The sequence below is a fragment of the Shimia sp. W99 genome (assembly GCF_053851455.3).
Genome location: NZ_JBSQBU020000003.1, coordinates 1 through 100,899, shown reverse-complemented (window position 1 = coordinate 100,899; position 100,899 = coordinate 1). Strand labels below are relative to the sequence as shown.

The window sequence follows — 100,899 nt, the reverse complement described above, 5'->3', positions numbered from 1 at the left end:
GCTGGGCACGCGGTCGTGGGATACATGACTGGAAAGGGTGTACCCACGCGAGCTCGCGTCGGCGCGAAAGGTGGAAAAGTTGACTTTGCTGCGTCGGCTTCACTGCCGTGCCTGGACACCCTGGAATCTGAACTGGCGACTTGCCTGGCTGGCCGAGCGAGCGAAGAGGTCTTTCTTGGATCAGCGTCAGCAGGATCGGGCGGCCCAGACGGAAGTGACCTCGCGATGGCAACCGAACTGGCACTAAAAATTGAAGTGAGTTACGGGCTTGGTGACTCAGGCCTGTCATGGCGACCAATTTGTTCAGAAAACCTGACCGAGCTCATGGCTGACAAGAAGCTTTCAGACCGTGTCGAGAAGCGGTTGCAAGCTGCTCTTGATACCGCAAATTCCATCGTTCTTGAACAGCGCACTATTGTTGAAACACTCGCCAAAAACTTGATCGAACAAAGGGAGCTTTCAGGCGCAGACATGAAGCACATTCTTCAGCCTGATGAAGCCAGCGCCCTGTCTGTTCCAGCGCGGAATGCGCCACTCCAGCAGGAGGCCGACCCTCAGATTCCAAAAGCGGGAATGGGCAGTTGATTTGGGTCGCAGTGAGCTGAGTAAGCTTGGCGTTTCCACGGCGAGGCCTTGGCTTTGACGTCTCGCCATTGGTCGTCAGAAAGACCTTGGTCCAGTGCCGCAGATTTGAGCGCGTCGATGAAGGGCTTTGTATCCAAGTCAGGATGCTCCTTTTCGATGGCTTCCAAAACAACTCGATTATGGCGTCCGACGATTGGGCGGTGGCCGAGTTTGAGTTCGAGAATGCGTGCGAGTTTTTCGTCGCGCATTTTCGAGAAGCGCGAACACATCACACGTCCAGTGCCCATGTCGAGTTCAGGGATCGCCAGGTGGTAATGCCTAATGCTGTCCCCTGCCCCGCTCTGCTTTTTTTGATGCATCACCAGGCAGGCCTGATTTCTGGAAAGGTTTGAGACCTCGTATTCTTCAAAAATTTCTCCGACCACCTGATGCACATCTGAAAACGGAATGTCGCTCTCCGGCGCGATCACGATATGCCTCGCGCCAAAAAGTTTTCCGGAGAAGCGCGCGATCAAGCTCATCAGCTCAACATCCGCGGCGTCTCCGAGTGCCCAAGACACCAACTCGTTGCCTCCCTGATCGCCGAAGTAATGCGCAATCTTCGAGCCGTGATGTGCCAATACTCGTGATGACTTGATGATCATCTTGCGGCCTCCAGAACGGCTCGTTTGATAGCGGAAAGATCGCGTTGCAAACGGTCGAGAGCGGTCTGCACAAAAAAGGCCTCTGGTTCCAATCCAGCACTTGCCCTGCCTTGTTTGTAGTATGCGATAAGGTTCCTCAGGTTCATTTGGACTGACATTAAGGTGTTCAGCGCGCTTGCAATGTCCCGCATTTGGGCAGTCACATCGGGCCGGTTTGGACTTCGCCGAGGAGTTCGAACCGAAGCAAAATCATCTAGTCCGAAGTAGTCGCATATGATCCGTCTTGCGTGGGAGGTTGGTGAAATTCCGCGCTCCTGGGCGTCAAATTCCAACTGTTGAAAGGCTTCTCGGCTCAACCGTATGCCAACTTGCTTTTTGCTGTTTTGCTGTTTTTTCTTCAAATCTAAGATCTCCAATTTTGCTAGCGACACATCTTGCTATGTGCCGTCACGCAGAAAATTGGAGATATCTCGCAAGCCACAATCGCGGGCCTACAGAATTGCAGGACGATCACTTGTCGATACCCAGATCGAATGCGCGAAGGCCAACTGCCCGATCCCAGGCCTCCTCGATATGATCCGCAATTTCTTCAACCAAGTCTTCGTCTTCGAGCCGTAATCTCAAAGGTGAAATCAGAATTTTGCGTTCACGCTGATACAAATATCGCTCACCCCAAATCGCCACGTCCAGATCGCCGGCAAACAGAGCTTCATCATCAGGCCAGGAAACCTCAATTCCAAACCAGTCCAAGTCCATAATCTGTTTCTGGCGCACCTGCCCGAGGTTCTCGATCTGCCGAACAATATCCCACCCCAAGCGCTCCTTCCCTTTCAGTTCTCCCATGCAGAAAATTCCTTTCTATCCTGACAAGATAGCCGGCCGTGAAGCTCAGTGAGTTAAGGGCTCGTAAACAAAAGCGCCATTTTGGGCACCGGAGATTGGAAAAGCTATTCTGGTGGCATTTCTAATCGCGTGGAAAACTGGGCAGGCAGGTTTGGCATGCTCTACGACGTGGGCGGAAACCGTTTGTTCGCTGCAACCGTGAGCATCGCACTTGTTTCCGAAAAAAGCAGACGTTCAATACATCAACGCGAGCGGTAAACGCTGCAACCCGTTGATCGCGGAAAGTGGTGCGTAGGATGTTCAGAAATGGCTGTAGTGTTCTATGTCGTTTGAGCGACTAAGAGGGTGGGTCGAATGACAATCTGGGTGCGAAGCCTTTCCCTCGAACTTGATCAAAAATTTCAATTTCAGGGTGTACTTTGGGCTGCCAAACCCTGCCAAATTCGACTGCACACGAAACAGGGACAGCGGGAAATACAGATAATGTGACACCCATCCCGTGAGCGTTCTTGATCTCATCAAGTGTCGCTCGGACGATGGATCTGTATCGGCTTAGATCGCTCTTGTGACGGATCACGCCATGAGCTTGTGGATCACTGGAAATGTCCCAGATCGATACATCGTCACCAATCACATCTGTAACGCGATCATCTGCTATGTGCGATGTCACCGAGAGCTTAAGCGCCACCTTCTTCGTCCCCTCCCGACCTTTGGTGCGTGAGAAACTCACCTCGGGCCCGTCTTCAGGCCATTTCCATTGTGCAGGTTCACGATGACGTTCGTATACATCAACATCCGAAATGTCGGAGACAAGACGACCAAGTTCCATCAGGAGCGGTATCGGGGCGAGGCCAAAAATCGAAAGATGACGGATATCACCGCTCTCAAACCTGCCCCTCACATTCTGCGAGACGCCGTGCCGTAGTGTTTCAGGTTGCACGCTCCAGTAAGACTCTTCGCTGTCTTGGAAGTGCATGCCGCGCACCTTTATCTCAATTGCTCTCCTTTCCGCAGGTGTTCGATCCGGCATGATCGCCGAAACACAGTCGTCAAATGGTACAGCCGTTTCGTTGGGACCAATCGGAGCGGAGAATTGCAAGATATGGGAACGGCTGTCTGGACCCGAGGACAAAGCCAGATCGACCCACTCCTCATGCTCCCTTTGCCATTTCAGCAACAGCGCTTCCGGGAAGTCCTGCCAAGTCTGATCCCCGTCAATAATTCGATGATGGGCATCGCACATGAGCATGATGTTTGATGCTTCATCAGAGAGCTGGTGGGACCTAGTTGGGTGTCCTCTCTTGCCGTTTGGTGACGACGCAACGATGTGTGCGAGATAAGCTGAATTGAACTCCGGCTTTCCCGCAATAAGGTCGTGGTCGAGAGCCTTTTGGCAGTTTTTGAATTGGCACCGTCCTGCTGCTCTGCCCCAAACCAGCAGCTTTGTAACTTCGCGCAGTGACTTCCCTCTGTTCGACATTAACTTTGCCTCCGTTTCTTATTGGGTACATCCATCCCAGGAAGCACCGATGTTTGGCGATCGTGGTCAGTAATCAACTGACCCTGTTCAGGCGGTAGACCACGTTGGAAAGTCGTGATTGTTGCCTGGAGCACTGCCGCACCTAACAGACGAACAATGAGCAACGCGGCAAACGATGGACCGCTTTCCTCGACCATCTTCGTCATTGCGGCTATGTCGATGTCGCTGGGTACTGGCGGGAAAGTCGGATGCGAATGCCATTCTCCCAAATAATCCACTCGTCCACTTCTTTCCACATTCGCAGCCAAAATACCATCAAGTTGAGCGCCATGTTTGGCAGGAAGACTGGCAAAGCGATTGCGCGTTCCAGCATCCAGGTCGACTGTGAAACCGACCAGTTCAAACTTCCCGGGCGCAAGCTGTTCTGCAACCAGCCAACCGCCGATCTCTCGGAGACCACCTATTTCCAGGCACCCTCGCATCGCATTCCATTGTGCAGGGGGAATTGTAAGACTAAGGGGCATGCTTGACCCCCAGCTGCTTCAAGACCTTCTCTGAAGAGAGACCATTGTCGGCAGCGTCTTCGTCGCCCCAACCAGCATTTGAGCTGTAGACAACGGGGTGTGTGTCGAACGGATGCTCAAAAATCCATCCTTTCCGAAGGCCGACGTAATATGCAGGCTCGGGATGGATCCTCATTTCTGGAAGCGAAAGCACATCCAGCGCATGGCGAACTAACCTACTTCCGATCGCTCCCACGTCGCCATCGGAAGCGAATAGTGGCTGTTGTTGGCCCTCCTCTTGAACGCCATAATTGCGCTGTTGTCCTTCCCGCGGCGCTTCGCCTTTGGCATCACACCAAGCCTGTAGCTGAGAAGCGGCAATCATAGGGGCCGGGTCTTCGTTAGGAACGCTGCGTGCAACCAGCCCACCAATTCCACCGGCGTAGACGCGCGCCCAAACCAGTGGCTTTCTCTTCTGCGTACAGATTGCTGCTGCCATACGAAACACGCCGCTATCAGCCGTTGTGTCGATAACAAGATCACAAGAACTGACGATCTCGCCAAGCTTCGCAATGTTCTGAACAGTTGATTGTGATGTCAGGCTCATTCCGAGCGCGGAGACTAGGACATTTGGGTTAATGCGAAGCAGCCTGTGCTGGAGCGACATTGCCTTGTGATGCCCAACATCCAGCTCGTCCAATTCATTTCGAACCAAGTTGTCTGTCCAAAGAACATCGTTATCGAGCAACATGAATTGCCCAACACCTTCGCGCGCTAGGCTTGCCGCAACCTTTGAACCGAGAGACCCTGCTCCAATAATACAAACACTGGATTTTCTGAATGTCTGTCCATGAACCCTCCGTTCCTTTGCCTTGGGCGGAGCGAACGTGAGAAAAAGGTCAATCTTCCTATCGTTATCCGCATACCAAACACGGAACAAAACCTCTTGTCTGCCGTTCGAAAGAACGACCAGCATACTCTCATGTTTGTTGATCCATGCTCGCAACCAACGAGGCAAAAGAAGAAAGAGTTGCTCCTCGACGTCATGCGCAGAGAGATCGGGAATCTTCTGAATGCCTGGCAAGCGGTAAAGGACCCCTCGAACCCACTTGCCTCCAATCCCTGGGCCATCGGCTGGAACACGCAATCCCTGGTCATGACCAATGGAGGCGATGCGTGCTACCTGCGTTTCCATTGTTCCCAACCTGTGCTCTACGGTCAGGCGAAGTTCGGTTGCGCGCCCAGCCAACCGACCCCTTAATAGGTATGCGGTCTTTGGTGGGAGCATGAACCGCAATGGATATGCTGCAAGCACCGTCGGCAGATCGGTTGGATGAGCACTCTCAACATCAGACACGGCGTCGTCGGCCGGCGTGGCCTCGATGAGCGCTCTGGCACTTCGAACCACATCTGTACTCTTACAATCCGGATGCCAATTGTCGGATCTGTATTGGAGGCAAAGCTCGCCACCCGCTCCATATTGGTGCTGGGAAAGCCTAATGGTGTCATCTGCCGGAACCACAAAAGGTGGCAAATCTGGAAAAAGTACCGGGAAGACCATGCGCAAAGGAACGCGCCTGTCCTTTGTCAACAGAGTAAATGACCAACAGACTAGGCCGTTGCTGTCTTGGCCAAAACTACCATCCTGGAGCCAATCTGAAAGCCCTTCTAGTGCTGAAAGCTCTTCACACTCTCGAACGAGCCGCTCTTCATTCTGGGCGAGGCTCATCAACCAAAGCCCTTAGGCTCCGTTGGTCTGCGTTCTTCTTCACCAAACACAAGGCCAGGAGCAGAGGCACCGCCCACGACAGCTGGTGCGGCTGTTGCCGCGCGCGATCCAGCTGACGACGCGATTCTTGAACGGGTTGCTTCCGTCAATGGGTTCCCAAGGCTACGCGCAAGCTCATTCAAGACGATGCCTGCATCAGAGAACTTTTGCACCGCACCGAACTCTTGCCGAGCTGCTTCTAACCATTTGAAGAAAGCCGTCCGTCGCTCTGGATACGTTTCCCAGCGATCAGCGAAGTTTTCAGAAGGGTCGGTCGGGTTCGGGATCCAAGATATGCTACCTCGCTGCTCTATAGCGAGATGCATGTCGCGAAGAATCTTCGCTATTGCATCGGATACTCTGTTTTCACCGGAGTACGCGTGGCTGGACAGCGTCGTTAAGATGATGCTTATCACCTTCAAATCCGGATCCCTGTCAGCGAACCATTCGTCTCTATGCCGCTTGAGGATCATAATCGAAGACTGGAGAGGCGTCCGGACCCGGAAAACAGGCACATCCTCCACATTGGCGGTCACTTTACCTTGCGCATCCAAGAACGCACGCCGCCTTTCATTCAGTTGTTCGATCTGTCTCGATTTGAACCAGGAAGCAAAGCCACGTGGGTTGCTTCGAGGCCAGTCGTTTGTGATGACATTGTATGTGGCTGTCTCGTCGGAATCGGTGATGGCAATTGCGCCTTCAGCCAGGGCTTCGTCTGCCATGTATGAAGACAAAAGCAAACGCATATTTGCTTCGTTCGGCACAGCGGGCAGCACGTCCATGTGAAACTGCGCTCCGTCGGCATAAACCAATGTGCAGCATCTGCGGGATTCTCCCACCTCGTTACTGATACCGCGAGCTTTTCGATACGCTTTGAGCTCATCCTTCAGAAGCCCACGCAGATCAGCTTGCGTGATCGACATTTTGTTCAAGGACCGGAATGCAACGACGATGTCCAGATCATAGTCCTCGTCTGAAGAGGCGGGCTTAATTGGGGTCCCCAAGGCAAAGGAACCTTGAACATAAACGTCTGGATCGAACTCACGCACCTTGGACTCGGCGCGGTGTAGGAATTCACCAAGGTCCTTGTAGCGACTTTCAGCCTGATCAAAGCGATCTTGTGGTACTGCCAGCTCCTCTGCCAGTTTCTCAATCGCTATGTTGTACCCGTATCCAATGTCCGAAAGCCTATTCATCGAAACCCCTTAATATTGAGCTATTCAACTTTAAGTAATGATTCGGCGGTACATTTACAATCTCTCAATGGGCTAAATTTCAACTTACACCATAGCCGCAGCGAACGTCAGTAATGCGGATTGCGATCGCAGCAATCGACTAGCACGCTCAAGGTCTGCTAAGGGCCGGAAAGGCGTTGGTTTTGCTGTTGGTCGATTGCCAAGGTTCCGCCCGTCTTTGCCATTGAGCGCCCCCTCCATTTTGATGACTTGAAGGCAATGGCGCAAAACACCACTATTGGAACACGTCTTTCAGATCAGAGTTACCTAATTGTTTTCACTTCCAGAATGGCTTCGTTCAAAACCAACACGGCTCGACGAGACGGATCGAAAGTCGGGAGATGGGGCCGATGACCAGGTAACTACAAAGGTCGGAACCAACATAGACCGACCAGTAATCAATCTTTATCGCCCACACATCGCGTCCGGGGATTGCCTGATTGTCACCGGATATCAGGATTTCCTTTCCTCTCTTTCGATCTTGATGAAGGAACTGCCACAACTTCGGGATCCTCAAGACGAAGACGAGATACGCATCCGGATATCCTTTGGAGTGGACACCGGGAACGCAAAGCGTTTGACAAATCCCCAACCTGTCACCGAAGAAATGAAGCTCTACTGGCTGGAGCGCTCAGGTCTTCACGTCGAAGAAGATCATGATCTTCTTGCTGTACTTGCCAAGCATGCCATTCAGTCTGGGAAAATTGACCTTCGCGTATTCGACCCGGAACTTGCCAAAAGCATGTGGGGGGTTTCCGGGGATCGGCGCTTGCACTCCAAAATCATCAGCTCGCCTGAGGGAGCCGTGGCTGGGTCCGCCAACTTTTCCAGATCAGGCCTTTACCGCAACATCGAATACGCCGACGGATTAGATACTGGCTCACACGAGCTCCAAGTGGAGCGCACCAAAGCTGCCGAGCAAGTTTGGGACGCTTCCGTCGATTGGAATGAAGAAGCCCTGGAGATTCTCGATAAGCTCATCAAGCCCGTCACGGCCGAAGATGCAATGGCGCGTATGATTTCAGAGCAAAAGGGCTTTGATCCCTGGTTAACTGGAGATCGCAAGGAAATCACAACGCACACGCTCTTCGGATATCAGCAAGAATTAACCTACGAGGCGTGTTCCATCGTTTACGATCACGGCATCGCCTTCGTCGAGGCTCCAACCGGGTCGGGAAAGACAGAAATCGGGTGCCACCTCGCTGAGGCACTATCGGAGACCTTCTCCAGGGTTATTCCCCGATCTCCTGTTCATGGAGTGGCGCGCAAGAACGCGGTTGTAATTGCCCCACCAAAAGTAATTTCCAGCTGGAAAAAGCACTCGACGAATTCTTTAACCGCCGAACCGAACAGTAAGCTTGCAAGACGTCATTTGCGAGGAGCAGGAGACAGCAAACGAACAGGATTGAGACTGGAGGAATACGGGGTCCTCCTCATTGACGAGAGTCACACCGTGACGCCAGGATTCGAACAAGCGTCAAAAATGGCATCAGCAATTGAGCTGGCTCCGCCAAGCTGGAACGTTTGCCTCTCAGCGACGCTCCTTGGCAATCGTGACGTGGATTGGCTGACGCACATGCAAGAGAAGCGGGCGTCAATCTTTATGACGCCATCCTTCATCCAATCGATGGGTGAGCTGTTTGAACGAGAAACCCAGGCACCGGCGAACATCTTCGACCCAGACGCATCACTCTCGGTATTGTCCGAGCCGAATTCAACACTTTCGCGTCAGGCACGCACAGAGCTCTCTCAACTGGTTTCCCCCTTTTTGACGCGCAGGCAACGTCGCTGCATTGGAGAGAATGAAAATCGCCAGAAACACAGCTACCCAATGCTCGCCAACCATGGTCGCTCTAAGTCTCTCAAAGTGACCAAGCCTCAAAGAGAACGATTGGAAGAAGTCGTTTCTCTCTGCAAACAACTTGCTCCTGGCGGCAGAATTACGGCTGTAGAGAAAAGTCGCTTTGGCCAGATCAGCACTCAGCAAAGCACACAAGACCAGCTTCAAATCCGAAACTTGCTGAACATCCTTCGCGTGAACTCGGCTCAAGCTCATTGGGAAATGGCGCATGGCGCGATAGGTAAACTGCTCCGAGACTTCGAGCGAGGAGGTAAGTCTCGCAAGAAAAGCGTATCCAGTGCAAAACAGTCAGACATGTTTGCAATTCTTGGAATTGAAGCCCCCGCACCGACCAGGAAGTGTGACGCACTAAACCAAAAACTTGGACTGAGCGTTTTCCGGGAACTCGATCAAAAACGGTACCAAGCCTGTCTAAAAATCCAGAAATCAAAAGATAGAGTTGTGTTCCTTGCTGAACGTACCGATACACTGGAAATCTTCGCAGAAGCACTTTCCAGAATGGGAAACCACACCAACTTTGTCGTCGGCAATCAAACAAAAGGCGACGAGCGAGCCGTGAAGGCAATCTTCGGAGATGGCCCAGACAGTTTTGAGCGCATCAAACAAGGCAAGTCAGTTGAATCCTTCTTTCGACCTGGAGGAAAGCACGCACCCAAGGGCCCCGCCTCAGTGTTTCTGACCTACAAAATGGCCGAGGGCATAAACCTTCAATCATCCGATACCCTTGTATTGCTTGGGGTCACTTCCAACTTGAAGGAGCTCATTCAGGGACTAGGCCGGATTGACAGGATCGACAGTCTATTTGGCGTCGTGAATTATCACCTTGTAGATATACCAGTCGGGCAATTTGCATCTGATGAAAAGATAGCCAAGCGGATTGAAAACTACCGGACCCTTGCCGGTGAAAACCTGATTGATGCAGTTCAAGAGGAAGGCTCAGAGGACCCCGAGGTGATCCTGGAGAGCGTTGTAGACTACCTTAGGTCACCGAGGCGTTTGCGAAAAAACAACTTCCATGATGTCCTCTCTCGGACAAAAGAAAACATCTCCCCGAAACGGTACAGCCTTATCCAAAAAGCCAAGCTTCAAGGCACTTGGGGGGCGGAACTGGCGCTTCTTTCCGCAAAAGATAGCTTTACGGGTCTACACCTTAAGGGAACTGACAAGCCGAATAGTTTCTTCCCTCCCCGCTTGCTTCTGCTGCAAAACTCAACCGCAGGAATAACGCTGGTCCGAGATCAGCTTGCATGCGCCCAGCTTTTGGAGAGCTCTTACGCTCGGACCAAAAACCTTGGGCTGGAACAAGAGCATGTGACGATGGACGAACTGTCGGCAGCTCTGGAAACCATTTCCACCCAAATCGGCAAGCTTTCGGAATGGGATTTGCGTCCTGCGCGGGTGGAGAGCCTTCTCAAAGCGTGCGCGCAGTTTATTGGCCGCAAAAGCAAGGTGCCTGTCGATGATCAGGAAATGTTTGGGCACTTATCTCTCCCAGCCATTGAAATGATCTGTGAAGCGTGGAGCCGCCTACTCGACCCGTTCTGGGAGCAGACGAAGCATGAAGTCCGTGACAGTTTTGCCTACGAGGATCTCCCCAAGGGCTATATCGCGCTCAAAGCTATACTCGAAAAACTTGAGAGCGACGCTCATCGATCCTTGGAAGTTCATGAGCTAATGACCAAGGTGATTGACGAAGCGAACGAGCTTTCCCGAAATCATCAGCCCGAAATTGCTCAGCGAATATCAGTGGTGTTTTTCTCAGAGGGTGTTGGAGAGGAGTAGCCCAATCGGTTGCTCAATACGAGCATGGCTGAATTTCGCCTTGGGCGGAAAGTGTGAATTCGCCGCAGGCGCGAACCTGACAAACCGCAACGCTGAAAGCCGACACCCATATTCGCTTGAAAGCGAGATATTCTCTGCACCGCCGCAGGTCGGCTCGGAGCCTATGGTGCTGAAAAACTCTTTGTTGCGGTGCGCATCCCGCATACAGTCATTGATTGCTCTGGTTGCTGACCTCTGCAACATCTGCGAGCATGCCGCCAGCCACATCGAAGCCCAACCGGAACACCAAGACCATGCGCAAGCTGAGATCACTATTGGCGATGGCCAGCATGCTTATAGCACCCACCGCACACGCAAATGAGTTTGTCGGCACCCTCAGGGGGTTTATCTGCCAAGTGCCTGATGAAGAGATCGCATTCTTCGCTGTTGCCCCTCGGGGTGATGGGTTGGTACTTTTGAACAGTGAGAGCGATGGCGTCATCGATCTTGTAGAGACCGCCACCGGATTCCGGGGCAACATTGACACAGATGGTGGCGTCGTTTTTATCTCCGAATTCGGTGATGGGTGGCGCCTATACTTTGCTGGCGAGTTCGAGTTCGGCGATGCTGAATGTATCGATGCGAGTAGCAGCACGAAAATCATTGCGGAGCTAATCTTCGCAAACGTGAAAAGCGCCGAGAAGGCGGAAATTGAGAGCCTCACTGAGAAGAATGTGGAGCTCACAAAGAGGCTCGCCCTCTCTCTGTCTGAGGTTGTTAGGTTAGAGGGTGATCTTGAGGCGCTGGCCCCTGAAAGCGATGAGCTTCGGGAGCTATGGCAGGAGAATGAGGAGCTCAGGTTGAATCTGGCGGCCACTTTGGCGGCAAAGATTGCGCTTGAGGCAGAGCTTAAATTCCAGCGCCAGACCGATACCCGCCTCGATGCCGCCCTAGGTGAAGCGACGGAAGAGGCGGCGTTTGATGTCAGTGGATTCATGCAGCAAATCCGGGCGTGTTGGGTCACCGATGTCGGCGGGCGGAGCTCCAAAACTACCGTGACCGTTGGCTTTGAACTTGATCGAGACGGCAAGGTGTCGAGTCCGATCACGCTGATCTCTGCATCTGGCGGAGATGAACGCGCCACCGAGACAACATACCAAGCTGCCCGGCGCGCGGTCCTTAGGTGCCAGAAGGGCGGTTACGACCTCCCGGCTGAGCACTATGATGCTTGGAGGAGCATCGAGCTCACCTTCGACCCAAGCAGGGGCTGAGTGCGCTTGCTGGTTGGCGCCGCACCACCCTCAAAGCCCCCGCATATCGCCGCAAGCAACCCGCGCAGCGTCTTTGAGCTCCGGGTAGTGGGGCGATCATACGCCCGACAACAGCCCTGAGCGCGCGCTGAGGGAGCTCTCCGGTGCGGTTGAGCTCGCCAACACAGGCTGAACACAAGCTTGAAATGCAAGCTGAAATTTAAGATGAACAAACTTTTAGTGTATTTCACACATTTGATTGTGTTTATTGGCACATTTGGGTGTATATGGTGGGAAAGAACATGAAATAGAAACTGAAAAAACATCTGCAATTTTGTCTGCACTAATAGGAGTCACTAGATGAGTGAAGTCGAGTCAGTATCACTCTGCGAGCCTCTGATGGTTGCTGAGGACTCGGCGCTATACAAGCCGCTGCTCGAACTGGCACACGAGGTCGGAACGCGCTCAGCTGCGCTCTCTGCGTCGGTGCCTGAGCAATTACGACCCGTTTTTGCCGACGTAATGCGCGCAGCCAACTGCTACTATAGCAACCTCATCGAGGGGCATGACACACACCCAATTAGCGCTGAGCGCGCGCTAGCTGGCAATTACGACGCTGAGCCTGAGAAGCGCGACCTACAGCTCGAAGCGGTCGCCCACATCAAAGTGCAGCAGTGGATTGATGAAGGTGGCCTCGAAGGTCTGCATCCCATGGCGCTAGAAGCCATTCTGGAAATACATCGCCGGTTCTGCAACGGCCTGCCGCCTGAGCTATTGATTGCACGCAATCCTGAGACAGGTGAGGAGCGAGAGATCGTGCCGGGGGAGATACGCACGGGGTACGTCATGGTTGGCGCGCACACCCCACCGTCACCAGAGGCCGTGCCTGCGTTCATGGATCACATGCACCGCCGCTACAACGTGGCAGGAAAGGTCACGGGCATCCTGTCGTCAGCCTACTCTCATCATCGCCTCGCGTGGCTGCACCCGTTCGACGATCTGAACGGAAGGGTAACTCGGATGGTGTCGCACGCCATGTTGCTCAACGCCGCTGGAAGCGCTGGATTGTGGTCTGTCTCGCGCGGTTTGGCAAGGGACTCAGAAACATACAAACGGAAGCTCGCAGCCGCTGACGAGGAGCGAAGGGGCGAACGCGATGGCCGTGGGCATCTATCTGAGGCGCGCCTTGCCGACTTTGCGACATTCTTCCTAGAGGTCTGCCTCGATCAGATCGAATTTATGAGCGACCTGTTCGAGCCCGTTAAGCTCCGCCAGCGCATCACTGAATGGGCGGAGCGCAAAGTTGCCGACAAGACACTCCGTAAAGGTTCTGACCGCGTTATGCGAATAGCCGCGTTGGAAGGCACTATCGAGCGCGGGTTTGTGCCAGAACTGCTGGGAGTGTCCGACCGTGCCGCACGTATGGTGACGAAGGAACTGGAAAAGGCTGGCGCTCTGACGTCCACAAGCCCGAAGGAGCCGCTGCGGCTATCCATGAACAGCGAACTTGCGCTTGAATGGATGCCTAAGCTGATTCCGCCTGCTGGTTAGTAGGCAGGACCTATCCACCGCCATTGCGGGTGAAGCCGTGCCACGCAAACCGTGTTGCCCTAGCTGCGCTTGTCGCTCGCCGACACCGATGCGGCACCCCCCTGAATCTCTTCGCGGGTACTTTCCGTCTTACGGTGAACTCGACTAGCGCAGCGATATTTTCGCCCGGTCGAGATGTTCGCCGAGGTCCACGCGGCACGGGGCATCCCGAGCGATGTAATTACTTGCTCGGGGTTGTCGCGCCATTGAGCAACAACATCCCTAATCGCGATTGATTGTGTTTCGGTTAACCAAAGGCAGCAAAAAGCCGGAAGCATCACTTGAACGAGGGCGGTCTAAGGTCAGCAATGTCCCGCACTTTTGACCTTCACCTCCCCTATAATTCGTACCTGCAGCGAAAGTCCGGTCTGACGGCCCGCACTGCAGCGGCCTGAAATGCCGGTGAAGGTCCGCAGTGGGCCGTCCTCGAGCACCCATAGAGCCTGATGACCTTTGATGCTGCGTTGCCTACGAGGTCGGCAAAGAGCCCGAAGCAGACATGGTCCCACATCAATGCTCGCAGATGCAGCAATGTAATTTACCAAATCCATCATCTACGGCGCAGCGAGAAAAGCAGACATTCGTCGCGACCGCAGCGAATTTCAGGGGGTCTATGACCGAGTTGCGGACAAAACATGCATTCGCTGCTGTGCGGCGACTGAATGGCTTTTGAGTGACCGCTGTGCGGACAGAGCAGCCCAAAGAAATCCGAAGGTGCCCTGAATCAACCCTCAACCACGTAAGGTTCTTTTCGCACGTTCGGTTCGATGGGTGTACCGTCGTTCTCGGCTGCATGCCGTTCGTAGAAAGGGAAGCCTGGCGGCACAATGGTTCCGGGCCGCGCTTCGGACAGAAATATGTGCTTGCTGTTTTCTGGCGTCACCGAAATGGATGTGGGTCTGTCAAGGGTGCCAACATAAATTCCCAGACGGTCCGGCCATCGCTCAAAAGTCAAAGCCAACTTTGTCCCACATTCGGAGCAGAAATGGAGATTTATGTCTTTACCGCTTCCATCTGAAGGAAGCGTGTAAATTGACGGGTTTCCATGAGTAAACCTGAAGGGTTCGCGTTCGAATATCGGCTCGATCATCTTATCAGAGCCTGTGGCGCGCTGGCAGAACCGACAGTAACAAATGGTAACCCACAAAGGTTCACCCCCTGTGTTGTACTCCACGTTCCCACAAAGACAGCGGCCTGTTTGCCCATTGGTCATGTCCGATTGAATCCTTCGACAGAGTTATCCATTAAATCCAACGCTACCTGATCGCGGCAGGGACATAAACGTTTGTCGACTGGCTCCTTTGGGCTGATTGTGTTGAAAAACTCTGTTTTCTCCAAAAAACGGTGAAAAACTTCGCCATAGAGCGCCAGTTGGAAATCTTGGCGAGGGGGTCGGCCAAATCAGGGCTTTGGCGATGTGTGCAGCTCTAAATGCCCTCTCCGTTCGAACAGTGCCAGCTTTTCCGATGCAAAGGGTTTTGGCGGAAAAGCGAGAGTGCGGATTTTTCGAGTTTTTCAACACAATGGGCTCGAAGCGGTCTTGCGGCGATGCAGAGGGTCAAGTTTGAACCACGTCCCGAAAGCCGCCGTTCCCGAAATGCAGATGTTTCAACGATTTCAGCGGCGTGGCCCGATGCCCGGACATTCGCCGGTTGGAAGCGGTTGTTAGACGAACGGTGATGGAACGACGGCACCGAGCCCATACCGGAAGTGCTCCGAGGCAGACACTTGTTCGTTCCCATATCACGCTGCGATCGGGCACGCTGGTGGACCCTTCAGCATCCGAGTTCTGCTAGCGTGACCCCGTCACTGACCCCGGATAGGCCCGATAGCGGGGGAGATCACCCCGGAAATCTGACGGCGTCTTGCCGGTCCATCGCCGAAATGCCCGGTCTAGGGCGGCCGAGCTGGAGAGCCCCACCTCAAGAGCGATTTGCGCGATGGGCAGGGTCGTGTTCGACAAGAGGTCTTCGGTGATGCTCTTGCGCACGTCGTCTTTCATCTGACTGTAGGAGGTGCCCTGTGCCCACAGGATGCGCTGGATGCGGCGTGGATGCATGCGGCAGATCGAGGCAAAATCGTTCAGTGTCAGATCCTGATAAGCGATGTTGTCCCTCAGCATTCCGCGAAGATAGGAAAGGGTCGCTTCGCTGGCGCCATCTGTGGCAAACTCCCCTCGTGACGCCTTCACCAAGTCCCAGTCCAGCGAGAATGGTGCCCAAAGCCAGTGCGGCGGAAATGAAATCCGCAAACCGTCGATCTGGGAAGTGATGAGCGCTTGTTTCGGAAGAAAACCCTGCGGAAGCCCCAGGGTGGTCGGTGCAGTGATCAGGATGTCTTTGGGGTCGAAGGTTTCTCCGATCCCATTCTTAATCAAAGTCACATAGAGGGCGACGCCGACTGCATCCAACTGTTTTGACGGCTTGGCAACCTTGACCGTGCGGTGAATGTCGAAGGTTACAATACCGGGTGTGATGGAAACGGAGTACCGCACGTTATCAACCTGCTTTGAGACTTCCTCCACCAGCCGGGACAGAAAGTCTCCCAAGTTGAGAGCATGGGTCGCCGAATCCCGGAATGCAGGCGTTCCCTTCGTCGCTGTTTCGATTGCCACCTTTGCGCCAAAATACGGATCGCTTAGAGTTTCCGCCATATCCTCCATGGCTGAATAACAGGCGGACGCGTCAACCAGCATCTCAGGGTCGGTCAGCGCGTCGACGGGAATACCGTTTCGGACCAGGAGCGCTTCAATATCGCCGCCCCGCGCGGTGAAGGCCCTTGCGAACGGGGACAAAAGCAACATCCCGCGCGTGAATCTTGGGCCAGATTTCTTGCTCATTCTTGCTGTTCCCTCAACGCCCTGATGTTAACCTTGCGGGACAAGTTTATGACACAGGTGGCATGAGCCGCAAACAGCTTGGGCCTCGTGCATGTTAATTAACAAGCCGTAAACGATGAGACCCGGGCGATGGCCACGCGGCCCTGGCGATCTCGGAAAGCGTTGGAGCCATGAAATGTCGAAGGAAAACACCGCAAAAGCCAGAAAATCGCTTTTGACAGAAACACTTATTGCCGTTCTGATGACTGTTTCGGCTGCCACCTTCGGCCCGGCATACGGCCAGACAACAGAAGGCCAGTCCGTTGGGGCCGCGATCGAGCAGGTCGCTACGGGGCTTGCCGGGCGCCTCGGCTTTGCGGCGCAGGAAATCGGCGGCGACGAGGTTATCGCGTTGAATGGCGATGAAACCTTCGCCATGGCCAGCACCTATAAGGTAGCGATCGCCACTGCGATTATGGACCACGTGGACAAGGGGGAACTGAGCCTCGACCAGATGGTCGATATCACACCCGACATGATGATGATCGGGGACGCTGCGCTGAGCGACACATTTGTGCATCCCGGCCTTCAGCTTTCGGTGGCGAACCTGATGGAGATCATGATCACCGAGAGCGACAACACGGCGACCGACACCTTGATCGGGCTGGCTGGCGGCGCCGCGGCCGTGACCGAAAACCTGCGCAGGCTCGGGATCACCGATTTCAGGGTCGATCGGACGACTGGCGAGATCATCGGCGAATTCTATGGCCTGCCGGGACCGGCCACGATGAAGGTCGCCATAGAGGCCTTCAAGACCAACCCGGAGCTTGCAACGATCGTCAGTGACCGCAATCTGGACTTCGAGGCGGATCCCCGCGACCATGCAACGCCGCTTGCGATGCTGCAACTCCTGCTTGCCATCGACAGTGGCACGGCGATGAGCGCCGAGAGCCGCGACTTCCTGATTGATGTCATGTCACGCACGCGCACCGGCGCTGGCCGGCTAAAGGGGCTGCTGCCGAGAGGAACGCCCGTGGCGCACAAGACCGGGACCATCGGGGGCGTGGCCAATGACGTCGGCTATATCACGCTCCCCGACGGTCGTCGGTTCGCAATCGCCGTGTTCACCAAGAGCAGCGAGACATCCGAGGCGGACAGGGATCGGGCAATTGCAGAGGTCGCCCGGTCGCTGTTCGACTACTTCTACCTCGGGCAGATGGCGAAGCAGTAAAAGGGGAAACTTCGCCGTGCACGCTCTGCCTGTGCGATCCTGCACTGCGAAGACAGAACCTTCCGGGAAGAGCCATCGTTATCCCGCCAGGGGAAATCTGGCGAAGACTTCAATGCAAAGGAAAAACCCAGTGAAGAACCTAATGAAACCGCTACCTGCCCTGCTTGTTTCGTCGCTACTGTGCGTCACACCGGCACTCGCACAGCAGGCCATGACACAGGAAGAGGGTCAGGCGACCTTTGATGCGGTCCTCGCCGAAGCCTCTGAACTGATCAAGGAACTGAAAATCCCGGGGCTTGGTGTCGGGGTCATTCATGGGCCCAACGCCTACGGCGCCGGACTCGGTGTCACGAACGTCACCACAGGAGAGCTTGTTACCACTGATACGCAATTCCAAATCGGCTCGGTGACAAAAACCTTCCTTTCGACAACGGCCATGAAGCTGTCCGAAGAGGGCAAACTGGATTTGAACGCGCGTGTCGTCGACCTCCTGCCATGGTGGAGGGTCGCGGATCCCGACGCGACGTCGAAAGCGCGGGTCGTTGACCTGTTCCACCATCACGCTGGCTGGTATGGCGACCATGGGTTCCTTCCTGTTCCTCCGGGTGGGTCGATCAGCGAGAAGGTCATGCTCCAGGCGGCTTACGTCGAGCAGATCTATCCGTTCGGTCAAACCTGGATGTACAACAACACCGCCATCACCTTCGCGACCCATGTGGTGTCGCATGTCGGCGGAAAGCCGATCGAGGACCTGATCGAAGAGAACCTGTTGACTCCGCTCGGCATGGAGTCGACATCCTTCAACTACGACCCCACCCCGCCGGCCAAAGATTATGCATGGGGCCATCCGCCGATCTACGGCGAAGGCAGCATCAGTGATCTCAAGCCGTACTACATTCCGTTGATCAGAGAGTCCGCAGCCTCCGGCGCGCTCCGGTCTACGGTTACCGACATGCTGAAATACGCCCGCTTTCAGCTGGACGGCAAGGACGCCGCCGGGAACCAGCTGTTGTCCATGGACGCGCTGGACTATGCCCACGCTCCGGCAGTCGACGCCTCGGTCGGCGAGTTTACCGGACTGACATGGTTCGTCCACGACTACGACGGCGTCACCAGCCCCTTCCACGGGGGGAATTGGCCCGGCACGCGGTCTTTTCTGAAGCTGATCCCGGAACACGACTTTGCCGTGGTGATCATGGTCCACAGCGATCGCGGAGTCGAAGCCTACAGCAAGATTGCGGACAAAATGGTCAAGGCTTTCACGGGAATCGAGGCCGACTCTCCGGTCGCAGCGGGCGTTGATCCGGCTGTGCTCGATCCCTTCGTCGGCGTCTACAAGGGGAATTCCCAAAACATCGAGATCCGCAAAGAGGGCGACAAATATGTGTTTGTCCAGTTCTCCGCATTGACCAGCGGTGCGGATCCCGCGCCTGCCAACGTGGCCAACACGGCCGAGGGCTATTTCATCATCACAGAAGGCCCGAACGAGGGCGCCCTCGGTGAATTGCTCGAAGATCCGTCTGGCGAACTCAACTTCGTGCGGTTCAACCACCGGATCTTCATTCGGGGCGACGGGGCGGTCGATGAATTCGACCTCTCCGGATCTGTGTTCGACAAACCAGCTGAGTAAGAGCCACGAATTCGGTGGAGGGTCTATCCCGCACAGCGCAGATCGAACTCTCCACCGAACTCGAGGCATCGACACCGGGAGAAATGAAATGCGAAAACTAAACCCAAAGACCTTGACCGCTGCGCTTGTCTGCACAGCGGCCATTCAGCTAGCACGCTAGTGCCGCTCTGCAGCGAACGGCGGCTGCGTCCCGCTCACCGTGAGTTCGACTAGCTCTTGTCTTCGCGCTCGCAGCGAATGTCTCCTCTGACGGGCTGCATCGCAGCATAGACACCCATTGGCCAAAGGCAGCTGTGGGCCGTTCACTCCAATTTGAAACGTCCAATGACCTTAGAAAGCACAGCGGCACTCACCCAAACACCACTGAAAATATGTTCGGAGGCATACCCTGGTTGGCGGTTCGACTGTGAACCACGCAGCTCAACCAAGCCTTCTCAATTTCTGCCGCTAGAACCCTTTCTAGGGTTCGCGTCCTTTGCAAATTGAGCCCTTTTACCTTTACCTGAAAAGCGGATTCATTTGGATCTTCGCCATCGATCAGATGTAGGTGAATTCGCCCGGCATCTAAATCTCTTTCTCTTTCCCAAGACAGCTCGACGGAAAACCATCCGCGACTACAAAAGCTATTCCGTGGGTTAGCAGAGGCTCTCCTAACCTGGTCCACCAGATCTTCAGCAAGCACCTGTTTTCTCGTTAATTTCTGCATTTCAATTTTTCTCCTGATTGCTGAAACCAGGTAACACTGTTCGCTTCCACTGGTCGTTTAAGGCGGGTTAATGAAACGGCCTTTTTTGCCGGCCTCAAAGTAGGGCTTGTTTCTTGCAGCATCCTGCCAATTTCCTCTTCGGAAATGATTAGGGAGTTGGAAATGGATACAGGAAAAGGTGTGCTTTTTCGCGACAACGACGAGAGTAAAAAGGGAGAAATCTATTTCGAAGGTGTTTTGCACTTTGGTGATGAACAACAAATTTGCTGCGCTCTTATGAATCTGCATTCTGAGCCCCACCCAGAGCTACGTCTAGACATCGAAAATCGAACGGTTTTGGGCGTACTGGAAATGAATGCGGGCCAACAGAGCCGGGCAGAACCTGATTTTATGGGTTTCGTCCACCTTGATGGTCAAAGATACGCCGCGGGGATCTGGATTCCGCGCAAGAAGTCAAAGAAACCGCACTTTTTGTTGATCATGAGAGCCGCTATTCCAGAAAATCGAATGACCTGGGAGCCTTTGAACAAGGTGTGATCAGCTCTGTACACTGCACACCGGCTGTCTTTTGCTAAGGGCCGGCCATAAATGCCGGTTTAAACATCGTCGGCTATGCTCTGCCTGCAATGAATAAGAAGCAGGCATTTTATGACGAAACAATATGACTCAAGCGACTTTGGCAGAGGAGCCGTTCAAGCCGCTCCAAACCCGAGCGACAATGCTCGTCTCGCCAGGGCACGGCGCAAGATACTGGCATTGGCGGCTGGCCATTACCCGATCAGCAATACCCAGGTAGCCCGTTCGGTGGCCTATTCAGCTGCGGAGGCTGTTTGGCAGACCCTAGCAAACCTCAGTTCTTCGAATGCAGATATCAGGCCTCTCTTTAACGAGCTCGAGGTCACCCCCCTGCCCCGCATTTTTTCTAGCGTCGTTGCTGACTTCGCTGAAAAAGCATCAATCTTACCACCGCTATGGGTGGCGTATGAAATCGGTCAAATCTACTCTTCACTACTGCCTCAGAAAGATCGAAAACTCGCTGGCCTTCATTTTACGCCGCCGCAGGTTGCACAGGAAATCGTTCGCTGTGCCACCGAGGTAAAACCCATTCATGAATCCGCGCGCATTCTTGAGCCATCTGCCGGCGGCGGCGTCCTGCTGATCGCCGCATTGAATAGGCTGTTGGCAACTGGGATTGAATGTGACAAAGCACTACTTACAAATTTGCCGTCACATGTAGTCGCACTTGAACGAGACCCTTTTGCGGCGTGGCTTGCGCAGATTGCTGTTGACATCAGGTTGCTCGCTTTAGCGACACACCACGACCTCGAATTACCGCGCATAGTCCAGGTAGTAGATACACTTCAGCAAACTTTTGAAGGCGATTTCGACTTTGTCATCATGAACCCGCCGTACGGGCGGACAAAATTAAATTCCGACCAGAGACAAAAGTTCAAACGGTCTCTTTTTGGCCACGCCAATGCCTACACGCTGTTTTTTGACCAAGCATTACAGTCGGCTAAACCAGATGGCGTGATAGCATCACTTACGCCGACAAGTTTTCTTTCGAGCCAGTATTTTCAGTGCCTCCGCGGTACTCTGCGATCAGAGGCCTCGCTTAAAAAGCTAGGCGTATTTGACACGCGCTCCGGAATATTTGAAGGCATTCAACAGGAGCTGGCGCTTTCAATCTTTCAGAAATCCGCATCGCCCCGCTCTACAACTGTGAATCACCTTGGACTTGATTTCGATACATCCGTCAAAACCAAGCTTCTCGGAGAGTACAATTTGCCCGAGGACCTCGCGGTCCCTTGGGTAATACCCAGAACCGAGGCACAGGTCTCTATTGCTCGGAGTGCATCGCACGCCACAAACCGTCTTAAAGATTGGGGATATGCGATCAAAACTGGTCCTGTCGTCTGGAATCGCTTCAAGCCTCAAATTTCACATGCGCAGGGACCAGATGCGGTGCCATTGATCTGGTCTGCTTGCATTCAGAATGGTGGAGGGTTCTCCTGGCCGCCTGACGCTCGGAAGGACAAGGCATGGATAAAGCTGCTCCCCGATCAGAGACATTGCTTGCAATCTAAACCTTGCGTTCTGCTCCAGCGCACGACGTCAAGGGAGCAATCCCGCCGCCTTGTTGCAACTCCCCTACCCTCTTACCTGATCGATAAGTTTGGCGCCGTAGCCGTCGAAAACCATGTCCAGATATTGGAACCAACTGCGGAGCGACCAGAAGTCACGTTGGAGGCCTTGGTGGAGTTTCTGAACAGTTCTACAGCTGATACCCTCTTTCGCTGCATTAGCGGATCTGTCTCTGTATCGGCATTCGAGCTAAATTCTCTGCCATTGCCTACGCCAGAGAGCCTTGCTGATTTGAACGCCTTGGTAGAGCGCGCCGCTTCTTCGGAAGAGCTTGATCATGAAATCCAGCGGCTCTATCACGCCGCGGCTAAAGCCGCAAAAACGCTACCAGTTTCCAAACCATCAAATCTTTAAACTCAGTTTAACTACGAATGTTTATCTTTCGAGCGGAGCAATTGCGCTCCAAAGAGAAGTAAGAGAAAATTATGAATGAATTCATTTCAGCAGAACACATTGCTGTTGACCTTCAGGAATACCTGGCAAAGGCAGAGGGCATTGCTCATCTACGTCCTCACTCTGATCAGGAGCCATACGTCGAGCCGGAGCAGACTACGATATTCGACCTTCTGGGTGAAGAAGCTGCCAATGACGAGAATTGAGTTCCCCAGAAAATGAAAAGACCCGCCAAACTTAGGCGGGTCTAAACTATTTGATCCTCAGAGGCCCAACTTTGTGGCCGTTTTTGGGGGCCAACCAAACAAGTGTGTTTCATTTCATTACCATTAGATGACGTGTGTTTTGTGCAGGACTTCTCCAACGACCAGCAGAACGTGAATAACGACCGCCAGGCCGTGAATTTCGTGCCAGCTTTTCTTCAAAATTTGAGACATCTGTTTCCTCCAAGATTGGCTCCTCAATCAACCCTAGATTGTTTATCCTTTATTGTCAATAACTTAGATTAAGTTCTTTTTCGCTACGCGAATACCGGTCACGAGTTTCGCAGGTAATTCTGAGTATTCTTTTCGACGTAAATATTATTTTCGCGCTTTCATATCTTTAGCGCTGCCGAAAATAATAGGCAGCTCATGACCTCTTCTGGCGAAAATTCGCATCAAAAGGTCAAATACGGCCTTTTGGCCTTAGCAATGCTAATCACGCCTCGGGCTCCACAAAAGCACGTGAAACCATTACCCAAAGAATTTTTGATGCATCAATCCTCAAGTGCTTTGCCCACCACAAACCGGTTGTTTGATTTCAATTTCGAAAGTGTCCGTAAGGCTGCCAAGGCACGAGTATCCTTACCTAAACCGCCTAACGTCAGCCCTATCTTATCGAAAAAACAAAAGTTTACGTAACGTCACCTTGTTAACTATAAAACCTATCATTTCCTCCGTATTTGGGCATTCGAGAATAAAGTTCCCTGCAGTTAACGCATGGTGCGCTAACTGCAGGGACAGATTTTCGCGAACCCCAGATCGGTCATCTCGTCTTATTTTATAGTTTATTTTCAATAGCTTGATCGAAGCATGAACGCCCACTATTTTCTCTGTGAGGTGCCGATCACCAACAATCAGCATCCAGATTCAGAGAAAGAGGAATGATATGAAATCAACCGAGCTATTGAGAAGAGCCGAGGCAATTGCGGAAAAATTAACCTTTTGCCCGGAAGCGGATGACGTTCGAGCGGCCGTTGAACTTGTAAAGCACATGCACGCGCTAACCGGTTCAAGATACACGCTTGCCGACTTGGGTAGCTTCCGACCCTCAGCTGATGAGGGCTGCCCTTTGGGGTGCCATTCTCAAAGCCTACCCCATGCAAGCCCGGCGAGTCCTTCCGTGGATGCCGAAGATGAACGGTAGTGTCGCAAAGTTTTGCGAAAACCGTTAAGAAGTGTCCTTCAAGTTTCATCAGGTTAGGTTTGGCGATGATTTCGTTTAAGGGCGCCCAGTATCCAAAAGATGTCATCCTTCACGCGATGTATTTCTATTTGCGGTACGGTGTGTCCTACCGCGATTTGGAGGAAATCCTGGCAGAGCGAGGAGTGGTTGTTGACCATGCAACGCTTAACCGATGGGTAATCAAGTATTCCCCGCTGATCGCACTAAAAGCTCATGCAGCCAAACGAAAAACAAACCGATCATGGCGCATGGATGAGACTTATGTGCGAGTGAAGGGTGTTTGGAAATATCTGTATCGTGCAGTAGACAAATACGGGAACACCCTTGATTTTATGTTATCAGAGCGACGCAACACCGCTGCGGCGAAGAAATTCTTTGCCAATGCGCTGGCGTCCAATGGCATTCCTGAAAAGATTGTGATCGACAAAAGCGGAACAAACAAAGCAGGGATCCGTGAGATAAACAAAACCTTCAAGCGATTTGGATGCCCTGTTTCGGTCCACACGCTTCAATCTAAGTATCTCAACAACCTCATCGAACAGGATCACCGTTTCATCAAAAGGCGGGTTCGAAACATGGGTGGCTTCAGTTCTTTTTCAGGAGCAGCAGCTACGCTGGAAGGAATAGAAGTCGCAAACATGATCCGCAAACAACAGTTCGAAAATCCTAGCTTATCGGGTTTCCAGCAATTTGCATTGCTTGCTGGATAGCTGTGCCCAGAGGTTGAACAAACTCAACATCACGTCAACTTTGCGACACTACCCAGCCAAGGCTCGAATGAACACTGTTGTTGTAACGGCAGATTTCCAGGGCGAACCAGCTGTCGAATTCGTTCAATGTCATCGTGGCCTTGGCTTCGGCGTCATAGCTGCCTTTCGCAGCAACGGAGGACTGCGTCGTTCCTGGCAACAGGTGCACTGCCCCCATCATGGTCCCGATCAGCCGCTCGATGTGACCGCCGAAATGCGGGCGCCCCGGCGGTCTGTACACGAGATCGATCCCCCATTCCGTGCAGGCCGCCTGAAACGCCCGGGATCGGAAATCGCGGCCGTTGTCGACTTGAACGCTGCGCGGTTTGCCTTGTGCGGGCCATGGTGCATTGCTGTCCAGATCGGCCAGCAATTCTGCCTTCGGTGCAACCGCCCGCGTGAGGCAAAGCGCGACCGAAAGGCGAGAGGGAGCCTCAAAGCTGACGGAGTATCCGGTCACCATTCGCGTGGCGATGTCGATCGCAAGTGTTACCCAAGGTCGACCGATGGGCTTGCGCTCGAAACTATCGACAAGGATGATGTCCGCAGGCGTATGGTCAATCTGCACGACATCGAGCGGAAGGTCAGCCCGGTTCTTGCCCGGCACAGACCCGAACCTTCGGCGCGCCGCTCTCGCACCCTCTCGCGCCTTCATGACTTCACGTTCATCCATCGCATCAAGACGACGCTGGATAGTTCGCCGCGCCGGCGCCTGCCATCCGCACTGCCCACAGGCAATACGGATCTCCGTCACCACCCGCGACAGGCTGGGGCGCTCCCGGCGCAGGTAATAGCGGCGGAGATGCTCTTCGATGAGTGCCTCGACCTCACTGGAAATCACCCTTGTGCCCGGCCGCCGACCGCGCTTTCGCGGCACCAGCGCGCTGGTTCGCCCGCCCGCGGCAACAAGGCGCCGTATCCAACGCCAGACGGTCGCCCTGCTGACGCCGAGTTCCCAAACCGCATCGCGAATGCGGCTTTCCAAACCGCCTGAGCCAGCAAGATATGCTTGAACGAGTGGACGCAGGACCGCAGCTCTGCGCGCGGTCTCAGCTCCGACGGTCTCGTCCTGCTCCCCTGCCCTTTCCATGGTCGCCAGTTGCGCCCCCGCTGCGAACTCTGTCTCGGGTTTAAGGGCAAAAATCTCAAGATCAAAGGCAAAATATCAGATTTAACGGCAAAGTATTACCATTGATTTCATTGGATTTCTTGTCTCGCATTTAAGGTCAACGCGACAGCTGCGATTTCCGCCAACTCCAGTCATCAACGCCGATGATCCTTGGAGGTGGGGCGCTTTCCCGGGCGTGACGCTTCAATTGCCGAAGGACCGTGTCGTCGCTAAGCCCAATGCCCAATCGGTGCAAGAGACGTTCAGCGGGTCGCCCGCCGGCAGCATGCCCCATGTGACACTGGCAATCTGTGCCACCCGCGACGTGCGGCGGGTGAACGGGGCTGCGATTGAAAGGTCGTGGTCTGAAAACGTGCTGCGGCGACAGCCAGAATTCGAACATCTCCAACGGCAAACCCGCAATTCTACCCAGACAACTCTCCCATGAGCAGGGAAATCTTGTATCCTCCGACGCCTCCACCCATGGCGCCGGCGTGAACGGGACCCACAGTCCGGGCAGATGCCTTTTGGCGCCAGGACGCCCGACACAACCCACGAACCTGACTCACTTCGGCTAACGCGATCGACCTTCACTTCGCTGCACGGTGCCCAGTTTTTCTTGAAATTCACGACTATCCCTCCGGATCTTTCGGGTATCAGGATAGTTACGCCACACAGATTGAGGCAGAGCCGTTTTTCTTGCCACCAGACCAGAATGACGGGAACACCGAATGCAAACAGCATCTGGCCGCCAACCGGCCAACCCTGAAGCATTGTGGTCACCACGACCATGCATAAGAAAAAATACAGGACGAGAAAGAATGTAATTCGGAAAAACTTGAGTATTGAAGACATTATCGGAACCCTCTCCGAACCACACTATTTTGCACAGCCATCTTTGCAACGACTAACGTCATGGTTGAAGCACTTCCCATGCTTTATGCTCGATTGGGCCGATGGCCACATACATCTGTTCGCACCGTTGAGGGCACACCCCTGCCCCAGCGACCGTAACCGGAACGGCCGAGATGAAGCGTTGCCACGACCATGCGACGGCTGGTCGGGCTGACTCCGGAGGAGACTGCAATGCCAGTGGCACGTCGCAGGGAGAGGCGGCGTTTCAGCTCAGGGACGGTGGCTGAGTGCAGCCGATCGAGTAGGGCGCGGTCCTGACCAAAGGGCAGGAGGGGCCAATGTTCCCCTTGAATGCTTCAACTTAAAAATCAAAAGTTACTTCAACGGCAGGGGCATTGAGACAGGCAGAACACATTTTGATTGAGCTGAAAATCGAACTTATTGGCATCATACCACCCATCTGGCGCCGGATCTTCGTTCCGAATGACATCAGCTTGGACATCCTGCATTCCGTTCTCCAGGGCGCTATGCCTTGGCAAGACTATCATTTGCATGAATTCGAGATTGGCGAAGACAGGTTCGAGGCCCGCGACGAAAGTGACGACAGCTGGGACCCTACCGATGGGCGGAAGGACGAAAAGAGGTTTGCTCTTGGAGAGCTGGTCAAGAAAGGCAGTCAGTTCACATACACTTACGATTTCGGAGATGGGTGGCGGCATCTCGTCACCGTTGAAAAGATTAGCAAACCAACCGGAAGACCAGATCAGGATTTTCCCGCCTGTGTTGCCGGAGCGCGCGCGTGCCCACCAGAGGATAGTGGCGGGCCCTACTCTTATGAAGAGTTTCTCGACGCGCTGACCGACAAACACCACCCGGAACATCGTGATACAAAGCAATGGGCGGGCGCGTTCGAACCGGAAGTGTTCAGCGTGCAGCAAGCCAATGCTGCCGTCGGTGCGATGTTTGTATGGGCAAAAGAACGCCACAATCGAAAGTGAAACCTGACTCTGGTTTGGCGCAGCGGCTTCGACATGGGCACAAAGCTTCAACTTTTCGATCCGAATGGCCGAGCGTCTTCTCGGCCAATCTAGGGCATCCACGCCCTGCTTTGCTGGTGAGCTTCAGAGCCGACAACCACCAGTCTCTTTGAGAATTTCAGAATTTGTCGATCCTTGGCGGACTATTTCACAGGTTTTCACAGAAACAAGTGGCGGCCTCTTTAAAAACACATCATTATGTCGCCCATGAGTGGACAAGAACACGAAAAACTAAAGAACCTTCTTGAGGCTGTCCCCACGGGGTTCCTCGTGGACTCCGCCTGGCTGGAGCACCACGGGATAGGCCGGCGTTCGTCGTACGCCTATGTCCAACGCGGCTGGCTAGAACGCCTTGGACGCGGCGTCTTCCGCCGTCCCTCACCAAGCAGCGCCACCACGAATACGCTCGACTGGAAGACCTGCCTGCTCTCGCTCCAGCATATCATGCACTACCCTATCCATATCGGGGGGGCGACGGCATTGGGCCTGCAAGGCTATGCGCACTACCTCTCACTCGGCGACAAGAGCACAGTCTGGCTCTACGGCTCAAAAATCCCTAACTGGCTCGAAAAACTGCCGCTCAACGCCGAACTCCGGACACGCAGCGTATCGCTGTTCTCCGATCCGGAGTTGGGTGTCAATGACGCACGAAAAAATCTCAACGAGACGGCATCGTCCTTGCCATGGGATTGGAAACTGGTGATGTCCTCGCCGGAACGCGCGATCTTAGAGGCGCTGGACGAGTTGCCGGATCAGGAGAGCTTTCACAACCTCGACATGGTGTTCGAAAGCCTGACGACGTTGCGCCCAAGAACCCTCGCGGCACTGCTCAGAAGTTGCAAGAAGATCAAGGTCAAACGCCTGTTCTTCGTGTTCGCCGACCGCCACGACCATGCCTGGCGCAAGCGTCTCGATCCGGAAGAGTTCAACCTCGGCAGCGGCGATCGCGCATTGGTCAAAGGCGGCAAGATACATCCGCGCTACAGGGTCATGGTGCCCGAAGAGTTTGCAAGAAAGGAACGTGGTCATGGCGCGTGAAGACTATGCCGCCCAAGTGGCCCTGCTCGTACGCATACTCCCGTATGTCGCCAAGGAGGAGATATTTGCTCTGAAGGGCGGGACGGCCATCAACCTCTTCTATCGCGACCTTCCGCGCCTTTCGGTCGATATCGATTTGACCTATCTGCCTGTCAAGGACCGCGCCGAAAGCCTCGTCGAGATCAACGACGCGATGGACCGGATTGCCGCCGCCATCGAAGGCGGCATCACCGGCGCCAAAGCGCAGCGCATTGCCGGCGGTGGCGGCGGCGCCACGCGTGCGCTCGCCCGCCTCGGCACAGCCGAAATCAAAATCGAAACCTCCCCCGTTACCCGGGGCGTCGTGCATGATCCGGAACAACGCGAAGTCTCCGAAGCCGTCGAGGAGGCGTTCGGATATGTGACGATGAACATCGTCTCCTTCGAGGATTTGTTCGGCGGCAAGCTACATGCGGCCCTAGATCGCCAGCACCCGCGAGACCTCTACGACGTTAAACTGCTCTACGACAACGAAGGGTTTACCGACGCGTTGTTCCGTACTTTTCTGATCTACGTCGCGAGTTCACCCCGCCCGCCGCACGAACTTTTGAACCCAAACCTGATTGATCTGGATCAGCCCTATGCCCGGGAATTCGAGGGCATGACGAAGGAAGCGGTCGACCTTTCGGAATTGGTCGCAACGCGCGACCGCTTGATTGGGGACATCCAAGCTCGCATGGATGAAAACGCGAAAAGTTTTCTGAAAACCCTGCATGACGGCGACCCGGACTTCGACGCGATCGACCGCCCTCAAGCGGCCGAGCTTCCAGCGGTCCGGTGGAAGCTCATCAACGTGAATAAGCTGAAAGCAGAAAACCCCAAGAAGCATGCCGCCCAAGGGGAAGAGCTGGAGAAGCTCCTCGGCTGAAGATGGATCAGAGATGACTGATTTCGAGAACGACCCCGACTACGAAGAATGCCTTGTGACCTTTTTTGATGTCCTCGGTTTCAGGAACCTCCTGCACACGCGAAGCGGTGCAGAGATCAGGCACTCGCTTTCGATGTTTCGCAGGGTGTCCGAAGGAGATGCCACGCCGCCCACCCGCTCCGACGAGATGCGGATGATCAGCGAAGTCCATGCAGAGATCGTGTCTGACGCGATCGTCAGAACCAGAACCATTGAAACTCAGTACCAGGCCGGCCCCTTGGTCTGGGAGCTCATCGATCTGCTACACATCCAGATCGAATGCGTGGCAAATGGCATATTGGTGCGCGGCGCGATGACGATCGGCCCCATGCATCTCGGCATCGACTTCAGTGGTCCGGTGTTTGGGCCTGCCCTCGTTCAGGCTTATTTCATGGAAGAAGGCGAGGTCATCTTCCCGCGCATTGCGATCCATGAAGATGTCATCGAACGCCACCGGCAGGACCAAACGCTCTGGCGGGAAGGACATTCCTATGAGGATGAAGAGCGTCACCTGAACAACCTCCTGCGCCAGGACGAGTCAGGCCTCCACTACATCGACTATCTTCGCGCCAGTCTCAGCGAGCTCGACGGCGAATACGCCGGCTGGATCGAGTTTCTGGGTAGGCACAAAACGTTGGTGGAGAGCGGTCTCGCCGACAGTCCCAACGCGACGGTGCGGCGCAAATACAGCTGGCTCAAGAACTACCACAACGCAGTCATCGACGAGAACATGGCAAACTTGGAACCCGGCGCGATGACCGAGGATGGCGACCCTTGGGAAGCTCTGTTCAGAGGGCTCAGGATCGAAGCCTGAGCTCTCTCAACAAGTCACGATTGGGAGCGTCACGAAATGTCCACGACATGCCTCACCGTTTGGCCAATACGGGGATCGCCAGCCCGCCACCATTCCTATGACCCGCCATCCAAACCTGCGTCCTCCAACTGCTCCCGCTCTGGCAGATCCGCGAGAGTCTCCAGATCAAATGCAACAAGGAATTGCTCGGTCGTCACAAAGGTATAGGGCGCCCCTCGCCGAGGGGATCTTGGCCCGGTCCCGATGAGGCCGCGCGCATGCAACCGCCCGATCAGGTCACGGCTGATTTCCTTGCCGAAGATGTCCTTGAGCCCGTCGCGGGTGATCGGTTGATGGTAGGCGATGGCCGCCAGCACCGCGACGTCGAATTCGCTCAGATCGAGTCGCTGGTCGCCGACATCCGCCGCTGCGCGGATCGCGGGCGCGTAGGCGGCCCGCGTCCGGAACATCCAGCCGCCGGCGACCTGAGCGATCTCGAAGGCACGCCCCTCCAGATCGGCGGCGAGGTCCTCGACGAGCAGATCGACCGAGGCCCCCTGCCCCACCACGCGCGCCAGGTCGTCGCGCGGCACCGGCGAGGCAGAGGCGAAGAGAACCGCCTCGATCCGGCGCATCCATTCCCGCCAGCGCAGCTCTGGCGGCAGGTCGCGCAACTCGCAATCCAGGTCTGGTTCGGAGCGATCCTTCGCCATCCCTACGCCCCGTAGAGACGGAAGGTGTCGCGCCCGGTCAGCTCGCGCACCGCGCCGAGGTCGACCAGCCGGTCGCAGAGCCGCCGCGCAGCACGGTCGGGCAAAGGCATCGCCGACGGCGCGACCGCATCGCGCGTCAGGAACATCTCGACTGCGTCGCCCGCGCCCTTGGCGCGGAGCTTCGGCGCGACCGCCTTCAGGTGCGCAGCTCGGCGCGTGAGGTCGGCGGCCTGCCGCACCGACTCGATCGCCGAAGAGATGAGTGCCCGATGACAAGCCAAGCGAAGGTCGTCGCCATGCTTGCGAAGGTCGGCGCGTTTCAGGCCCGCGGCCAGCAGCGGCACGACATGATCCCAACCGAGGGTTTGGGCGAGGGCCGCATCCGCGAGGATCAGCGCAGCTTCGTCAGCACGTGGCGCCTCGCGCCGAACGGCTTCCAGCGCCATCGCGGCCCGGGTCACCGGCGCCCCTTTCCCGGCATCAAGCCACGCGGCAATCTGGCCCGGCTCGAGGGTCGGCAATGCTCGGCCTAGAGCCTTGATCGACACCGGCCGCTCCACCGCGCGCCGCCAGGCCAGGTAGGTTTCACCGGCAGGTCCGGGCAGATCGCCGGGGCGCAAAAGGTGTACCGCATCGCGCAGCTCCGCCTCGCGCTCCGGCCGCCCAGAAAACGCGACACAAGCAGCAGCCGCGCGCAGCGCTAGCCTGTCCCGCAACAAGGCGTGGGGGAGGTCAACTCGGCTCAACACAAGATGCAGGTGGTTCAGCGCTGCGCCCGACAAAAACGCAACATCTTCAAGGGTTTCAGCGCGTGCAGAGGTGACCCAGGCGGGCATCCGGGGTAACGTATCGAGGTCGCTGATGTGATCCGGCCGGGCAAAAGTCATGCCTGAAGCCTACATGAGCGCGGCGCTTTCTGCCAGAAAATAGCGATCTAACCGCCTCTTCTTGCCGAACCGTCTTATGTCCAATAAGTTTGCATTATCGGACATAGCAAGATATGCTCTGCGACATGTCAAAATATCACGAGAAATCGAGCTCAGCGCCGCCAAATGTGTCTTCCGTCAACGAGGGCATCGAGAGCGTCGCCGCTCGTCTTCGGGCTCGACGGCGTTCTTTCCTTGGGGCGGCACCGAGCCAGCGCCACAGGTCACACCCCGTCGATCAGAATGTCCAACGCGCGCTTCAATGCGTCGCGCTGATCCGCCAGCGACCCAACCCTGTCCCGCAGTTCTATGCCGGGAACTGCGGCGAGTTCCTGAACTCGGACAATCCACGTTGTACCGTTGTATTCGACAGCAGGTGTGAGACCTGGGAAGGCCGCATAACGGCCCATCTCACGCAAAGGGGCGACGATGCGCGAGGCGTCGATTCCGATCAGGTCGGTTTGAAGATCCACGACGAGTTGCCCGCCTTTGAGGCGGAAAAGATCGAACTGTGCCATAACGCCCTCGCGTCAGAAACTACGGAAGCCCGCGAGGGGCAAGCCTTCTTTGGCAACTTCTTCGGCATAGGCGTCGATTGCCGGCTGGTTTGCCTCTCGCCACAGGCGATTGCGTTCGACCTTGGCCGCCTCGATAATCGCCGCCTCGGCGAGGCGCGACATATTGAGGCCAAGCGACCGCGCCGTTTCGGCGACTTCTGCATCCAGAGTCAGATTGACCTTCACGCGACCCATCCCAGCCTCCCGGTAAATACGTATGAAAAAAGAGTATAGATCAGGTGCATTGCCAGGGCAAGACGAGACCGACGCTATCGCCCTGCCCGCTCATGTCGCCGGCTCCGGCACCCTCGATCGACTGGTCGATACCGCCCGAGACTACGCCCGCGCCGCGGCCTCAGACAACACGCTGAAGGCCTATGCAAAGGACTGGGCGCACTTCGCGCGCTGGTGCCGGATGAAGGGCGCCGAGCCGCTGCCTCCGTCGCCGGAGATGATCGGGCTCTATCTCGCGGACTTGGCCTCCGGGTCGGGCTCCTCCCCATCGAAGTCAGCGCCCGGACCGCAGTCGGCGTCGCGCCCCCTGTCCGTTAGCACAATCGACCGGCGGCTCTCGGGCCTCGCCTGGAACTACGCGCAGCGGGGATTCACCCTTGATCGGAAAAACCGTCACATCGCCACGGTGCTGGCCGGGATCAAGCGCAAGCACGCGCGACCGCCGGTGCAGAAAGAAGCGATCTTGGCCGAGGACATTCTCGCGATGGTGGCCACCCTGCCCTATGATCTGCGCGGGCTCCGGGATCGCGCGATTCTTCTCATCGGCTATGCCGGTGGTCTGCGCCGCTCGGAAATTGTCAGCCTCGACGTGCATAAGGACGACACACCGGACTCTGGCGGCTGGATCGAGATCATGGAGAAGGGTGCCCTCCTGACACTCAATGCCAAGACCGGTTGGCGCGAGGTCGAGATCGGCCGCGGCTCCAAGGATCAAACCTGCCCCGTGCATGCGCTCGAGCAATGGCTGCACTTTGCGAAGATCGACTTCGGTCCGATTTTTGTCGGCACCTCGCGGGACGGCAAGCGCGCCCTCGATAAACGGCTCAACGACAAGCATGTGGCCCGGCTGATCAAGCGCACGGTCCTGGACGCCGGCATCCGATTCGAGTTGCCCGAGAAGGAGCGCCTGGCGCTGTTCTCCGGTCACAGCTTGCGCGCCGGCCTCGCCAGTTCTGCAGAAGTCGACGAACGCTATGTCCAGAAGCACCTGGGGCACGCCTCAGCCGAGATGACCCGCCGTTACCAGCGCCGCCGCGACCGGTTCCGCGTGAACCTGACCAAGGCTGCAGGGCTATAGGTCGACATTTCTGAGAGTAGCCAACGCGGCGACATGGCGCGGAAGATCACTGCGGGAATGCAGGATATCAACGATAATGACCTCGTCAGGCTGATCCAAAAACACCAGGAAATGCTCCCCTGCCCTGGCGAACCGCAGATCGGCCGCATCATCGATCAAAACCGCGCAGCTTCGGCTATGCGCCTGACCGTTCAGGATTGCCTGACAGCGGGTGAGCACCTCGTTCTCATAGAGTTCGGCCTGTTTGAACCCGAAATTTTCGATCGTCCACTTTGCGATTTCGACCAGACATTCTTCAGCGCGGCGGGTTAGCCGAAGGGATCGGCTCATGAAGAGGCGCGCGCTTGTCGAAAGGCGCGCCGGATCGCGTCTTCTCCGCTGCCTTCGGCAAACTCACCCGCCTTTGCCTGAGCCAATCCCTGGAACAACCCCTGCCGGATACCGGCGAGTTGAGCTTCTTCCTGCTCCAGCAGCCGAAGCCCTGCGCGCATCGCCTCGCTGACGTTCTGGTAACGTCCGGACGCCACCAACGCCTGCACCAGCTGGTCCTGGGTTTCGGTCAGAACGACATTGCGCGTAACCATCTGTCGGCTCTCCTTTGTTGGCAATATATGCCAATGCCCCCTTTTGATCAACAACTCATGCCGCCTGCCCGTTGAGCCTGCCATAGAAGCTGCGCTCGAGATGCAGCTCCCCTGCCCCGGCTTTCTCGACCATGCCCCGCAGATAACCGCCCGGGGAGGAAACTTCGCCTGCACAATGCTTCTCGAAGACGAGCGCCAGCGCCGCAGTCGCCACCTGTTTGCCCAAACGGTCTTGCGCCACGTTCCAAGCATGCTCTGACACCCCGATCATCGGCCTGAGTTGTCCCGCAACCCGGTGCAGATCGCCCCAATCCTTCAGGAATCCTCCCATATTGCGTGCCCAGGATGCGAATTCGGGACAGGCCTGCATGACAGTAGGCAGATCCAGCGCCGCGCGCTTCTTGCGCACCTCGGCCACCCATTCTTCCAGCTCCCTATCAACCTGATCTTCAGGCTGAGCATTGGGCACCATGGCCGCGATTTCCTCATTTTCTGAGGAATTACGAGTTACAGGATCAAGTTGGTTTGTAATTAGTATATGAGGGTCAGAAATGACCTGCTTGGGGTTCATTTCTTGAGTCTTCTCCGAAACGTGTTCTTTGGTTTCCGGCGTGTTTTCCACAGGCTGGGCAACCTCTGTTGCCTTGAGATAGGTCGCCTCGACACGCTCCTGAAGCTCCTTGAACCAGCCCACCAGCCGGGCAAGTTGCTCTGATGCTTCGTGACGGCGCGGAAGCCGATCCAGAAGCTCCTCGAAGAGACCCGTGAACTGCACCCAGGGCCCGCGCAGAGCGCTGCTGACGGCCGCCTCGAACCGCGCAAGCGGTTTCCGGCTGTTGTCGGTGTAGCGAATGATCGCGCCCACCCCGCCTCGACCATGTCGAGATCGACCGCCTGTGCGACCAAGTCGGACTGGGTCATCCGCTTGGTCAAACCGCTGACCGAGATACCAGCACCATAGGGGTTCACCTTCTCGTGGAGCGCGTTGATACCGAAGCTGAGGCAATGCGCGAGCAGGGACAGACGGCGAGGGAAGCCAGGTAGTCCCAAAGAACAGCATCGTCTCCGAGCGGCAAGTCGGCCTCCCACCCCGCATGGCGATCGTCCACCAGCTTGGCAACCACGCTGTCCTTCAGATCGCTCGCCTGCGCGGACATGTAGACGTGACGCACCGAGGCCTCGAGGCAGCTGCCGGCCAAACTGGATGTCCGGAGGGTGTCGTTGACGAGCTTCAGGAGCAGAAGCGTCAGGGCGACGTCGGGAGAACGCCCGACAGCTTCCCGCAGCGCCAATGTCCGGTGCGCCGTCAACTCCATGACCAGCCGCTCGGGCAACGGCTTCAAGGCTCCGTCGTCCTCGTCGTCGGGGACGTTGGCGCCTAGCGCCTGACCAGCAGAGGTGATCACCGTGCCATGGCCGACGCCATCCACATTGCTCCCCGTTGAAAGCTCAGCGCCCTGCCCGTCTTCCCGAGGCTCATCCTCAGGCCGCACAAAGCCCCGATAGACGGCAAGCTCGCCATAGCGATCAAGCGTCACGAAAGCCCCTGCCCGCGCGATCTCCTCATCGTCGAAGATCAGCGGTCGAACCTCGAGCTTCTCCATCGCGACTTCCAACGCGCCAAGACGCGCGTCGATATCTTCGGGGAACTCATCCTGGCCCTCGTATTCCTCTTCGAGCGCCCGGTACTCGGCAAGCAGCTTGGCATGCGCCGCGCCTTCGTCATTCGTCATCGGCGCCGGGTCTCCGTTCAGCCGCCGCAAGCCATGACTGTAGCCATAGGGCAGATCGAGCGAGACCTCGATCCATTTCCAACCTTCGGTCGCGATGGCTTCGGCTTCAGCCTGAAGCTTTTCGCTGACCAGGCGATCCAGCAGGGCAGGGTCTTCCAGCCAACCGCCGTCATCGCCCTGGAAGAGGTCATGCAACATGGTGCCTCCAGCCGTCTCGTACGCCTCGACGCCAACAAAGACGGCACGACGGTCTGAGTCGCGCACGGAGGTTTCGGTCAGTATGCGCCGGATCTGATAGGGCTCCTTGTTCCAGGATGACCGGATCGCCTCCCAGAACCTGAACCTGGCGCTCATGATCCGGACTGACCGTGAAGGCCATCAGCTGCTCCAGCGTCATCTCGTCCTCGGCATAAAGCTCGAGCAGGGCAGGGGCCACGGCGGCGAGTTTCAGGCGCTGTTTGACCACCTGCGGTGTGACGAAGAAGGCAGCCGCGATCTCTTCATCGCGCTGACCCTTCTCCCGCCGCGCCACGAAGGCGTGGAACTGATCGAGCGGATGCGGAGCCGCGCGTGCATGTTCTCAGCGAGCGAGTCATCCTCGGCGAGGATCGCGGACGTGGCATCCCGCACGATACAGGGAATGGGCGTCGTGTTGGCCAAGTGCTTCTGCTTCACCAGGAGAGACAGGGCTTGGAAGCGCCGACCGCCAGTGGGGATTTCGAACGCACCGGTCTCAGAACCATCATCCGCAAGAACGGGCCGGACGCTCAGGCTCTGCAGCAACCCGCGGCGGGCGATGTCTTCGGCCAGTTCCTCGACCGAGATGCCGGCCTTGATGCGCCGAACGTTGGACTGGCTCAGCACGAGCTTGTCGAAGGGAATGTCCCGGGACGGGGACAGGGTGACTTTCTGGGCAGATTTCGCCATCAGATCTTCTCCACGACGGGCGCCGGAAGCCACTCTTCCGATCTGACTTCCCGTCACCCCTCAAACCAACAAACCTTTCCCTCTCCTGTTCTGGCGCTCCCGAGACAGGACCTTAACAGCTGTTAAGTCGTCAGTCCCGAGGTGGCGGAACAGTACGCAGTCTCTCAACCTTAACAGCTGTTAAGCTGCAGATCGTCGTCCAATCAATGCCATGACCATCGGCCCACAGGAAAACTCATCGGCCGCAGCTTTGGCAGTCAGAGCTCTCAAGTATCCACCAGGCGATCTGATGTCCTCAAAGCGTTCCAGCATGGCAGAAACGACGATCGACGCTTGCTCCGGACCCATGAACCGCTGCGCTTCTTCCCATGCCGACGCACTGATCCCCATGGCTGGTCGCACATGGCATGCCGCATCGAAAAGCTGGTGCCAATGGCGGATTTCGCCTTGGTAGAAGGTCTTGAGCGAGGGACATGCCGCGATCACCAGGTGCAGCGGGATCTTTGGCAGGTGTCTTGTGTCCTGTTCATCGACGTCAGCCGCGGGCTCATCCCTGTCCACATCTGGCACGCCGGCCGCCGCCCCGCTTTTTTCTAAAGCAGGTTCAAGATCTATAGATTCTTTATTTGAATTATGATGGTGACGCTCAGATCGGGCATCATTGGTGTTCATTTCTTCTGTTTCAGAGCCATCAATGATGTTGCGTGCCTGGTCGAGGAGAGCTTCAAGATCGTCTCGATAGGCCGCGAGGTCCTCAATTGAAAGTTTGCGGCGAAGCGCGCGCGCTGTGAGGATAGCCTTGTCACGAAGCTGGTCCCAGATGCCTAGGCCTGGCTGCATCTCGTCTCCGAACTCCGCGAGGGCCGCGAGATCACGCCGCATGAGGCTTACAACCTCTCTCAGACGCCTGACGCGCTCCTCAGCCTCACGTACGGCCTCTGCGGCCCGTGCTATCTCCTCGGACTGGCAGTAGAGCGGGGAGAGATCGAAGCCAAAGGCGACGCGCTCTTCGCCGTGCTTGCGGACGTAGCGCTTTCCATTGGGGCTATCACGCCGCTGAAGCAAACCAGCCTCGACAAGACGCGCGAGGTGACGACGCATCGTTGAGCACGGCATACCATTCAGGCGCTCACAGATCGCCTTGTTCGAGGGGAAGACTACCATCTCGGCGTTCCCGCCAAGTGCATCGTCTGGAAAGAAGCTGAGGAGCCCCTGCAAAACGGTCAAATCACGCTCTGACACGCCAAAGGCCGCTTGCGCCTTGGAGAGCTCGCGCAGGAGTTCCCACTTGTTGACGGGTCTGCCCGGAACAGATGCCTCGGGTCGCTCGATCACGCGCAGATGGGCGTGCGAGATCGGCCGCATAAACGGCGAAATCGGTGTGTACTCCATGAAAACGTTCACGAAGGCAAAATTTCTACGGCCCGCGAATCGCTTTGCGCTTGCGGGGTAGGGGCCAGAACGCTACATTCAGAAGTGCGAAAACTGAGATTTTGTAGCGGGCTGATCCCGGTGCGAAACCTTACAAAGGTCTCGTGAAGCTAGCTTCTCGGGGCCTTTTTCTTTTTGCCTGTATCGTGCCTCCTTCTTGTTGGTTGCTCTTCCTCAGTCTCCTGAACGCTTCCAGCGCTCATGAAGCTCGGTAATCAGCTTTGGGGCATTGCCCTCCAACCAGTTGATAAAATCAGGTTCATCCGTAGTCAGATCGAGTTTAAGCTGCTTGCCTTGGCGGCCGGTCTTGACCGTCGCAGCTCCGACACCGGGGATCGCCAAAGCAGGCACGCCCTTTCTAGACGGGTTTGCTTTCTTCTCTGGGCTCTTCGTAGCTGCCAGAACTGCGAGAAACGCACGCTCAGAAACCTCATCGACCGAGCCGGAACTTTCGGACTTGGCTGCATGAGCTACGGCTTGCAGTTGGTCTCGATCACCGTCGTAGGCACCCAAAGCCTTTTTGAGCTCTTCCCATCTCGGGCGACCAATCCCGGGAGCCGCACCAATTGCCTGGATGAGTTCCTCGCCGACCGTCCGAACGACACTCAAGAGTTGTGAAACCCCAGCTTCGTGGAGGTTAAGGACTTCGGCGACACCTCGATTGGTGCGCTCAGCCCCTTCCAAATGGTCACCGTCCAGAAGCGCCGTCGCAACAAGCGCACGTTCAATAAAGCTAAGATCACGACGCTCTTGGTTCTCGAGAAGCTGATCCCGAAGCGCTTGATCGCCCTCAACTTCCGTGACGATGGCTCGAACTTTGATACCGAGTTCGCGACATGCTTCTAGGCGCCTGCGGCCATAGATCAGGTTGTAGCGATCGCCTTCCAGTGGGCGGACCAATACAGGCACACGCTGACCGTTCTTGGAGATAGAGTTCTTCAGGCCCTCAACTTCAATCTGAAGCCTGTCATCCAACCGTCCTTCGGTAACAATCTGCGCCGGATCGATCTCAAATACACCGCCACGCAGTCGGCGCCCTTCAAGAGCGTCAGGAGCGTTGCGAAGGGTCTGCAGCGGCAGGCCGAGTTTAGGCTTTCTTGCCATTCCGCCCCCATGTGTTCTGGATGATTTCAGCGATCTCATCGTTGACTGCGTTCATGGATTCGATCGCACGATCAAACGTCTGACGCGTGAAGTCCTTCTTGTCAGCTTCGTAGAGCGTTTGTTTGGTCAAGCCGGCATCAGAAATTGCGGTCGATTCAACCATGTGATTGGTCAGGACCGACCTCCCGAACAGTCCGCGAATGAAAGCGATGACTTCAGTTTGTGGCGCGTCGCCGACTTTGTATCGCGTTGGCAAAAAGCGCAGCCAATCGAAGCGCAGATTTGCGCCTGCATCCCTGATCACTCCCAGGAGATCCGCGGTCATTCGCAGGAATTGGGACATCGACATGAGGTCAAGCATCTGCGGGTGAACCGTCACGAGGACACCCGAGGACGCGGAAAGTGCTGACATCGTCAAGAAACCAAGCTGCGGCGGACAGTCGATCACAACAACGTCGTAGTTCGCTTCAACACTATCGAGTGCGTCATGAACTCTCGCGAAGAACGCTTTCGCTCCGCCTCGCTGGATAGCAGCAGGCGTCTCGTGCTCGAACTCCATGAGTTCAAGGTTGCCCGGGATAAGATCAAGGCCGCGGATGTAGGTCTTGCGGATCACTTCGGCGATCGGAACCGGATCGTCATAGCGAACGGCATCATAGAGGGTTCCGCCCTCCATAAGGTCGAGTTCTGGCTGGATTCCGTGAAGAGCCGAAAGAGATGCTTGGGGGTCGAGATCGATCGCAAGAACCCTGTACCCCTTGAGCGCCAAGCGTTGAGCGAGGTGAGCAGACGTCGTCGTTTTGCCGGACCCGCCCTTGAAGTTCACCACTGAAATAACTTGAAGCTCGTCACCGTCGCGACGCCCAGGCACGTAAGTTCCAGACTTTTTTGCGTTTCCTTCAAGCGTCTGCCGGATTTCCCAGATATCGTCGAGCGTATAGCGACGATGACTTCCAGCCGTCGTCTCAACGTCAACGATCTTTCCTTCTCGATGAAGCTTCCGAAGATAGGTATGGTCGACGCCAAGGAGCTCAGCAGCTTCGCCGCTGGTCAAAGTGCGCATCACCTTCTTTGCATCCGGAGGGAAGTGTGCGGCGCGCTGAGCATGCAGGTTCGACGCGAGAAGTTCCGCGTAGTGCCCGATGGCGATGTCTAGATCCTGCTCTACTTCGCTCATGTCTGCCCCGATCCGTGGGCGCGTTTTTTATGTGACCGCGCGTTATTTTTCGAGACTATTGCCCGACCAACCAGATTCGTGCAAGCACTTTCTAGATTTAGTGGCAATCGGTTAGGCCAACACAAGTGTGATCCTCAGAGGAGCCCGAGCTTTTCAGCACGCTCCAGCAGCATTCTGACTGAGGAAGGCTGCCAGCTCGTGCGACCTCGAGGGGTGCGCTCACGCATAAACTCAAGCCGGTCGCAGATTGCCTGAAGAGTGATGTCTGGGTCCGCGCCCTTGATGCCGGCGACGATTGCGGGCAGGCGATCGTTGGTTTCGCGGCGCCCGGCGCGGCCAAGCACTTCATTGGGCAGAAATCCGTCGCGCACATATGCCTTCACGGCACGGAGCAAGCGACTTTGTGTCCAGCGGCGATCGTGGGGCAGGGGGCCATTGATGATCCGCAGGACGTCCTCCCAAGCCATATCGGGGCGCAAACGGCGCACATGGGGCACCCAATCCTGCGCAGTTTCGTTCAAGCGCTCCATGAAACCGTCCTGTCGCGCCAGCCGCACTTTGCGCAGCGCGGCGGGGTCCTTGGCGCGAAGTCCTGGGTTGCCACCTACGCGCCCTTTGGCGCGAGCCGAGGCAAGGCCGGCCTTGGTACGCTCTCGGATCAGGGCACGTTCAAACTCGGCGGCAGCGCCCAGAACTTGCAGCGTGAATTTGCCCTGCGGGGATGAGGTGTCGATGGGGTCCTGCAGTGAGCGGAAGAAGGCACCCTTGGCCTCCAGACGCTCAATCACTTCGAGAAGATGCGACAAGGACCGCGCAAGCCGGTCGATCCGAACGACGACCAGCGTATCGCCTTTGTCAACTCGCTCCACCACGCGGGCAAGCACAGGCCGCGCGCGATTGCCGCCCGAGGCGTGCTCTTCAAAGATCTCGGCGCATCCCGCAGACTGCAGTGCCTCAGACTGGGGCAGGGGGGTCTGATCCTCGGTGGAGACGCGCGCATAGCCAATCAGGGGCATGAAACTGGGCCGTTTGCAATTTAATATATAGCGAATAAACGACCGTTTGTAAACGAATGCAAGTGAGTGTTCTCTCGTCGTGCTGGCGTACAATGCCTTGGTTTCCTTGCGCTGAGCGCGATCTGAGAGGTTCCGCCGGCAGACGCGCGCGCGCACTATATCAGGTAGTGTCGCAAAGTTGACGTGATGTTGAGTTTGTTCAACCTCTGGGCACAGCTATCCAGCAAGCAATGCAAATTGCTGGAAACCCGATAAGCTAGGATTTTCGAACTGTTGTTTGCGGATCATGTTTGCGACTTCTATTCCTTCCAGCGTAGCTGCTGCTCCTGAAAAAGAACTGAAGCCACCCATGTTTCGAACCCGCCTTTTGATGAAACGGTGATCCTGTTCGATGAGGTTGTTGAGATACTTAGATTGAACCGTGTGGACCGAAACAGGGCATCCAAATCGCTTGAAGGTTTTGTTTATCTCACGGATCCCTGCTTTGTTTGCTCCGCTTTTGTCGATCACAATCTTTTCAGGAATGCCATTGGACGCCAGCGCATTGGCAAAGAATTTCTTCGCCGCAGCGGTGTTGCGTCGCTCTGATAACATAAAATCAAGGGTGTTCCCGTATTTGTCTACTGCACGATACAGATATTTCCAAACACCCTTCACTCGCACATAAGTCTCATCCATGCGCCATGATCGGTTTGTTTTTCGTTTGGCTGCATGAGCTTTTAGTGCGATCAGCGGGGAATACTTGATTACCCATCGGTTAAGCGTTGCATGGTCAACAACCACTCCTCGCTCTGCCAGGATTTCCTCCAAATCGCGGTAGGACACACCGTACCGCAAATAGAAATACATCGCGTGAAGGATGACATCTTTTGGATACTGGGCGCCCTTAAACGAAATCATCGCCAAACCTAACCTGATGAAACTTGAAGGACACTTCTTAACGGTTTTCGCAAAACTTTGCGACACTACCGGCTCACGAAGACGATCTCTGGTTTCTACCTGAGTCACTAGAAGAAGAACCGGATGATTTGCCTCCAGGGCCACGGGCGGAACCGCCCGACACTGCTGTCATCGAAGACTGGGTAAAGGCAGAAGGCGTTCACGCTGCGCGACTGGCAAGAGTGGCTGGACGCCTGGGGGCTCTGGATGACCGGCTGCTGCGTGGCCCGGAAGGCTGGCGGCATCGTCTCGCTCTTATCGAGGCAGCGGACCTCAGTTGGTTCGCAGGGGATCGGGTGAGTTCTGATCGTCTTGCGCTCTGGGTTTCGATGCGGCTCTCGGGCGCGCAGGATGACCCAAATGCTCTGGCAAGAGTTGGATGGGCTGTTCGGCGCCTGACAGGCGGTCCCGGACCAAAGGGTGACTTGGCCGCCTTCCTAGATCGCCGCGATCCCGAGAACATTGAAGACAGCACTGAGCGTTTCGAAGATCGCGCGGGCGGATGGCTGGACGTAATGGCAGCTGCATGTGATTTCCACCCAATCACGCGGGCTTGCATGGGCTTTCATCTCTGGAGCCTGGCGGGCCTCGGACAGCACGGCGACCGTATGGAAGCCGCAGTCACCGCGTCCAGGATCGCGGCCAGCGACGGAAGCGGCGCCATCTTCGCACCGCTCGCTATGGGCGGGGCAGGGGGGCTGCGTGTCTCGGGCTCGCCAACCGAACGCTTGGCCCGCTGGTTGGATGGGATGAACAACGGGATTTTAACGGCGATGCGAACACTTGATGGTATTGAAGCGTGGACCGGGCGAGCAGAAAGCGTCATGGCGCAATTGTCTGGCCGCACGCCGGTCGCCTTGCGAAAAACTTTCTCTGAGTGGCCCTTGGTGTCCGCCCCAATGGCTGAGGCCATGACCGGAGCTAGTCGCGCCGCGGTTCAGCGCAATCTGACGCGGATGGAAGAAAGCGGTTTGATCCGTGAGATGACGGGGCAGGCGCGGTTTAAGATGTGGAAAGCTGATGGCGTATAGACTGTCCAGTGATGGATGGTCGCGATTAGCGCTGCTTTTCAGAGGTTTACGTGACAGCGTGTGCAGTGATGTTCATGTTTCGATCGCGCAGTTTCGTGTCCCGTCGCACTTGTCGCAACCCGCCCTCATGAGCGGAGTCACGTACGATCATTTAGCCCGCAGGCGAATAAAATGACCTCGCTTGGGCGCTGACCTCTCAGGCATCGGCGCGCCCGAAAAGAAGCAGGGTTAATGAGGCCGAGGCGCATCATTCTCGTTCTCGCGACGGTCTGGCTAAGCGGCGGCGCGACGGGCGCTTCTGACAGATATCGGCACAGGGCGTGTCCGCCCGCCGTCGAGTACAGCTGGGAGTTCCAGATGCGGGCTGCCGAGGAACCTACTTTGATGCCAGAGGAGTCGGCGGCTGTGGAGATGCTGAGCGACTACATCGTGATGCGGGAACAGGTGCGGGCGTACCCCAGACCATGAAACCATGTGCCGGGCATCAATGATGGTCGATCCGAGGAGGTGTCAGGCAGCCTCATAGCGGGCGAGCACCTCTGTCGTACCGTCGCGCTGGATCAGGAACACGTCGTAGGCTTCGCGCGCGCTCTCCGGCCCCATCCCCGGCGAGCCATAAGGCATGCCCGGGACGGCCAGACCGACCGCATTGGGCCGCTCTGCCAGGAGACGCCGAATATCCGTGGCAGGGACGTGCCCCTCGATCATGTAGCCATCGATCCGGGCCGTGTGGCAGGACACCATCTCTTGCGGGATCCCGTTGTCGGACTTGTACCGCATCAGCAGCGTTCCGAAGCTGTTCTCGGTGGTAACCTCGAAGCCGTGGCTTTCCAGGATCTCGATCCAGGCGGAACAGCAGCCGCAGTTCGGATCCTTCAGAACATGTACCGCCGGTCCGGCGGATTGGGCCAGCGATGCCTGTGGGGCTGCTGCAAGGAGCGTCGCGCCGCCGACCAGCACTTCGCGACGGGTAGGTCTTTCGTGGTTCATGCCGTTCTCCTTTACCAAATGGAAACTGATATAGGGCTGTCGGTCTCAAAGGTCGATCCGCCTGAGGCGCAGCGCGTTGGTGATGACAGATACCGACGACAGACTCATCGCGGCGGCGGCGATCATCGGCGACAGCAACAGGCCGACAAACGGATACAGAACCCCGGCGGCGATGGGCACGCCCGCGGCGTTGTAGACGAAGGCGAAGAACAGGTTCTGCTTGATGTTCCTCAGTGTCGCCACCGCCAGCTTCCGCGCCCGGACAAGCCCCACGAGGTCGCCGCGCATGAGCGTGATCCCCGCGCTTTCCACCGCCACATCGGCCCCGGTGCTCATGGCGATACCGACGTCGGCCGCAGCCAGCGCCGGGGCGTCGTTCACGCCGTCGCCGGCCATCGCAACGGAGGCGCCCTTCGCGCGCAGCTCTTCGACGAGTTTCTGCTTGTCCTCCGGCAGGACGCCCGCGCGCACCTCGTCGATGCCGAGCTTGCCAGCAACCGCCTGTGCGGTGCGTTCGTTGTCGCCGGTGGCCATGATGATCTTGAGGCCGAGAGCGTGAAGGTCGCGGATCGCGGCCGCCGTCGTCTCCTTGATCGGGTCGGCCACGGCGACGATCCCGGCCAGAGCGCCATCGACGGCGACGAACATCGCGGTCTTGCCATCGGCGCGGAGCGTATCGGCGTCCGCCTCGGCCTCGTCCGTCGCAAGACCGAGATCCGACATCATGGCGGCATTGCCGAGCGCGACTTTGCGCCCCCCGACCGTGCCGTGCACGCCCTTGCCGGTCACGGCCTCGAAATCCTCGGCTGTACCGAGCGACAGGTCGCGGTCCTTGGCGCCGGCCACGATCGCCTCGGCGAGCGGATGCTCGGAGCCACGCTCGAGCGCTGCGGCGAGGGCCAGTACCTCCGCCTCGTCGCCCTGAAGCGCCACCACGTCGGTCAGACGCGGCTTGCCTTCGGTCAACGTTCCGGTTTTGTCGACGATCACGGTATCGACCCGAGCCATGCGCTCCAACGCCTCGGCGTCCTTGATGAGGACCCCGGCCTGCGCGCCGCGCCCGGCGGCGGTGGTGATCGAGATCGGCGTGGCAAGCCCCAGAGCACAGGGACAGGCGATGATCAGGACCGACACGGCCGAGGCGATGGCGAAGGCCAGCGCCGGTTCGGGCCCGGCCCAGAGCCAGACGACGAAGGCGACGATGGCCACCAGAACCACGGTCGGCACGAAAATCGAGGACACCTTATCTGCCAGACCCTGGATCGGTGCCCGCGAGCGCCGCGCCCCTGCAACCATCTCGACGATCTGCGAGAGGACCGTTTCGGCACCGACTTTGGTCGCGCGAACAGCAAGCGTCCCGTTCTTGTTGATCGTACCGCCGGTGACGCGGTCGCCTTCGACCTTCTCAACCGGTATCGACTCGCCCGTTATCATGCTCTCGTCGACCGAGGAGCGGCCTTCGACTACGTCGCCGTCCACCGGCACGCTGTCGCCCGGTCGGACCCGCAAGAGGTCGCCTTCCACGATGTTCTCGAGCTGTGCGTCATATTCCGAGCCGTCCGGTAGGATGCGCCGTGCGGTCTTCGGCGCCAGATCCAGAAGTGCGCGGATCGCATCGCCCGTCCGCTCCCGCGCGCGCAATTCGAGCACCTGACCCAAGAAGATCAGCGCGACGATCACGACGGCGGCCTCGTAGTATGTGCCAACGCCATGGCCCATTCGGTACGCGTCGGGGAACATACCTGGCGCAAAGGTCGCGACCAGCGAGTAGAGATAGGCAGCACCCACGCCAAGTGCGATCAGCGTCCACATGTTCGGAGAGGCATTGCGGAAGGAGTCGATGCCGCGCCGGAAAAACGGCAGCGACGCCCAGAGGACGATGGGCGTCGCCAACACGAACTCCACGTAGCTCGCCGTCTGGTGTCCGATCCAGTCGCGCACCGGCAGCGCCACCATTTCGCCCATGGTGAGCACGATAAGCGGCACCGCCGCCGTCGCCGAGATCCACATGCGGCGGGTGAAGTCGACAAGTTCGTGGCTCGGCTCGTCCGACGGCACCATCGGCTCCAGCGCCATGCCGCAGATCGGGCAACTGCCCGGCGCGTCGCGGACGATCTCGGGGTGCATCGGGCAGGTGTATTGCGTCCCCGGCAGCGCCCGCTGCCCTGTCTTCTTGGCGTTTCCGGAGGCGTAGAAATGCGGGTCTGCACCGAACTTTTCCTGGCAACCGGCCGAGCAGAAGTAAAACGTCTCGCCGCCATGGACGCGGCTGCGGGTGCCCTCCTTGATCTCGACGGTCATTCCGCAGACCGGATCTGTCGCGGTTTCGGCGCCCGGAGCGATGTCGGGCGCGGCATGATGATGATCGTGCTCCATGTTCCGTCTGCCTTTTGTAATTCGTTTCAGCTTGCGGCCTCCAGCTGTTGGAAGCTCAAGTCCCTTCTCGATGTTGATCGCGAGCGCCTGCTTCAGGCGTTCTCCGCATGGCGGCCCAAAGCAGCGGAAGGCCTGTCACGAGCCCGAGGCCGAGCACTGCCCAGGTCGCTCGGCCAAGGTCTCCGCTGACCGCCTCGCCTCCGAAATGCGCGAGCAGGAAGCTTGCCGGAATGATGCCGGCCAGCGTGGCGAGGGCGAACCGCCAGGCGTGCAGGCGGCTGAGGCCCGCAGCGTAGCTGATCATGTCGAAAGACACGAACGGCATCAGGCGGCTGGCGAAAACCGTCGCGGTCAACGCGGTCTGCGAGCCGAGCAGCCCGGCATCGACGCGGTCACCAAAGATCCGCCGCAGGACATCATGCCCCAGAACCCGTGCGAGACCGAAGGCGATCAGTGCCCCGAGTTCCGCGCCGATGACGACCTGCACGGTTCCCCAGAGATGTCCGTAGGCCGCTCCGGCCGCCAGTGCGATCGGCGCGCTCGGGATCGGGCTGGCCACGACCGCAAGGGTCATGAGCGTGACGATCAGGACCGGCCCCCAGAGACCCGCGCGCGCCACCAGCATCTCGAGGCGCTCTGGCTCCAGAAGGTCGCGTGCCTCGCTGAACACCGAAGGCGCGAAGTGCCAGACACCGAGCAGTCCGATCCCGAGAATCGCAAGGCCCGTGAGAATGGAGGCGCGCAGGCTCATCTCAGATTGCCGCGACGGCCTTGGTCAGAAGGTCTCGCACATCGCCCGCGACGGCCGTCAGCTCGGCGTTCTCGATCGCCTGCATCGAAGCCACCGGATCGATGGCGCTGACTTCCACTCCGCCCCCCACCTCGCGCAGGATGACGTTGCAGGGCAGCATCGCACCCACACGCGGCTCGATCCCAATGGCCTGATAGGCCATCTTCGGGTTGCAGGCGCCGAGGATGCGATAGGCCGGCATCTCGACATCGAGCTTCTTCTTCATCGTCGCCTTGACGTCGATTTCGGTCAGAACGCCGAAACCCTGATCCGCCAGCGCCTTGCGCGCGCGAGAGTCAATGTCGTCGATACCTGCGCCGGAGATCACGCGATTGATCGTGTAGGTCATTGCGAAGTCCTTTTTCCTATTTCCGAAGATATTTGATCAGCGCCGCTATGGCCAAAACCACCAGCACAAGGATCAACAGGCCGAACAGCCAGCCAAACCCCATTCCGAAACCCATTCCGAAGCCCATGTCGTTCCAATTCATCTTCTCGTCCTCCTAGGTTGCACCCCTAAGGGTCGCCTAATAAACAGGCCTCACTACTGCATGCGCAGTATAGCATAGGATCGGTGTCTGGACGGCGGGGCGCCCTTTCCGGCTTCCGCCTATTGTCGAAGAAGTTTGATCGGTGCCTCTATGGCCAAGATCACCAGTACGAGGATCAGTAGGGCGCAGAGCCAGCCAAGGCCCATACCGGTTCCCGTGTCGTTCCAATTCGTGTTCCCTTCCTTACGGGCAGTTGCTGCACGTTGCGCTGCGTCGTCGGCTGTTGCAGCAACTTTGGGCAGCAAAGCATCTCAGAACTGATCGGCTTCGACATCGACGATGGACAGTAAGGGTACATGAACGAGGTCGCGCAGCGCATCGGCTAAGTATTTTCGTCACCTCATTCGCAATGTGAGCCAAATCAGAAGCGAGATGCCGAGTATCGCCGAGAGCGCTGATCCGCCGAGAATACCCAACTTTGCCGCATTCAGGACGGAACTGTCGAATGCGAGGCCTGCGATGAACAACGACATCGTGAAACCGATCCCCGTCAGAAAAGAGCCGGCCAGAATGAAGGGCCACGACAAGCCCGGCGCGAGTTGCGCCAGGCCGGATCGTACGGCAAACCAGCTGAACCCGAGGACGCCGATCGGTTTTCCCAACACGAGGCCGACAATGATCGCCAGCGAGACCGGTTGTACGAAATCGACACCCTGAATCGTGATGCCGGCATTTGCCAGTGCGAAGATCGGCATGATTGCAAAGCCGACCCAGGGGTGCAGCATCATCTCGAGCCGTTCGACTGGTGAGAGCGACTCAGTGACCGCTCTGCCGGCTTGACGCAGGTCGCGGTGGCTTGCGGCATCTCCTTGTCGACGTTCGCCGGTCGGAACGGCGAGTACGCGCCCAAGGATCTCACGCAGGCGGGCATCGCTCACCCATATGCGCGTTGGCGTCATCAGGCCCAGAATGACGCCTGCAATAGTCGCGTGGACGCCGGAAGCGTCGAAGCATAACCAGACTGCCGCCCCCAGAAGGAAATAGACCGGTACGCTTCTGATCCCGAGGCGCGACGCGCCTGCGACGATACCAATCCCCAGAAAGCCCAATCCGAGAGCCGACCAGTTCAACGCCTCACCGTAACCGAAGGCGACCACAAGGATAGCACCGACGTCGTCAAAGATGGCCAGAGACAGCAGGAACAATCGCAAGGTGGGCGGGATCCGGCTTCCGAAGAGCGCCAGGCACCCGATCACGAAGGCTGTATCGGTTGCCATCACGGTTCCCCAGCCATGTATGCCGGGCTGGCCGGACACCAGCGCAAGATACAGAGAGACCGGCACCACCATGCCACCCAAGGCGCCTGCGCACGGCAGGGCGGCCTGTCGAGGGTTTCGCAATTCGCCCAGCACCAACTCGCGCTTGAGTTCCAGAGAAAGCACGAAGAAGAAAAGGGTCATCAGACCGTCGTTGATCCAGTGCCGCAGAGAGCGGGTGAAATCCAACGAGCCGAATGTGAGACCGATGGGGGTTTCCCAGAAGCTCAGAAAGCCTTCTTGCCACGGTGAGTTGGCCAGCCCCAAAGCCAGCAGTACAGCCAGGAGCAGGAGTCCACCAGCTGCCGCTTCGATCTTCAGGAAGCGTGCGAAGGGTTTCGTTATGCTGTCTGCTGCCTCGTGGGGCAGGCCTTGATGAGTATCGATCACGGGAGAAGCATACCTTTTGGGGTCGACAGAGTCTTTGTCATCGCAACGCAGGTGCGCTGACCACGAGACGCAGTCGCCGGCGCCTCAGCCGCGTCCCGGACGGCTAAGGCGGCAAGCGTCCGGGCCTCTGCGAAAGAAAGAAATCTCCGGTGCTTCTCGTCTCATAGGTGCAGCCTTTCGCAGCGGAAGCTCTGCCAAGAGTTATGCGCGTCGTCTCCCGCCGCCATCTGGCTCCGTATTCAGTGATAGCCAATCACTTGGCCCTCTACCTATTTCTTCTTGTGCTCGCCTAGATTGGTCAGGGCTTTTCCCTTCGTGAAGTCGGCTGTTGCGACGACTTTTTCCTTCGGCTTCTTGGGCTTCTTCGCTTCACGGTTGCCGCGTTGCTTGTTACCTTTGGTCATTTCCGTTTCTCCTGATTGTGAATTATTGTGCTGAACAGATCGGCGTTCATATCCTTCAAGAATGTGATTTCTCGTTCCGAGGCTCGTGCGTATAGGCGCCGTCCATTCACATCATTCCGCCCATTCCACCCATGTCGGACATTTCGGTGCCGGCGCCGCCCTCTTTGGGTTTTTGCGCGACCATCGCCTCGGTCGTGATCAATAGCCCGGCAATGGACGCGGCGTTTTCCAGTGCGATCCGAACGACTTTCGTCGGATCGATGACACCGGCCTTCAGCATGTCGCCGTATTTTTCGGCCTGAGCGTCGAAACCGAAGTTTGGGCTGTCGTTCTCGATCACCTTTCCAACCACAACCGATCCGTCGACCCCGGCATTTTCGGCGATCTGGCGCAGCGGTGCCTGGATCGCGCGGCGGACGATCTTGATGCCGGCATCCTGATCATTGTTCTCACCCTCCAGCGTCGCCAGCACCTTGCCAGCGTGAACCAGGGCCACGCCGCCGCCGGGCACGACACCTTCCTGAACCGCAGCGCGGGTGGCGTTCAGCGCGTCGTCGACGCGGTCCTTGCGCTCCTTCACCTCGATCTCGGTTGCCCCGCCGACCCGGATCACGGCAATGCCACCGGCAAGCTTGGCGAGCCGTTCCTGCAGCTTCTCCTTGTCGTAGTCCGAGGTGGTGTCCTCGACCTGCGCCCGGATCTGCGTCACGCGCGCCGCGATAGCACCTTTGTCGCCGGCACCGTCGATAATCGTCGTGTCATCCTTGGTGATCGTGACTTTTCTGGCGGACCCGAGCATGTCCATGGTGACGTTCTCCAGCTTAGTGCCCATTTCAACGGAAATCACCTGTCCGCCCGTCAGCACGGCGATGTCTTCCATCATCGCCTTGCGGCGATCCCCAAAGCCCGGCGCCTTGACGGCCGCCACCTTCAATCCGCCGCGCAGCTTGTTGACGACCAGCGTCGCCAGCGCCTCGCCTTCGATATCCTCGGCCACGATCAGCAGTTGCTTCTCGGCTTGGATCACGGCCTCCAGCAACGGCACCATGGATATGAGAGAGGTCAGCTTCTTCTCGTGAAGCAGGACGACGCAGTCATCCAGCTCGACGACCATTTTCTGAGCATTCGTGACGAAATAGGGGCTCAGATAACCGCGGTCGAACTGCATGCCTTCGACCACTTCGGTCTCGGTCTCCAACCCCTTGTTTTCCTCGACGGTTATCACGCCTTCCTTGCCGACCTTGGCCATCGCGTCGGCGATCTGCCGACCGATATCGACTTCACCATTGGCCGAAATGGTGCCGACCTTGGCAATCTCGTCGCTGTCGCCGACCGGTCTGGACATGGTCTTGATCTCGGCCACGACCGCAGCGACGGCTTTGTCGATCCCGCGCTTGAGATCCATCGGGTTCATGCCGGCCGCAACCGACTTCATGCCTTCCCGGACAATCGCATGGGCGAGTACGGTTGCCGTGGTGGTTCCGTCGCCAGCCTCGTCGTTCGTGCGCTGCGCGACCTCCTTGACCATCTGGGCGCCCATATTCTCGAAATGGTCCGACAGCTCGATCTCCTTGGCGACGGTCACACCGTCCTTTGTGATGCGCGGCGCACCCCAGGATTTATCGAGAATGACGTTTCGGCCCTTCGGGCCGAGGGTGATCTTGACGGCATTTGCAAGCGTGTTGATGCCTTTCAGCATTCGGTCGCGGGCGTCGGTACTTAATCGAACTTCCTTGGCGGACGTGATGTGAATTCCTGAGACTGAGGTTGATGTGAAAGGTTTCGGACTCAGGCGATCACGCCGAGAATGTCGCTCTCCTTCATGATCAGAAGGTCTTCGCCGTCGAGTTTGATCTCTTAGCCGGACCATTTTCCAAACAGGATCCGGTCGCCGGCTTTGACGTCCATCGGGATGCGCTCGCCGTCCTCGCGCCTTCCCCCGGCACCAACGGAGACAACTTCGCCTTCTTGAGGCTTCTCCTTGGCAGTATCGGGAATGATGAGGCCGCCCTTGGTCGTCTCGTCGCCTTCAATGCGGCGAACGAGCACCCGGTCGTGGAGGGGAGTGAATGACATCGAAGTGCTCCTTGTTGAGATTTCGTTGGCGAAACGGGCCGGGTCGAATGCTTAGCTGCGTTGCGCGCAAGTCCGCGGTATCCTATTCGGTCTCCACTCCGAGAATTCGGATCGACACCGCCGCCCGAGCGGTTCACGGGCGTCGAACAGAGTTCCCGCCAGCGATGATCGTGTTGATCATTTCGGCGACGGCCCGGTGCCTTTCCATTTCGAGTTCGGTGCCAAGGGCGTTCACATGGGTCGCCGCGGCGTCACGAAGAACCCCCACGATCTCGTGTTCCGGCAGCAACCCGCGATCGTTCATGGCAAGCAGGAGCGCCTCGCAGATCGATAGGGCGGCCTGGCCTGCATGTTCGCTTGCGGTGGACATTTGAGTTTCCTTCCTTGGTATCGTGAACCTGAGAGAAGGTGAGGCTCAAATACACGCGTACTTGTCGCAGAAAGTGCTCTATGCTGGACTGATCCAGAGCAGTGTCCAGGCCGATTTCCGCTCTTGGGTCGCAACACGCGAGGAGCCTCAATGACATCATCTGAACAAAGCCCCCTGACCCGCAAGCTCTCGGCCTTCGTCGCTCTGTCGGAGGTCGAGCTGGCCGTGCTTGAGCGCCTGCACCAGCGCCGCCGCTCCTTCGTCGCTGGGCGCGATATGGTCCATCAGGGGCAATCCGATCAAGCCGCATATATCCTGTCCGCGGGTTGGGTCTGTTCTTACAAGCTGCAGGCCGACGGGACCCGGCAGATCGTGGATTTCCAGGTGCCAGGAGATTTTCTCGGGCTGCGGAGCGTTCTCTTGCGCACGTCGGACCACAGCTTCGAACCCATCGTGGACATCGAGGCCGCCGAAGTGCTGAAGAGCGACCTTCTTGATGCGTTCGCGCAGACGTCGCGCCTGGCGACCGCCATACTCTGGGCGGCGTCAAGGGATGAGGCGATGGTGGTGGAACATCTCGTCGGGATCGGTCGGCGTGATGCGGAGGCCCGCATGGCGCATTTTCTGCTGGAACTAGGGTCGCGGCTGGCGCTTGTCGGCATGGGAACCAAGGATGGGTATGACTGCCCGCTGACCCAGTACCACCTCGCGGATGCGCTGGGGCTGAGTGCCATCCATGTGAACCGAGTCCTGCGCCAGCTTCGCGAGAGTAGACTGGTGACCTTTCGGGACGGCAACGTGACGTTTCACGACTATGACGGGCTGGTGGACCTTGCCGAGTTTGATGCAGCCTATTTGGATCTGACCGGGCCGCTCTTGAAATAAGAAGGGCCGCCGGCCATTGATCGGCGGGCGGCCCCGGTGTTCAGGTCAGACGCTGGACATCAAGCGAGCGCGTGGGTCGCCGCATCGAGTTCTTTGTTGGTGTCGGCGTCGTTCTTCGCCGTGTTGGCTTTCTCGGCTGCCTGGTAGTGCTTCAGCGCCGTGTCCTTCTTCGGACCAGCGGGCGCCTTGTCCCACGCGGCCTTCACGGACGTCATCTTTTCGGCAGTCTTGTTCTGTTCGGGTGTCATTGGAATTGTCCTTTCATGGACTTTCCGAGAAAAAAAGCGTGCCGGCATGCCGACCTTTTTGGGATCGACACGCCCACACGCTTTTCAGGAACTTGGTAATTTACAGTGCCGCCAAATATTCGGCGGGCACGGCTTACCTAGCCAATGTCAGCCCTCGCCGCACTGACGCAGGTTAGTCCCGGCGTCTGTGGCGGGTCGATTGCCTTGTCGGCTTTCAAGTCACCGCCGTTTGCTGATGGGAAATCCTTAGCCATTTGTCGTCATCGCTAAGGTACGTTGACGCGCAGAGCGCTTTGTAGATCGGCACGTCGGATTTTTCAGCCGAGACCCGATAAGTGAGGATCGCGATATCGCCGCATCGCGTCACGCGCCGTTCGGCCATGACGACGGAACGCCAGCCGGTTCTCTGCCGAAGGTGGGTCCAGATTTGGTCACCCTCGAGGATGCCGGGCGGATAGGGAAAAATCATCACCGCGTTGGTCGCTGTCGTCGCCTGCGCACTATCGGCGCCGCTGGTCCAGAACTGTTCCTCCATGTCCCAGAGTATGCCCTGTTCGTGTGGAGAAAGCGTACCGGACTTGTGTGCCGCATGGGCCGGTCTCCTCGCGGTCGCGGTTGATACGGTCATTCGCCTGATCCCGACCCGCCAACCATGAACATCTGAAATAGAAGGAAGATAATCGCGAGCACCGCCCAGATCGCTCCGCTTGTCCCCGGGCGGTCGCCGGTCACCGTCGAGGCAGCTCGCTTCAGGCTACCTGACGCCCGGCCTTCGGGAAGCAGCTCGCTCAAGTCTCGTGCGATCCTGCCGTGATCGCTGGCGAGCGCGGGTACGTCCCGAAGTCGGGCAAGCAGCGTTCCCAAGCGTGCCTGCGCGGCATCGTGCCCCAGCATGACCAATTCAGCGGTTTCCTTCCATGGATCGAGGCCAAGCCGCGCGAGCGTGGAGAGCACAGTCACGGCATAGCCGTTCCGGTCCTCGCCGACGGAGGCATGGAGAAACCGATCGAACTCGGGCGGGTGCGGGTTGAGAACATTGGGGTCGGCCATCGCCAATCCTTTCAAGGGTTGCAGGAATGCAGATCATCCCTGTTTTCCAAAGTGTACGCGCAGGTCGGTCCCCGCGCCCTTACACAGGTCAGTGCCCGCAAACCTCTCCAGGGTGTTCGCTACCCGCGCGGCGCCCGGGACTAACATGTGTCAGCACGAGTCGAACGTTTCCGAAGTACAAGAGGAGAAATCGTTCGACTGGTCAGGTCCGGAATCCAAGGGGCCGTCAACAGTGGCGAGCGACGGATCTGCCAAAATCGTGGAGGCCAGAGATGAGCGTGCGTTCATCCAGTTTGAGGGTGACTTTCCTGCACCCGTTCAGCCTAGCCGATTTTCCGGACGAACTTCCGGCCGGGGACTACGAAGTCCTGATTCAGGAACAACTTCTCCGCGGGCAAGGTTTCGAAACGTATCAGAGGACGGCAACCCATATGACCGTTCCTGGCAGAGGGGATCGGGCGGGTTGGATGGAACTGCACAGGATATCAGAGCGCGACCTGAATGAGGCGCTGAGCCGGGATCAGGGTCCGACTGAGATGAACAACCACAGCGAAGCGGCGCTTTCTCCGCAGGAGGACTTGAAATGAATACTCCCGAATGGCTCAAACCCGGCATCTATGGTGCCGTGATCGGTGCTGTCTTTGTCGGCGTCGTCGGATTTACATGGGGTGGCTGGGTGACCGGCGGCACTTCGAATGACCGGGCGGTGGCGATGTCCCGTAATGATGTCGTCGCCTCAATGGTACCGGTCTGCCTCGACATGGCGCGGTCAGACCCGGCTCGGGTGGACAAGCTTGCAACGATCCGTGCAGCCTCAACCTACCAGAGGCGCGACGCTCTCATGACAGCCGGCTGGGCGACGATGCCAGGAACCGATGCCCCAGACCGAGACATTGCGCAAGCCTGCCTGAAGGAACTGGAACTCTGAGGTCATGCTGTTCAGAGCCGACGATGTGATGGCGCAAAACGGTTCGCACCGTCAAACGCGCGAGCCAGGCATCGCACCGAGTGCCAAAACCGAAATAGGAGCTTGCGATGCCTTCTGATAACAATGGACCGGAAGATCGCGGTCCTTGGAAAAACAAGCAGACCCGCGTTTCCCCTGAGGTTGACGCAATTCTCAGGCTGGGCCGGGATCAGCTGAATGGCATCCTGCCGGGCGGTCTGCCACCGGTGAAGCGTCTTGTAATCGGGGCTGCCATTGCGCTTGCGGCGTTTGGAACGTGGTCTTCATATTACACGGTGCCGAGCGACTCTGTTGCGATAGTCCAACGGTTCGGGAAGTACGCGGCCGAGGTCCCTCCGGGGCTGCACTTCAAGATCCCGTTCGGGATCGACGTGACCACGTTGGTCCCGGTCAAGCGCCAGTTGAAACAAGAGTTCGGGTTCACGACTCCTGGTACCTCTGATCCCTATCAGAGCCCGACGGACGGTCCCCGCGAGACCGAGATGGTGACTGGCGATCTAAACGCCGCGCTCGTGGAGTGGGTGGTGCAGTACCGGATTTCCGAACCCCGGAAATTTCTGTTCGAGGTGCGTGAGCCGAGCGCGACCCTGCGTTACGTCTCGGAGTCCGTCATGCGCGAAGTTGTGGGAGACCGCACAGTCGACGAGGTGATCACCGTCGGGCGCCAGGAAATCGAAAGCGAAGCCCTGCTGAAGATGCAGGCGCTCGCGACCAAATACGCGATGGGTATCAGCATCGATCAGGTACAGCTGAAGAACATCAATCCGCCCCAACCCGTTCAGGCCTCGTTCAACGAGGTCAATCAGGCGCAGCAAGAAAAAGAGCGGATCATCAACGAGGCCCGCCGCGAATACAACCGCGTCATACCTTTGGCCGAAGGCGAAAAGGACCAGCGCATCCGCGAAGCCGATGGTTATCGCCTGAGGCGGATCAATGAAGCTGAGGGCGATGCGGCACGCTTCACGGCGCTTCTGACGGAATACCGCCAGGCCCCCGAGGTGACCCGGCGCCGGATCTACATCGAAACCCTTCAGGATGTTCTGCCGGGAATTGGTTCCAAGATCATTGTCGACGGGTCCACAGCAAGCATCCTCCCGCTTTTGAATCTGGATCGACAGACAGGAGAGCAACGATGAAGACCCTTTCGCTCATTGCCTCGGGAATCGCGGTTGCCGGGGTCGTCGCTGCGTCATCCGCCGTCTACACGGTCGGCGAGGTCGAACAGGCCATCATCACCCAGTTCGGCAAGCCGGTCGGCGCGCCGATCACCGAGGCTGGTCTCAAGATAAAACTCCCCTTCGTTCAGGAGGTTAACCGGATCGACAGCCGGGTTCTGGAGTGGGACGGCTCGCCATCGGACATGCCCACCAAGGATAAGCTCTATATCTCGGTCGATCTCTTTGCGCGCTGGAAGATCACCGATCCTCTGCAGTACTTTTTGCGCCTGCGCGACGAACGCAGCGCCCAGTCGCGCCTCGATGATATCCTCGGCAGCGAGACGCGGAATGCTGTTGCCAAGCACGAACTTATCGAGATTGTGCGCACGACCAGGGGCCGGACGCCGCTTCGGGACACGCTTCTGACTGATCAGGAGCTTGCGCAGGACATTGGCGCACTGGTTCCTATCACGAAGGGGCGGGCGCTGGTCGAGCAGCAGATCTTCGAGGCGGCGGCGGAGAAGGTGCGCGTCTTCGGGATTGAGCTTCTCGACATTCGTTTCAAGCGCATAAACTACAATGAGAGCGTACGACCCAAGATCTATGACCGCATGATCTCGGAGCGCCGACAGATTGCCGAAAGATTCCTGTCCGAAGGCAACGGTGAAGCGGCCCGTATTCAAGGCAACAGGGTGCGGGATCTGTACAAGATCCAGTCCGAAGCCTATCGCGCCGTCGAGGAAATCCGCGGTGCCGCCGATGCCGCAGCGGCAGCAATCTATGCGGGCGCCTACAATGTCGATGCCGTTTCGGTCGAATTCTACGATTTCACCCGAACCATGCAGGCCTACGGCGACATGATTTCCGACGACACGACGCTTGTCCTGACGACGGACAGCGATCTGTTCCAGTTCCTGCGCGGCATGCAGGGCGAGGCAGACCCAATCCGCGATCCAGGCAGCGTTCCAAGCGACGGTGGCGTGGCGTCAATCGGCAGGACCCGACCAGCGCAAGACCCCGCGACGCCAATCGTGACACAGACGGAGGTCGAAGCAGGCCGATAGGTTCATGGTGGAAGGTTTCAAGCATGAATAGAGGGTATCAAGCGGGAAGCACGTCAATGACACCTGGACCACCGAGGTCGGTTTCTTTCCGCTTCTGAGCAAGACACACCCACTTAATTTCCGTGCCCCTAACCTGCGTCAGCGCACGATTTGCGCTTGGCTGGTAGGAGGATAGCAAGAGCTGGATCGCGACGAGGCGGTAGCCTGCCTGGCCACACTCGTACGCACGACATCCAGCGTCCCATAGTGCAGCGTGAAGGATGATAAGCCATGACATCAGTGAAACATCTTACCAGGACGGCCGCAGAGACGACCGATCTTGAACGGCGCGTGCTGGCCCATGAACGGATCCTGCAGGCCCTGATCGCCTACATGGCCCGTACCGAGCCGCGTTTCGTCGACCATCTACGAAAACGGTTCGTGGAACCGATGCGCATGGTGCCGCACGAACACGATTACCGCGAAACCGATGATTATGCGGAAGAGTTCATTCGCGCCGTGATGCTCCTCGGAGAGGAGCGCGCGCCCATCGCGAAGGAGCCGAAATTTACCGACAAGAAACCCGTGTCGCCGAAAGACACAGGAGCACAGGATTCTTCCATGAACAGGCCACTGCAGCGCGGTGGAGTTCAGGTGCGCGAAAGAAGCGGCATCTGGGAGGTTAAGGTCGATGGCAAGTTTCGCGGCGACTACCACCAGAAGGAACATGCTCTTGCCGCTGCGGCCCTGCACAAGTTGTCGCCCCGATGACCGGTAGCTCTCATCCGACAGTTCCGCATGACTTCGCAATCCAGGTGGCCGAGAACGAAGGCATGCCATCGAGATCGAAATCCAGGGGCTCCCCGCCGCCGCCCGCGCCCACGCGACGGCTGACCGGAACGCTTACGCTTGGGCTATCGAAGACTCGCGCGGCAACCGGCGGACTCTGGTCCGCCAAGGAGCAAGCGGCGATGAGACATCCCCTCGCGAGGCTGATCGCGAGGACGGCAGTCATAGCCGGCGTGATCGCGTCCTTCGCCTTCCCCGTCCTTGCGCAGGATGGCAGCGGCCCGATGCCTCGGAACGCTCATCCTTGCAAGATAATCATGACATGACCAGACGCGGCCGTGTGTCTGGCATGCGGGTCAGCATCGGGTGTCGTCTGCGATACAGCTTCCCGCAGCCGACGCCGCTGATTGCGATGCTGAACGTCCACTACTCGCGCTTTGGCGATCTGGAGCGTGCCGATTACCTCGTGACGTCGCCAAGCGTGCCGCTCGAAAGCTACCGCGACGGCTTCGGCAACTGGTGTACGCGCCTCCTGGCTCCGGCGGGCGACTTCGCGCTGTCAACGGATGGCATCTTCCGCGACTATGGCCGACCCGATCCCGCGTCCCCTGGCGCGCAGCAGCACGCGGTCCAGGATCTGCCTTTCGAGACCCTCGTGTTTCTTCGGGGCAGCCGGTATTGCGATACCGATCTTCTTTCGGAGGAGGCGTGGCGTCTTTTCGAGACCACGGACCCGGGATGGTCACGCGTTCAGGCGATCTGCGATTTCGTGCATGGGCATGTCCGCTTCGACTACATGCAGGCGAAAGCGACGCGCACCGCATCGCAGTCAATTGCCGAGCGACAGGGCGTCTGCCGTGATTTTGCTCACCTCGCCATCGCCTTGTGCCGCTGCATGAATATTCCGGCACGCTACTGCACCGGATATCTGAGCGACATCGGTGAACCTCTGCCGCATCCGCCCGGGGACTTTGCGGCGTGGATGGAGGTCTTTCTCGCTGGTGAATGGCACATGTTCGACCCGCGGAACAACAAGCCTAAGTTTGCGAGAATTCTGATCGCGCGGGGCCGCGATGCCGCTGACGTCCCTCTGACCCAGACATTTGGTCAGAACACGCTGACGGAGTTCAAGGTTTGGACTGACGATCTGGTGTGATCTTTGTCTTCTTGGCGGCGCGCCATCGTAAATCGGGTCGCCAGCCCCCATATAGGTAGTACCGATGCCAGGCATCCCGGTCCGACATGGACGAGGAGTTGGCGCCGGCCAATCAAAGGATCGATGATATGTCCTTCAAGGACCTGACCGCCAGGGCTGCGGCCGCAATGAAGCCGAAGCCCGCGGAGACCGCGAAGACCCCAGCCAAGGAGAACGAGTCGAAGGCCGCCGGCAAGGATGCGCTAGCGAAATCCAAGACATCTTGAGACGTTCACAGGCCACGCGCCCCATTCTTAACTGGGGCGCGGACCACCCGCAGCAACAAGGGAGAGGATCACGCCAATGGAAGAACTGACGAGCAAGACCGTTGCGGTTTTTTCCCGACCGTTCACCGTTCCAGGCTTTGACGAGACGCTCCCGGCGGGAGAGTACGAGATCGAAACGGAGTTGGTTTCACCCCCGGATCAACAGAATCCTGCAGCCTGGAAAGCCTCAGTCCTGGTGAAACTTCATCCCCGGATATCGCATCCGGGGCTTGCGCGGACTCTGACCGTTTCCCTTGCAGACCTGGACCATGCCCGCGCCAGGGACAAGCTGACGGGCCGGGCGTTGTCCGACTTCTTCCTGGAGGAAATGCTGGCTGATCCGATGGTACAGCTCGTAATGAAGGCCGACGGGGTCTCTGAGGCGCACCTGCGACATCTCTATTCGGGTCCCCGGACGCCCCAGTCTGACAGGGATGTCCTGGACCGAAATCCGGCGCGTCTAGGTGCACGTGACATGGCGTCCATCCAAGCTGCTGAAAACGAGGGCATGCCTCCACGACCGACAGGGACGTCGGCTATGCGCACGGAAGTCAGCGCGGATTTGACATGATCACGAACAAAACCTCGGTCGACGTAACATTTTCGGACATCGCTCGCGGAAGGGCCTTTGGCGACGTACCTCGAGAGCGTCCTTGTCTGAGATGCGATGTTGTTTTCTGGAGTGAAGGCTTTGGAGAACGGATCTGTTGGCGCTGCAAGGGGTTGAACGCCTGGCGAAACGCGGTGCCCGATAGCTCCGGGTCATCGCGCCGCCGCTGATCCGCATCGACGTGCGCGCCGTCATCCTCGAACCACACTGGATCTCCGTTTTGGCCTGCCTCGACATCGTTCACACCACGACCTACCGATACCGTCAAAAGGCCCCTCTTGGGCCCCATCGGTTGATGCTGCGTCCCCGAGAAACCAGGGAACTGCGACTACTTGCGCATGCCCTCTCCATTTCTCCGACGGCGACGGTAACCTGGGCGCATGACGTGGCCGGCAACGCTGTCGCCACCGCCGTCTTTGACGGCCTGACAGATCATCTGGTGATCGAGAGCCGCGCCACGGTGGAACTCACCGCGCCAGCGTGGCCGGTCTTTGCCATTGCTGCCTCGGCCGCCCAGTATCCCTTTGTCTACGCCGCAGATGAATGGACGGATCTGGGTGCATTGACGGTACCGCAATACTGCGACCCAGACGGGCGGCTTTCCCGATGGGTCGAGGGATTTGTCATGGCACGCCCGACCGACACGCTGTCTTTGCTGAAGGACATCAGCAACGGCGTTTCCACGCAAACTCTCTACCAGAGCCGCGACGACGAAGGCACCCAGTCGCCGATCGAGACCCTTGACCGGCGATGGGGCTCTTGTCGAGATTTCGCGGTCCTGCTTGCCGAGTCAGCCCGCCGACTTGGTTTTGGCGCCCGCATCGTCTCAGGCTATCTGTCCGATCCCGAAATGAGCCTCGTTGGGTCGGCGGGTTCAGGGTCTACCCATGCTTGGGTCGAGATATTTGTCCCCGGTGCTGGATGGATTGCCTTCGATCCAACGAACCGAAGTGTCGGGTCTCAGAACCTGATTCCAGTCGCAGTCGGTCGCGGCATTCACCAAATCGTGCCGGTCTCGGGCAGTTTTTCAGGCGGGCGGGGTGCCCTTTCTGATCTTGCGGTCGGAGTTGAGGTGCGACTTGCAGCACACGATGATGCAGCTGCTATAATGGATTCGACACTTTTGTATTTAAATACAAAAGTGTAATGGGCATCGTGTGCGCTGTATATGCAACTTGAAATCGCGCTATGGCGCGCTTCGCTCAGCGATTGGCGGTTGCGTCGATCTGGTCTATTTGAAGTCTGTTTGAACCTATGAATTCATTTTTGCTCTAAAGCCCGTCATCGGGTAGCTCGCGGTATTGAAAGCGGCGATACGACGTTCCCAATCACAGCCGCGGTTCACCTTGCGATTTTGACTCTCGTCGCACCTAAACTCAGCACTGACCGAGATAAGGGTATCCGCGGGCCGTTTGAACCGCCATCGCTGCAACGCCAGAATCGACGCATGATGGATCACAGGTATGAACGCAACGATGATCGTGAGACCCAGAAGCACCGGCCAGACGAAGCGCAGCCAGCGTTCGTAAGGAACACGCCCGATGGCGAGCCCGCCCATGACCACCGCGGAGGTGGGTGTGACCAGATTGACCACGCCTTCTGCCGACTGGAAAGCTGTCACCACGAGGCTGCGAGATACCCCCGCAAAGTCGCCGACGGGGGCAAGTATCGGCATGGACAGGACGGCAAGGCCGGAGGTGGAGGGCACGAAGAAGGACAGGACGACCTGGATCCAGTACATCACGTTGATGAACACGACCTCATTGAGGCCCACGACGGTGCCTTCTGCCCAGTGAAGGATCGTGTCGGTGATGTGGCCCGCGTCCATGATCACGACGATGCCACGCGCCAGCCCGATGATCAGCGCCACGCCCAAAAGGTCGCGCGCGCCGCCGACGAAGGCGTCGACAAGCCCTTTCTCTCCTAACCGTCCTATGATCCCTATGGCGATACCGGCGAACAGGAACAGCCCACTCATTTCGGCCATCCACCAGCTGCCCAGCGAGACTCCCCAGATCATCACCGCGAAGGTCGCGCCGAAAAGTAGCAGGACGATCTTGTGCAGTCCGGTAAAGTCGCTGAGTCCGGCCTCGGCCGTGCTGCGGAAATGCGCCTCGTTCTCGGCCTTTCTGTCAAAGACCAGCGACCGGGACGGGTCGGCCTTGACACGTGCGGCATAGCGCATGACGTAAGTGACGGCCGCAGCGAAAGTGAGCGCAAGCAGGACCAGCCTCAGCGTCAGCCCGTCGGTGAAGGGCACTCCGGCGGCGTCCGACGCGATCACGGTCGAAAAGGCGTTCACGGTCGAGCCGAGCACGCCCACCCCGGCACCCAGCAGGATCACCGCCACGGCGGTCAGCGCGTCATAGCCCGCCGCGATCATCACCGGCGTCAGGATGACGTAGAAGGCCAGAGTTTCCTCGGCCATTCCATAGGTCGAGCCGCCCGCCGCAAAGAGCGCCATGAGGATCGGGATCATCCATTTTTCCCGCCCTTCGAGCCGCACCATTGCGCGCTTGATGCCCGCATCGATGGCCCCAGTTGCCGTGACCACTCCGATGAACCCGCCGATCATCAGAACGAACAGCGCCACGTCGATGGCATTGGCAGAATAGCTTCCCGGATCGTAGAAGCCTGCGATGGGAGCGAGTATGACGTCGAAAAAGCCTTGCGGATTGGCGTCGGTGGGCGCGTAGGTTCCCGCCACCGGAACATCCTTGCCAAGGGCCTCGGACGCAGCGCGCTCATACTGACCGGCTGGGATCACCCACGTCAGCCCTGCGATGATCACGATCAGCGCGAAAAGAATGGTATAGGCTGAGGGGAAGTGGAAACGGGGGCTGCGTTCGGCAGATGTCGTTTTGGTGGGTGGCATAATGAGGTCCTTTCCCTGTCCGGTTTTTGAAAAGAACCGGCGGCCACCCTCATCTTGATCCAGGATCGCAGATCGCGGACTGACCGAGGTTAGGCTGCGCGCATCACAGAGGCCATGGATCGGAACGCGAACCGCGCCGATGCATGGCCTGAACCTTGCCGCCCTAAGGAACCCGCGCCAGACAACTCTCGCGATCAACTCAGCGGGGTCTGCTGATGCGCCAGCCGCAGCCACTTGCCGTCGTCGTTCAGGTAGGTCGAGGTGCAGAGTGCCTCATAGATCGGTTCGTCGCTCCGTTCGGCAGAGACACGATAGGCCAATACGGCAATGTTGTTCTGGCATGAGAGATAACGCTCGCTCATTTCGACCGAACGCCACCTTTGGGCGACGTCTTTTTCTCTCCAGAGCGCATCGCCCTGAAGAATGCCGGCAGGATAGGGCAAGACGAAGACAGCGCCCTTTGCGGTCGCGTGACGCGCACTGTCAGCGCCTTGTGTCCAGAAGCGTTCTTCCAGATCCCAGAGGGTGTCATCTGCAGTCATTCAAGGCTCCTTTCAAGATTGGCGGTTGTGCTGGGTGATGGCTGTTTCGCGCAGGGGTTCATCTCACTGGCCTTGTGCAAGCATGGCGACCCAGCCAACGAACAGGGCTGCAGCAATGATCCAGTAGAATGGGGATCCCTGCGGTGGCAGTGCAAGCTTGGCCGAAGTGCCGTCCTGGGGTGAAATTGTGGTCGTCGCCCGCCTCGGCAGCAGGGCAAGAAGGCCCGAGACAATCCTGCTCCGATCCGGAACAGGGGTCGGTACGTCATGGAAACGTGTCATCAGCGCCTCCAACCTTTGCCTTGCCGCCGCTGCGGGCAATCTGGAAAGCTCCGAGGCTTCGCTCCAGGGATCAACGCCGAGCCGGGCGAGCATCGATAGAACGGTGACGCTGCTTCCGCGTCGATCTTCACCCAAGGGCGCGTGCAGAAACGGCTCGAATTGCGGGTCTTGTCCAAGTTGCATCGCAGCGTGTGCCATTGCAGGATCCTTGCTGGCGCCGTTTGCATGGGCCGGATTGGCCGATGTCATGACGCCGGTCGAACCAAAGCGGGCGGGTGCCACACCTTGGTTAACGACCAACATGACGCAAACCGCGCCAGCTTGTGCTGACCCAGATCAATAGGAGCCTATGTTAGCCCCGTAGCGCTCACCTTGCGCCGCGCGCGGACGCCGTGCCGGTCCCCAGTTCGATGATTTCTGCTGTGATCGCTTCCTGTCGTACCTGGCGCAGTGTCGCCTCGAATTCGCCCAACTCGCGCGTAATCTGGCTGCCCGCGGCGGACATGGCCTCCATTCTTGCCTCGTTCTCTGCGGCAAAGGCATGAAGCGCCGCCTTGCACACCAGGGCATGGAGATAGTCACCGCTGAGACTGTTGATCAGGGCGTCGGTGGGTAGCTGGGTCAGCGGACGTGTCGTTCCAGGCGGCGGCAGGGCCGACAGATCGACCGGCAACAGAACCTGCCGGAGGACTTGAGGTCGCCCGGACGCCCATCCGGCATGGATCATTTCCATACGCTCAAAACGACCCTCGCCCAGGGCGCGGTAGATCGCCTTGACGATAGTATCGGCGAGTTTCGGAATGCCGGGCGTGTGCGAGGACATTGGCGCGGACCAGACCGGATGGAGCCCACGCGCCGCTGCGATAGACAGGCCACGGGTACCGATCAGAAACAGGCTGGTGTCGGGAAGATCGTCTTCGATGCTGTCCAGAACGCGTTCGCTGAAGGCGCCAGCAAAGCCCTGTTCGGCGCAGAACACTAAAAGGCCGGTGCTGCCGTCGGTTTGGCCGCCAGAGGTCTCGGCCGGTGACGTAGGACCTGCGGGGCCAAGTGCATCGGATATGGCGGCGGCAATTGTCGCCGTATAACTGTCGACGGCCTCCAGCTCGGCACGGGCGGTGTGGGCGCGCGCGGCGGCGATGCCCTTCATCGCGTTTACCACGGCCCCCAACTGGCGAATGCCGTCGATCCGGGCGCTGACATCGGCCAGTCGTTCGGTCATGTCGCTAGTTCCTTATCTTCAAGCTGCGTCGCAAGGCGGGTCATCGCGGCCATCAGGGCGGCCCGCGCCGTCTCATTCAGTTCCCCGGTCTCGGCAAGGACACGCAGGGCATCGCCGGCATCTTGATCAAGATTTTCCGGCAGTTTGTCCCGAAAGGTGGCAACAGCATCGAGCGATAGGGGGTCCAGTAGCCCTGACTGCACGGCGAGCAGGAGCGCTACCTCATCTGCAAGGCGAAGGGGTGCATTCTGCGGCTGACGCAGGATTGCGCGGATCCTTTTCCCGCGCCTGAGTTGATCGCGCACGCGACCTTCGGGCATGCCGCCGAACCGGGTGAAGACCTCGAGCTCCAGAAACTGCGCATAGTCGAGCCGCAGCGTGCCGGCCGCCTTGCGCAGCACGGGCGCCTGGGTCTTGCCGCCGACACGGCTGACGCTCAGCCCCACATCCACCGCCGGTTTCTGCCCCTGATGAAACAGGCTCGAATCCAGCACGATCTGTCCGTCCGTGATCGAGATCAGATTGGTCGGGATATAGGCCGACAGGTTCCCCCCGTTGGTTTCTGCGATCGGCAATGCGGTCAAGGATCCGCCGCCTCGCGCAGGGGACAGCTTGGCAGCCCGTTCCAGCAGGCGGGCATGTATATAGAACACGTCCCCCGGATAGGCCTCACGCCCCGGGGATTGTCGGGTCAGAAGGGCGATTTCGCGGTGGGTGGCGGCGTGCTTCGACAAATCGTCGATCACAACGAGGGCGTGCCCGCCCCTGTCGCGGAAGTATTCCGCAATTGTGACGCCCGCATAGGGTGCTATCCATTGCAGCCCCGGCGCCGAGGCGGAGCCCGCGACAATCACGATGCAGCGCGCGAAGTTCCCATGCGCCTGCAGCGCGTCGATGGCGCGGCGTACGCTGGATGTCTTTTGCCCCACCGCGACATAGACGCAGATCATGTCGCTGTCGCGCTGCGCGATCATCGCATCGATGGCCAGGGTGGTCTTGCCGGTGGAATGGTCGCCGACGATCAACTCGCGCTGGCCCCGGCCAAGCGCGAACAGCGTGTCCATCACGAGTATCCCGGTTTGCACCGGCTGGGTCACGAGATCTCGTTCGATGATCGACGGCGCCGGGCGCTCGATCGGCCACCGCTCTTCGGCCTCAATTGCCCCCTTTCCGTCCAGCGGGCGGCCGAGCGGGTCGACGATGCGCCCGAGCAGCGCCTCTCCGACAGGCACGCTTACCACTTCGCCGGTGCCGAAAACGGCATCGCCCGCCTCGACCTTGGTCGCGGCGTCAACGAACACGCAGCCAATCAGATCGGGGTCCAGAACCCGGGCGAACCCGAACTGGCCGCCCTCGAACCGCAGAACCTCGTCCAACCGCACGTCGCGCAAGCCCGAGATCATCGCCACACCGTCCCCGATCTCCTCGACACGGCCCCTGTGTTCGGGTCGCGGACCCAGTGCCGCGCGACGCACTGCGCCTTGCGCCGAGGTGAACCAGTCTGGCGCGTCAGGCGGCATTCTCGACCTCCTTCAGGATATTCTCCAGATCGGCCCGCCAGCTGTTGTGAAGCACGAAATGCCCGCTGCGGAGTTCCAGTCCGGCGATCAGGTCGGGATCGGTGACAAGACGAACGCTGGGCGTGCCGTCCAACGCATCCTTTACGGCTTCTTCGATCTCGGCCCTTTGCGCACCCTCCGGGGCTGTCGCGGAGATGATCTCGATATCGCCTGCCGAGGCTGTCAGCGCCGTTCGGTCGGGGGCGGACATGCCCGCGATAGCCTCGACAAGTTGCGCAAGGAACGCCGCCTGAACCGCAGGCGTGTTGAACCGGCCCAGAAGCCGGGCTGCAATCTCGACCGACAATTCGGCGGCCCTCGTTGCGTTCTCTTTCCGCGCGGTGTTTCGGTCGCGGTCAATGGCGGTGCGCGCGGCAGCGATCAGGGTGTCTGCCTTGCTCTGCGCCTCCTTCAGCTCGGCTTTCGTGGCTTTGTCCGCAGCCGCCTTGGCCTCGGCAAGTATGGCATCGCGTTCCTCCGCGATTCCTGCGCGGGTCTCAACTACCTCGGCCAGCGCAGCGTCGGCTTTCGCTTGTGCTGTATTGCCTTCCTCCAGCATGGCCTGCGCCGCGTCCTGTCGCCGGGTGATGGCCCCGGCTATCGGCCGCCAGAACACGCGGCTGAGCAGCCAGACGAGGATCAGGACGTTGATGGCCTGAAGACCCAGTCCCCACCAATCGAGGGTCATGCGCTCATGCCAGTAGCGGGTTGGCGAAGAGCAGCAGGAGCGCAATAACCAGACAATAGATTGCCGTCGTCTCGATCATCGCGAGCCCGACAAACAGCGTGCGCGAAATCGTGTTTGCGGCATCGGGCTGACGGGCAATGGCATCCATCGCGGCGGCAACGGCGCGCCCCTCGGCAAGGGCGGGGCCGATAGCGCCGAAGGCCACCGCGAAGGCGGCGCAGAAGATACTGGCAAGCGGAGCATAGTCCATCATGAATCCTTTTTCGTTGGGGAAGGGGCAAGGTCGGTATTCGGTGGGGTCCGCGCGCCGTCCTCGACCGCAGAGGTAATGAACACCATCGCCAGCACTGCGAAGATGTAGGCTTGCACCAGCCCGGTCAGCAGATCGAGGGCCATCAATGGGATCGGTACCAGCAGGCCCGCCAGCGAGGCGACGATGCCAATGACGAACACGCCGCTCATCACGTTGCCGAACAGTCGGACGAACATGGAAAAGACCCGCGTCAGGCTTTGCAGGATATTCAGCGGGATCATCACCGGATTGGGCGCGGCGAAAGTTTTCAGCCAGCCGCCAACGCCACCCGCGCGTATGCCGAACCAGATCACGGACAGGAACACCAGAACGGCGAGGGCGGCATCGGTTTCAAGCTTTGCGGTTGGAGGGTCGATCCCCGGCACAAGCGAGGACCAATTCGCCACGAGGATGAACACAAAGAGCGTGCCGATGAACCCGCGATAGGGGGCGGGTGCCGCGCCCGTTGTCTCGGTGATCTGGGTATCGAGCGTAGCGACAATCAGCTCCAGCGCTGCCTGACGCCGGGTTGGTCTGAGGTCAAGCCGCCGGGTCAAGAGGAACGCCCCGATCACCAGTATCGCCATGATCGCCCATGTCGTGACAATGGCTTGCGTGATCTGAACCGGTCCGATCTGGAACAGGACGGTAAAGTCGAGGGGAGAGTTCATGTTTGGATATCCCCCATCCTGCGGAGCATGATCCACTTTGCGCAGAGGACCCCTGCAAGGGCCGCCAACAGGGCAAGGCCGCCTGCCAGCACGGCGATGAAGAACCCAGTGGCCAGAAGCGAGATGCGTGCGAGGGTCAGGACGATCGCCCTGAGCGGTTTGCCTCCGCCCACGATCAGGTTGGCAGTCTCGCGAAGCGCACGGAAATAGCCCCATCCGATGAAGAGCCCACCCAGAAAGCAGATCGGAAGAAGGACGATTAGCGGGAGAGTGGAGGGATCGGTCATCGTGCGTTCATCCATTTCCAAGCGGTCCAGCCGCCTATGCAAAGCCCGAGCAGCATCATCGGGGCGCTCCAGAAAATGCCCGTCTCAAATTGCGCATCGAGCCAGCGTCCGAAGAACAGGCCCGCCAGAGTCGGCACCACGAAAATCCAGCCCAGCACGCCGATCTGCGCCAAACGTCGACCGACGGACATGTCACCTTCGCGCAACCACTGCTCGCGCCGGCTGCGATGCTTGCGGATTTCCTCGACCAGAGGATCGGTTTCTGGGGGCTCAGATGGGTCTTCGGTCACCGGAACTTTCCCGTGTCTGCGCCCCGGCGCAACCCGCTGATCATCTGGCGGATGGCGTTCATTTGCAGTCGCATCGTCTCGACATGTTCGACCCGTTCTTCGTCGGCGTCGGTCTGAAACCGGGTCAGAACCTCCGCGTCCAGCGTGGCCAGATCGTCGCCCGCCACGGCCTCGCGGGTGGCGATTGCGACACTGCTACCGCCGGTCACGGTTAGCACCCCGCCGCGCAATGCGCAGAACCGCTCAAGCCCGGTGGTTTTCCAACTGAGGATGGAAACCGAGAGCGCGGTCAGGAATGGGGCGTGGCCGGGCCGAATGCCGAAGCTGCCGCTGGCGTCCTGAGCCCGCAAGCTTTCGGCATCCTCGTCCACAACGACGGACAGGGGGGTCACGATGCGCAATCTCATGCCGCTTCCTCGGCGTCGGCGGCGTCCGAGGCATTTGCGGCCGCCTCTTTCTGTCTTGCGTCCTCCAGCGTTCCTACCATGTAGAGCGAGCTTTCGGACCACTCGTCGGCTTCGCCGTCCAGAATGGCGCGGCACCCCGAGAGGGTCTCGGTGAGGGGCACGCTGGCGCCCGGTGTGCCGGTAAAGGCCTCGGTCACCATGAAGGGTTGGGTCAGGAACCGTTGCAACCGGCGTGCGCGTTTGACGATCAAGCGGTCGGCGGTGCCCAGTTCCTCGACTCCCAGCAGCGAAATGATGTCGGTCAACTCGCGGAACCTTGCCAGCGCCTGACGGACAGCTTCGGCGGTCTGGTAATGCCCGTCACCGACAACCAGCGGATCGAGCAGCATCGATGACGAGCCCAGCGGGTCAATCGCCGGATAGAACCCTTCGGAGGCCTGGGCGCGGGACAGCATGATGACGCAATCCATGTGCCCGGAAATCGTGGTCACCGCGGGGTCGGTGAAATCGTCGGCAGGCACATAGACCGCCTGAATCGCGGTCACGGCAGAGCCTGCCACAGAGGCGATACGCTCTTGCAGGCCCGCCACCTCGGTCGCCAGCGTTGGCTGATAGCCCACGCGCGAGGGCAGGCGGCCTAGCAAGCTCGAGACCTCGGCCCCGGCCTGAACAAAACGGAATACGTTATCCATCAGAAGAAGGACGTTCTTGTGCTTCTGGTCGCGGAAGTATTCCGAAATCGTCAAGGCTGTGAGCGGAGCCCGCCAGCGCGCGCCGGGTGGCTCGTTCATCTGACCGTAGACCAGCACGGTGCGCTCCAGAACGCCCGAGTCCTGCATTTCAGTCAGCAGCTCATGCCCCTCGCGTGATCTCTCACCGACGCCCGCGAAGACGGAGATACCTTCATATTTCTCGACCATGGCGCGGATCAATTCCATCACCAGAACGGTCTTGCCCACGCCGGCGCCGCCGAACATCGCGGCCTTGCCGCCCTGAGCCATCGGCGTCAGGAGGTCGATCACCTTGATCCCCGTCTCAAATACGTCGGTGGCGCCAGTCTGGGATTTCAGAAGCGGCGGCAGGGCATGGATCGAGCGACGTGGTGTATCCTCAGGCAAGGCAGGCCCGTCGTCCTGCGGACTGCCCACCACATCCAGAAGCCTGCCGAGAACGGCTTCGCCCACAGGCACGGTCACCGGCGCGCCGCTGGCCTGCACCGGCACGCCTCGGGCAAGGCCCGCAGTGGATTGGAAGGCCACGGCGCGTATTGTTTTCTGATCGAGGTGGCTGTGGACTTCGAGAGTGAGGACGGTCGGGCGGTCCCATCTCACCAACAGCGCAGAATTGATCGGCGGCAGGTCGGATCCGGCAAAGACGACATCCACCACCGCCCCCCGGACGGCATGTACGACGCCACCAAGCGGGGCGTCAGGGTCGTTCGGGATATGAGTCCGCATCCCACCGGACAGATCAGGGTCACCCACATCCGCGCCCGTCCCGGCACGGATAGAGCCGTTGCTCCATGGTTGATCTACGCGTGTGGATGTCAAACGGGGCCTCATTGTTCGTCTGGCGGCGGCAGCCAGTCAGAAAGCACTGCCTGCGGGGAAAACTTGGAAGAAGCATAGAAAGCTTAGCAAAGCTGGACGCTGATCTGGATCAATGCGATCGCCACAGGTTTCTGCCACACAGGGCACATGCCCTGATGCGGCTTGTGCTAGCGCGATCACAGCGACCCCGAGACCGGCATTCTGCAAAAAGGCACATCAGCATAGGATAGGTTCAGATGACCAAGCGCACGGCGCAGCCCAAGACACCTGCGAAAGACGCGCAGCAGGTCCAGCTTCCCGCCAAGATCGTCCCCGCGTCGCAGCCCAATGCCGGGCCGAGCGCGGCGCATCCGCACGAAAACCTGGATCGCGCGTCCCGTGCGGCGGTCGCCTACATGTCCGCCGGCGTATCGCCCCATGCGTTCATCGAAGCCTGGAGCGATTGGGCACAGCATCTGGCCCAGGCTCCGGGTCGCCAACTTGAATTGGCCGAGCGCGCGCAGGAAAACATGACAAGGCTGTTGGGGCAGTCGCTTCTGCCAAACAGCGACGCGGAACCGGCCTTTGTGCCAAAGGCCTACGATCATCGTTTCCGGCATCCCGGATGGGAAAAGCCACCGTTCAGAAACATGCAGCAGGGGTTTCTCGCGGTGCAGGACTGGTGGGATTATGCAACCGACCATCTGCGCGGATTGCGTCCTGAGGATGCAGACAGGACCCGCTTCATGGCGCGCCAGATGTTAGACCTGTTGTCTCCGTCCAATTTCCCCGCCCTTAATCCCGAGATCATCGAGGAAACGCGCAAGAGCAGCGGCAAGAATTTGGCGGAGGGTGCGCGCAACTTCATGCATGATTTTTTAAACACCGTTGCTCAGGTCCATGAACCCGCACCAGAGGGCTTTCAGATCGGCAAGGATCTGGCCTGTACACCCGGCGAGGTGGTGTTCCGCAATGATCTTTTCGAGTTGATCCAGTATGCGCCACAGACCGATAAAGTGCAGGCCGAGCCGATCCTGATCGTTCCGGCCTGGATCATGAAGTACTATATTCTTGATCTCTCGCCGCATAATTCAATGGTCAAACACCTTGTGGATCAGGGATTTACCGTCTTCATGATTTCGTGGTGCAACCCGACCGCTGATCAAGCAGACCTGTCGCTGGAGGACTACCGCGAACGCGGCGTGATCGCGGCTCTCGATGCGGTGAATGCCATCGTGCCGGAGCGCAAGGTTCATGCGGTCGGCTATTGCTTGGGTGGCACAATCCTCGCGATCGCGGCGGCCACGATGGCGCGTGAAAACGACGAACGGCTTGCGTCGATCTCGCTCATGGCAGCACAGGTCGACTTTGCCGAGGCGGGCGAGTTGCTGTTGTTTCTGGATGAAAGCCAGATCGCATTCCTCGAGGACATGATGTGGGAGAAAGGCTATCTTGACCGGCCCCAAATGGCGCGCGCCTTTTCTGCTATCAGGTCGGAGGACCTTATCTATTCCCGTGCCGTGCGGCGCTATTACCTTGGGAAAGAGGACCTGCCGACCGACATAGGAGTCTGGGTATCGGACACGACCCGAATGCCAGCCCGAATGCATTCAGAGTATCTGCGCGGCCTGTTTCTTGAAAACCGGCTGACGGCAGGCCGGTTTGCCGTCAACGGACGAGTGATCGCGCTCAAGGACATCTCGGCTCCGATATTCGCCGTGGGCACAGAAACCGACCACATCGCGCCGTGGAAGTCCGTCTACAAAACCAAATTGTTTACTGACAGCGATATGACCTTTGTCCTGACAAGCGGCGGCCACAACAGCGGGATCATAAACGAGCCAAAGCTGGCGCGCGGTCACCATCGGATCTCGCGTCGTGCTGCCGGGGCGCTTTACGTGGGTCCCGAAGCTTGGGTTGCGCAAAATACGCCGCAACCAGGCTCTTGGTGGCCCGCGTGGACGACCTGGCTGGAAGAGAATAGCAGCGGTGTCACGCCGGAACCCTCCATCGGTGCGCCAGATAAGGGCTTGGTCCCACTCGTGTCGGCACCTGGCACCTACGTTCACCAAACCTGATACCACGCCCACTTTTGACGGTGGTAGGCCGCAGTGAGTGCACGCGTCATCGGGCCATGAAACGAAGCGGCGCGATTCATGAACCCCGTGGTGAGGACTTTCGACCTAAGGCGGATAATGGCCAACCGCACCGCAGTGAAGATAAACGTAGCACGCTGCTAACGCCGATCAGTGCGGTGAAGATTTATCTGCGGCACACACGTTCGTGTCGTCCAGCCAGACGATGAAATGAACGGAGAGGCGTCATGATCGGATATGTGGCGAATATCGAGGAACTGACGGAAGAAAACACCGACTTTCGGCGTGTTCTTTATTCAGGAACAAAGCTGCAACTGGTTCTGATGTCACTCGAGCCGGGGACTGAAATCGGTGGCGAGATACACGCTGACACGGACCAGTTCTTTCGCATCGAAGACGGCAAGGGACGTGTCGTGATCGATGGCACGCCGCACAAGGTTGGCCCCGGCGATGGTGTGGTTGTGCCCGCAGGTGCGCATCACAACGTGATCTGCACGGGCCATGAGGCGCTCAAGCTTTATACCCTTTACGGTCCACCGCATCACGAGGACCAACTGGTTCAAAAGACCAAGGCCGAGGCGGATGCATCCGACGAGGCTTTCTCGGGAGAAGCCACCGAGCAGACGGCAGAGGTGGTCCGGGTATCGGCCCAAACATGATGCGCGATGCATTCAGGCCGCTCTCGGACAGAAGGTCAGGCGGCACAATACCCCACTCCCCAACAAACAAAGGAAATCAAAATGTCACTTGATAGCAAGACGAACCCTCAAGCTACCGCCGCAACTGATATCGAGGCGGTCAGCCGTCAATTGGCCGCCCTGCGAGAGAATTTATCGCGACTCAGCGAGACTGTCAGCGGGATCGCTGGACGGCGCGGCAGCCGCATGGCCGCGGACATCGCGGAAGGCTTTGACGAAGCGAAGCATTATGCAGCAAGCAAGGGCCGCTCTGCAGAGGCGCAACTGGAGGAGTCCGTTGCGGCCCACCCTTTCATGACAATTGGCCTCGCTGCGGGTGCGGGTTTTTTGGTTGGCGCCCTGTCGCGGCGCTGATGGGTATTGTCGATGACATCGTGCACAGCATTGGCCGATACATCCGAAGGGAGGTGCGACCAATGCTGTTGCCGATCTTGCTTGCTCTGGCCGGGGGACTGACCGCAGCCGCAGGAGTGGCGTTCCTGACGGCCTGGGCGTATCTCACGCTCAGTATCGCGGTAGGGCAAGGTCCGGCGTCCCTCTTGATCGGCCTCGGATTAACAATTTTGGCTGCGGTCCTTCTGGTCTTCGCCAGAAATCGATTTGCGAAAAGGACTCTGACCGACCCACCGGTCTCCCAACCGGCGGCACCTGCAACCGGCGAAACCGGATTAGCCTCTCAGATTGCGTTCACGGCAGCATTTGTTCTGGCGCGATCCCTGGGCGAGGGCAGGCGGGACTGAAATTGGCCCGGTTCACCCAAGTTGGCGCGCCACGATTCAATCTGTGCAGCCTCTCCCAGAATTATCCATTTGCAGGAGACTGAAAATGACCATTGAGTTCAATGACAAGACAGCCATCGTGACTGGTGCCGCGTCGGGAATTGGTGCCGCAATTGCGCAGGATCTGGCAGGCTTTGGGGCTAGGGTTATCTTGGCGGATATGGACGAGGCGGGGATGGCCGCCGTGGTCAAAAAGATCGAGGCATCCGGTGGCACCGCTTTCATCCACAAGACCGACACAAGTGCTGCCGCTGATGTGGAGGCTCTTGTGGCTTTTGCTGTAGCGCAGACGGGTGAACTGCACCTGCTTGTCAACAATGCTGGTATTGGTGGCCCTGCGCACCCGGTTGGGGAATATCCTCTGGATGGATGGCAGCAGGTCATCGACATCAACCTGACCGGTGTGTTTCACGGCATGCGCTTTGGCATTCCCGCAATGGTCAAGGCGGGCGGCGGCGCGATCGTCAATATGGCGTCTATCCTAGGGTCGGTCGGTTTTGCGACGGCTGGTGCCTATGTCGCCGCTAAACATGGGGTCGTTGGCCTGACAAAGGTCGCGGCCATCGAATACGCCAAGGACGGGGTTCGGGTAAACGCGGTTGGTCCGGGCTTCATCGCGACGCCGCTTCTGGAAAAGCACCTTGACGCAGCGGCGCTGGACGGCATCGCCGCCCTGCACCCAATCGGGCGGCTGGGTGAGGCTGCGGAGGTGTCGGCGATGACCTGTTTCCTGCTCTCGGATCAGGCCAGTTTCATCACCGGAAGCTACCACCTCGTCGACGGGGGCTATACCGCGCAGTAAGCACCCGCTGCGTGGGCCTAACCGGTCACAACCCCATCGCCCACGACGATCTGTCGCCGACAGAAACCGGCAATCTTTTCGTCATGGGTCGAGATCAGGAAGGTCGTGCCTTCCTCGCGGTTGATCTGTCCGATCAGGTCCATCACCTGGTTTGCCGAGTCTCGGTCGAGGTTCCCGGTCGGCTCGTCCGCCAGCACCAGTTCCGGACTGTTCATCAAGGCACGGGCAACAGCGACTCGTTGCTTTTGCCCGCCCGAAAGGTTGGCCGAGGGGAATTCGATGCGGTCGGCGAGCCCCATGCGGGACAAGAGATCGCGGCCACGCGCACGGGCGGCAGGCGTCTCGCGCCCTTCACGTACGGCCGTGGGGAAGATCACGTTTTCCAGCGCAGTGAAATCCGGCAGAAGGTTGTGAAACTGGAAAACGAAGCCGATGTGGGCATTGCGAAACTCGGTCAGGGCCCGGTCATCGGCGGAAATCATGTCCTCGCCCAGCATGACGTAGCTGCCCGATGTAGGCTTCATCAAGGTGCCCAGTATCGTCAAGAGCGTGCTCTTGCCCGACCCCGACGGCCCCAGCAGCGCCGCCATCTCTCCGGTGTCGAGGCGCAAGGACAAGCCGCGCAGGACCCGTGTCGCGGCCTCTCCCGTCCCGTAGGCCTTGAACAGGTCGGTTACTTCCAGAAGCGCGCTCATTGGCCTATCGCCGTGACGGGATCCACGCGGGCGGCCGAACGTGCGGGCAGGATCGAGGCGAGGATCGCGCCGATGACGGTCAGCGTGATGGCCAGGCCATAGGATCCTTGCGTGATGTCCATTGGCAGGGTGCCTGGCTCGAAGGCATCGCGCGAGGGGAAGGGCAAGAGTGCAAGGTATCCCAGCGCCGCGCCCATGATGCCCCCCATCAGCCCGATCAGCGCGCCCTGCGTGACGAAGACGAAGATGACGAACCCGCGCCCGGCCCCCATCGCGCGCATGATCCCGATCTCGGGGCGGCGGCGGTAGGTCGACAGCAAGAGCGCCGAGGCGACGCCGATCACGATGGTGATGAGCGCGAAGGTTTTGAGGAAATACCCGGTCTGCGCCTGTGCGTTCAGCGCCTCCATCAATTGCTCCGCCCCGTCCGTCCAGGGCACCGCGTCAAGGCCCGTCAGGGCGCGGATCCGCAGGGCCGTGGCATCGGCCGCGTTCAGATCGTCCAGCTTGATCTCGATCCGCGTGACGCCTTGCGGCATGGCATAGAGCGTCCGGGCGGTCGACAGGCTGACGAAGGCCCGCGCGCTGTCCATGCTGCCATTACCGGTCTTGAAGATACCGCTGAGCGTCAGCGCCGCCGTGACACCGTTTGAGCTTTCCAGCCGCAGCGTCCGGCCGATCGACAGCGCCAGATCATCGGCCAGATCGCGACCCAGCACGATCAGGCCCGACCCAAGCCGCACATCCCCCTCGACCATGTAGCCCGCCAGATCGAGGATGGCGGATTCGCGACCCGGCTCCACCCCGGTCACGCTGACCTGTGCGACCTGCGCCCCGCGCGTGACGAACCCCGCGCCGCTGATCTGCGGCGAGACGGCCCTGACCCCCGGAACCCCTTCGATCTGAGGCAGCCAGGTCGCGGCCTCGGACAGCGTTGCGGTGCGGGTGCGCACCCGTTCGGCCACGACCAGCACATGGCCCTCGGGCGAGATCAGCACGGACGGGTCGTCGGTCTCGGCCTCGATGGTGATATGGCTGATGTCGCCCACGGTGCGCGACAAGATGAATTCGGCCAGCCCCCCGATCAGGGCCGACATGAAGATGAAGATGAACACGCCCACCGCCACGCCTGTGACCAACAGGGCCGTCTGGGCCTTGCTCGCAGTCAGATACCGGGTCGCGATCTTCAGGGCATAGAGCATCAGGGTTGATCCACCGCGACCGTCTGCCCATCCGCGATGCCTGTGGCGTCCACGATCACCGCCTCGCCCGCCTCAAGGCCCCCGGTCACGATCAGGCGTGCGGCCGGCCAGTCCACCACCGTCACGGGCCGCAACTCCGCCACGTCGTCCGACACCACGAAAACCCCGTCGCCGTTCAGCAAGGCGGTGCGCGGCACGGTCATCGCGGCCTCGCGCTGCTCGACGATGATATTCGTCGCCACGGTCAGGCCGATGGGGGCCGAAACCGGGCTGTCGAAGGCGATCTTGATGGCAAGGCCCCCGGTGGCCTCGTCCACGCGGTTCGACACGAAGCTGACGTGACCCTCGCGCGTGGTGGATTCCCCGGCCAGTTGCACGATGGCGGGCAGATCGACCGCGATCTGCGTCGCATAGGCCTCGTCCACATCCGCTTCGACGACCAGTTCCGTGAGATCGGCCAAGGTCAGCAAACGTGCCGACGGGCCGACGATCTGCCCCGCCTCGGCGTCAAGCTCAAGGACGGTGCCCGCAACGGGCGCCCGGATCGTGTAGGTGCCAAGCACGATCTGCGCCTGGTCGAGCAGCGCGGTCAGGCGCGCCACCTCCTGTGCCGCGGATCGCAGGGCGAAGGCATCCGCCTCCAGCACGGTCCTTGCGACGTTGTCGCCCAGCACGACAGCGCGATCATAGGCCTCCGACACTTGTTGCTGCGTCACGAGCGCGGCGTCGAGCGCGGCCATGGCCTGCCGGACGGCGGCGGTCTGCGCGCCCGCATCGAGCTGCGCGAGGATCTGGTCTGCCTCGACCATGTCACCCTCTGCCACCGGAAGCTGCGCGAGGGTGCCGGAAACCACCGATCTGACATCGACGGACCGAACCGCCGCGATCCGGCCGTTGACGGCAAGCACACGCGTGACCGGGGCGAGGGTCGCGATCTCGACCGTGACAACGGTCGGCCGTGCCATCCAGACCTGCGACCAGACCAGGCCGCCAACCGCAAGGACCAGCAGGCCCGCAACCCCCCAAAGCCATCGGCGACGCCTTTTGACAGGCGCGGGCGCGACCGGGCGCAGGGCTGGCACGCGCGGCGCGGATGCAGCCTCGTTTTCCGTTCCGGCGCGCGGGTTATCCCGTGTCTCTATGGTGTTTGCCGAGGCCAAGCTGGATCCTTCCCGAACGTCATTCCGCATGGGCGGAGTGATGGCTCCGGTCAGACAGCGGCCGGGATAAGATAGCCGGCAAGCGCGACCGCGCCCTGACATGGATCAGGGACGCCACCGGCATCGTCATGGCATTTAGAAAGGGAAGAGGCCACCTGCGCGCGCGTCGCCCGGCCTTGCGCTGGTTGTCCAATGGGAGGCCCCGATGCCCGACGATCCATATGAGGTGCTTGGCCTGACCAAGGCCGCATTGGCCGACGACATCAAGAAGGCGTATCGGAAACTGGTGCGGACAAGCCATCCTGACTTGCATCCCGACGATGCCGGGGCCGAGGCGCGGTTCAAGGCAATCTCCGCTGCCTATGAGATCCTGAAAGATCCCGAGACCCGCGCCCGATATGATGCGGGAGAGATCGACGGGCGCGGCGCAGAGCGCCCACAGCGGCAGTACTATCGTGATTTCGCAGACGCGTCGGACAACGCCTACCAGCAAACGCGCGGGTTTGGGCAGAATGCCGATCCGGCGGACATCTTCGCGGAGATCCTGCGTAATCGTTCGCGGTCGTCCGGTGGCGACTTTTCTGACGGTGGGTTTTCAGCCCATGGCCCGGATGTGCGCTATACGCTTGAGGTGCCGTTTCTGGATGCAGCACGAGGTGCCGAGACCCGTATCACACTGCCGGATGGCCAGAGCCTCGCCGTCAAGATCCCAAGGGGCACCGAGGACGGCCAGACGCTCCGGTTGCGCGGAAAAGGCGCGCCCGGCTTCGGTGGTGGTCCGGCAGGGGATGCGCTCGTCACCGTTCTGGTGCGGCCCCACCCGATGTTCCGTCGTGACGGCGACGACATTCTCCTGACGCTCCCGATCACCATCGACGAGGCTGTTCTCGGCGGCAAGGTCACGGCACCGACCATCGACGGCCCCGTAGGTCTCACAATTCCGTCGGGGGCAAGCTCGGGCCAAGTCCTGCGCCTGCGGGCCCGAGGGGTCGCACGTGCGGGGCGCAAAACGAAGGGCGATCAGCGGGTCGAGCTGAAGATCGTCGCGCCGCCTGACGTGGATGAAAGCCTTCGCGATTTTCTTGCGGAATGGCGCAAGACCCATGCCTACGACCCGCGCGCCAGTATGATGAAAGGGACCGGGAAATGACAGACCGGTATTCCGAAGATGACGTGGTGACGACTGTAACCCGGCTGACCCGAAGCCAACTCGTCCGCTTTGTCGAGGGCGACTTGGTCAAGCCAGAGCAGGAGGCCGACGGTTTTGTCTTTCGCCGCATCGACATCGCGCGGCTGGAGCTTCTGTGCGACCTCTCTCAGGCTCTCGATCTAGATGAGACGGGCTTGGGCATCGTGGTTTCGCTCATCGATCAATTGCATGCCGCCCGCCAGGATCTTGCGGCGTTGGTTGGCGTGATTGATGCCCTGCCATCAGAACTCCAGGCTCATATCATGGCAGAGCTGAAAAAAACTTGAGCGGGACTCAAGCTGGAACCAGAAGGTTGTCCGTACAAAAAACAAAGCGCCATTCCGGTACTCGGCACTTGCCTTGGCAGGTGGACCACACTGCGTCTGTCCCCATCACAGAACAAGGACTGCTCTTGTCGGAAATCATTGGCAACGTCTTCCTGGGTCTCGTCCGCTTACAGTGCCGATGGAGGATCAGATGAATTTGCCCTATGGGGGTCACTGCATAAAAGTGCCAATATTGTCCGGCTCGCGCGAACTTTCTGAGAACATTTGCGTTTTCAGCCGGTTTTCTGGTCTCTGAGAGCGTTGTAGAGGCTGGTTTTGCTGATTTTGAGGCGGGCAGCGGCCTCGCGGACTGTCAATCCATCGCTGATATGGGCTTTTGCCTGCTCCAGCTTTTTGGGCGTGACGACAGGCTTGCGCCCGCCTTTTCTGCCGCGCGTTGCGGCAGCCTTCAATCCGGCCTGTGTCCGCTCGACTATGAGGTCACGTTCGAACTGGGCGAGCGCGCCGAACAGATGGAACACCAATGTGCCTCCGGTGGTCGTCGTGTCCACGCCTTCGGTCAGAGATCTGAAGCCAACGCCACGGTCACCGAGCTCTGCCACTGTTTCCACCAGATGCTTCATGGATCGGCCCAGGCGATCGAGTTTCCAGACCACAAGGGTGTCGCCCCTGCGCAGAAAGGCCAGGGCATCATTTAGGCCGGGGCGTTCTGCTTTGGCGCCGGAGATCACATCTTCAAACACGGTTTCGCAGCCCGCGGCTTTGAGCGCATCCACCTGTGGTTCCAGTTTTTGCTCCGCCGTCGAGACCCGCGCATATCCTATCCGTGCCATGAAGATAGCCTTGTCCGTTTTCCCGTCCATGAATCAACTTGTCCGACTTCCCGTTGTCAAGCCATATTGACGGACGGCGCGGGAGGCTCCGCCAAACGAGCGTTTCACGGACATCGATGGGAAGAGGGTAGTTTATGGCACGGCGACAATTATTGGCGGCAAGTTTTTGGTCTCGGTTGATGGCGCCGCCCTCGGAGGATCGAGAGGTTGCGATGTATTGCACGCTTACCCCGGACGAGATCGAGGCTGTTGCCAGAAAGCGAACCGCGGCCGCCCGTCTGGGCTATGCCGTGTCATTGGCTTATCTGCGCCATCCCGGGCGGGTTCGTGAGGTTGGAGAACAGCCCAACGACGTTATGCTGGCCTTTCTTGCAGATCAGGTTGATGCCAGCGCTTCCGATCTGGCGGTCTATGATCAGCGCCCGCAAACGCGACGCGAACATATCGGGCAAATCATAGCTCGGTTCGGATATCAGGCCTTCACAAGATCTCTCGTACGGGAACTTGTTCATTGGCTGACACCATCTGCAGGAGAAGACCCGCGGGCAGAGCCTTTGGCAATCTCGCTGATCGAAGAACTGAGAAGGCGGCGTATCCTGGTCCCCGCGCGTCGTACCGTTGAACTGATTGTCAGGCACGCGATCCAGCGCGCGGAAAATGTCAGGATATCCGCTCTGACCGGAGATCTGCATCCGGATCACCACGATACTCTGCGCGCGCTGATTGCGCCCCCTGAATCAGGCGAGGTGTCGACGCTGAGTTGGTTGAAGGCAGCACCCAAATCAGCGTCCGCCAAATCCCTCAAGGCTGTTCTGGATCGCCTGATTGTGGTTCGAGCAATCGGCCTGCCTGCCAGTTTGCGTCAAAACATCTCGACATCGACGCTCGACAGTCTGGCCGGGGAAGGTTTGCGGATCACGGTGCAAAACCTGCGCCGTTTGGCCGTGCCACGGTTGTGGGCGGTTTTGTCGGCCGCCTGCCTGCGGCTGGAAGAACAGCTCACCGATCTCGCACTGGATATGTTCGACAAATTGCTGGGCCGCAGCTTTCGAAGGGCGGAACAGCAAAGTTCCGACAAAGCGTCCCAGCTCCTGATGGACATCATCCGCCCCTTGCAGTCTCTCAAAGACTTCTGCCGTGAAGCCCTGACGGCCCGTCTGCAAACCGGCGATCTCAACGGGATGCTGGACACCGCCAATTGGGATGAGATCGAGAGTGCGACATCCGCAATTGAAACTGCCCTGGGAGACGGAAAGCCCGACAAATACTCCGAGCTCATCGGAAAATATCAGACGGCCCGTCAGTTTGCGCCCCTGATAATAAAGGTGTTCTCCTTCAAAGGCGCGGCAAGTGCCGCCAGCCTTCTTCGTGCGGTGGATGTTTTGCGCATCATGTACAACACGAACAAGCGCAGCCTGCCTGACAACCCTCCCACCGGGTTCATTCGGAAGGTCTGGCGTCCATTTGTCTTCTCTGCACCAGGAGAGATCAACCGGCGCGCATACGAGCTGTGCGTCTATTTCGAATTGCGAGATCGGCTTCGGGCCGGGGATGTCTGGGTCGAAGGAAGCCGGCAGCGCCGAAACTTCGATGATCGGCTCATCCCCAAGGCTACCTTCGAGATCTTGCGTACCGAGGGATCGCTGCCGATCGCCGCCGCGGCGGATGCAGAAACCTATCTTGCGGAACGGCAACAGCAGATTGAGGAGGCCATGGCCACTGTCGCGGCCCGGGCCGAAGCGGGGACGCTGCCGGATGCCGTCATTCAGGGTGGCACCCTGAGCATCACCCCGATCAAAGACGAAACGCCTGAAGCCGCCACGGCCATGAGCCGTCTGGTTTATGGGCAATTGCCACAGATCAAGATCCCCGACCTGCTGACGGAGGTTAACGCCTGGACCGGATTTGCGGAGTGCTTCACCCATTATCGCTCGGGCAGACCGGCGGAAGATCAAAAGGCGCTGTTTGCCGCCGTCCTGGCCGACGGTGTCAATCTGAGCGTATCCCGCATGGCGGCAGCAACCCACAATCTGTCCGCCCGGCAGATCGCATGGGCTCATGACTGGCATTTGCGTGAGGAAACATATTCAAGCGCGTTGGCCTGTTTGGTCGACATGCACCGCGAACTCCCGCTGGCCAAACTCTGGGGGGATGGCGTGACGTCATCCTCAGACGGGCAGTTCTTCCGGGCCGGTGGCCGCGGTGAGGCCTCTGCGGATATCAACGCAAAATACGGGCGTACACCGGGTCTCAAGTTCTACACCCACATCTCCGATCAGTTCAGCCCGTTCCACTCAACGGTCATCACCGCCACAGAAAGCGAAGCACCCTTCGTTTTGGATGGTCTACTTCGCCACCAATCCGGTGTCGCAATCGAAGAGCATCATGTGGACACTGGCGGCGCGACAGACCATGTCTTTGCGCTGTGCTATCTCTTGGGGTTCCGCTTCGCGCCGCGCTTGCGAAACTTCAAGGATCGCAAATTGTACCTTCTGCCCGGCATGAAGCCTCCGGCCATCATGACACCCTTCATCGGCGGCACCATCAAGGTCGGTCACATTGTCGACAACTGGCGCGAGATTCTCAGGCTGGCGACGTCCATCAAGGCCGGGACCACCACCGCATCGGCGATCCTTAAAAGCTTGTCCGCTTATCCCAGGCAAAACGGACTCGCCATTGCCCTGCGCGAACTGGGGCGGTTGGAGCGGACCCTCTTTGCCCTGGAATGGATGCGCAGCCTGGAACTGAGAAAAAGAACCAGCGCAAGTCTGGCCAGAGGCGAAGCCCGAAACGCCCTGGCACGTGGGGTCTTCTTCAACCAACTCGGTGAAATGCGCGATCGCAGCTATGAGCATCAGATCCACAAAGCATCCGGTCTCAACCTCCTGGTCGCCGCCATCATCCTGTGGAACACCAAGTATCTGGAAGCCTCAGTCACTGATCTGAGGAAAAACGGCGTCGCCATCCCGAATGACATCATCAAACACATCGCGCCACTTGGCTGGGCCCATGTCGGATTGACAGGGGACTACCTCTGGAACATGAACCCGCCATTCAGCCCAGATCGCCTCAGGCCACTTCGGAAAAATGATCTTCGCGATGCCGCATGAGTTCATGTTTCGTTCGCGCGAACCGGACAATAATGTCACTTTTATGCAGTGACCCCATTTGGGCATGCACTCATCGCTGAAATAGTTCCGCTTGATCTCGCGGTGGATCGTGGCTTTCGAACGCTTCAGCACACGCGCCATCTCGGCGACAGGGACCTTTGCATGTCGCCAGCGTTCGATTCTGCGGCGTTCCTCAATGCTCAGTTGCGTGTAAACAGCTCCCATGGCACAATCTCCTCATTAGATAACTCATTGTTTTCCAATAGGAGTCGCACTTGAAGGTAGCGCACACCCAGCGACTATTCAAAATCGCATAATCTATCTTATGTTAATTTAATTAACGTAGCGGTCATTCGCTACGTTAAGCATCGACGGCAGCTATGCGGGACAAAGGAGACACGGGTTTTTTTCAGTGAAGGTCCGCTATCCTGTGCACCGCCAACACGATGTCGCTAGGCTTTGGTTGCGCAAACCAACAGATAGGGCCAACGCATCTTGATCCCTTCGTCGTCACGAAATGCTTCAGCGCCATCTCTGATGTCGTTGATTATTGCCTGCTTGGCGTCTGAGGCCTGCGCGTCAATGAGCATGGGCGCACGGACAATCCCCTTGTAAAGTAAATCGAGCAAGTCGTCGCCAGTCTGGCCGCGCCAGATGGCGACCTTCTTTTGACAGGTAGCCGAAACGAAGCCGGAGGCCAAAAGCACCTTTTCTGCTTCTGCGGCCTGTGCAAATCGAAACGGCGGCGGCGCGGGGGGTAAATCTACGTCCATCGTCCCGTGTTTGTTGATTGCGTTCATCAGCAGGCCCATCATGTCCCACCCTTCGTCAGGTGGAAGCCAAGCGGTATAGGAATAGGACCCGCCCGGCTTCAGCACGCGGGCAGCCTCGGAAATGGCGCTGTCCGGATCAGCGACGTGCCACAGCCCAAAGGCACAGGTCGCCGCATCAAAAATCGCGTCTTCAAAGCTCAGCTTTTCGGCGTCCCCGACTTCAAACCCTGCTGCCGGCACACGTGACCGAGCAATGTCGATCATCGGTTCTGCAAAATCCACGCCCGTCACTTTTGCACCACCAAGAGCAGCAGCTTCAGCCAGATCTCCAGTGCCACAACAGATATCAATCAAACGACACCCAGAGAGATCCCCCAATCTCGCAAGCAACGGGTCAATCGCCTGTCGGGTTACACTGGCGAAATGATCGTCGTAAAAGCGGGCCTTCTCAGCCCATCCTTGGTGTTCCAATTCTTTGAAGCTAGCCATGTTTCTTTCCCATTTCCCACCGTAATTAATAAAGACTACACGAGAAATGGGCAGTGGGCGAAATGCCGACATTCGTCGATGGCGCAGCATCCGTGACTCTGGGCTCATTGAAGCCATTCGCCGCGTGACTGGCCAATGACTGCAAAGGGGTCGAAACCGGACAGAAAGGCGTGGCATTGGCCGTCATAGTTTGCAAGGCTCTGCGCACGAAAATCTTACCGCTTAAAAAGAGTTAGCTGTTCATAGACATCTGGGACAAGCATTCCTGGCAGCACCGATGTTTAATCTCACAAAGCTCCAACGCCTTATTCACGATCTTAAGTCTTGAGCGATCCGCTTGAGGCAAGTTGGTAAGTTTGACGGTGGCTGGTCTGCCCCGCCCATTCTGATCCCACACACATTTGCTGCATCTCAGTGACAAAACGTCTCCCAAATTCCGACAACTAAAAAAGTACACCTCGGCACAAGAAAGACAGCCGTCTTTCCCTTCAAATTCTTGAAGAGCGCCTTCGATAAGAGGCTCCGCACTTAGCCAGACCTCGGCAAATCGCTCGAAGTCACCGTGATCCTGGTACTTTTGCAGTAATCGGTTCATTTGAAACAAACCAAATGACGAGGTGATAGCCTGCCAAATGGGTTCGCGCTTTTCATGTACATGGTACAGTGGCACGCTATATGCCTCAAAGCTTCGCTGTAGGAGGTCGCCGCTCATAAATCCCAAGCCATGTTCTTCATCATGGATGAGCGTCGAGGCCAGTTCCGAGGCACATTTTGTGACACTCAAAGAGTGCCGGTCATACTTATCGTTCATTTTCAATTTTTCCGTTCGATCCTCCCTATCAAAGTATCAGAAATTGACACCCGAACTGTTAAGTGGGGATTAACGAAAGTGGAACGGCTCCAGAAACGACTGCAGACCACCTTTATGTGCCATGTATGTAACGATCTAACGCTCAAAGTTACCTACAGAGAACATTAAAGCCTCTTTCAAGCAGACTCCGGCGCAGGCGGCTAAGCAAAGTTTCGGTAAGTTCCTTTTCCTGCTTAGGGCCTGTGATCCGTGCGGCCTGCCCTTCCTACTGACATTTCAGCCTTGTTCTCGAGATCAACTTCAGACCATATCGCCTAGGAAAGAAATACAGTCTTGAGGTTTTCTTTACGCGCGCAACCCATCAGACGATGCAATGGATAACCCGGGTTTCAACAAGGTATTGCACAAACCCACCTGCTGAGGGGACGGATCACGACCGCCGTCTAATCTAACGCACAAGCCATTTTGCTCGTCATCAACATTTCAAAACACCCCCATGGGGTATTTGATTACCGGTTCGGACAGGGAAAGCCGTTGCGGATTGGTCGGGTTTGTTCCGCGTGGCAGAAATGAATGAGTATCCGAACATCGCCAAGACATCTTCGCACCTTCGGCCTCCGTCGAAGGCCAATCCTGTTAGGCTTCCTCTCCATCCTGAATCCTGAAAGTTCCTGTTCCTGTTCAGATCCGAAACGACTTGCCGGGAAATCACCATTTACCCGTTTTCTTATTCTGTAACTTCATTTCGGAAAATTTTTGCTTTCCCTTTTTGAGTATCCGAAAAGCCAAAAAGGGGAGTTTGTTCATTTACTTCCTGAGCGCCTTTTCTTGGGCTTACTGAAAAGTCAGGGATTCAAAGTTTCTTCGGTCTTCCAGAGTTTCTATTCATTTGGAGATATATGGTTTCACAAATGAGAAGACGGGCTTGCTAAATAGATATTGGAATCCAATATATGTCAGTGAAACCGGATTTCATAAAACAGTCTGGAATCCAATATATCTCGCGACAATCCTGATCTTGTCCTTTTTGTAATTAGAAGGGTACCGGTACACCTTAAAATAAAGGGTGATCCGCCAATTCCATCGGAAAAACACCCCTTAAAAACGGACATTGTTCGGAAAAATCCCCCTCGAAACTCCATCAATTGGCCGAAACCGAGGAATCATACATTCTTAAAAAATGATCTCTAACAGAAAATTGCGCACAATCGGAAAAAAGCCCCCGAAGCATAGCGTCGCAGAATTTCTGATGAGGTCCGATTTGTATTGCGGCAACAGTTTTGGCACTTGCAAACACAAAAAACCCTACCAACATTTCTATTTAGACACTCAAATAGAAACAACTGCATGAACTTCCGAATTAAAGCTGGCCGAAACTCGTCGAAAGACCTGAAAGTTCCGAACGATAACCATACCCAGACCCAAATTGCCAATGATCTCGCCGCACAACGGAAGAAGTTGAAGGCAAAGCTTTCCACACCGTCAACACATGGACGTCGGTCAACCGAAACAGGAGAGATCCAGTCGCCGCAGGATTGGGTACTTGAAGGGATGAAAGACCCCTTGTTTCCCGAATATCCGTTGCCGATTGATTTAAGTGACATGGACCCGGGTTCACGCATGACGTTGCACACATTGAAGCTCATGCACCTTGTTTTCGCCACGGCGGTCCACGCAGGAAAGCAGGAGGTTTTCCTCAAGAAGAAGACAATCTCCTCCTTCATTTCTGCATCTGACAAGCCTGTTGCTTCAAAAGACACCAAGGCAGCTGTTCAACGGTTGTCAGAAGTCACGATTGAAATGTCGACCGTTGGAATCCTGGATGGAAAATCACAGTTTGGGCGTGAAAGAAAACGCGACACCCGCAAGAGGGTTGCTATTCTTTCCGGAGTCAACGACAGCAAGCGACTGGTCGTCATCTTCAAGCTTTCTGATGACATCTTTGAGACACTCATGAAGCCAAGGATGTGGACATATATTGGTCTCGATAAGATCCACAAATTCAGGTCTTCAAACGGACTTTCTCTTTTCACGGCTTTCAGCGGACTGATCGAGCTTAGAAAACGTCATCAAGGTTTGCACAAGTTTTCAGTTAGGAAGCACTCAAAGGGTATTGACGTAAAAAAGGGTAAGGCAATTGATCCAAAGTTCGAAAGAGATTGGGATCCAAACGGTGTGGATGTGGCTCTGGATGACCTTTCAAAATGGGTGGGAATGTCCGAGACCATCGGCGGGACGGAACCTAAACGCATTCAGAAGCGTGTCATTCAGGCTTGCAAAAGCAATGAGAGAGTCTTTGGGTCGATTGTCGAGAACCCAGAGGTTTTTCAGCTGTCTCCTGGTGCTATTTTTGGAGAGGAGTTTCTGGGCAGCAGAAAGACCTTTGCTGCCCAGCATGGTTACATGGCGTTCAGTTTCACGGAGCCTAAGCGCCCAGCTGAGTACATGCAGACCAGCAGAGAAGCCACAGAATGGTTCAAATTGGCTTCCCGCAATCCTGATCTCTACGTTTCCCCGGCCGGCTTCCAGATTGCACTGAGAAAGGCGGGGATCTTTGATGGCGTCAAGAGTTCTTTCTTGATTCACAATGCCTGGAAGCATTTTGTTTGGCAGAACCGGAACGCCGACATTGCCAACAAACATCTTTTTAAGAAATTCAGTGATGAGCTGGTAGCCGCGGGCGGGTTCACCGAGATCCCGAATGAGGAGCTGAAGCAGGCGCTCGTTTATTGGGAATGTGGGCTGGTTGAGGCTCAGCCGGCAGAAACCCCAGTTATTGAAGCCCCGCTCGAAGAGCCGGCACCAGAAAAAGCAGAAGCTCAGACAATGAGACCAAGACGCTTGAATTTGAAGAGACCAGTTCGCCGCCAAGCGCCCGCGAACCCAGTTGAAGAACCAGTTACAGACGAAACTGAACAAGTGTCTGTAACTCCAGAATCTGAGAAAGAGACAACTGCTTTCAAGGATCCATATACGGAGGGCGAAGGACCCGCGCAGGGACAACAGAGACGCCACCAGTGCTACAAAGTGAGCGATTTCCCAGGCTGGGTCATCAAAGATTTCAGTGTCTTTTCTGAAGAAGACATGACCTTAGCGAACAGAAGGTATCCGCTGATCGAAGCTTCTGAAGAGCAGAGACGCCGAGTGGGGTTGCTCTGGGAAGACATTCCAGAGAACCGTGGTTTCCGTCCACGCCAAATCAATGGCAGCTTTCAACACATCAACCTGAATTACAGGCTTCCCGATTATGAAGCTCTGGTGTTCACAGATGTCAGAGATGGAGACGGGAACATCACGAGATCCGTGTTGTCTTCCAGCGAAATTGCTGAAGGTATCATTAATCCAAAAGATTACCCTTTCCGCCGCGGCAAAGTCACGTCGGAACAGGATACGCAATACATGCGTCGGATTGACGAGATTTCAAAAATGAAACGAAGAAAGCCAGCGCTGAAAAGATCCCGATCAACGAGCGTTCCGGATTTTGTAAGGCGTTGATCGTCGGCTTTGGGTCAAGACCCCCCAAACCTACAGCTCTAGTAGAAAGTCTAATAATCAGTGCTCGGCACAAGAGTTCGCTTGATGGCATCGGACAAGTTGGAAACTAAACTTTCCACTCAAGATGGGGTCATTGCTGTGCCTTCCAGAAAGCCAGCTCCAATTGACTTTGCTCAGTGCCAAAGGGAAAAATCGGGCGGCTATTTGGTGTTCAACTGGCCATCGCTTGTCAGGGGGGTGGTCCGAACTATTTGAGAATATCAATTTTTTCCTGCAGCTTCTTTTATTGGCTGATTATGCTCAGTTTCCCTTTGATCGTTGCCCCTTTTCGGGTCTCCAGTTGCGCAGCTTCGATGTCTGCGTTGCACTCGGCTCCTGAATGAATCTCAACAGATGTTGCTTTTACTGAGCCTTCTAAGCGGCCTCGAATGTGCGCTGAAGACGCACTGATAGATCCCTCGACTTGCCCGCCAGCCAGAATGTCGACGGACGCTCCCGAAATATCGCCCTCGACACGGCCAGAGACATCAATATCCGCCGATCCGGTGATATCTCCCAAAACCTGCAATCCTTCCGCGATTACTGTCTTAGCCAAATGTCTCTCTCCATATGTTGCGAGCAGGTATTCATCACGCTTTCCCCAGTAAGCCAAATATTAATAGTGAGTTACGATCAGAAACAACAATGCTCCTAATTAAATTCTCCCGAAACTTCACGAGCGTACCTTGGCTTCAGAACGAAGGAGTCGATCAGAATGAAAGCAAACCGAAACGGGGCCCACGATCCAAATGCGTACACTGTTAGGCCTCGGATACCTTTGAAGTTTAGCAGAGGTCTTCACAATTTCTGGAAAGCAATCGAAGAGCTGAGTGGCCCTGATCACCGAGCACCTTACTGCCCCCGCATGATGGAGGTACTACGCCATGGGTCTTGATCAATACGCATATGTCAAAACGTCCAAGGGTGTCGATGATGGCGACCCCATGGAATTTACCTGGCGTGCCCATTCAATGCTCCACGCATTCATGTCGGAAATCTTCACGGAGCGCACAGGGCTGTCAGATTCTGATTTCAACTGCAACGAACTGGTTCTTGGACCAACTGACATAGAGATATTGGAGAAAGCTGTAAGGAGCGGTGACCTGCCCAAATACTGTTTTGGCCCCGACTGGCAAGACGAGCAGGCTGTCGCTTACCGCGATCAGGACTTGAAGTTTTGCAATTGGGCGAAGGGCGAGATTTCGAAAGGGGCGGCCGTGACATATTCATGTTGGTGGTGAACCCCGGAGTTTCAGGGGCAAATCCACTTCCTTGGGCGAGAGAAAAGTAGCCGTGTTTAAAAAGAGGTCAGTAAGTTGAAATTTTTTTTGCCTGACTCTCCTTCTTGACGCTCATTTCCGCACGTTCAAGATGTCAATCAGGATGACTAACCCAATTTCAGTCTTGTTTTATTGCCAATTTTCCCGCTCTGGGAGAGCCGCTGTCGAGAATTTTCAAAGTGTTAACCTATTTGGTTAACACACTGATATAGTTCATTTTTTTATTGACTTGAGTGGGGGAGTGCGATAAAAAACACTTAGTGGCGCAGTTAGCTGGGTCATTTGTTTTCCCGCCGCATAGGCGGCTTAGAAAAGTCACCAAAGGAAATGTCTCTCTGTAGATATTCCGAACTAAAATTGGCGACTAAGCCATCCTTTTGGGTGGCTCACATGAAACCTTCGGCTTAATTGCCGGAGGTTTTCTTGTTTTCCGCCAATCCAGTGCATTCTTGATTTCCCAAACATGCAACCCGCCCATCATTGCGAATGAGTTAAGGCCATTGGGTTCGAAACGAGTTCCTTAAAGCTGACGAAATTTCACAAGCGTACATCGACTTCAGACCCAATGAAGAAGTCGATGAATATGACCACAATTTCGGAGCGCTACAGCAAGGGCGGGCTCGGCAAGTATTTTACCAAAGAAGATGTCGCTGTAAATCTCACAAAACGGCTTTTTGAGTTCCTTTCAAGCAGACATCTTTTGAATTCCTTTGACGTGGTCATCGAGCCGTCGGCGGGAACTGGAGCATTTCTAACGCCTATGGCTGGTTTCGAGAAGCAGATCTGGGCATTCGACATCGACCCAGCCCCCCTGATGTCGAGGAAACGGACTTCTTTGAATTCAAAACCGCCACCCGCGCTCTGTATCTTGGAAACCCACCTTTCGGACATGCTGCTCATCTCGCGGTGAAATTCTTCAACCACGCTGCCGCCAATGCTGCGCAAGTCATAGCATTCATTCTGCCCAAAACATTTCGGAAACAGAGCGTTCAAAGCAGATTACACAAACAGTTTCACCTGGAGCTCGAATTCGACGTACCAGCAAAGTCATTTCTGCTAGCCGGACAGGAATACGATGTCCCAAGCATCTTCCAAATCTGGATTAGAAAAAACAAAACTAGGGTACCCCAATCAATCTCATCTTCAGCCTGGATTGAATTCACACGTCCAGAAAATGCTCACTATGCGATGCGGCGTGTTGGAAGACGAGCAGGTGATCTTCTTCAAGGCTTGGATCACAGCCGATCCACAACGCATTTCTTTAAGATCACCCACCCTGATGTCTTGGGCATCATACGAGGCAGCGACGAAATCAAAGCCCTGAGCAAAAATACAGCGGGCGTTTACTCGATTGGAAAGGGCGAGATCCGAGATGTCGTGAACCGCGGCATGGCCGGAAAACTTAAATGACCTCCGATCCAAAGAAAACCAAACGAACCACCGACAGAAAACCTGCCTTAAGCCCAAATTGAACTTTGGAAAACGAATTTCTTCTCCCGCAATGAGGGAAGCGGCGTTCCAGTCAGGAAAAAAGTTCGAAAACATCGATGCCCTTGAAACGGCAGCAGGCCTCAATTGAGTGGGTCCACACGGTTTCCGCACCATTCATACCAGCGCTGTCAACAGCACCCACCAGAAGCCCCTCTATTCGCTTTCTAGACGCCATTTTCTTTCTCTTGCAAAAAACTGAGCGTTTGATTTCACGACAGTCAACCCATGCGGGATACTGCGTGAAACTTGCAAGTTGCATGTTGCAAGTTGTTGTTTTTATTACAGTTTTTTATTTACTCCGCTTTGCGCTTAAGCTATAAAAAATCAACGGTCACGCAGGCCGCTACAAATGAGCATCGCCAAATGATGCCAAGAATTGAGGAAGAGAAAATATGGAAAACGTATCATCCGGCCCTCCATGACGAGGCTCTGTTCGATGCCACATGTGGCGTCAAGAAGTTGTCGCAGGCCAACTGAGCCAGACAGCTAAATCACAAGAAATATTACCGAAAACTTTGTGCATCGCCTTGGCGAACCAAGAAGGATGGCGGCGCACCAAAAAACAAAACCTAACAAAGAGGCAAAAAATGTCCGAAGTAAGAAAACTCTCGAGCGATCAAATCCCTGCACAAACGTCAATTTTCGACATCGTAGGGGAGGATGACTTCTGTATCCTATCTAAAGTCCCTATTCCATTGACGCAGGATAGCATTCTAGCGGATCTGTCAGGCGGGTCCCTCAATAGCTATGGCGCGATCATTTCCCATATCTTTTTGAGAAAGTACCGACAGACCGACACACCCATCAGCTTCGCGAAGGATGATCTTCGCTCTGCCGCGGAACATCTGGATATCGACCTTCCGCAAAATCTGAGCGATGTCGTCTATGCTCTGCGCCATCGGTCACCTATCCCAGAATCTATTCAACAAACCGCTGACAAAGGTCAAGAATGGGTCATCGAAACCGTGGGTCGCGGAAAATACTGGCTCATTCAACGTCCCTGCCAGAAGATTGAAGTAGATCCGGAGGCTCTTGTTTTCCTCGTCGAAGATCAAACGCCAAGTGTTGCGCGCGACTTTGGTATGAAAGGCTCCCCGCTACTCGACTACATTCTTCGAAAAAACCTCATTTTGGAACAGTTTCTAGGTTCTCCCGTAGAGCACTTGCAGAGTCATGTGCGCGCCAGTGTCACCGGCGTAGGCCAAGTTGAAATCGGAAGTTTGTTTTTTAGCCAGACAGGTGACGCGATAATCCCAGTTTGCCTAGTTGCCAAGCCTGGTGCATTCAATCTGAATAAGGCCTCGCAAACCATGAAATATTCATCCGAGCATTATGGCCGGTTGGATTGCAGGGCAGTCGTCGCGCAGCTGCTTTCGGACACCAAGGTCGCGCTCTTTGAGCTTCACGGTTCGCCTGAAACCCCGCGTGTGCTGCAAGAAGCGCATTTCACCCTGACACCTAACTCAAAGCAAACCCGCACCAGCTCAATGTGTGACGCGGAAAACAACCGAACATAATCCGGGAAAGGAATTACATGCGACATTTACCGTTCGATTTGTGTCAAATCATTGATGGAAAACGATTTGACACAGGAAATGCCCAGGAGCTCGGCTACTATTGTGAGGGTTACCTGAGCGATTTCAATTTCATTGAAGAAGCTCTCCTTCAAACGTGGAAAACAAAGAGGTTCTTCCTCGCGGGGAGAGGCGGCGCCAGGACCCGATACGCTGAAGATCTAGGGCCCGGAGAAGGAAAATGCCGTGGAAAACGTATCTTTCCCCTTACTGACAAAGAAGCCTTTGAATGGGCCCAACAGAACTTGGAGACCGACGAAATTGAAGAAATTTTCGGGGACATGATTGAAGATGCATAGTGGGTGATTTGCCCGCACCCCTAGTCCCAAAACTCTGAATGCTTCCCTCCTGGGTTTCTCACACGGCGGCATCCAGGCAATCCAAAAACCTTTAAATGCCCAAACGCCAATCCCTTTGGCGAACACGAAAGATATGAGCAAATGAATGATCCACAGCCTCTTATACTGATACACGACCTGGAAGCGCTTCGGGAATACTGCAGCAATACTGCCAATCACTCGAGGGAATTGGTCGAAGATGAAGAAGACATGCCTGAAGTCCTGCTGGACTTGCAATACAGCAGCGGCGCGAACGAACTATCGGCGCAAGTCTTCAAGCTCGGCAAGGATTCGCTCGTATTAAACATCTCATCACGAGATCAAGACAGCATCCATGCAAGAAAATTGACAGAGGCAGAATGGCAGAATGTTGAAGACCAAATTCGTGAAGGGTGGTGCCCACATGGACTGGCGCATGACTTCCAAAGCATCTTTCCACTTATGCGTTACGCTGTGACCGGCAGCGTAATTGCCACGCAGGAAGACATGGAAATTGCCAAATACGAGTTGGTCCAAGGCCGCCATTCATTCGATTTTGACATGAACGAGTTCTTTGGCGTTGAACAGTCGTTTGTCGCGGCAGATCACAGGCAAACGATAAAGGATTTCATCGAAGCGGTCATAAATGAACTGGCCGAAGATGGCGAATACGACCACCTCCGAGAAGATGAGTATTTTCGCTTTGAAGTCGAATTTGATGATGATTTGAAGCCCGAGTTTTCCATGGGTGTCACTTCCGGATGGATGATCGAAGACATTCGAGTTTCCGACTTCATGACCAACAAAGATGCGGTTGTGAAAGCGATTGAAGACTTTTTGGACGTCGTCATCGATTTTGAGTTGGAGAACCGCCGCTCCAAACGCTTTGCGTAGCCAAAATAAAGGAGAAACTCATGGCTGATAGTTGGAATATTGAACGCGTCGAGCCCTACGACTGGGATGAGCCCGCATCCGCTCGACAGCTGGCAGAGGCAATTGCGGCAGGATCTGTCGAGTTCGATCCAGACGTGTCCACAGCGGTATCGAGTGCCATAGATGAGGCGGCACAGGAAATCCTACACCCAACGGAAGTCGACAGCTTTATTGACTACGACGCAGAGGATGAACGAAATTTCGTCGACTTTGGAAATGGATCCATAGGCGTTCATTGGATCGCCGCCCAACTCGTGCAAGGCGGCACTGCTGAAGAAATTGCAAAGTCACTCGTTTCCGAATTCCGTGAATGGCGAGAAACGGAGCTGCAGGACAGGTTTCCGGATATTGATGTGGATCCGCCTGAAGAAGAATACCCAGAGGGCCTGGCAGACATTCTGAATGAAGCCAAATCCAAGATTTCGAAAGGATTTGAGACACTCTACTCAAATTACTTTGTTGTTGGGACGCCCGAGTACAAGCACCGCCTTGAGACCAAAGTGACCTTGTATCAAGGCGGAGAGAAGATTGAAGCCGGTTTGATCTCGAAGGAGATTGTCTCAAATGCGGTAGAACAGCGACATGGTGAGGTGGCTGAGTACTTTGGGAAAATTGCGCCTTCAGTCTATAGGGAAGATGATGGAATTCTTACCACGTTCATGGATGACCACTGGATCGATGCCGGCACCGCTTCTGAGATCGCCGAAAAGTGGCTCGTGGGCTTTGTGCCAGGAACACGCCTTGTCGTGGATGAGTCCTGGAAAGATCGGCTTACGCTTGAAGCGGCGGTCGCCACATAAACCAGTCGCAAAATTCATTGAAGGCAAAGCGCGAAAAGACATCTCCGAAGCCCCAGGTTGCTGAGCCGGGGCTCCTTCCTTTGGATTAACGTGCGCATACTTCAGAATTACCGACTTCGCGTCATCGAGGCATGAAATCTTCTGCCCTCGTAGTTGCCTCCTGACAGGTAAAGGCTTTCAAAAGTAAAGCTTTCTACTTTCTTTTTGAAAACCTTCCTAAATTAAATCATTCCGAAATCCTTTTGATTTACATTCCTTCACAGAGCTCAGGCTCTCAGATTTGAAGGAAAATTATTATGCCAACAGTATCATTTTGCAGCCCAAAAGGCGGCTGCGGTAAGTCCACCAGTTGTATTCTGCTCGCGCTCGAAATCGTCCGGCGCGGCTTGTCTGTCACAATCATCGACAGTGATCCAAAAGGCTGGCTCAGCTCCTGGGCCTCGCTCAAACCCCTGCCCAAAGGTTTGTCCGTTAAAAAGGCGGCTCAGGACGAGCTCACAGAGGCCGCCATGGATGCGGCTGACGATGTCGACTATGTGCTTGTCGACGTCGAAGGCAGCGATGACGCAAGCATCATTGATGCGATAATGGTGTCAGATCTCGTTATTGTGCCATCCCAGGCCAGCCGACTGGATGCCTTGGGTGCGGTGCAAACGCTTAAACAAGTCCGCCGTCGCTCCAGGCTCCTCAATCGAGAGATACCCGCACGCGTTCTAATGAGCTGCACGGAGGCCGGGGCTGTTCAGCATCGGATCACCAAAGAGGTTAAAGGCATTCTAGAAGACGCAGGCGCTCCCTTGATGTCAGTTCAGCTGGCTAACAGGCCCATTTTCAAAAGCATGGCGACATTTGGCGGCGACTATTTGGACCTCCCCGCCCGCCTTCAAGGTAGCTCCCCGCAAAGCGCAAAGGAGAATGTGGCGACCTTCGCACATAAAATCGCTGACGTTCTCACCGCAGAAGTCGCACTAGCCGCAGAGTAAGAGGAAGCGATGATGACACAGTCGGAATTCAGGCCAGCATCTTTAGGCAGCATTGCAGAGGACAGCCCAGATGATTTTAGGTTTCCCAAAGGTGGTTCCGGTCGCAAAAAACTGATCGATGTGGAAGCCCCTCCTCGGACAGGCACACGCCAAAAAAGGAAGAGCAAGAGGGTAAAGCAATTCACAACAAAAGCTGATCCTGAACTGCTCGAGAGTTTCTATGCCGTACTCGACAAAATCGAAGTCAGCACAACAGTTGGCTTCGAAATGGCGGTAAAGGCATTCATCAAACACAACAGCGTGTGAAGCTGGTAAAGCCTTTAACAAGGAAAGGCTTGCAAAAGACTTTCATTTTGCTTTCGAAAGTAAAATTGGCGCGCAAATCGATGTCTTGAGGGGATACCCCCCCTATTCCCGTGAAACAGGAATTGGGGGGGTATCCCCCTGCCCCATCGCGCAGAAATGTTGACAAAGCCAGTAAAAGTCAGGGATTTCGGTTTTCGCTTGCCTGGCCCTTTGTCTGAGTCGGAGAAAATCACTCAAACAACTCAAGCTGAACAGGAATGACACCGTATCCGCGCTCGGATTTCTTCCGCTTCATCCTTAAGAATGCGGCCTTCGCGCCATCCAGGCCATCAAAGTACTCGTGCATCTCGCGGCCTGAAGGGCTTCCGAGACGACCCCACGTCCTCCTAAGGCACCATTCGCCGAAAAGCGTGCGGACAACGGCAAGCTCATAAAACCGCCGCTGGCGCTTGATGTGGTTGATTTTCTCCAAACGGCAGCGCATCCAAAACCCCTTTCTCCAAAGAGTCTAACCCATGTGAATCCGAATTGAATCCCCTCTTTTGCAGTCTCAAGTCGGCGGCAACATCTTGATGCCAATCGGAGTCTGCTTGATGCTAAAGGGCATCACCTCGTTTGACTCTAAAAACAACCGGCCGAACACCAAGGCAATCAATCCAACAACTTTCCTAAGAGCCGATCCAGCTCTTCGAGTTCGGAGCGCGAAAGCTTCTCGGAGTATTGTTGGACGACTTCGCAAACAGCCTGACGACTGTTGCCAGCCAGATCTTTAGATCGATCTGTCAGCTGAATGAGAACGCTTCGACCATCATCTGGATCCTCCGCTCTGCTTATGAGCCCGTCTCGTTCCATTCGAGTCAATGTTGAAACGACCGTCGACTGATCGAGCATCAACGCTTCCGAAATCCTGCGCGGTGGCAGATCACCTTTTTTAAGAAGCAGATCTATAATCAGAAATTGCGCATGAGAGACACGCAGCGGCCGCAGGGCGAATGCAAGCTCGCGGCTTAGCTGCCGATTGAGAGCAGGCAAAGACCTGAGAAAGAGATCTGAAGCACTCGTATCCGACATCACAATCCCCCCTACCCTGTCCTCTCAAAGACCCGATTTTATATTTGATGGCTTGCAATAGAGTTGATGTCAAGCTATGGTGGTGACCCTTAGAAAGGCAAACCCATGCTTCTGTACCTCGAGATCAGCCGCGCGACTGCGGCACGGGAGATATCGAACCCCGTTCGATAGTCACTCACCTGGCAGGCCCGGGTAACTTCCACGATCTCATTTGGAGCATTTGCTGTGACTCAATCTGCAAATACTATTCACTCTGCGAAACCGCAGGTTTCTCCCCTTTTTCAGAAAGCCCTACAGAAGCTCGAGTCCACCAGCGTCGATACATTGACAGCGCCTGAAGTCACGGACGGCCCTCTCTATTCTGATTGGCGCCATGTCTCGAGCTGTATCGATTTTCCTGAACTCAGCGCACTTGTTCGGGTATGCGCGGCCTTGCCGCGTCGCCTCGAAGACATCGCCCGAATTCTATATAAGCCTTCGGCCATCACAATCATTGAGGCACCTGATCCGGACCTTTTTGATAACTGCGCGCACGTTCTCGAGCGGGGCGTTCTTTCCTTGGTTGGGGCAGAGTATGACTACGTGCCTAAGGCACGTGTGTTCACGGAAAGTAAGTCGTCCAATCGCGCCTCTCGGTCTCTCCTCCGGAAGCGGCGCAGTGAAAGTCTGCCGACGGAACTGGTGTCGCAGAGGCCCACAATTGTAGTCGTTCAGAACCGCCAAGACCTTTCCCCTTGTTTGCGGGCAGCGGCAACGGGGTGTTTTTTGCTGCCCTCCTTGTCGGCAGGTGAAGTCAATATTCTTTTCCGCGTGACGCGTGGCATTAGTCTGAAAGCAGTTTTGCCAGATCTGCTGTGCAAACTGCCAGGCGACGAAGCATTGGCTGGCTTGCGGGCTGAAGACCTCTACGCGGCTTTGCGGCAGCCAACGTCCAGCGGAGTTAGTAACGCGCTTTGGCAGGCTGTAAACTCGAAGAACGTTGATGAAGTCGATGGCGCACTCGATCAGGTGATTGGTCTTGGAGCTGCGCGCGGGCAGTTGGAGCAGATTGCCGAAGATCTGTTGAGTTGGAAATCGGGCGATTTAGATTGGTCTGAGTTGACCCGCGGCCTACTGCTTTATGGTCAGCCAGGGGTCGGCAAAACGCTCTGCGCCCAAAAACTTGCAGAGCAATGCGGCGCACATTTCGTACCAGCGAGCTATGCCGAATGGCAGCGACATGGCCATTTAGGAGACTTTCTGGCAGCCATGAACAAGAGCTTCCAGGAAGCGCGGGAGAACGCCCCTTCCATCTTATTCCTCGATGAGATCGACGCCTTCGGGGACCGAAAGACAGCCGCTGGCGACAATGCCAATTACACGCGTTCCGTGGTTAACGCGTTGTTGGAGCAACTGGATGGTGTGGGAAAACATGAGGGTGTTTTGGTCGTTGGCGCGTGCAATTATCCGTCATTTTTGGATGATGCACTGGTGCGGTCTGGGCGCTTTGATCTCAAAATCGAAATGCCCTTGCCCGACAAAGCGAGCCTGGTCGATTTGCTCAAATTGCATCTGAGCATTGAGATCGATGAAGACCTCCTAGCCTCTTTGGCAATGAAACTGGTTGGATCCTCCGGCGCCGACATCGCTGCGCTGGTGCGCAAAGCCCGGGCGCTGTCTCGGCAACGGAAGCGTGTGTTTTCGATGAAGGATCTGGAAAACGTCGTCGCCACTTCGGTTTCCTCCTTGTCGGACAAGGACGTGCGGCGCGCGGCATTGCATGAA

Annotated in this window: 100 protein-coding genes and 5 pseudogenes; 44 read left to right on the top strand and 61 right to left on the bottom strand. The window is 57.3% G+C overall.

Annotation, left to right across the window (positions count from 1 at the left end; genetic code table 11):
- Positions 1-585: pseudogene (locus ACS3QZ_RS20110) on the top strand (M41 family metallopeptidase); the annotation flags it as partial.
- Here the strand turns inward: ACS3QZ_RS20110 and ACS3QZ_RS20105 are convergent.
- The 7 genes from ACS3QZ_RS20105 to ACS3QZ_RS20075 all read right to left on the bottom strand — a co-directional run bounded on the left by ACS3QZ_RS20105 (position 555) and on the right by ACS3QZ_RS20075 (position 7,019).
- Positions 555-1,229 (bottom strand): hypothetical protein, encoded by a 675-nt coding sequence (locus tag ACS3QZ_RS20105; protein WP_456039499.1) that lies wholly within the window; start codon positions 1,227-1,229, stop codon positions 555-557. The pseudogene ACS3QZ_RS20110 and the gene ACS3QZ_RS20105 sit on opposite strands and share 31 nt — an antisense overlap.
- Entirely contained in the window at positions 1,226-1,630 is a 405-nt protein-coding gene (locus tag ACS3QZ_RS20100; RefSeq protein WP_456039498.1) for a hypothetical protein, read from the bottom strand. The genes ACS3QZ_RS20105 and ACS3QZ_RS20100 overlap by 4 nt, the downstream gene beginning before the upstream one ends.
- A gap of 109 nt (positions 1,631-1,739) precedes the next feature.
- Positions 1,740-2,072 carry a hypothetical protein gene (locus ACS3QZ_RS20095; protein WP_456039497.1) on the bottom strand — a complete coding sequence of 111 codons (333 nt, stop codon included), beginning with the start codon at positions 2,070-2,072 and terminating at the stop codon, positions 1,740-1,742.
- A 337-nt stretch (positions 2,073-2,409) separates the two neighbouring features.
- Positions 2,410-3,552, bottom strand: a complete 1,143-nt coding sequence (locus ACS3QZ_RS20090; protein ID WP_456039496.1) for an SAVED domain-containing protein — start codon at positions 3,550-3,552, stop codon at positions 2,410-2,412.
- Positions 3,552-4,076, bottom strand: a complete 525-nt coding sequence (locus ACS3QZ_RS20085; RefSeq protein WP_456039495.1) for a Mov34/MPN/PAD-1 family protein — start codon at positions 4,074-4,076, stop codon at positions 3,552-3,554. The genes ACS3QZ_RS20090 and ACS3QZ_RS20085 overlap by 1 nt, the downstream gene beginning before the upstream one ends.
- Positions 4,066-5,784 carry a ThiF family adenylyltransferase gene (locus ACS3QZ_RS20080; RefSeq protein ID WP_456039494.1) on the bottom strand — a complete coding sequence of 573 codons (1,719 nt, stop codon included), beginning with the start codon at positions 5,782-5,784 and terminating at the stop codon, positions 4,066-4,068. Before ACS3QZ_RS20080 ends, ACS3QZ_RS20085 begins: the two co-directional genes overlap by 11 nt.
- Positions 5,784-7,019 (bottom strand): nucleotidyltransferase domain-containing protein, encoded by a 1,236-nt coding sequence (locus ACS3QZ_RS20075; protein ID WP_456039493.1) that lies wholly within the window; start codon positions 7,017-7,019, stop codon positions 5,784-5,786. Before ACS3QZ_RS20075 ends, ACS3QZ_RS20080 begins: the two co-directional genes overlap by 1 nt.
- A 310-nt stretch (positions 7,020-7,329) precedes the next feature.
- Between ACS3QZ_RS20075 and ACS3QZ_RS20070 the strand changes: the two genes are divergently transcribed.
- The gene (locus tag ACS3QZ_RS20070) at positions 7,330-10,701 is read left to right on the top strand and encodes a DEAD/DEAH box helicase family protein (protein ID WP_456039492.1); all 3,372 of its coding nucleotides are present in this window, start codon (positions 7,330-7,332) and stop codon (positions 10,699-10,701) included.
- Positions 10,702-10,909: 208 nt separating this feature from the next.
- On the opposite strand, the gene ACS3QZ_RS20065 is transcribed toward ACS3QZ_RS20070, so the two are convergent.
- The gene (locus tag ACS3QZ_RS20065) at positions 10,910-11,032 is read right to left on the bottom strand and encodes a hypothetical protein (protein ID WP_456039491.1); all 123 of its coding nucleotides are present in this window, start codon (positions 11,030-11,032) and stop codon (positions 10,910-10,912) included.
- Between ACS3QZ_RS20065 and tolA the strand changes: the two genes are divergently transcribed.
- A complete protein-coding gene (tolA, locus tag ACS3QZ_RS20060; protein WP_456039490.1) occupies positions 11,031-11,951 on the top strand; it encodes a cell envelope integrity protein TolA in 921 nt (306 codons plus the stop codon). The genes ACS3QZ_RS20065 and tolA overlap by 2 nt on opposite strands.
- Positions 11,952-12,290: 339 nt before the next feature.
- The gene (locus ACS3QZ_RS20055; protein WP_456039489.1) at positions 12,291-13,481 is read left to right on the top strand and encodes a Fic family protein; all 1,191 of its coding nucleotides are present in this window, start codon (positions 12,291-12,293) and stop codon (positions 13,479-13,481) included.
- A 763-nt stretch (positions 13,482-14,244) separates the two neighbouring features.
- Here ACS3QZ_RS20055 and ACS3QZ_RS20050 read toward each other — a convergent pair.
- Both ACS3QZ_RS20050 and ACS3QZ_RS20045 read right to left on the bottom strand, forming a co-directional pair.
- Positions 14,245-14,733, bottom strand: coding sequence for a GFA family protein (locus tag ACS3QZ_RS20050; RefSeq protein WP_456039488.1), 489 nt, complete (start codon positions 14,731-14,733; stop codon positions 14,245-14,247).
- Positions 14,734-15,312: 579 nt separating this feature from the next.
- A complete protein-coding gene (locus tag ACS3QZ_RS20045; RefSeq protein ID WP_456039487.1) occupies positions 15,313-16,359 on the bottom strand; it encodes a helix-turn-helix domain-containing protein in 1,047 nt (348 codons plus the stop codon).
- 175 nt (positions 16,360-16,534) lie between these two features.
- On the opposite strand from ACS3QZ_RS20045, the gene bla reads away from it, so the two are divergent.
- Both bla and ACS3QZ_RS20035 read left to right on the top strand, forming a co-directional pair.
- Positions 16,535-17,569, top strand: coding sequence for a class A beta-lactamase (gene bla, locus ACS3QZ_RS20040; RefSeq protein ID WP_456039486.1), 1,035 nt, complete (start codon positions 16,535-16,537; stop codon positions 17,567-17,569).
- 142 nt (positions 17,570-17,711) lie between these two features.
- Positions 17,712-19,199 (top strand): serine hydrolase domain-containing protein, encoded by a 1,488-nt coding sequence (locus tag ACS3QZ_RS20035; protein WP_456039485.1) that lies wholly within the window; start codon positions 17,712-17,714, stop codon positions 19,197-19,199.
- Positions 19,200-19,548: 349 nt separating this feature from the next.
- On the opposite strand, the gene ACS3QZ_RS20030 is transcribed toward ACS3QZ_RS20035, so the two are convergent.
- Positions 19,549-19,905 (bottom strand): hypothetical protein, encoded by a 357-nt coding sequence (locus tag ACS3QZ_RS20030; RefSeq protein WP_456039484.1) that lies wholly within the window; start codon positions 19,903-19,905, stop codon positions 19,549-19,551.
- A gap of 162 nt (positions 19,906-20,067) precedes the next feature.
- Between ACS3QZ_RS20030 and ACS3QZ_RS20025 the strand changes: the two genes are divergently transcribed.
- The 4 genes from ACS3QZ_RS20025 to ACS3QZ_RS20010 all read left to right on the top strand — a co-directional run bounded on the left by ACS3QZ_RS20025 (position 20,068) and on the right by ACS3QZ_RS20010 (position 24,599).
- Positions 20,068-20,442, top strand: a complete 375-nt coding sequence (locus ACS3QZ_RS20025; RefSeq protein WP_456039483.1) for a hypothetical protein — start codon at positions 20,068-20,070, stop codon at positions 20,440-20,442.
- A gap of 111 nt (positions 20,443-20,553) precedes the next feature.
- Positions 20,554-22,404: an HsdM family class I SAM-dependent methyltransferase gene (locus ACS3QZ_RS20020; protein ID WP_456039482.1), complete on the top strand. Its 1,851-nt coding sequence runs from the start codon at positions 20,554-20,556 to the stop codon at positions 22,402-22,404.
- Positions 22,405-22,475: 71 nt separating this feature from the next.
- Positions 22,476-22,649: a hypothetical protein gene (locus tag ACS3QZ_RS20015; RefSeq protein WP_456039481.1), complete on the top strand. Its 174-nt coding sequence runs from the start codon at positions 22,476-22,478 to the stop codon at positions 22,647-22,649.
- A gap of 1,266 nt (positions 22,650-23,915) precedes the next feature.
- Entirely contained in the window at positions 23,916-24,599 is a 684-nt protein-coding gene (locus ACS3QZ_RS20010) for an IS6 family transposase (protein WP_456039507.1), read from the top strand.
- Positions 24,600-24,633: 34 nt separating this feature from the next.
- Here the strand turns inward: ACS3QZ_RS20010 and ACS3QZ_RS20005 are convergent, their stop codons facing one another.
- Positions 24,634-25,728, bottom strand: coding sequence for a TnsB C-terminal domain-containing protein (locus tag ACS3QZ_RS20005; protein ID WP_456039480.1), 1,095 nt, complete (start codon positions 25,726-25,728; stop codon positions 24,634-24,636).
- A gap of 222 nt (positions 25,729-25,950) precedes the next feature.
- Positions 25,951-26,490, bottom strand: coding sequence for a transposase family protein (locus tag ACS3QZ_RS20000; protein WP_456039506.1), 540 nt, complete (start codon positions 26,488-26,490; stop codon positions 25,951-25,953).
- Positions 26,491-27,017: 527 nt separating this feature from the next.
- Here ACS3QZ_RS20000 and ACS3QZ_RS19995 point away from each other — a divergent pair.
- The 4 genes from ACS3QZ_RS19995 to ACS3QZ_RS19980 all read left to right on the top strand — a co-directional run bounded on the left by ACS3QZ_RS19995 (position 27,018) and on the right by ACS3QZ_RS19980 (position 30,436).
- On the top strand, positions 27,018-27,599 hold the full coding sequence (locus ACS3QZ_RS19995; RefSeq protein WP_456039479.1) for a plasmid pRiA4b ORF-3 family protein: 582 nt from the start codon (positions 27,018-27,020) through the stop codon (positions 27,597-27,599).
- Between the two features lie 246 nt (positions 27,600-27,845).
- The gene (locus ACS3QZ_RS19990; RefSeq protein WP_456039478.1) at positions 27,846-28,676 is read left to right on the top strand and encodes a type IV toxin-antitoxin system AbiEi family antitoxin domain-containing protein; all 831 of its coding nucleotides are present in this window, start codon (positions 27,846-27,848) and stop codon (positions 28,674-28,676) included.
- The gene (locus tag ACS3QZ_RS19985; RefSeq protein ID WP_456039477.1) at positions 28,666-29,583 is read left to right on the top strand and encodes a nucleotidyl transferase AbiEii/AbiGii toxin family protein; all 918 of its coding nucleotides are present in this window, start codon (positions 28,666-28,668) and stop codon (positions 29,581-29,583) included. Before ACS3QZ_RS19990 ends, ACS3QZ_RS19985 begins: the two co-directional genes overlap by 11 nt.
- A gap of 13 nt (positions 29,584-29,596) precedes the next feature.
- On the top strand, positions 29,597-30,436 hold the full coding sequence (locus ACS3QZ_RS19980) for a hypothetical protein (RefSeq protein ID WP_456039476.1): 840 nt from the start codon (positions 29,597-29,599) through the stop codon (positions 30,434-30,436).
- 95 nt (positions 30,437-30,531) lie between these two features.
- On the opposite strand, the gene scpB is transcribed toward ACS3QZ_RS19980, so the two are convergent.
- From scpB to ACS3QZ_RS19960, 4 genes are all read right to left on the bottom strand, one after another.
- Complete coding sequence (gene scpB / locus ACS3QZ_RS19975) at positions 30,532-31,128, bottom strand: SMC-Scp complex subunit ScpB (protein WP_456039475.1); 597 nt, start codon at positions 31,126-31,128, stop codon at positions 30,532-30,534.
- 2 nt (positions 31,129-31,130) lie between these two features.
- Positions 31,131-32,015: a DUF1403 family protein gene (locus ACS3QZ_RS19970; protein ID WP_456039474.1), complete on the bottom strand. Its 885-nt coding sequence runs from the start codon at positions 32,013-32,015 to the stop codon at positions 31,131-31,133.
- A gap of 263 nt (positions 32,016-32,278) precedes the next feature.
- The gene (locus ACS3QZ_RS19965; RefSeq protein ID WP_456039473.1) at positions 32,279-32,572 is read right to left on the bottom strand and encodes a CcdB family protein; all 294 of its coding nucleotides are present in this window, start codon (positions 32,570-32,572) and stop codon (positions 32,279-32,281) included.
- A 12-nt stretch (positions 32,573-32,584) separates the two neighbouring features.
- Complete coding sequence (locus tag ACS3QZ_RS19960) at positions 32,585-32,806, bottom strand: type II toxin-antitoxin system CcdA family antitoxin (RefSeq protein WP_456039472.1); 222 nt, start codon at positions 32,804-32,806, stop codon at positions 32,585-32,587.
- A gap of 22 nt (positions 32,807-32,828) precedes the next feature.
- Here ACS3QZ_RS19960 and ACS3QZ_RS19955 point away from each other — a divergent pair, with 22 nt between their 5' ends.
- Positions 32,829-33,923 (top strand): tyrosine-type recombinase/integrase, encoded by a 1,095-nt coding sequence (locus ACS3QZ_RS19955; RefSeq protein WP_456039471.1) that lies wholly within the window; start codon positions 32,829-32,831, stop codon positions 33,921-33,923.
- Here the strand turns inward: ACS3QZ_RS19955 and ACS3QZ_RS19950 are convergent.
- The 8 genes and pseudogenes from ACS3QZ_RS19950 to ACS3QZ_RS19915 form a co-directional block, all read right to left on the bottom strand.
- Entirely contained in the window at positions 33,918-34,253 is a 336-nt protein-coding gene (locus tag ACS3QZ_RS19950; RefSeq protein ID WP_456039470.1) for a type II toxin-antitoxin system RelE/ParE family toxin, read from the bottom strand. The two genes, ACS3QZ_RS19955 and ACS3QZ_RS19950, sit on opposite strands and share 6 nt — an antisense overlap.
- Positions 34,250-34,507: a type II toxin-antitoxin system ParD family antitoxin gene (locus ACS3QZ_RS19945; RefSeq protein WP_456039469.1), complete on the bottom strand. Its 258-nt coding sequence runs from the start codon at positions 34,505-34,507 to the stop codon at positions 34,250-34,252. Before ACS3QZ_RS19945 ends, ACS3QZ_RS19950 begins: the two co-directional genes overlap by 4 nt.
- 55 nt (positions 34,508-34,562) lie before the next feature.
- A pseudogene (gene repC / locus ACS3QZ_RS19940) lies at positions 34,563-37,167 on the bottom strand (plasmid replication protein RepC).
- Positions 37,168-37,347: 180 nt separating this feature from the next.
- Complete coding sequence (repC, locus tag ACS3QZ_RS19935) at positions 37,348-38,559, bottom strand: plasmid replication protein RepC (protein WP_456039468.1); 1,212 nt, start codon at positions 38,557-38,559, stop codon at positions 37,348-37,350.
- Positions 38,560-38,772: 213 nt separating this feature from the next.
- The gene (gene repB / locus ACS3QZ_RS19930; RefSeq protein WP_456039467.1) at positions 38,773-39,702 is read right to left on the bottom strand and encodes a plasmid partitioning protein RepB; all 930 of its coding nucleotides are present in this window, start codon (positions 39,700-39,702) and stop codon (positions 38,773-38,775) included.
- Positions 39,686-40,879, bottom strand: a complete 1,194-nt coding sequence (repA, locus tag ACS3QZ_RS19925) for a plasmid partitioning protein RepA (RefSeq protein ID WP_040179904.1) — start codon at positions 40,877-40,879, stop codon at positions 39,686-39,688. Before repA ends, repB begins: the two co-directional genes overlap by 17 nt.
- A gap of 134 nt (positions 40,880-41,013) precedes the next feature.
- Positions 41,014-41,895, bottom strand: coding sequence for a recombinase family protein (locus ACS3QZ_RS19920; protein WP_456039505.1), 882 nt, complete (start codon positions 41,893-41,895; stop codon positions 41,014-41,016).
- A 216-nt stretch (positions 41,896-42,111) separates the two neighbouring features.
- A complete protein-coding gene (locus tag ACS3QZ_RS19915; protein WP_456039504.1) occupies positions 42,112-42,795 on the bottom strand; it encodes an IS6 family transposase in 684 nt (227 codons plus the stop codon).
- A 77-nt stretch (positions 42,796-42,872) separates the two neighbouring features.
- Between ACS3QZ_RS19915 and ACS3QZ_RS19910 the strand changes: the two are divergent.
- Positions 42,873-43,865 (top strand): annotated as a pseudogene (locus ACS3QZ_RS19910) (hypothetical protein); the annotation flags it as partial.
- 510 nt (positions 43,866-44,375) lie between these two features.
- Here the strand turns inward: ACS3QZ_RS19910 and ACS3QZ_RS19905 are convergent.
- From ACS3QZ_RS19905 to ACS3QZ_RS19860, 10 genes and pseudogenes are all read right to left on the bottom strand, one after another.
- Positions 44,376-44,855: a DUF411 domain-containing protein gene (locus tag ACS3QZ_RS19905; protein WP_456039466.1), complete on the bottom strand. Its 480-nt coding sequence runs from the start codon at positions 44,853-44,855 to the stop codon at positions 44,376-44,378.
- Between the two features lie 45 nt (positions 44,856-44,900).
- Positions 44,901-47,231, bottom strand: coding sequence for a heavy metal translocating P-type ATPase (locus ACS3QZ_RS19900; RefSeq protein ID WP_456039465.1), 2,331 nt, complete (start codon positions 47,229-47,231; stop codon positions 44,901-44,903).
- A gap of 55 nt (positions 47,232-47,286) precedes the next feature.
- Positions 47,287-47,982: a TVP38/TMEM64 family protein gene (locus tag ACS3QZ_RS19895; RefSeq protein WP_108641800.1), complete on the bottom strand. Its 696-nt coding sequence runs from the start codon at positions 47,980-47,982 to the stop codon at positions 47,287-47,289.
- 1 nt (position 47,983) lies between these two features.
- Positions 47,984-48,370, bottom strand: coding sequence for a DUF302 domain-containing protein (locus tag ACS3QZ_RS19890; RefSeq protein WP_108641801.1), 387 nt, complete (start codon positions 48,368-48,370; stop codon positions 47,984-47,986).
- Positions 48,371-48,386: 16 nt separating this feature from the next.
- Positions 48,387-48,512 carry a hypothetical protein gene (locus ACS3QZ_RS19885; protein ID WP_268888901.1) on the bottom strand — a complete coding sequence of 42 codons (126 nt, stop codon included), beginning with the start codon at positions 48,510-48,512 and terminating at the stop codon, positions 48,387-48,389.
- Between the two features lie 395 nt (positions 48,513-48,907).
- Positions 48,908-50,218 carry a Na+/H+ antiporter NhaA gene (nhaA, locus tag ACS3QZ_RS19880; protein WP_456039464.1) on the bottom strand — a complete coding sequence of 437 codons (1,311 nt, stop codon included), beginning with the start codon at positions 50,216-50,218 and terminating at the stop codon, positions 48,908-48,910.
- 269 nt (positions 50,219-50,487) lie between these two features.
- A complete protein-coding gene (locus ACS3QZ_RS19875; RefSeq protein ID WP_323718303.1) occupies positions 50,488-50,622 on the bottom strand; it encodes a hypothetical protein in 135 nt (44 codons plus the stop codon).
- 106 nt (positions 50,623-50,728) lie between these two features.
- Entirely contained in the window at positions 50,729-52,369 is a 1,641-nt protein-coding gene (gene groL / locus ACS3QZ_RS19870; RefSeq protein WP_456039503.1) for a chaperonin GroEL, read from the bottom strand.
- A gap of 41 nt (positions 52,370-52,410) precedes the next feature.
- Positions 52,411-52,698, bottom strand: a pseudogene (locus tag ACS3QZ_RS19865) (co-chaperone GroES).
- Positions 52,699-52,831: 133 nt separating this feature from the next.
- The gene (locus ACS3QZ_RS19860) at positions 52,832-53,068 is read right to left on the bottom strand and encodes a hypothetical protein (RefSeq protein ID WP_165099949.1); all 237 of its coding nucleotides are present in this window, start codon (positions 53,066-53,068) and stop codon (positions 52,832-52,834) included.
- Between the two features lie 150 nt (positions 53,069-53,218).
- Between ACS3QZ_RS19860 and ACS3QZ_RS19855 the strand changes: the two genes are divergently transcribed.
- The gene (locus ACS3QZ_RS19855; RefSeq protein ID WP_456039463.1) at positions 53,219-53,953 is read left to right on the top strand and encodes a Crp/Fnr family transcriptional regulator; all 735 of its coding nucleotides are present in this window, start codon (positions 53,219-53,221) and stop codon (positions 53,951-53,953) included.
- 59 nt (positions 53,954-54,012) lie between these two features.
- Here ACS3QZ_RS19855 and ACS3QZ_RS19850 read toward each other — a convergent pair whose 3' ends face one another.
- From ACS3QZ_RS19850 to ACS3QZ_RS19840, 3 genes are all read right to left on the bottom strand, one after another.
- Positions 54,013-54,201 carry a hypothetical protein gene (locus ACS3QZ_RS19850; protein ID WP_456039462.1) on the bottom strand — a complete coding sequence of 63 codons (189 nt, stop codon included), beginning with the start codon at positions 54,199-54,201 and terminating at the stop codon, positions 54,013-54,015.
- A 214-nt stretch (positions 54,202-54,415) separates the two neighbouring features.
- Positions 54,416-54,829, bottom strand: a complete 414-nt coding sequence (locus tag ACS3QZ_RS19845) for a hypothetical protein (protein ID WP_456039461.1) — start codon at positions 54,827-54,829, stop codon at positions 54,416-54,418.
- On the bottom strand, positions 54,826-55,251 hold the full coding sequence (locus ACS3QZ_RS19840) for a hypothetical protein (RefSeq protein ID WP_456039460.1): 426 nt from the start codon (positions 55,249-55,251) through the stop codon (positions 54,826-54,828). Before ACS3QZ_RS19840 ends, ACS3QZ_RS19845 begins: the two co-directional genes overlap by 4 nt.
- 272 nt (positions 55,252-55,523) lie before the next feature.
- Between ACS3QZ_RS19840 and ACS3QZ_RS19835 the strand changes: the two genes are divergently transcribed.
- The 9 genes from ACS3QZ_RS19835 to ACS3QZ_RS19795 all read left to right on the top strand — a co-directional run bounded on the left by ACS3QZ_RS19835 (position 55,524) and on the right by ACS3QZ_RS19795 (position 62,425).
- Positions 55,524-55,838, top strand: coding sequence for a hypothetical protein (locus ACS3QZ_RS19835; protein ID WP_456039459.1), 315 nt, complete (start codon positions 55,524-55,526; stop codon positions 55,836-55,838).
- Entirely contained in the window at positions 55,835-56,179 is a 345-nt protein-coding gene (locus ACS3QZ_RS19830) for a hypothetical protein (RefSeq protein WP_073038017.1), read from the top strand. The genes ACS3QZ_RS19835 and ACS3QZ_RS19830 overlap by 4 nt, the downstream gene beginning before the upstream one ends.
- A gap of 107 nt (positions 56,180-56,286) precedes the next feature.
- The gene (gene hflK / locus ACS3QZ_RS19825) at positions 56,287-57,354 is read left to right on the top strand and encodes an FtsH protease activity modulator HflK (RefSeq protein WP_456039458.1); all 1,068 of its coding nucleotides are present in this window, start codon (positions 56,287-56,289) and stop codon (positions 57,352-57,354) included.
- Positions 57,351-58,439, top strand: coding sequence for a protease modulator HflC (gene hflC / locus ACS3QZ_RS19820; protein ID WP_456039457.1), 1,089 nt, complete (start codon positions 57,351-57,353; stop codon positions 58,437-58,439). The genes hflK and hflC overlap by 4 nt, the downstream gene beginning before the upstream one ends.
- A 270-nt stretch (positions 58,440-58,709) precedes the next feature.
- The gene (locus ACS3QZ_RS19815) at positions 58,710-59,189 is read left to right on the top strand and encodes a hypothetical protein (protein WP_456039456.1); all 480 of its coding nucleotides are present in this window, start codon (positions 58,710-58,712) and stop codon (positions 59,187-59,189) included.
- Between the two features lie 367 nt (positions 59,190-59,556).
- Positions 59,557-60,363, top strand: coding sequence for a transglutaminase-like domain-containing protein (locus ACS3QZ_RS19810; protein WP_456039502.1), 807 nt, complete (start codon positions 59,557-59,559; stop codon positions 60,361-60,363).
- Positions 60,364-60,449: 86 nt separating this feature from the next.
- Positions 60,450-60,629 (top strand): hypothetical protein, encoded by a 180-nt coding sequence (locus ACS3QZ_RS19805; protein ID WP_456039455.1) that lies wholly within the window; start codon positions 60,450-60,452, stop codon positions 60,627-60,629.
- A gap of 76 nt (positions 60,630-60,705) precedes the next feature.
- Entirely contained in the window at positions 60,706-61,239 is a 534-nt protein-coding gene (locus ACS3QZ_RS19800) for a hypothetical protein (protein WP_456039454.1), read from the top strand.
- Between the two features lie 259 nt (positions 61,240-61,498).
- Entirely contained in the window at positions 61,499-62,425 is a 927-nt protein-coding gene (locus ACS3QZ_RS19795) for a transglutaminase family protein (RefSeq protein ID WP_456039453.1), read from the top strand.
- A 105-nt stretch (positions 62,426-62,530) separates the two neighbouring features.
- On the opposite strand, the gene ACS3QZ_RS19790 is transcribed toward ACS3QZ_RS19795, so the two are convergent.
- From ACS3QZ_RS19790 to atpD, 12 genes are all read right to left on the bottom strand, one after another.
- Positions 62,531-64,153 carry a YfcC family protein gene (locus tag ACS3QZ_RS19790; RefSeq protein WP_456039452.1) on the bottom strand — a complete coding sequence of 541 codons (1,623 nt, stop codon included), beginning with the start codon at positions 64,151-64,153 and terminating at the stop codon, positions 62,531-62,533.
- A 194-nt stretch (positions 64,154-64,347) separates the two neighbouring features.
- Positions 64,348-64,695 carry a hypothetical protein gene (locus ACS3QZ_RS19785; RefSeq protein WP_316294564.1) on the bottom strand — a complete coding sequence of 116 codons (348 nt, stop codon included), beginning with the start codon at positions 64,693-64,695 and terminating at the stop codon, positions 64,348-64,350.
- Between the two features lie 63 nt (positions 64,696-64,758).
- On the bottom strand, positions 64,759-65,280 hold the full coding sequence (locus ACS3QZ_RS19780; protein WP_456039451.1) for a hypothetical protein: 522 nt from the start codon (positions 65,278-65,280) through the stop codon (positions 64,759-64,761).
- Positions 65,281-65,344: 64 nt separating this feature from the next.
- Complete coding sequence (locus ACS3QZ_RS19775; protein WP_456039450.1) at positions 65,345-66,199, bottom strand: F0F1 ATP synthase subunit gamma; 855 nt, start codon at positions 66,197-66,199, stop codon at positions 65,345-65,347.
- Positions 66,196-67,719, bottom strand: a complete 1,524-nt coding sequence (locus ACS3QZ_RS19770) for a F0F1 ATP synthase subunit alpha (RefSeq protein ID WP_456039449.1) — start codon at positions 67,717-67,719, stop codon at positions 66,196-66,198. Before ACS3QZ_RS19770 ends, ACS3QZ_RS19775 begins: the two co-directional genes overlap by 4 nt.
- Positions 67,709-68,446, bottom strand: coding sequence for a F0F1 ATP synthase subunit delta (locus ACS3QZ_RS19765; protein ID WP_456039448.1), 738 nt, complete (start codon positions 68,444-68,446; stop codon positions 67,709-67,711). The genes ACS3QZ_RS19770 and ACS3QZ_RS19765 overlap by 11 nt, the downstream gene beginning before the upstream one ends.
- A gap of 4 nt (positions 68,447-68,450) precedes the next feature.
- Positions 68,451-68,696, bottom strand: coding sequence for a F0F1 ATP synthase subunit C (locus ACS3QZ_RS19760; RefSeq protein ID WP_213633090.1), 246 nt, complete (start codon positions 68,694-68,696; stop codon positions 68,451-68,453).
- Positions 68,696-69,409 (bottom strand): F0F1 ATP synthase subunit A, encoded by a 714-nt coding sequence (locus ACS3QZ_RS19755; protein ID WP_456039447.1) that lies wholly within the window; start codon positions 69,407-69,409, stop codon positions 68,696-68,698. The genes ACS3QZ_RS19760 and ACS3QZ_RS19755 overlap by 1 nt, the downstream gene beginning before the upstream one ends.
- Complete coding sequence (locus ACS3QZ_RS19750) at positions 69,406-69,711, bottom strand: N-ATPase subunit AtpR (RefSeq protein WP_456039446.1); 306 nt, start codon at positions 69,709-69,711, stop codon at positions 69,406-69,408. Before ACS3QZ_RS19750 ends, ACS3QZ_RS19755 begins: the two co-directional genes overlap by 4 nt.
- A complete protein-coding gene (locus ACS3QZ_RS19745; protein WP_218631249.1) occupies positions 69,693-69,986 on the bottom strand; it encodes an AtpZ/AtpI family protein in 294 nt (97 codons plus the stop codon). Before ACS3QZ_RS19745 ends, ACS3QZ_RS19750 begins: the two co-directional genes overlap by 19 nt.
- On the bottom strand, positions 69,983-70,393 hold the full coding sequence (locus ACS3QZ_RS19740; protein WP_456039445.1) for a F0F1 ATP synthase subunit epsilon: 411 nt from the start codon (positions 70,391-70,393) through the stop codon (positions 69,983-69,985). The genes ACS3QZ_RS19745 and ACS3QZ_RS19740 overlap by 4 nt, the downstream gene beginning before the upstream one ends.
- Positions 70,390-71,850: a F0F1 ATP synthase subunit beta gene (atpD, locus tag ACS3QZ_RS19735; protein ID WP_456039501.1), complete on the bottom strand. Its 1,461-nt coding sequence runs from the start codon at positions 71,848-71,850 to the stop codon at positions 70,390-70,392. The genes ACS3QZ_RS19740 and atpD overlap by 4 nt, the downstream gene beginning before the upstream one ends.
- A 329-nt stretch (positions 71,851-72,179) precedes the next feature.
- On the opposite strand from atpD, the gene ACS3QZ_RS19730 reads away from it, so the two are divergent.
- The 5 genes from ACS3QZ_RS19730 (at position 72,180) to ACS3QZ_RS19710 (ending at position 76,297) form a co-directional block, all read left to right on the top strand.
- Positions 72,180-74,000 carry a PHA/PHB synthase family protein gene (locus tag ACS3QZ_RS19730; protein WP_456039444.1) on the top strand — a complete coding sequence of 607 codons (1,821 nt, stop codon included), beginning with the start codon at positions 72,180-72,182 and terminating at the stop codon, positions 73,998-74,000.
- Between the two features lie 245 nt (positions 74,001-74,245).
- On the top strand, positions 74,246-74,677 hold the full coding sequence (locus ACS3QZ_RS19725; RefSeq protein ID WP_456039443.1) for a cupin domain-containing protein: 432 nt from the start codon (positions 74,246-74,248) through the stop codon (positions 74,675-74,677).
- Between the two features lie 81 nt (positions 74,678-74,758).
- Complete coding sequence (locus ACS3QZ_RS19720) at positions 74,759-75,070, top strand: glycine zipper domain-containing protein (RefSeq protein WP_456039442.1); 312 nt, start codon at positions 74,759-74,761, stop codon at positions 75,068-75,070.
- Between the two features lie 62 nt (positions 75,071-75,132).
- Positions 75,133-75,456 (top strand): hypothetical protein, encoded by a 324-nt coding sequence (locus ACS3QZ_RS19715; protein ID WP_456039441.1) that lies wholly within the window; start codon positions 75,133-75,135, stop codon positions 75,454-75,456.
- An 85-nt stretch (positions 75,457-75,541) separates the two neighbouring features.
- Positions 75,542-76,297 carry an SDR family NAD(P)-dependent oxidoreductase gene (locus tag ACS3QZ_RS19710; protein ID WP_456039440.1) on the top strand — a complete coding sequence of 252 codons (756 nt, stop codon included), beginning with the start codon at positions 75,542-75,544 and terminating at the stop codon, positions 76,295-76,297.
- Between the two features lie 17 nt (positions 76,298-76,314).
- On the opposite strand, the gene ACS3QZ_RS19705 is transcribed toward ACS3QZ_RS19710, so the two are convergent.
- From ACS3QZ_RS19705 to ACS3QZ_RS19695, 3 genes are read right to left on the bottom strand one after another with little or no spacing between them, the layout of a single operon-like run.
- Entirely contained in the window at positions 76,315-76,992 is a 678-nt protein-coding gene (locus tag ACS3QZ_RS19705) for an ABC transporter ATP-binding protein (protein ID WP_456039439.1), read from the bottom strand.
- Entirely contained in the window at positions 76,989-78,194 is a 1,206-nt protein-coding gene (locus tag ACS3QZ_RS19700) for an ABC transporter permease (RefSeq protein WP_456039438.1), read from the bottom strand. The genes ACS3QZ_RS19705 and ACS3QZ_RS19700 overlap by 4 nt, the downstream gene beginning before the upstream one ends.
- Positions 78,194-79,384, bottom strand: a complete 1,191-nt coding sequence (locus ACS3QZ_RS19695) for an efflux RND transporter periplasmic adaptor subunit (RefSeq protein ID WP_456039437.1) — start codon at positions 79,382-79,384, stop codon at positions 78,194-78,196. Before ACS3QZ_RS19695 ends, ACS3QZ_RS19700 begins: the two co-directional genes overlap by 1 nt.
- Positions 79,385-79,559: 175 nt before the next feature.
- Between ACS3QZ_RS19695 and ACS3QZ_RS19690 the strand changes: the two genes are divergently transcribed.
- Positions 79,560-80,504: a DnaJ C-terminal domain-containing protein gene (locus ACS3QZ_RS19690; protein WP_456039436.1), complete on the top strand. Its 945-nt coding sequence runs from the start codon at positions 79,560-79,562 to the stop codon at positions 80,502-80,504.
- Entirely contained in the window at positions 80,501-80,830 is a 330-nt protein-coding gene (locus tag ACS3QZ_RS19685; RefSeq protein ID WP_456039435.1) for a chaperone modulator CbpM, read from the top strand. The genes ACS3QZ_RS19690 and ACS3QZ_RS19685 overlap by 4 nt, the downstream gene beginning before the upstream one ends.
- Positions 80,831-81,102: 272 nt before the next feature.
- Here the strand turns inward: ACS3QZ_RS19685 and ACS3QZ_RS19680 are convergent, their stop codons facing one another.
- A complete protein-coding gene (locus ACS3QZ_RS19680; RefSeq protein WP_456039500.1) occupies positions 81,103-81,663 on the bottom strand; it encodes a recombinase family protein in 561 nt (186 codons plus the stop codon).
- A gap of 134 nt (positions 81,664-81,797) precedes the next feature.
- Between ACS3QZ_RS19680 and ACS3QZ_RS19675 the strand changes: the two genes are divergently transcribed.
- Positions 81,798-84,773: a Tn3 family transposase gene (locus ACS3QZ_RS19675; RefSeq protein ID WP_456039434.1), complete on the top strand. Its 2,976-nt coding sequence runs from the start codon at positions 81,798-81,800 to the stop codon at positions 84,771-84,773.
- Between the two features lie 57 nt (positions 84,774-84,830).
- Here ACS3QZ_RS19675 and ACS3QZ_RS19670 read toward each other — a convergent pair.
- From ACS3QZ_RS19670 to ACS3QZ_RS19660, 3 genes and pseudogenes are all read right to left on the bottom strand, one after another.
- Positions 84,831-84,998: pseudogene (locus ACS3QZ_RS19670) on the bottom strand (helix-turn-helix domain-containing protein); the annotation flags it as partial.
- A 227-nt stretch (positions 84,999-85,225) separates the two neighbouring features.
- On the bottom strand, positions 85,226-86,035 hold the full coding sequence (locus ACS3QZ_RS19665) for a class I SAM-dependent methyltransferase (RefSeq protein WP_456039433.1): 810 nt from the start codon (positions 86,033-86,035) through the stop codon (positions 85,226-85,228).
- A 232-nt stretch (positions 86,036-86,267) separates the two neighbouring features.
- Entirely contained in the window at positions 86,268-86,846 is a 579-nt protein-coding gene (locus tag ACS3QZ_RS19660) for a hypothetical protein (RefSeq protein WP_456039432.1), read from the bottom strand.
- Between the two features lie 1,347 nt (positions 86,847-88,193).
- On the opposite strand from ACS3QZ_RS19660, the gene ACS3QZ_RS19655 reads away from it, so the two are divergent.
- Positions 88,194-90,341, top strand: a complete 2,148-nt coding sequence (locus tag ACS3QZ_RS19655) for a hypothetical protein (RefSeq protein WP_456039431.1) — start codon at positions 88,194-88,196, stop codon at positions 90,339-90,341.
- Positions 90,342-90,624: 283 nt separating this feature from the next.
- On the opposite strand, the gene ACS3QZ_RS19650 is transcribed toward ACS3QZ_RS19655, so the two are convergent.
- A complete protein-coding gene (locus ACS3QZ_RS19650) occupies positions 90,625-90,936 on the bottom strand; it encodes a bactofilin family protein (protein WP_456039430.1) in 312 nt (103 codons plus the stop codon).
- A 328-nt stretch (positions 90,937-91,264) separates the two neighbouring features.
- Between ACS3QZ_RS19650 and ACS3QZ_RS19645 the strand changes: the two genes are divergently transcribed.
- Positions 91,265-91,621 carry a hypothetical protein gene (locus ACS3QZ_RS19645; RefSeq protein WP_456039429.1) on the top strand — a complete coding sequence of 119 codons (357 nt, stop codon included), beginning with the start codon at positions 91,265-91,267 and terminating at the stop codon, positions 91,619-91,621.
- 616 nt (positions 91,622-92,237) lie between these two features.
- The gene (locus ACS3QZ_RS19640) at positions 92,238-92,570 is read left to right on the top strand and encodes a hypothetical protein (RefSeq protein WP_456039428.1); all 333 of its coding nucleotides are present in this window, start codon (positions 92,238-92,240) and stop codon (positions 92,568-92,570) included.
- A gap of 233 nt (positions 92,571-92,803) precedes the next feature.
- Here ACS3QZ_RS19640 and ACS3QZ_RS19635 read toward each other — a convergent pair whose 3' ends face one another.
- Positions 92,804-93,205 carry a hypothetical protein gene (locus tag ACS3QZ_RS19635; RefSeq protein WP_456039427.1) on the bottom strand — a complete coding sequence of 134 codons (402 nt, stop codon included), beginning with the start codon at positions 93,203-93,205 and terminating at the stop codon, positions 92,804-92,806.
- A 389-nt stretch (positions 93,206-93,594) separates the two neighbouring features.
- Here ACS3QZ_RS19635 and ACS3QZ_RS19630 point away from each other — a divergent pair, with 389 nt between their 5' ends.
- From ACS3QZ_RS19630 to ACS3QZ_RS19605, 6 genes are all read left to right on the top strand, one after another.
- Positions 93,595-94,668, top strand: coding sequence for a hypothetical protein (locus ACS3QZ_RS19630; protein WP_456039426.1), 1,074 nt, complete (start codon positions 93,595-93,597; stop codon positions 94,666-94,668).
- Between the two features lie 17 nt (positions 94,669-94,685).
- Complete coding sequence (locus tag ACS3QZ_RS19625; protein WP_456039425.1) at positions 94,686-95,024, top strand: hypothetical protein; 339 nt, start codon at positions 94,686-94,688, stop codon at positions 95,022-95,024.
- 141 nt (positions 95,025-95,165) lie between these two features.
- Positions 95,166-95,936: a hypothetical protein gene (locus ACS3QZ_RS19620; RefSeq protein WP_456039424.1), complete on the top strand. Its 771-nt coding sequence runs from the start codon at positions 95,166-95,168 to the stop codon at positions 95,934-95,936.
- 20 nt (positions 95,937-95,956) lie between these two features.
- Positions 95,957-96,775, top strand: coding sequence for a hypothetical protein (locus ACS3QZ_RS19615; RefSeq protein ID WP_456039423.1), 819 nt, complete (start codon positions 95,957-95,959; stop codon positions 96,773-96,775).
- 296 nt (positions 96,776-97,071) lie between these two features.
- Positions 97,072-97,758, top strand: coding sequence for a nucleotide-binding protein (locus tag ACS3QZ_RS19610; RefSeq protein ID WP_456039422.1), 687 nt, complete (start codon positions 97,072-97,074; stop codon positions 97,756-97,758).
- A gap of 12 nt (positions 97,759-97,770) precedes the next feature.
- The gene (locus tag ACS3QZ_RS19605; protein WP_456039421.1) at positions 97,771-98,064 is read left to right on the top strand and encodes a hypothetical protein; all 294 of its coding nucleotides are present in this window, start codon (positions 97,771-97,773) and stop codon (positions 98,062-98,064) included.
- A 229-nt stretch (positions 98,065-98,293) separates the two neighbouring features.
- Here the strand turns inward: ACS3QZ_RS19605 and ACS3QZ_RS19600 are convergent, their stop codons facing one another.
- Together ACS3QZ_RS19600 and ACS3QZ_RS19595 are read right to left on the bottom strand one after the other, a co-directional pair.
- Positions 98,294-98,548 (bottom strand): WGR domain-containing protein, encoded by a 255-nt coding sequence (locus tag ACS3QZ_RS19600; protein ID WP_456039420.1) that lies wholly within the window; start codon positions 98,546-98,548, stop codon positions 98,294-98,296.
- A gap of 167 nt (positions 98,549-98,715) precedes the next feature.
- Positions 98,716-99,135, bottom strand: coding sequence for a MarR family winged helix-turn-helix transcriptional regulator (locus ACS3QZ_RS19595; protein ID WP_456039419.1), 420 nt, complete (start codon positions 99,133-99,135; stop codon positions 98,716-98,718).
- A gap of 225 nt (positions 99,136-99,360) precedes the next feature.
- Between ACS3QZ_RS19595 and ACS3QZ_RS19590 the strand changes: the two genes are divergently transcribed.
- The coding region (locus ACS3QZ_RS19590) for an AAA family ATPase (protein WP_456039418.1) at positions 99,361-100,899 on the top strand (1,539 nt) is incomplete at its 3' end.

Bases quoted from the DNA above. Each gene is read 5' to 3' on its own strand.
- ACS3QZ_RS20105 (WP_456039499.1), bottom strand. From the start codon at position 1,229: ATGATCATCAAGTCATCACGAGTATTGGCACATCACGGCTCGAAGATT.
- ACS3QZ_RS20095 (WP_456039497.1), bottom strand. From the start codon at position 2,072: ATGGGAGAACTGAAAGGGAAGGAGCGCTTGGGGTGGGATATTGTTCGG.
- ACS3QZ_RS20090 (WP_456039496.1), bottom strand. From the start codon at position 3,552: ATGTCGAACAGAGGGAAGTCACTGCGCGAAGTTACAAAGCTGCTGGTT.
- ACS3QZ_RS20085 (WP_456039495.1), bottom strand. From the start codon at position 4,076: ATGCCCCTTAGTCTTACAATTCCCCCTGCACAATGGAATGCGATGCGA.
- ACS3QZ_RS20080 (WP_456039494.1), bottom strand. From the start codon at position 5,784: ATGAGCCTCGCCCAGAATGAAGAGCGGCTCGTTCGAGAGTGTGAAGAG.
- ACS3QZ_RS20075 (WP_456039493.1), bottom strand. From the start codon at position 7,019: ATGAATAGGCTTTCGGACATTGGATACGGGTACAACATAGCGATTGAG.
- tolA (WP_456039490.1), top strand. From the start codon at position 11,031: ATGCTTATAGCACCCACCGCACACGCAAATGAGTTTGTCGGCACCCTC.
- ACS3QZ_RS20065 (WP_456039491.1), bottom strand. From the start codon at position 11,032: ATGCTGGCCATCGCCAATAGTGATCTCAGCTTGCGCATGGTCTTGGTG.
- ACS3QZ_RS20055 (WP_456039489.1), top strand. From the start codon at position 12,291: ATGAGTGAAGTCGAGTCAGTATCACTCTGCGAGCCTCTGATGGTTGCT.
- ACS3QZ_RS20050 (WP_456039488.1), bottom strand. From the start codon at position 14,733: ATGACCAATGGGCAAACAGGCCGCTGTCTTTGTGGGAACGTGGAGTAC.
- ACS3QZ_RS20045 (WP_456039487.1), bottom strand. From the start codon at position 16,359: ATGAGCAAGAAATCTGGCCCAAGATTCACGCGCGGGATGTTGCTTTTG.
- bla (WP_456039486.1), top strand. From the start codon at position 16,535: ATGTCGAAGGAAAACACCGCAAAAGCCAGAAAATCGCTTTTGACAGAA.
- ACS3QZ_RS20035 (WP_456039485.1), top strand. From the start codon at position 17,712: ATGAAACCGCTACCTGCCCTGCTTGTTTCGTCGCTACTGTGCGTCACA.
- ACS3QZ_RS20030 (WP_456039484.1), bottom strand. From the start codon at position 19,905: ATGCAGAAATTAACGAGAAAACAGGTGCTTGCTGAAGATCTGGTGGAC.
- ACS3QZ_RS20025 (WP_456039483.1), top strand. From the start codon at position 20,068: ATGGATACAGGAAAAGGTGTGCTTTTTCGCGACAACGACGAGAGTAAA.
- ACS3QZ_RS20020 (WP_456039482.1), top strand. From the start codon at position 20,554: ATGACGAAACAATATGACTCAAGCGACTTTGGCAGAGGAGCCGTTCAA.
- ACS3QZ_RS20015 (WP_456039481.1), top strand. From the start codon at position 22,476: ATGAATGAATTCATTTCAGCAGAACACATTGCTGTTGACCTTCAGGAA.
- ACS3QZ_RS20010 (WP_456039507.1), top strand. From the start codon at position 23,916: ATGATTTCGTTTAAGGGCGCCCAGTATCCAAAAGATGTCATCCTTCAC.
- ACS3QZ_RS20005 (WP_456039480.1), bottom strand. From the start codon at position 25,728: ATGGAAAGGGCAGGGGAGCAGGACGAGACCGTCGGAGCTGAGACCGCG.
- ACS3QZ_RS20000 (WP_456039506.1), bottom strand. From the start codon at position 26,490: ATGCTGTTTGCATTCGGTGTTCCCGTCATTCTGGTCTGGTGGCAAGAA.
- ACS3QZ_RS19990 (WP_456039478.1), top strand. From the start codon at position 27,846: ATGAGTGGACAAGAACACGAAAAACTAAAGAACCTTCTTGAGGCTGTC.
- ACS3QZ_RS19985 (WP_456039477.1), top strand. From the start codon at position 28,666: ATGGCGCGTGAAGACTATGCCGCCCAAGTGGCCCTGCTCGTACGCATA.
- ACS3QZ_RS19980 (WP_456039476.1), top strand. From the start codon at position 29,597: ATGACTGATTTCGAGAACGACCCCGACTACGAAGAATGCCTTGTGACC.
- scpB (WP_456039475.1), bottom strand. From the start codon at position 31,128: ATGGCGAAGGATCGCTCCGAACCAGACCTGGATTGCGAGTTGCGCGAC.
- ACS3QZ_RS19970 (WP_456039474.1), bottom strand. From the start codon at position 32,015: ATGACTTTTGCCCGGCCGGATCACATCAGCGACCTCGATACGTTACCC.
- ACS3QZ_RS19965 (WP_456039473.1), bottom strand. From the start codon at position 32,572: ATGGCACAGTTCGATCTTTTCCGCCTCAAAGGCGGGCAACTCGTCGTG.
- ACS3QZ_RS19960 (WP_456039472.1), bottom strand. From the start codon at position 32,806: ATGGGTCGCGTGAAGGTCAATCTGACTCTGGATGCAGAAGTCGCCGAA.
- ACS3QZ_RS19955 (WP_456039471.1), top strand. From the start codon at position 32,829: ATGAAAAAAGAGTATAGATCAGGTGCATTGCCAGGGCAAGACGAGACC.
- ACS3QZ_RS19950 (WP_456039470.1), bottom strand. From the start codon at position 34,253: ATGAGCCGATCCCTTCGGCTAACCCGCCGCGCTGAAGAATGTCTGGTC.
- ACS3QZ_RS19945 (WP_456039469.1), bottom strand. From the start codon at position 34,507: ATGGTTACGCGCAATGTCGTTCTGACCGAAACCCAGGACCAGCTGGTG.
- repC (WP_456039468.1), bottom strand. From the start codon at position 38,559: ATGGAGTACACACCGATTTCGCCGTTTATGCGGCCGATCTCGCACGCC.
- repB (WP_456039467.1), bottom strand. From the start codon at position 39,702: ATGGCAAGAAAGCCTAAACTCGGCCTGCCGCTGCAGACCCTTCGCAAC.
- repA (WP_040179904.1), bottom strand. From the start codon at position 40,879: ATGAGCGAAGTAGAGCAGGATCTAGACATCGCCATCGGGCACTACGCG.
- ACS3QZ_RS19920 (WP_456039505.1), bottom strand. From the start codon at position 41,895: ATGCCCCTGATTGGCTATGCGCGCGTCTCCACCGAGGATCAGACCCCC.
- ACS3QZ_RS19915 (WP_456039504.1), bottom strand. From the start codon at position 42,795: ATGATTTCGTTTAAGGGCGCCCAGTATCCAAAAGATGTCATCCTTCAC.
- ACS3QZ_RS19905 (WP_456039466.1), bottom strand. From the start codon at position 44,855: ATGAACCACGAAAGACCTACCCGTCGCGAAGTGCTGGTCGGCGGCGCG.
- ACS3QZ_RS19900 (WP_456039465.1), bottom strand. From the start codon at position 47,231: ATGGAGCACGATCATCATCATGCCGCGCCCGACATCGCTCCGGGCGCC.
- ACS3QZ_RS19895 (WP_108641800.1), bottom strand. From the start codon at position 47,982: ATGAGCCTGCGCGCCTCCATTCTCACGGGCCTTGCGATTCTCGGGATC.
- ACS3QZ_RS19890 (WP_108641801.1), bottom strand. From the start codon at position 48,370: ATGACCTACACGATCAATCGCGTGATCTCCGGCGCAGGTATCGACGAC.
- ACS3QZ_RS19885 (WP_268888901.1), bottom strand. From the start codon at position 48,512: ATGAATTGGAACGACATGGGCTTCGGAATGGGTTTCGGAATGGGGTTT.
- ACS3QZ_RS19875 (WP_323718303.1), bottom strand. From the start codon at position 50,622: ATGACCAAAGGTAACAAGCAACGCGGCAACCGTGAAGCGAAGAAGCCC.
- ACS3QZ_RS19860 (WP_165099949.1), bottom strand. From the start codon at position 53,068: ATGTCCACCGCAAGCGAACATGCAGGCCAGGCCGCCCTATCGATCTGC.
- ACS3QZ_RS19855 (WP_456039463.1), top strand. From the start codon at position 53,219: ATGACATCATCTGAACAAAGCCCCCTGACCCGCAAGCTCTCGGCCTTC.
- ACS3QZ_RS19850 (WP_456039462.1), bottom strand. From the start codon at position 54,201: ATGACACCCGAACAGAACAAGACTGCCGAAAAGATGACGTCCGTGAAG.
- ACS3QZ_RS19845 (WP_456039461.1), bottom strand. From the start codon at position 54,829: ATGACCGTATCAACCGCGACCGCGAGGAGACCGGCCCATGCGGCACAC.
- ACS3QZ_RS19840 (WP_456039460.1), bottom strand. From the start codon at position 55,251: ATGGCCGACCCCAATGTTCTCAACCCGCACCCGCCCGAGTTCGATCGG.
- ACS3QZ_RS19835 (WP_456039459.1), top strand. From the start codon at position 55,524: ATGAGCGTGCGTTCATCCAGTTTGAGGGTGACTTTCCTGCACCCGTTC.
- ACS3QZ_RS19830 (WP_073038017.1), top strand. From the start codon at position 55,835: ATGAATACTCCCGAATGGCTCAAACCCGGCATCTATGGTGCCGTGATC.
- hflK (WP_456039458.1), top strand. From the start codon at position 56,287: ATGCCTTCTGATAACAATGGACCGGAAGATCGCGGTCCTTGGAAAAAC.
- hflC (WP_456039457.1), top strand. From the start codon at position 57,351: ATGAAGACCCTTTCGCTCATTGCCTCGGGAATCGCGGTTGCCGGGGTC.
- ACS3QZ_RS19815 (WP_456039456.1), top strand. From the start codon at position 58,710: ATGACATCAGTGAAACATCTTACCAGGACGGCCGCAGAGACGACCGAT.
- ACS3QZ_RS19810 (WP_456039502.1), top strand. From the start codon at position 59,557: ATGCGGGTCAGCATCGGGTGTCGTCTGCGATACAGCTTCCCGCAGCCG.
- ACS3QZ_RS19805 (WP_456039455.1), top strand. From the start codon at position 60,450: ATGGACGAGGAGTTGGCGCCGGCCAATCAAAGGATCGATGATATGTCC.
- ACS3QZ_RS19800 (WP_456039454.1), top strand. From the start codon at position 60,706: ATGGAAGAACTGACGAGCAAGACCGTTGCGGTTTTTTCCCGACCGTTC.
- ACS3QZ_RS19790 (WP_456039452.1), bottom strand. From the start codon at position 64,153: ATGCCACCCACCAAAACGACATCTGCCGAACGCAGCCCCCGTTTCCAC.
- ACS3QZ_RS19785 (WP_316294564.1), bottom strand. From the start codon at position 64,695: ATGACTGCAGATGACACCCTCTGGGATCTGGAAGAACGCTTCTGGACA.
- ACS3QZ_RS19780 (WP_456039451.1), bottom strand. From the start codon at position 65,280: ATGTTGGTCGTTAACCAAGGTGTGGCACCCGCCCGCTTTGGTTCGACC.
- ACS3QZ_RS19775 (WP_456039450.1), bottom strand. From the start codon at position 66,199: ATGACCGAACGACTGGCCGATGTCAGCGCCCGGATCGACGGCATTCGC.
- ACS3QZ_RS19770 (WP_456039449.1), bottom strand. From the start codon at position 67,719: ATGCCGCCTGACGCGCCAGACTGGTTCACCTCGGCGCAAGGCGCAGTG.
- ACS3QZ_RS19765 (WP_456039448.1), bottom strand. From the start codon at position 68,446: ATGACCCTCGATTGGTGGGGACTGGGTCTTCAGGCCATCAACGTCCTG.
- ACS3QZ_RS19760 (WP_213633090.1), bottom strand. From the start codon at position 68,696: ATGGACTATGCTCCGCTTGCCAGTATCTTCTGCGCCGCCTTCGCGGTG.
- ACS3QZ_RS19755 (WP_456039447.1), bottom strand. From the start codon at position 69,409: ATGAACTCTCCCCTCGACTTTACCGTCCTGTTCCAGATCGGACCGGTT.
- ACS3QZ_RS19750 (WP_456039446.1), bottom strand. From the start codon at position 69,711: ATGGATGAACGCACGATGACCGATCCCTCCACTCTCCCGCTAATCGTC.
- ACS3QZ_RS19740 (WP_456039445.1), bottom strand. From the start codon at position 70,393: ATGAGATTGCGCATCGTGACCCCCCTGTCCGTCGTTGTGGACGAGGAT.
- atpD (WP_456039501.1), bottom strand. From the start codon at position 71,850: ATGCGGACTCATATCCCGAACGACCCTGACGCCCCGCTTGGTGGCGTC.
- ACS3QZ_RS19730 (WP_456039444.1), top strand. From the start codon at position 72,180: ATGACCAAGCGCACGGCGCAGCCCAAGACACCTGCGAAAGACGCGCAG.
- ACS3QZ_RS19725 (WP_456039443.1), top strand. From the start codon at position 74,246: ATGATCGGATATGTGGCGAATATCGAGGAACTGACGGAAGAAAACACC.
- ACS3QZ_RS19720 (WP_456039442.1), top strand. From the start codon at position 74,759: ATGTCACTTGATAGCAAGACGAACCCTCAAGCTACCGCCGCAACTGAT.
- ACS3QZ_RS19715 (WP_456039441.1), top strand. From the start codon at position 75,133: ATGCTGTTGCCGATCTTGCTTGCTCTGGCCGGGGGACTGACCGCAGCC.
- ACS3QZ_RS19710 (WP_456039440.1), top strand. From the start codon at position 75,542: ATGACCATTGAGTTCAATGACAAGACAGCCATCGTGACTGGTGCCGCG.
- ACS3QZ_RS19705 (WP_456039439.1), bottom strand. From the start codon at position 76,992: ATGAGCGCGCTTCTGGAAGTAACCGACCTGTTCAAGGCCTACGGGACG.
- ACS3QZ_RS19700 (WP_456039438.1), bottom strand. From the start codon at position 78,194: ATGCTCTATGCCCTGAAGATCGCGACCCGGTATCTGACTGCGAGCAAG.
- ACS3QZ_RS19695 (WP_456039437.1), bottom strand. From the start codon at position 79,384: ATGCGGAATGACGTTCGGGAAGGATCCAGCTTGGCCTCGGCAAACACC.
- ACS3QZ_RS19690 (WP_456039436.1), top strand. From the start codon at position 79,560: ATGCCCGACGATCCATATGAGGTGCTTGGCCTGACCAAGGCCGCATTG.
- ACS3QZ_RS19685 (WP_456039435.1), top strand. From the start codon at position 80,501: ATGACAGACCGGTATTCCGAAGATGACGTGGTGACGACTGTAACCCGG.
- ACS3QZ_RS19680 (WP_456039500.1), bottom strand. From the start codon at position 81,663: ATGGCACGGATAGGATATGCGCGGGTCTCGACGGCGGAGCAAAAACTG.
- ACS3QZ_RS19675 (WP_456039434.1), top strand. From the start codon at position 81,798: ATGGCACGGCGACAATTATTGGCGGCAAGTTTTTGGTCTCGGTTGATG.
- ACS3QZ_RS19665 (WP_456039433.1), bottom strand. From the start codon at position 86,035: ATGGCTAGCTTCAAAGAATTGGAACACCAAGGATGGGCTGAGAAGGCC.
- ACS3QZ_RS19660 (WP_456039432.1), bottom strand. From the start codon at position 86,846: ATGAACGATAAGTATGACCGGCACTCTTTGAGTGTCACAAAATGTGCC.
- ACS3QZ_RS19655 (WP_456039431.1), top strand. From the start codon at position 88,194: ATGAACTTCCGAATTAAAGCTGGCCGAAACTCGTCGAAAGACCTGAAA.
- ACS3QZ_RS19645 (WP_456039429.1), top strand. From the start codon at position 91,265: ATGGGTCTTGATCAATACGCATATGTCAAAACGTCCAAGGGTGTCGAT.
- ACS3QZ_RS19640 (WP_456039428.1), top strand. From the start codon at position 92,238: ATGAATATGACCACAATTTCGGAGCGCTACAGCAAGGGCGGGCTCGGC.
- ACS3QZ_RS19635 (WP_456039427.1), bottom strand. From the start codon at position 93,205: ATGTTTTCGAACTTTTTTCCTGACTGGAACGCCGCTTCCCTCATTGCG.
- ACS3QZ_RS19630 (WP_456039426.1), top strand. From the start codon at position 93,595: ATGTGGCGTCAAGAAGTTGTCGCAGGCCAACTGAGCCAGACAGCTAAA.
- ACS3QZ_RS19625 (WP_456039425.1), top strand. From the start codon at position 94,686: ATGCGACATTTACCGTTCGATTTGTGTCAAATCATTGATGGAAAACGA.
- ACS3QZ_RS19620 (WP_456039424.1), top strand. From the start codon at position 95,166: ATGAATGATCCACAGCCTCTTATACTGATACACGACCTGGAAGCGCTT.
- ACS3QZ_RS19615 (WP_456039423.1), top strand. From the start codon at position 95,957: ATGGCTGATAGTTGGAATATTGAACGCGTCGAGCCCTACGACTGGGAT.
- ACS3QZ_RS19610 (WP_456039422.1), top strand. From the start codon at position 97,072: ATGCCAACAGTATCATTTTGCAGCCCAAAAGGCGGCTGCGGTAAGTCC.
- ACS3QZ_RS19605 (WP_456039421.1), top strand. From the start codon at position 97,771: ATGACACAGTCGGAATTCAGGCCAGCATCTTTAGGCAGCATTGCAGAG.
- ACS3QZ_RS19600 (WP_456039420.1), bottom strand. From the start codon at position 98,548: ATGCGCTGCCGTTTGGAGAAAATCAACCACATCAAGCGCCAGCGGCGG.
- ACS3QZ_RS19595 (WP_456039419.1), bottom strand. From the start codon at position 99,135: ATGTCGGATACGAGTGCTTCAGATCTCTTTCTCAGGTCTTTGCCTGCT.